Origin of the sequence: Chryseobacterium arthrosphaerae, assembly GCF_001684965.1 — a bacterium.
GTDB classification, from domain to species: Bacteria; Bacteroidota; Bacteroidia; order Flavobacteriales; family Weeksellaceae; genus Chryseobacterium; species Chryseobacterium arthrosphaerae.
Genome location: NZ_MAYG01000001.1, coordinates 2,997,634 through 3,112,976, shown reverse-complemented (window position 1 = coordinate 3,112,976; position 115,343 = coordinate 2,997,634). Strand labels below are relative to the sequence as shown.

The following is a 115,343-nucleotide window of genomic DNA, read 5'->3' as shown; positions in this document are numbered from 1 at the left end:
CTTTCATCTTTAACAGGAATAGAATAGGTTTTAACCACCAAGAAAACAGCATATCACCAGATTGAGGCTATTCATTCTGTAAATAACAGCGATCTGAAATTTTCTATGAGGATTTGCAAAAGTTGTAAAGGCTGGCAATTTATAAAGTCTTATTTTTGCATAGAATTTTATTTTAATTCTTTCTTCGATTCGTACAATGAAAAAACAAGATACCTGGGGGATTGTAAAGAGGCTGTTCTTTATCGGAATGAAATTCCGGTCATGGTTCATCCTTACCCTGATCATTTCCGTCATCCTTTCAATTGTTTCTACTTACAGGCCGTATCTTACTATGGAAGTAGTGGACAACGATATTACAAAGCTGCACGATAAAGCTTTGATGATGAAGCATATCTATATCCTTGTTGGATTGGTATTTGCGGAAACGGTTTTAAATTTTTTTCTGGTCTATTTTTCAAATTTCATTTCACAGAACGTTATCCGGGATATCCGGGAAAGGCTGTATGCGAAGTTGATTTATTTTAAAACATCATTCTTTGATAAAACCCCGATCGGGCAGCTGGTTACCCGTGCCGTAGGAGATGTTGAAACCATTGCAACGGTTTATACAGACGGATTCCTGATGGTGTTCGGAGATATTCTGAGAATTGTATTTGTATTGATCATGATGTTCAGTACCAATGTGCATCTGAGTTATATTACATTGGCAATTCTTCCTTTAATGGTTGTCATTACGAGATTTTTCCAGAAAAGACTTAAAAAAGCCTTTGGGGATGAAAGAAACTGGACTGCCACCCAAAACTCTTTTGTACAGGAAAGATTGGCGGGAATGCCTATTATCCAGGTATTCAACAGACAGGAATCTGAATTTAAAAAATTTGATGATATTAATATTACCCTGAAAGGAGCTTTATTGAGAACTGTATTTATATTCTCATTATTCTTTCCGGTAGTAGAACTTATCTCTTCATTGTTTATAGGGTTTATCCTGTTTTATGGCGGATATATTACGATCAGTGCCGGTGTGGTAATCGCTTTCATCCAGTATATTTCAATGCTGATCCGTCCGCTGAGACAGATTGCTGACCGTTTCAATAATATTCAGAGAGGTATTGTAGGAGCAGAAAGGGTATTGGGATTAATGGATGAAGACAATTCAATGCCGAATACCGGAACAGTGAAGAAAGATCATTTTGCCGGAAAAATTGAATTCCAGAAAGTACATTTTGCCTATGACGAAAAGCAGGAAGTACTGAAAGGAATTGATTTTAAAGTAAATCCGGGAGAAACCGTAGCAATTGTAGGGGCTACAGGTGCAGGGAAATCTACCATTATCAGCCTTATTACCAGACTTTATGATATCAATTCCGGAAATATACTGATTGATGATGTGAATCTGAAGGATTACGAACTTTATAATCTGAGAAGCCATATCGGAGTTGTGCTGCAGGATGTTTTCCTGTTCCACGGAAGTATTTTTGAAAACCTGGCTTTTGGAGATGACAGTATCACGCTGGATAAGATAAAAGCAGGAGCCAGAGAAATTGAAGTGGACCAGTTTATTGAACAGCTTCCGGGAGGTTATGATTATGTGGTGAGTGAAAGAGGTTCTTCAATCTCTTTAGGACAGAGACAGCTGTTATCTTTTTTAAGAGCATATTTATCCGACCCTAAAATCCTGATCCTGGATGAGGCAACATCTTCCATCGACCATGAAAGTGAAAAACTGATCCAGAGAGCTACAGAAAAAATCACCAGAAACAGAACGTCCATTATTATTGCTCACCGGCTTTCCACAATCGAAAAAGCGGATAAGATCATTGTGATGGAGCATGGGAAAATTGTTGAAGAAGGGAAGCATCTGGAGCTTTTAGATAAGAACGGGTATTATGCTACTCTGTACAAAGCCCAGCTGCGTCACGAAGTGGAAATGGAAGAAGAGAAAAAATCATAATCCGTAAGGAATCATTCCCAGATCCTTTTTCCAGGCGTCACCATATTTTTCAGTTAAAATTCTGGCAATGGCAAGATTATTTTCCTTAGCCTGTTTTGATATTTCCGGACCGATCACACAGTTTTGATAAAAAACGCCTGTGTGGTATTTTTTCTTGAAATCATCGTGGTTTTTTGACATGATTCCGAACTGAATGAAATAAGGGATATTTTCTTTTTCCTGTTCAGATTTACTATGTTTTTGTACGGTGAGTACTGTAATTTCGCCCGATTTTTGGGCAAAGGCTAATCCCGGGAATGAGAGAGCGGATGTTAAAAGAAATAATTTGAAGTTTTTCATAGGGTATGAGTTTGCCGGTATAGATGAAAATACTCCACTGAAGTTAAATTGATCCGAAATCTTTGTTGGAAAACGCAAAAACAATCATGATCAGTTTACTTTTAAATATATAAAAGCAAGAATCTTCATAATTTTTACTGTAATATTCTATGTCTCTATGGTGTTGAAAATAGAACCACATAGAGACATAGATTAAATAGCTTTTATTCGTGAATCGTAGTCAGCCTGATCTTTTGTGACTTTGCGAATTCCTCTTTTAGAGTTTTTTAAAGCTGCAGAAAACAAAATTCTGAACAGTTCCGAAAGGCGTGGTATGATCTTCAGTCAGGCATTGTATCTTTTCAAAGCCGGATTCAAATTCTGAAGATAACGATTCCTCATCATATTGCTGAATATCCAGTCCGCTGCATTTTGTGGGCCCGTTTTTAGAAAAAGTTCCAAGGACCATAAAGCCGGTTATGCTTTTTTCTGCAATACCAATATATTTTGAAACCTGTTCCTGGTTAGTCAGAAAATGAAAGGCAGCCCTGTCGTGCCAGATGTCATAGGTTTCTGCAGGTTCAAATGCGGTGATATCTGTGGCAATCCATTTTACTTTAGCCGCAGCATCTCCCAGTCGTTCTTTTGCTTTTTCCAGTGCTTTGGAAGAGATATCGAGTACGGTGATATTTTCGTAGCCTTCCTGAAGGAGAAAATCAACGAGATTGCTGTCTCCACCACCAATGTCAATGATTCTTGCCTCTTTGCCCAAACCAAAAGAACTGATAAAATCAAGTGAGGTCTGAGGTTTTGCTTGTGTCCAGCTTACCTGGTCGGGATTTTTGGTTTCATATACGTTTTCCCAGTGGTTTTTATGTTCTGAAGAATTGTTCATTCCTTTAATTGATTGTTGATTTCTTCAAATTTAGCGATTAATCCGTCAAGTTTAGCCTGTTGTTTTTTTATTGTTCTGGGTCTCAGATAAAACCAGTTGAAGCCTATCCATGCCACAATCGCAATATAGGCAATAGCTGAAGAACTGAAGGACATTTTTGAAGTATACTCATACATATAGAGAATCAGACCGGTAAACAACATGATAAAGTAAATATTAAGCATTGTTGTCTGCATAAACTTCTGTTTATTTTTTACCACATATAAACTCTGAAGGTATTCACTGTTGGACTGGGTATTATCGATCTTGTAGAAAACCATGAAAAGCTTATTGTACGCCAGTAAAAAGATAACCATTGCTGCAATAACCAATACGATCCCGATTTTTGTAGTGACCAGCTCAGGCTGATAGCGGTACCAGACAAAAGCAATTCCTGTACAGGTGGCAATCAGTAAGAGATTGGTAACAACAAGCCTGCGCAGGTTTTCATTTTTAAATTTTTTCAGCCTGCCCAGAAGTTCTTCCATATCGGGTTTGTTGGAAGTCTGCTGCTTCCATATATTCTTGAAATCTATATTAGTATCCATTTTCTTTAAACTTTTGCGTTAATTTTTCTTTTATCCTGTGAATTTTGACCCTTACATTGGATTCCGAAAGTCCTGTGATGTGGGCTATTTCTGCCTGTTTTACCTCTTCCAGTTCCAGCGAAATAATAATTCTGTCTGTTTCCGGCAGCTCAGAAATCAATTGATAGAGCAGCTGGATCTGAGGTTCCAGAGATTCCTGTTTCTTTTCTTCCAGGTTAACCGGAAGATCGGCTTTAGTGAATTTTTTTTCCTTTTCGATTTGACGCAGGCAGTTGTTGGAAGCAATTCTGAAGATCCATGTCCCGACACTGGATTCATTCCGGAATTTCGGTAGCTGCTGCCAGACAATGATAAAGGTTTCCTGAGCCAGATCCTGAGCCAGTTCAGGATCATTCACATATCCCATGCACAAACGGAATATTTTCTGCCAGTAGAGCTCGTAGATCTCTTCAAATACCATTATTTCGCAGATAAAAAGTTATTAAGCTGGTTAAGATACCATTCTTTGTCATCATACATGATGAAGTGTAAGCCTTTGGAAGCATATTGCATATTGGCATTTTTTAGATTTTTGTATTGTCCTTCAATGGTAGGTTTCAGGTTGATAAAGAAAGATTCCAGCAGAATAAGGGAAGGACACTGTATATTTTTTATTTTCTCTCTGAGATCGGTATTAGAAAAGTCGCAGTACATCTTAGCGAATATTTTTCGGTCGGATTTCATACTCCAGCCAACTACGGTTTCCTGCATGGAAGTATCTGCAAGAAGTTGTGGAATAGCCTGTGCCTGCATCTTGCGGAACTGCTCATCCGTCATTGTGGTCAATGTATTGACGGTTGCGGAACAGTCGTTGTTTTCTTTAGATTTAAAATCAGGGTTGGAAATCGCAGCCAGGCAGGGAAGTGTATCTACAATAACGATTTTATCAACAAGTTCCGGGTAATCTGCTGCAATGGCCAGGGCAAGACCGCCGCCCATACTGTGCCCGATGATGATGGGCTTGTCAATTTTGTTATCCTTGATGTAGCCAGCAATTCCTTTTTCCCAGTCTGCAAAGTTGGCATCCGCCTGCGGTTTTACTCCTGCAAACCCTGCCATTGTTAGAGTATAACAGGTGAAGTTCTTCTCAAATTTGGCGGTCGTTTCGTTCCACACTTCTCCGGAAGACGCAAACCCGGGAATGAAAATTAAAGACCGGTTTCCTTTTCCGGTTTTCTTTACCTCGAAAGGATATGATGTTGTCTGGCCAAATATATTGCATGCTGCTGCTAAAAATAATAGGATGATAAGAAGGAATGTTAATTTTTTCATGATTTCTAAAGTTTTAAGGTTTATTTGTCTTTTAGAGACGAACCTTGAAAAAATGTTACACTGAATTTTATTTTTTCTGAAAAAAAATATTTTTCCTTCTCTAAAATCCCTGTTATAATGGGAAATGATCAGCAAATAATTTTTTAAAATAAACTTGAAATGCTGAGCAAAACTTACAGTTTCCTTCCCCGGCCACTCCGTATCAATCTAGTATCTTTCCGTAGAATCTGCTGATATCAAAATAAAGTCCCGGGACTTTGTACTGATCTTTTTCAAAAACGATGTAATCACATTTTCCGGTAAGGCTTTGGGATTTCATTGCCATTTGAAACGTATTCAAAAGTACATATTCATCGGTAACGGAAATAACATGGAATGCCGTTTCACATTTCATACCGTCGCCGGAAGCCAGAATGGCACCTAATAATCCATGAAAATTACTTGCTGTTTTTTGGGCCATATTCTCATCTTTCACCAAACGGTACATATAAACGAGATAGTTCATGGCACGAAGATCGAACGGATTTTCCTCCAGAGCTTCCCGGAAAAGCTTGATTCCTGCCGGCACATCTTTTTCAGTAATACCTTCGCCGCGATAGTATTTAGTCATTTCTTCCGCCTTGTTACTGGTTTTGTACGGCTTATATTCTTTTTGAAATGTATAGCCGAAATAAAGGTGACGATACTGATTACCCGTAAGGAGGGTATCACTCCGCTGTAGTCTTTTTAAAAGCTCAGGATAATAAAATTCTGATTTTTTATCCTCAATATTTTTTTTAATTAAAGAATAATCAGGAGCTCTGAATTCCTGCTTCTGAGCAGGTACAGCCATTATAATAAGAAAGGAAAATAATGAGAATAATGCTTTAATATTCATGTTTCTGATAGTTTTTACCGGGTGTAAAAATACGGAATCTCTATAGAGTTTTTGAAATTATACAGTTATTTGTAAAAAAAACAATAAAACATTGATGAAGTGTTATGTATATATGAATAATTTTACTAACTTTAATCAGAATTTGAGACTTACCCCTAACGTCAGGAGGGTATTGGATCATAAAAGTAGTTTTTTAATTAAATCCAAAAAATATTAATGAGCAGTAGTATCCAAGATGAATTTAAAGTCTTTAAAGACGAGCTAAGAAAGTTGAATATCGAAGTACAGAAAGTGGTAAAAGTAGGGAACGGCAGTATGGATTTCCACGAAGTTTTCTACAAATCACCGAGGTATGATGAGGTAAAAAGTGTATATGTTCAGCGTCATAACCTGGACAGTATCATAGAAAAGTTTAAACAGGCCTATCATTAAAATACATCCGGCGCTGCAGAGAATCTGCAGCGCCGGACTTTTTATACAGATTAGAATTTAATCTTGATCTAAGGCTGAGGTCTTTTTGGTGTCTTTCATTTTTGCATAAACAAGTAAGGAAAAGAAGATACATCCCGTAATATACCAGTAAAAATAGTTTTCTACACCCATTTTCTTAAACCAAAGGGCAATATATTCTGCGGTACCACCGAAAATAGCCACTGTAAGTGCATAGGGAAGCCCTACACCCAGAGCCCTGATCTCTGAAGGGAAGAGTTCTGCCTTTACAACAGCATTGATGGAAGTATATCCGCTTACAATAATTAAAGCAGCCATGATCAGTAAAAATGCAGTCCACATGGATGTCGTGTTGCTGAGTGCCGTGAGAAGCGGAACAGTACATATTGTTCCCAGGATTCCGAAGCCAAGAAGAAGTGGCCGCCTTCCTATTTTATCAGACAATCCTCCGAAGACGGGTTGCAAACAGGCAAATATAAATAAAGAAATAAAGGAGATCAGGGTAGACTGTTCTTTGGTAAGATGAACGGTATTGACCAGGAATTTCTGCATATAAGTCGTATAGGTATAAAAAGCTAACGTTCCGCCTAAAGTAAGACCAATGACTGTGAGTAAAGCTTTTGGATGCTTAAGCAGCTCTTTGACAGTTCCTTTTTTCTTTTCACTGACCTCTTTTTTATTTTCAAAAGCTTCTGTTTCGTGAAGGTTGGCCCGTAAATACAGCGCAATGACAGAGAGCAGGGCTCCAATGACAAAAGGGATCCTCCAGCCCCAATTCTCCAACTGGGTTTCCGTTAGTAACAGCTTTTGTAAAATAAGCTGGATTCCCAGGGCGATCAGCTGGCCGCCAATCAGCGTTACATACTGAAAACTGGAATAAAATCCTCTTCTGTCCTGGGTGGCCATTTCACTGAGATAGGTTGCGGAAACTCCATATTCTCCACCTACACTTAATCCCTGAAGCAATCTCGCAATTAAAAGTAAAATGGGAGCCAGTATCCCTATCGTTTCATACGTAGGAGTTAAAGCGATAAGCAGTGATCCGAATGACATCAACAGCACGGAAAGTGTCATTGCTTTCTTTCTTCCGATTTTGTCGGCTATACTTCCAAACATCCAGCCTCCGATAGGCCTCATCAGAAATCCTACGGCGAATATTCCGGCGGTATTCATCAGCTGGGCATTGAGATCGGAGTCCGGAAAAAAAGAGTTTGAAAAATAAATGGCAAAGGCAGCATAGGCATACCAGTCGTACCATTCAACAAGGTTTCCAACAGATCCGCCTACAATGGCTTTGATTCTTTGGGCAGTAGTAATTGGGGCAGTATTCATATAAGTAAGATATTAAATTTTAAAGTACGATTTGTAAAGACAACAGAAATTCACCTTTTCTGTCAAAAACAGTTTTGTCAGCAATATCATATAGCGGCCTGCTGCTGTACTGAACAACAATTCTTGCATTCTGGCCATATAAATAAAAGTTGGTGCCTATGTCATAATAGCTTCCGCTTTGGTTGAGGGCTTTCATATTTTTAAGCGCATAGTTGAAAAAAGGCTGGATTTTTAAAATAGTGCTGAATTTAGGAATAACGAAACCCACCTGAGAGAACCAGATGTTTCCTGTTCCCATCAAAACCCTGTTATTTCCGGCTCCTTCCAGCGCTCTTTGGCCTGTAAATGAAGGATCGGGAGCTCCGGGATTGAGCAGCCCGCTCATTCTAAGGTAATTGGGACCGTAATTGTAATTGTAATATACCGAATACAATGTGAGCCCCATTTCTTTATTTTTATTTCCCAAAGGAATTTCTGAATATACATCGGCGCCAAAAATATTGGCAGGGTGGGATTCAAAAACATTTTCCGAAGGCTGGGTTTGCGTAGCATCTTTACTGGTATAGAATCCCGTTCCTATGTTCAGCACTTTTCTGGCTGCAAGGATATTGCCGGGTAAAAAAGATGTAACGGTAGTTTCTTTGCCGAAGAACTGATAAAATGCATATCCTGAATAAGATAATTTTCCGCTTTGATTATTATCTACTGCAGGTCCCCCGACTACAGGCTTTAAATTGGTCGCAAAAGGCTTGTTGACACTGAAACGATAGTTAAGCCTGTCAAATTCTCCATGAACAAATACCCCCAGCTGTCTTGAAAACTGATCAGCGATTTCAATAGAAGGAAAGTTGAAAATAGGAATATCTCCTGCAAGCATTTTTGTGGTACTGGCATTGGTAAGGCGGCTTACTCCATTCCAGGAATGTAGCCCGGCCCCCAGATAAAGGTTATTCTTATTGGGTTTTCCCGTCTGAAAATTGTTTCTCGGGATAATGGCCAGCTCGTTATAGGCATCATGGAAAAAGAACGGGGCTTTCTTACCGGCTCCATTATTACCTGTTCCGGATCCGCCACCCGAAATAAAATTCTGATTATTGATCCCCATCTGTAAGAACACAGAATAAAAAGGAGTTACCTGGCTTTGAATAATGAGCCTCATCCTCCTGATCCCGGCATCATAGGTTTGTTCCTGAGGAACCCCATTGACGCTGGTCCCCGGATTGTTTTCGATACTTCGAAGCCAGATCTGGCTGGAAATACCCAATTTAATCCACTGATCACCTTTGGAGTTGAGCTTTATTTTGAGCTCTCCGATATCCAGCGGATTTTTCTCTGAAACATTTTCTTCAGGAATTTTTTTGATACCGGTGGAATCCTGACTATAGATGTTTTGTACAAGCATTACACTGATAATAATGAGTAGTTTTTTCATGAGTGCTTTTGTTTGCACCTAAACAAGATATAAATTCTGAAGAAATTCTGAAGTTTTTACAGAATTTGAATTTTTGTTATTATGTTTTTGTAAATCAGGTATTTATTTTGATAAATTAACTTTTATGGTGTGCAAATTGCCTTCAAAATGATAAGAGATTTCTGCATTATAAATCTCCAGAATTTTCTTCACGAGCGCCAAACCAATCCCAATGGAATTTTGATTGGGGTTTCCACGCTTGAATCTTTTGAATAATTCGTCGGTAGGAATCGTGGGTGGATTTCCGGTATTGGAGATCTGTAAATAAGTTCCTGTAAGGATTACAGAGATTTTTCCATGATCAATATTGTGTCTTTTAGAATTATTGATAAGGTTGTTGATGACAATAGTAGCTAAATTTTTATCAAAATTAAGATATACCTCTTCCTGGATCTCTTTTGTAAGGGTCAGGTTCTGAATTTCAAATAAATCTTCAAAGTAAAAGAGCCTTTCCTGAAGCAATTGTGAAAAATTGACAAGATGTGAATCTTCTCTTTCAAAATGATCCAGTCTGGCGAGTAATATAAGAGATTGATTGATCGATGAAAGCCGGTCCAGCTCATCATTCATCGAAGAAAGAGTGATGAGTTGGTTTTCTGAAAGTTCACTGTCCATCAAAAGTTCTATTTTTCCTTTGATAGAAGCTAAAGGGGTTTGTAACTCATGAGACGTATTTTCTGACAGTTCTTCTAAAAGGTGATAATCTTTTTTAGAGCTTTCGGACATTTTTATAAGAAATCCGTTCAATGATCTGAACTCCTCAGTACGGGTTTTCATCAGATTCATTGGCCGGCTGTCTTTCAGGCTGAATTTTTTGATTTCATCCATCGCATGATAAAAAGGTTCGAGGATTTTTTTAGAGACCAGAACACTTACAATGATGGTGAGAATGATCAGGAACACCATAATCCAGGCAACGACCATGATAATACTTATCAGAAAATGATTTTCGATAATGGTAATATACCGTACACTTGTTATAGCATATTTTTTCTGGTGAATAACAGGATAGGTGATTACTGTAATTTTGTTGATGTAAGACTGGATGCTTTTGTTCCAGATATATTTTTCTTCAATGATTTTTTCTTTGGTGGTTGTAGAATGGGGAGGAAGAATTTTTACCTGGGTCTGCCGATGATGGGCGGTAAGATAGTCATAGTTGGGATCCCGGTTCAGCTTATCTGCAACATAGGCATTCAGGTCTTCAAGCTTGAGGATAGCAGATCGCATGGTAGCTCTTTCAAACGCAAAATAAAAAATAGCAAAACCGGTGATCAGAACAAAAAATACAAGAAGGGTAAATGCTCTGGCAAATCGAAAACTTAAATTCATTTGTCAATCCATTTATAGCCTAATCCGTAAACGGTGTGGAGATAATCTTTCCCTCCTGCATCAAGAATTTTTTTTCTTAAATTTTTAAGATGCTGGTAAACAAAATCTATATTATCAATACTGTACGTATAATCGCCCCACAGATGGCTTGCAATAGACTGCTTAGACAACATCCTGTTCTGATTGTTGATAAAATAAATAAGTAGATGCAACTCTTTCCTTGTAAAATTGACGGATTTACCATTGATTTTACATTCTTTGGATTCCAGGTCCACGGTAATTTCATTGAAAATGAGATGGTGGTTGGTCTCGGAGGTTTTTCTTCTCAAAACAGCTTTGATTCTGGAATGCAGTTCCGGAAGTGAAAAGGGCTTGGTGATATAATCATCTGCTCCGTCATCTAGCCCCATCAGTTTTGTATCTAAAGAGTCTTTGGCTGACACAATGATAATGCTTGCCTGTGGAGTGTCATTTTTAATATGTCTTAAAATCTCAAGTCCGTTACCATCAGGCAGCATCAGGTCCAGAAGAATACAATCATATTCAAAAAGCTCAATTTTCTCTAACGCTTCCTTTGCATTAGAGGCTATTTCACAGATATAATCTTCTTTCTTAAGGTAATCTACTGTATTGGCTGCAAGTTCTTTATGGTCTTCTATGATCAGGATTTTCATATTCAGTATTCATCCAAATAAGCAATTGTTTGGCTTAAAGATAAAAAAAACCATTCATAAAAAAAGAAAGTACAATTATTTTGGGTTTTAATTGTATTTTTTAAAATCTGTATCCCAAAGAAAGCCCGCTTCTGAAACCAGCCCACGGACCATCCACTTTTATTCTTGCTCCATTGGCATTCGTTTCCACAGTATATTTTACAAATGGGATATCCAGGTTTTCTATTTCTTTTTTTAGCTGTGCCTGCATATCCGGGGTAAGCACATAATTGGAAGTCATACTGAAATCTCCTCTGCCGCTTCCATAATGGGCTCCTGCAATCCAGAAATCAAGGACGAGGTTCCGGCTTGTGGTGAGGAAAAACTGTACTCCTACCATTAATCCGCCACTGTCTCCTTTAGTACTGCCTTCTCCTTTGAGAGGGATCTGGTAGGTATTTCCGTCCGGCCCATTGTAATCATAGTAGAAATCAAACGTATTGGACGAAACATCGGAGTGCCGGTAATAAGGGGCAATATAAAATCCTTTTCCATATCCATGTCCTATGTAAAATCTGGGCTCTATGGTAAAGTTTGTTGCTTTTACTCTGAGATTCTGAAATCTTTTTTCATCCTCATCTTTCAGGAAGGCATTGATGAAGGGAACCTTTCCTTCCGGCATGGTCCCGAATCCAATATTCACGGAGAACCACTGGTTGATCGCTCTTTCGTAAGACAGATTAATATTCCGGAAAGCATAGGCTGTGACATTGGTTTTGATGATATTCATCTTTTCTGCCGGGTTATTTTCTGTTTCCTGAGCCTGGGCTGCAGCAAACAGAACGCATGGAAGTAACAGGACTGCTTTTTTCATGACTTTATATTTTGTGATGTTTCAAAAAAACAGCAAAAAGCGGGCTGAATTTAACATAATAATAAAATTTTATTAAAAAAAATTCATTCAAGGCTAATGTTTGCCAATGTAATATCTGTGAAAGATCAATTGTCCTAAGAGTATAAGTTCATTATTTGACATGAAAAAAACGATATATACCCTGTTCCTTCTTTGGGGAACCTTTGCCTTTTCTCAGGAAGCAGAAAAAGATACCGCAGAGGTTGCAACACCCAAAGAGATTCAGGAAGTTATTTTAAAATCACAGCGTAAAAAGCAATTGGCGGATAAGGCTGTCTACACCTTTGATAAAGAAGCCCTGGAAAAAGCCCGCTATGCAAAAGATCTGCTGAAAACTCTTCCCGAATTACAGCTTGACCCGATCGGTAATACAATTACCAGTACAAAAGGAGGAACTACACTTTTCCTGATCAATGGAATTGAAGCTACAGACCTGCAGATCCGGAGTGTGGCTCCTCAGGAAGTGGTGAAAGTGGAGTATTATGATATTCCGCCTGCAAGATGGGCAACCCTGGCAGATACGGTGGTGAATATTGTGACAAAATCTGCGGAGACAGGATATGTATCCGGAACCGAAGTCTTCTCTGCTTTGAATACGGGATTTGTGAACGGCTCAGCCTATGCCGGCTATACAAAAGGAAAAAATGATTTCGGTCTTGAATATTCCATCAACGTAAGGGATTATAATGACAGGAGAGTTAATAGTACGTATGATTATCAGCTGGGAGGAAAACATTACCGTTCAGATGAAAACAGAAAAGATCATTTCGGATATACTTTCCAGAATGTGGCATTACGCTATACCAGGATGGTGCCTGATAACTATTCTTTCCAGGCAAAATTGAATATGGCCATTTTCAGCAGATTTTCAAAAGGAACAGGACAAAGTATTTTTTCAGAAAATGCATCCAATGAAGAGCACGGAATGTTTAAAAATAACGGCTCGGATTACGTGATTCCCAAGCTTGACCTTTATTATTCGAAAAAAATAGGTGATAAGGATGAGCTGAGCATTAATGTTGTAGGTTCTCATTATACGACCAATACTTCCGAAACAGCTCAGGAATGGATCATAGCCTCAGGGCTTTCCGTATATGATAATGACATGACTCTGAAAGCAAAACAGACCAGTGTCGTGGGAGAACTTGCCCATACCCATGATTTTAAGGCAGGAAAGCTTTCATCCGGATACAGGATTTCAGGATCTTCCATTTCCAATGATCTGAATAATCTTGCCGGATATTCCCAATATACCGTCAACTATCTGGAACAATATTTTTATACAGAATTTTCCGGAAAAATAGAGAAATTCAGTTATCGTCTTGGAGCTGGGCTTACCAATATCCACAATAAAAGTGCTGAAAATACTTTTGATGAATGGACGTTTACCCCAAAGGTTGTTTTAGGATATCAGTTGAAAAATAATCAGAACCTACGTTTTACAGGAAGTTATACTCCGGTGAGTCCGCAAAGTAATGCGCTGAGCAGTAATGTAATACAGCTGGCTCCCAATATCGTACAGCGGGGAAATCCTTTGCTTGAATCTCAGCAGGTTTTTTCGAATAATCTGATCTATTCTTTTAACAATAAATATTTTGATTTTAATGCAGCCTTGTTTTACCGCTATACAGACCGGGTGATCAATCAGTATTACGTTCAGGATCATGTTTTGGGAGGGTATGCACTCACTTATGAGAATGGGAAAAACGGACAGAGGTATGGTGTACAGTTGACAGGTTCATACAAACCTTTCGGGAACAGCCTTCTGGTTATAAAAGCAGTTATAGTACCTACAGCTGAAACCGTAAAAACAAGCACAGGAGCGTTGATTAAAAACAGCTATTGGGGAAATTACTTTGTCCTGTCTTCAGAATATAAAGCTTTTTCAATGCAGTATCAGTTTAATATTCCTACGTATAGCCTTAGTGGAGCCTTCCTTAATACAAATGAAAACCAGAACAATATTTTTATAAGCTATAAACATAAAAACTGGACGTTTTCTACAGGAATGTACTGGATCGGAATGCCTTCTGAATATAAAACAAAGAGTTTACAGGAAAGTCTGGTAGATTACAGGGTTCATACACAGATTATGAATAATAAATCAATGTTTGTGCTCGGGCTCAGCTATGATTTCTCCAAAGGGAAAAAGACGGAGATTCAAAGAAAGCTTAATAATGAGACGGCACCGGCAGCCACCTTTTAGGGATAGGATGGAAGCAGGGAGCAGGAAGTTTCTGTTTGTCGGGATACTTCCGGAGGTTGTCATAATTGATTGTGATAAAATTCGATATTGATAAAAATCGGGTTAAAGAGCTCTTCAGACCGGAAGAACTTCCAGCTTCCATCCTCCGGCTTCCTTTCCAAAAAAAATCCCGTTCAGCATTGAACGGGATTTTTTTATTACTTCTTAATGAATTTTGTATTCTGTTTCGTTTCAGCATTCTTACCACTGACTTCAATAAAATAAGAAGCCGGCGGAAGATCTGAGATCTGAATATTTCCCGATTTTATATCTGAAGTTTTGATCAGTTTTCCATCCAGACTGTAGATTTTCGCTGTGGAAAAATTTTCCATATCTCCTTTAAAACCGATGAAATCCCGGGCCGGATTAGGATAAACGGTAAGATTTGTTTTTTTCATCACATCTCTGGTGGCCAGGAATGTTTCGCTTAAAGCCTGAGCGCTTGAAGTAGACTGGTTGATTCCCAGTAACGGAACACTGATGTTTCCATTTGTGGTGCTGAGTAATGCATATCTGTGAGAGGTGTCATAATAGGCGTAGGCTGTATTGGTCACTGTTCCGATCGGATTGGCGTATGTAATATCAAATGATGCATACAGATTAAAATTCTGCGTATACTTCACCCTGAGAACATTGCTGTAAGTGTGGTTACCCAGAATCAATGTTCCGTATGCGTCAGCCTGGGTAGCTAATGTTCCGCTGAACAAACCGTTGGCAACGGATGAAGTAAAGGTTCCTTTAGCAGTATCATTTTGAGCAGGTCCGAAGGTTGTCGGGTAATTATTATAAGTGCCATTGTCTACACTAAAGTTCAACGTAGCCTGTGGATTAACAATTCCTGTGATTTCCAGTTTGGTTGTTGATGCTTTGTAATAGATCGTTGTTGTTCCGTCTGCCATTTTAATAGTAGACCCCGGAAACGTTGTTATCTCGGCAGAAGTAGGTGTTGAATAAGTAGTTTGTGATGCAGCGCCCATGGTTAAGCTTCCATTCGAGAATGTTGCATTGGCTCCTGTTGCAGAGTTGTCTACAGTTCCTGTTACCAGATTATTATTTACTACATCTCCTATTACAGGATCGTGAGAAGCTTTGGTAAGGGTAATCTGCGCTGAAAGAACCGCTGAGGTTCCCAGTAGAATAAGTAGTGATTTTTTCATAGTCAATTTTTTTGTTAAAGTTAAATAAAAACAGAATTCAATTTTCATTTAACTTGTTTTTAATTAAATATTTAAATACAAGCAGCCGTCTGATCGAATCAAACGGCTGCCCTGTGCGTTAAATAAAGTATGTTTAGTTGCTGAGGATCATTTTACGGTAAGCGTAGATGTCTTCAATTGTGACCACGCTCATCCCTTTTCTGAGAGCAAAGTCTACGATTTCCGGAAGTCTTGCCATAGAACCGTCTTCATTCGTCAGTTCACACAGTACGGCATCATCACCCAGATTGGCCATTTTTACAAGATCAACACTGCCTTCCGTATGGCCACGTCTTTCGAAGACACCGTCTTTTTTAGCAATCAGAGGGAAAACGTGTCCGGGGCTTGCAATATGCTCTGCCTGAGCATCGGGAGCTACAGCCGTTCTGATGGTTGTTACCCTGTCTTTTGCTGAAACTCCGGATTCTACTCCTTCTCTGGCTTCTATAGAAATGGTAAATGCGGTCTGATTTTTCGAATTGTTATTTTCCACCATCGGGCGCAGATTAAGGTGCCTGCTTTTCTCCTCGGAAATACACAGGCATACGATACCGCTGCATTCACGGATCAAAAGTGCCATGTCCTGTTCTGTAATAGTGGAAGCGGGAAAAATGATGTCACCTTCGTTTTCACGGTTTTCATCATCTACTAAAAGAATACCTTTTCCCTTTTGTAATGTTTGAAGTGCTTTTTCTACACGTTCTCTGGAGGTAACTCCGAATTGTTCTAATAATTTTTCCATGTTATTTTACTTTTAAAAGTTAAAATACTCTTCGGTACATGGAAATGAAATACGACACAATAAGAGCCCATAAGGAATCTTACTGATCATCTCATTTTCTTCTCCCATCCAGACTTTAACTGTCGGTTCCGGAATTTCACCAGATCAGTCCTTTCCGTAAGAAAGGAGTCGCGGACTGTAACCGCCGGTAGGGAATTTCACCCTGCCCCGAAGAAAACTTATACTAAGTTTTGCTGTATGTTGTAATTTAAATTTTTATTTCATTGAATAGTATTTAACGCACAGGTTGCTAATTTCGGGAAGTTTTTTGAAATGGGGAAGCATTTTGTGGCGAATTTAAATAAAAAAAGAGACCGTCATTTCAGACAGTCTCTTCTATATCGCTTATAAAACGATTATTTTTTTACAAATTTTATGGATTCTTCTTTTTGGTTTCCATCTTTGATTCTGATGATGTAATTTCCAGCTGTTAAGCTTTGTATATTAATCTGATCCTCTGTTCTGGTGTTTCCTGTAAGGATTAATTTTCCTGTAAGATCAAAAATTCTATAATCGACATGGTGGTACTTCTGAGTTTTAATTTTTATGAAATTCTGCCCGGGGTTGGGGTAGATTCTTACATTTTTATGATCATAATTACTTTCAATAGCTGCTAATGTTTGAACAGTTAGGTTGACCATGTTTGAATTATCTGCACAAGTATCGGAATAATTAATAACAACTTTATACTGACCACTTTCTGTGGCAGTATAGCTGCTGGAATTGGCACCTGGAATGATTTGGCCGTTTTTAAACCATGTATAGTTCTTTCCGCCAAGATTAGCTTGTAGCAATTTAGAATTTACGGCCGTAATATTGGCAGTAGAAAATATTCTGGATGTTCCCTGAAGAAGGCTGCATATATCAATTCTAAAAATTCCTGTTGGGGTACATGCATATAAAAATGATTCATTTGTATAAACGCGCGTAACTTCCATATTGGTAAGTCCCATATTAAGACTTGTCCAGTTATTTCCTTCATTATTTGAGTAAAATACTCCGCCGCCACTTGTCCCTGCGAAGATTAGATTACCAGTTGTTGCAAGTGAGTTGATTGCTGTCGTTGTTAAACCGTTAATTTTTTTTGTAAAATTTTCACCATTATCGTTGGAAAAATATACACCATCACCCTGCGTCCATGATATGTTTTTAGTGCCTGCAATCAATGTTGAATCATTAAGTGAAGCTAATGTATTGATATCCTGATAAGTACTGCTTAATCCTATCTTGATACCATTTCCTTGTGGGGTATACCACTGATGTCCCAGGTTTGTAGAACGTTGTAGCTGTCCGACTGATGAATAAGATGAAAAATATCCGTCTTTTAATTTTATAATTGATGTTACCTTACTCTGCCAGCTCGAGTCTGATCCCCACCATTCGGTGCCACCATTAACTGAAAATCTAATTCCCCACCCTTTTACTCCTGCAATTAAGTTATCAGCATCTGCTACGGCTACTGCATTAATATCTGCTACGGTATATACTGTGTTTAAAGGAGTCCAGTTCATACCATTATCTACAGATTTATAGAGATTTTCATAGCTTGAAGCATAAATGGTATTGTTGTAAGAATCAAAGCTTATGGCTTTGTTGGTAATTCCTGAGGCCTGTGTCCAGGTTGCTGCATTTTGATTTTTGTAAAAAATGCCTGTGGAGGTTCCTGCAATTTCTATGTCTCCTACTTTAAATGTAGATAAAACATTTTGATTGAGATTAAGGTTTTGCCATTGTCCAAAAGCCATACAAAAATTTACAAAAAGGAAAATACAAGATAATTTTTTCTTGTCCATCTGAGTTGTTATTAGTTTTTATTAATTATTTGAGTATGTTAGGTCGTTGTCTTTCTTCTTAAGACCTTACATGTTGTTTATTGTTGAAAAATGGTATGTGAAAAATAGAAAGTTTGTTAATTTTTTTATTTGTGTTTTGCAAAAATACATAAAAATCTAAAAAGCCCAATTTTTTTGGTAATAATGATTAACCGTTGATAATTTCACACCATCTTGCTAATAATAAATCGGTATAAATTTCCTTATCAAGGCCATAAGATCCCAGTGCGTAGCCATCGTTCCATTCTACCAGTGCGGTTTCTCCTGTGGACAAGATTCCAAAATCTATCCCATAAGCTTTAGTACGTTCTTCTGAATTCTCAAGATCGTTCACTGCATTTTGTACAACGGTCATATCCGGTTCATATCCTTCCTCACCATTATATTTCTTGATCCCTACGATTTTTGAATTGTTTACAAATACCCTGTATTCTGCTTTCCAATTGACAATGGGGGAATAGTAGAGCTCTGTATTTCCTGGAAATTCCATCAGACGATAAAGATCAAGCGGTGATTCTATTGTAAACCCTGTGAAAAGTTTAGTTTTTAATTTAGGTTTTACAAAAATATATGGAATATTTCCGTCAAAACTGTTGGAAATGTTATGTATTGTTGTTTCCCGGATATCTCTTTTCAAATAATTTTGAAGAGCTTTTGGGTAGCAGTCTGCGGGAGGTGCCAGTCTGTATTTTTTGAAAATATAAGCAAAGACAGAATGATCTCCCGCAATAAATGTTGTATTGTCGATAATTAGCTGATTTCTTGAAATTTTTTTGTCTGTGAAAAGTTCATAGTTTATGCATCTCTTTTCGAGTACATCAATCACATCCTGATGTTCCGGTTCTAGTTTTCTATTGCCATATTCATGAATGTAAGCTTTTTTAATCATGCTAAAGTTCAGTAATTAAGTATTATTTCCTCAATATCTTCTCCATCTGTTTTCCTTTAGCCAGCTCATCAATCAGCTTATCCAGATAGCGGATATTCCGCATCAGTTCATCCTCTATTTCTTCTATACGATACCCGCAAATTACCCCTTTGATGAGTGAAACATTAGGATTGATTTGCGGTGCCTGCTCAAAGAAAGTTTTAAAATCATTTCTTTTATCAAGCTGTTCCTGAAGTTCTTTTTCATCATAGCCGGTCAGCCAGCAGATGATTTCATCAACTTCTGATTTTGTGCGTCCCTTCTTTTCTGCTTTTTGAATATAATGGGGATAAACGCTTGCGAATGCTGTGGTGAATATCCTGGTATTTTGCATGGCTGTGTGGTTTTAGATCAGGCTTTTAATAACTTTATCAAGGATAAGATTAAATTCCCGGGGTTTTTCAAGCATAGGATAATGTCCAACATCTGTAATAGTCACATAATCGTAGTTTTTCAGGTGCTTGCGGTTATTTTCAAGGTGAGTGGGAGATGCATCGGAATTGACTGCCACTACCGGAACCCGGATCTGATCTGCAATCTTTCCGGAGTCTGTTTTGTATAAAGGGCTGAGAAGATCTACAGCTATTTCAGGTGCGTTTTGAAGAAATTCAGACTGTATCCTTTCCTTTACCTGAGGAGGCGTTTTTTCTGCAAACAGAAATTGGGGAAGGTAGTTTTCCACAGTGTTTTTAAAGTCAGAGCGATAGGCAGACAAAACTTCTTCAACCTGCTCTTCCGTATAAACTTCGCCCAGGTTTTTTAAAGTATCCACCAGTACAATAGCTTTAGTGGCCGGAATCTTTAAAGCAGCTTCCAGTACATAAGCTCCGGACATAGAGTGCCCTACCAATATGATTTCTGAAGACTGAATATCATCTGCTACCGCTTTAATATCATCTGCATAACCTTCACTGGTCCAGTTTTCTCTTGTGGTACCGGATTTTCCATGCCCTGCGAGATCCATTGAAACCACATGATACCGGTCTTCAAAAAAAATTTGCTGATCAATCCACCATTCTGTATTTCCCAGCCAGCCATGAACGAAAATAAGTGATATGTTTCCTTTTCCGGATTCTCTGTAATGAATTTTCTGGCCATCTGATGACAGCGTGTACTTTTCCATTTGAAATGATTTTGTGAGGTTTGATATTCTGTTATTTTTCGGCGACCGATATATCTTTTAATTCAAAAGGAATTTTTCTGACCGCATTTTCATTTTCAATCATCAGTTCCACATGAATCTGGTCTTTTTCAGAAGGAGACATATTTTGTTTCAATCGGACAAGTTTATAAACAATGCCTGTTTTGCTGTCTTCCAATATCATATTATTATATCCGGGATCCGGATTGTCATTGATGAAGTAAGTGAGTTTCTGCGGGCTGCCGTCTCTGTAGGCATACATGATATCATAGCTTTTAAAATCGATCTTTTCATTATTTACTTTAAGATCAGGAAAAACTTTATTGATGGCAGCAGAATCAATGATACTGAAATATAATTTGGGGTATTTGTCAGTAAAAGCCTTGCTCACAAGGTTCGTATTCAGTTTTATATTTTTGAGTTTTCCGGCATCAATGTACGAGCCGTTGCTCTTTGATGGGGTGAAGTATTGGATAACGCCTTTGATCGTTACATTTTTGGAATGTTTCTCCGGGATGTCATACCGTCTTACTAAGGTCATTCCATTGTTATATCCGTAGTTTAAAGGGTATTCTTTATTTTCTTTTAATATATTCTTTTGATTGCCGGTCACTGTCAGTGTATCCAATCTGATCAGGTTGAATTTATCAGTAGGTTTGTCCATATGTATACCTACTTCAATAAAGTTATCATGTTGGGAAACGTGTGATACTTTTATCTGCTCCTGGGAAAGACACTGTATGTAGATCAATGTGAAAATAAAAAGATACTTTTTCATGATTTTGAAATTACGGTTTTGGATTGCGGAAGTTACAAAAAATGTGCTGACCTACAGATAAAATTAGGGTTGATGCTTTATTTTATTGACAGATGCATTAAAAATATTCATTTATTTATCTTTCCTGCTTTATGCTGTTAAAGGATTGAACTTTAAATTTGTGGTCATACGTTCGGATATTCCTATTAAAAAAGATCCCTGCAGTTGTGGCAGGGATCCCGTAATTTACTTATTTTCTGTGAACCTGATATTGGTGATAATGGTTGCGTAAGGTGTGCCGGAAAGATCCTTTATTTCACATTTGAAAAAAAGAAGGTTCTTTAAAAGTTTTTGATGGGAAACATCGATCCTGTATTCTATTCCTGTAGGCATGGCTTTGGTGGCATATCCTTCCAGATTGTCAACTTCGTAAGACTCTTTCTGGCCCAGGAAATTGAAAATCTCCCTCAATGTGCAGTTCATAATAAAAACAGAAGGTACGATAGGATAATTTTCAAAATGTCCTTTACACTGGTTGGGAGTGAAAGGCTCTATGAAAATGGTAAACTGATGGTCGTTTTCCGTTATTATCCTGCCTTTAGGAAGTTTATTTTCGTAATACTCTACAGGAACATCATTAAAGTAATCCCTGTAGAAAAGTTTAAAGGTGTCTTTTACAATGATATGGTAGTCAAGTTCAAAAGAGTAGAGGGGTTCTCCTGAATGGTTATCCCGCATCAGAAGTGATGATTTACCTTTTCTTTTAGATTCCAGAAAACTTTCGCAGGTAATGGTTGCGGAGTCTGATTTTTTGTAAGAAAGCTGTCTTATTCTCACTTTTTCACCCATAAAATAGATCTGTTCTTTCAGGGAAGAATTTAAAAGTCTGTACAGGTTACAGCTTCCCAATGATGATAAAAGCTTAATAAGTCTGGAAAAGTTTTCATGATTGAAGTTGTAATCTGAAATCATGGTTTCCAGCCTGTTGCCATTGAAAATAATATTTTCAGGTACAGAAATGTAAGGGGCTGTTTCCCCAAGATAAGGAATGATGTTTTTCTTGATGTCTGGTGTTGTCATGTGAATGAGGGATTATTGGGTTATTCAATTCATTTTTCATTTTGTGGATAAGTTTTTTCATCGTGTTCAATGGGTGGGGAAGTGTTTCTTATTTTGATTAAAAAAAAATAAATTTTTTATGTATTGTTCAATAGCTAAAATAAGTATTTTATTTTTTATTGTTGTTATATGTGTTATTAAATCAATGTTTTGTGGTATTTAATTCTTTATTAGGTGATATTTTTATTTGATTAATAAATGATTATGTTTTAAAATGTGTCAAAATTTGTTTTTAAGTATCAGCAACCATTGATCTCCTAAAAATATGGAGTAAAAAAAAGTTATCCACATTATATTTATCCACATTACAGCTTATTTGTTGAAAACTATTGTTGATAGATGTTTTAATATAAAATACTGATTATCATTATTTTGTATAATATTTTTTATGCTGTAAAAAAGTTATCCACAATTTATTGATAAGATGAGAGGGGGTGGGGAAAAGTTATCCACAATTTTTTTGGTAACAGGTTGTGATGACATTGTATTACGTCATAAATAAACCACTCCTCTGCAAAAAGGCTGCAGTAAGAAGTGGCAATTGTAATATTGAGACAGGTGCTCTACAGGCTTTCTATATATTTTTCGTAACCGCTTTTTTCCAGGACCTCTTTGGCTGTAAGCTGATAAATATCTTTCCAGGAAGCGGGACCGTTTTTTTCTGTGTACTTTTCAATAATTCTGAATCCCAGCCAATAGTTCATTGATTTTGGAGCATCAGGAAATAATTGATGCCTGTCATTTCTCAGCAGAGGATTGTTTCCTGAAGCATCAGTAAAATAGGGTTTGAGTTTTGTAAAAATGTCTTTTTCATTTTTTATATACCAGTTCCAGTTTTCCTTTGTCATGTTTTCCACTGCTTCATGTTTTTCCATGGTGCGGTCAAAGAATATATATGTGAAATAGCAGGCGAAACCTTCATCTATGGTCTGGCTCAGTGCAGTGTTTCTGTCAGGATCAGCCTTTCTGAAATGCTCATATACCATGTGGTTGAGCTCATGGGGAAGTCCTTTTTCAAGTGAATAGAGAATATCCACACTTTTATTGTTCAGTTCCAGAGCAAACTGTTCATCATTGCAGCCTCCGAATGAAATTCCGGTCAGAGGAGTGAAGATCAGGCTGATTTTAGCTTTAGGCTGATAGGGAACTAACTTGTTAAATTGTGTCAGGGTTTTCTTAAAAAGCTTTTTAGTATCTGTATTTAAAAGAATACTGGCCCTGTCTTCCAGCTGAGATTTATTTTTTTCATACAGCGTTTTATTCCACCTGATCATTCCTGCAGGTGTATTGAAGAGATGGGCATTTTCATCACCAAAGATCATGGCATAGCAACTGTCCCAAAGTTTTTTATGCGGGAGATAAACATTTTTAACAATTCGGGCAGAATCATATTGCTGGTCTTTATGAGCAAGCAGCTGGTGTTTGAAAAGATTTTTGATCACGATATTCTCAACCTTTACGCTGTCCGGTACCTTTTCCAGTTTTCTGTAATCCAGTGTTTTATCAGCAACAGGTCTTACAGAGCATGAGAACAGGAGACAGGGTATTATGATAAGACAGATTTTTTTCATCTTCATCAGCTATTAATTATTGTAATGGAGTTAAAGCTTTGGAGTTTCTCAGAAGTACAGCATATTGAAAATAGTCAAGGGTCGAAGTATTTTCTTTTGGAGTAAAACTATCACCAAACATTCTTGATTTCACAGTGATCAGTTTACCGGAATTTTGATAGGGAGAATTTTTCGCATTAAGTCTGAATAAAGTAATCGAGTTAGCTGATGTTATTTCTTTAAAATCATTGATCCCTTTTACCAGCATCAGCGGTCCATCTGCGTTGATCCAGGTAATTTTTTGGTCTTCCGGAGTAGGAAATTGCGGGTTTTTAGGGAGGTACATCTCACTGTCTATGGTGTAGCTTACGATACTGGATGTTGTAAACCCTGAATTTTTAAGACGTTCTGCGAAAGGCTTTTCATCCTTCTTCACACCATTTTGAAGCACATGGTAAAATCCAAAAAGTCCGTAAAACTTTTCATGCTCAATATGCAGCTTTTTTATTGAGTTTTTAAAATTAACAATCATTGCAGAATCTCTGGAAATCTTACGGGAATTGTCATTGAAGTCTGTATCAACACCGATCACAGTGATCTTTAACGAATCCTGTAAGGTCTGGTTATAATCATAAATAGTATTCCATTTTTGAAGGAGCTCTTTACTGGATTGCTGGGGAATTCTCTTCTGAATTGCTGCTACAACTTCTCTGAGCAGCCTTTGATCCTTTGTATTTCCATGTAAAAACTTATTCAGTTTACTGGCGTGAATACTGTCCATTTCAGCAATATAATATCTGATGCCTGCTTTTTTGTTTAAAAATTTCAGAAGATATTCATCCAGCTTCTGGTTATCCGCATATCCATGAACTTCCCCTAAAAGCACAACCTGAGATTTGTAGAAATTATCATCAAATAATTTGCCGTCCATAGTGTCTGAAATCTGTACCTGGTTATTCTTCAGGTAATCCGTAAACTTTTCATCCTGACTGCCCAGAAATATTCTATTGCTTATAAAAAGATACAGGATAGAGAGTAAAATAATGGTCAATACGCTCAGCAGAGCATATTTAAAGAATCTGATAATTTTTTTCATGGTTTAATTTTGAACGAAAATACTATTAAAAAAAAATCAACGGAAATTTTCTCGGTCAAATGGTGAAATTTTATGTTCTAAAGGTCATTTTTATCTGATGAATGGGAAAGCTTATGCTTAATCGTTAAATTTCCTTTTTAGACATTTTGTAATTTTTTCTGTATTTCTTTATTTATTTTGGAAAAATATTTTGTAAAATAAATTTACATAGGAAAGAAATAAATATGATGATTATAAACGATCTTAATTCATTCTTAAACAGTGTTTTATCTATTGTAAGGGATTGAGAAAAAACATATTTTAGAAAAATTAAAAAAATTATATAATCATGAGAAAAAAAATATTATCCTTATTTTCTTTCTGATAGGATTTTTAGGATTTTCCCAAACCGAAGTGTATTTTAAATACGACGAAGCTGGCAATCAGCGATATCGGGGGCCTGATACAAGTGCCAAACAAATGCCTGAAACTACATCAAAAGTTGATTCTAAAACAACAGCTCTTACTCAATCTCCTGTGATTGACGAAAAGGCATTCTGGAAACAGGTCCGCCTATATCCGATCCCTGTGAATGATGTATTAACCATTGATTGGACTGATGAAGTAGATGGGCTTATCGAGTCCGTTTCATTATACCAGCACAGTACGGTACACTGGAAATTCCAGCAGCAGAATATGCCTGACCTGAATAAGAAAATCAGAATTAACATGACCGGGTATGATTGGGGAGTTTATGTGATACGCTTCACCCTAAAAGACGGACGGATTTTTAGTAAAAACATAACCAAACGATAACACAAAGATGAAAACTTACAAAGAGAAAAAACAACTATTTTATTCTCTTATAGTATCATGTATTTCTATTATGGGACTTTCACAGACTGCTCCTGCTCAGAAATTTCATGATACCAAAGGGAATATTGAAGTGACCCAAGCCGGACAGCTTCAATACACAATGACGATCGATACACCTCCGGGAGTTCAAAAAGTAGGTCCAAATATCAGCTTGGTCTATGTAAGCGGAGCCGGCAACGGCCTTGCCGGTTATGGCTGGAATATTTCGGGAGTAACCGCAATTTCAAGAATTGGAAAAAATCTTGAAAAAGATGGAGTTACAAAAAATGTACAGCTTGACTATTCCGACTATTACAGCTTTAACGGACAACGATTAATACTAAAATCTGGCGATTATGGTAAAGATGGCGCTGAATATGTGACAGAAAAATATTCCAATGTAAAGATTAAATCTGTGGGAGCTGTTTCAGGACAGTCCTGGCAGGGACCTGAATATTGGGAAGTCACCTCCCCGGACGGGTCACAAATCTGGTATGGTGCCACGGCTTCTGGAAATAGCCCGGCAAGAACCGCTATAGACTATAATATTGTCAAATCAATAGATACAAATGGTAATTATATTACCTATAACTATACAAACGAGGGAAATGTTTCTGTGATTAGTTCCATTGAATGGGGTGGAAATGAAACCCAAAATACACCGCATTTTAACAAAATTGAGTTTGCATTTACAGCAAGGCCACAGGCAGAAACAGCCTATGTAAAAGAAGTTCTTTTCACCCAGTCAAAATTATTAGAATCAATTGTAGTATCTGGTGGTGGACAGCAGTACAAGAAATATAATATTTCTTATAAAAAAGACTTCCGGGATACAGCCTACAGATACCCTGATAAGATTACCATTTTAAACAGTAAAAATGAAGAGGCAAATCCAGTTCTTTTTAAGTATGATGAATCAGCTAAAGAGAGGTCTTGGGGTGCCCTGCCGGCTATAAAGCCCAATCCCGATAAGGATCTAGTTGGGGACTTTGATGGTGACGGTTGGCTGGATGTATTAAGGTATCATGCAACAACTTCAGCAGAAATACCTCAGGCGGGATTATACTTATATTCAGATTTTTATAGAACTTTACTTCATAATATATTACTTCGACAGATATGGTTAGAAACTCAAGATATATGGTAGCTTCTGATGCTGAAAATGAAATATTGGGATTAAAATATTTTGGACCTAAATCAAAAGACCCATTAAGTCTTGTCTTGATGCTTTCGGGGTTAAATCCTAGTGCTCCGGCAAATATGTATAGTTTTAGTATAATAGCATCATTATTTGTCCCTAAAGATGCTTGGATTGCAGTGGGGAATACTGATACAATGAATGAATGGGGAAAAGATTACATTAAATATGACATAAGATCAGATGGTTTTTTTTCTTATCCTAAGAGTCCAAATCTAGTATTGGGGGTTACAAATCCTGTTTCAGGAAAGATAATTTTAGCTCCTATTCTTTTTAATGGAAAATCAACAAATTATGGTTTAGCAGATGTAATAATACATGAAGGCAAACACTTTCTTAATTGGAAGAATGGTGTATTTCAAGGAACTCACCCAATGATGATTGCTTTGGATGAAGTTTCAGCTTATCTTGCTGCTGGAGAATGGACAGGAGTAATAGGTTCTGGGATAGAAGATTTTATAGGAACAATTGTAAAATATATGTTAAATTTTAAATGATAATAAAAATGAAAAAAGTCATATTAATAATAACTTGTTTTATTTTCATTTCCTGTTCTACGCAGATGAAATTAAATAAAAGTAATGAAATTGACATTCTTATAAATGCTCCATGGAAATTCGAAGAGAATTATAATATAAGTTATATTATTAAAAATAAAAGTAGTAAAACATATATCATTGACCCTTATGGCTTTTCAGGAGATTCTTATTGGTTATTCAATAATGAAAAACTTAATCCGATTGACTATTTAAGAGGGTATTACACACGATATACCGATGATGATTGTAAAAATACTTTAATTATTTTGAAACCTAAACAAAAAATCGATACAACTTTAAATCTAAATTATAGGGAAAAAAGTATCTACAATTTATCTAAGCCAGGAAAATATATATGGAATATTAAATCTAATCACAGTAGGAAAAATAGTATGCCACTAACCTGTAAATCATATATAAATACTTTGGAAAAGAAAGGATACATTATGTTGGAAGATAGTATTGTTGCTAAGATTCCTTTTATTAAATGATAAAAGGAATTTGGATTCAGTATTAACACTAAAACTCTTGATACCAAAAGCAGGAGTACCTGCTTTTGTTTTTTTTATGGATATAGCATGATCCAATTGGCGATTTTTTGCAATGGATTATTGGTGTTATTGTAGGCGGATATTTAAATGGTGTGGCAGCCAATAATGGAAATTGGAATCCGGGAAAATGGGACTGGCAGAAATCATGGAGCGCTGTTTTAGGAGGTGCAATAGGTGGAGCAGCCGTATCCGGAGCACTAGGAAATATAGCGAGTAATGCAGGTGCAATCAAAAACTTCCTTCCGGGAATTGTATCTGGAGGATTGAATTCTGCATTTAAAGGAGGTAATTTCTTAAGCGGTGCTATAAGTGGGATAGCATATACCAGTAGCGTGTTTCAGAATAAAATGACCTCCACAGATATAGTAGCTTTGAACTATAAATATTTTGCTTCCGCAGACTATAAGGATTCGTTTGAAACAGAATCAATTAGCATTGATGAAGTTAAATCTAAATATCCTAGATATTATAAAGTATTAACTAAGCTTCATAGTTTTGTTTCTGGAAATGATATTATATCTCAGGCATTTATGGACAATTCCGAAGCATCTAGAGATGAAATGCTAAAATTATTAAGTATGGAAAATCTTCAGAAACTCCCTATTAAGATTGACGTGATTGAATCTGTATTTCATAGTGGCAATGGAAAAGATTATAGGGATAAATGGAATGTTGGAGGTAAAACAAGTGCGTATTCACCTTTTAATATTACAATTAACAAACTTAGAGTTATGACACTGGAAAGGTTAACTGTGCAAACTGCTATCAATGCATATTCTTTTGCATTAGGTATAACTACTTTACATGAACTTGTACATTATGTGAGATTTAAAAAAGGATTAGATAATTATAATTACGAATATGGGAACGCTTTTGAAACACGAGCTACTGGAGTATTTTGGCCTTACGATGAAAATTTATATAAAACAAATTTGCATGGTTGGAAATTTTAAATACTTCGTGTTCATATTATTCTATATTACTTTGTTTTCTTGTCAGAATAAGCAAGAAAAAAGTCAATTAGGTAAAGAACTAATCACTGAAAATCTACCTATTTTATTAGATAATTTAGATTATTTTGACGTATCTGAAAGTCCTTTATCTGTAGGGATTTATCAATATGTGGGTGAAATTAAGTCAGATCAAAATATAGTAATTGAGAAATTTCAAAATAAGTTTAATTTAAATGATGAAGAAATATCTGAATATGAAATAAAACTTGAAAAAATTCCAAAAAAAATAGGAAATCATTTTGTTTTTTTAAACACAGACAATGCATTTCATAAGAAAAGTAGTATGATTAATATTTCTTTTGTTAATTTGATTATCAGTAAAAATAATAAATACGCATCAATTGAAGTAGTTAAGTCTTTAGGGAGTGGAGCAAAATTTGAAATTTATCATTTTAAACAGGATAATGGAAAGTGGATTTTTGCAGGGAAAGAAATAATAGGATTAGGCTAATGGAAAGGTTTCTCTTTTCCTTAATGTAATATTCCCAAACTAAGAGAAATAATTTGAAAGGATACATTATGCTCGAAGATAGTAGCGGTGCTATTGGAGGAATATCATATTCAAGAAACTTGTTAAATAATGTTACCTTCAACAGATTTAGCATATTCAGGTTACACATACAGCATAAGTGAAATGGTAATTAATGATGATAATACATTAATTGGGGGAACAGAAGCAGAATTTAGCTGTGATACAGTACTGAAAGTGGAAAAAGCACATTATAAAAATCAATTTATTCGAGGTAGTTGGCACTTTGTGGATAAGACAAGTGACTTAAGTCCATACATACGAGGCCAAGGCTACTCTTTTGGGGGTAATAAAAACCTTATAGTAAGAGATAGTGACTACAATGTTTGGGGATTGACAGAAATTGTTACTCATAAGAATATCATTGTCTGGCAAAGAATATATTTACCAAAAGGAGCTTTTATAAGTTTAGAGCAATTAGATTTAACGATGGGACATGAAATTTTCCATTCTATTCTAAACAATGCTCGTCTTTTTGACATACGTGAACGTACAGGTACAAATAAGTGGGTTAGTGTACATGAATATTTTACTTCTAGGTGGGAACAACAATATATAATGTATAGAAAATGGGAAAAACTTAATTTGAACATGGGGGCATTTAATACTGAGGTAAGCACATTCAAAAGCTTTGATGAACTAAAACCCAAAATACAGCCAATTTTTAATAATTATTTAAAAAGTACTTTGAAATGAAAAATATTATATTAATTCTATTAGTAATATTTTGTTTATCATCTTGTAAACAAAAACAAAATGAGAATGGTGTGTTTAGCTTAGAGTATATTAGAAATAATCATGAGCTGATTCTAGTATTTGAAAATAAAACTGCTCAAGACATTATTTTTCCAGTACCAAATACACTAGAATTCGGAGATAAAAACTTTAAAAACTTTTCAACCCAAGGTGGTATGGAAGGTTCTTTTCCAATCGCAGTTTATTCAATTATAGAACCTAATCAATATTCGAAGTTTTATCAAAAAAAATTAGATAGTATTAGAAATTTTAATTTATCCGAGAAAGGTATGGCTGATTTAATAAATGAAATAATGCCAGGTGATGGAGATTCTGTATTTTATTTAAAAAAAAAGGAAAAATTAAAGATAAAATATAATTTAATTATCAAGCAATCCCCTCCACTTCATAAATATTCATCAAAATTTAAACAGAACTATTATCCTTATGATAAAATATTAAAAGGGGATTATCCGGAAGGGGAATATTTAAGAAGGTTTTCAAAATTAAATTTTGGCAATGCTCAATTTGTCGCACAACCCATAATAAAAGATAGCCTAATTTTAAATATTTCTGATAAAGATGCAAATAAATAAGAAGTAATAACTAAATTTAATAGCAAAAGCAGATAATTTCTGCTTTTGTTGCTTAGCAACATTAATCTCATAAAATGTAATACCCATACATGGAGTAAAATGATGGGGGATCCTTCTGCTGATGAAAACCTACGATTTTATAGAGAACAAGCAGCAAAATATAAAATATTTAATTATAAACCTATAAATGCTTTTTAATGAAAATAATTGTTGTAGTTTTTATATTACTAACCAATTTGGTTTTTGCTCAGGATTTAGAAATTAAAATTCCCGATGAAAGAATAGAGTTAACATCAGAAAATAATAGTAACTTATGCTATAGTATCAAAAATAATTCAACAAAATATTATAAGGTTTTAGCTGATTCCACGGGCTTTAGTACTGGTGAAAATGAAGCGGTTGATGAACCTAATCTCGGATTATTAAACCTTAGAATAATTGATGGAGATAAGTTGTTAGTTCCTATATCAGGATCTTATGGCTATCAAAAAGAACCAAGAATGATTATCCCTTCGGATCAAGAGTTAGTACAATTTAAAAAAAGATATCAGCTAAATTTAAAACATGATTATGAGTGGCGTACTTTTTATGATATAAATAAAAGAATTATAAATATTCCCCCTAAAGAAAGTATAGCTTTATGTACTAAAATTAGTCTGCCAATTTATCGCTCTGTGGCAGATGATGGATCATTATTCTACGACATAAAAAATCAAAAAGAATATCGCCTTCAATTATTTTTAAATATTCCAACAAAAATGTTAAGGAAATATTCTAAAGTTTTAAATGAGGAACCGAAAAAATATAGAATATTTTCAGGAAAGATTGTTTCAAATAAAATTGGTGTTATGGTAAAAGATTAAAAAAATTAGAATTGCTGAAATATTTTTTTAAAACTCCTACAAAAATCCCTCCTGAAAAGAATCAGGAGGGATTTTTTATGTAAATCGTACATTTTTATTAATCATAATCTTTAAAATCCTCTTTTTCAGGTAATATATATTATCACATCTTCTATTAATAAAAGAAAACTAGGAAAACTGAAACGTAAAATACTTTTTACCACAATGCTGACATGTAAAAGTGGCTATTTCAGCTAAACTTTCAGGACTGCCATAGGTTTTAAAATCATAATATTCACTTTTTTCTTTTATTCCTTCTTCCCAATAAATGAAATTTTCAGTGATCGTATACAATGCTTCATTATTTTGCGGATAGCCTGTAAACTCTGTACTGTCTTCACAACACAGAGGAATATCCGGTCGCTGTAAAAATAAAGGGATGTCCGGCGTCCGGTTGTATTTTTCCATGATTTTTTTCTTTACCTCCATTTGCCGTTCCTTTGTTATATTCAGAGAACTGAGGTATTTTTCAACGGTTTCCTCATACAGGAAACTACAGGTATGGATTAATGGCTCAGTATGCAGACAGTCATGGCAGACAGCATAGATGTCGTCATCAACCTCACCGTTCTCAAGAGTTACTTTTCCCTGATAAGGGTATAAGTCAATACCTGTTTTTTCACAAACATGGCAATCTGTATAGTATTCGTCAAGCTTCTCTATGGCATTATCAGAGATTAATTCGAAGAGTTTTCCCATTTTTCAGGAATTACTGATCCTTATAAATATTCCAGAAATTAAAATCAGTCATCGGAGCATCGGTAATTCCGATAGTTCTTCCCATTGTTACGATCTGTCCTCTGTGGTAGGTTCCGTGAAGAATGACGTGCTGGATGTATTCATATTTTGAAAAATCACACTGAAACCACTGGGATTCAATCTTTACATTTTTCGACAGATCTTCTTCAGATAAGTTTTCCACATAATCTGCCAGCTTTTGTGAGTTGTTCCTGATCGCATTGAAAACATCCTCTTTACTGCTTACTGCCAGAGTTTTTTCAAAATCGAAATCGTTGTTTTCAGAAATATGGCTCCACCAGTATTCCTGGGTCTGCCAGATGTGGTGCAGTGTTTTCAGAATGGTAGGGAAACTTGAAATGGTTTCCTGGTTCAGTTGCTCATCTGTTTTTCCGGACAGCCAGCTGATATATTGATTGACTACCCAATTGTTGTACTGAACACTTTTGGTGGCTAATGTTTTTAGGCTCATGATATTGTATTTAAGAGGTGGAATTTCAGGTTATAAACCGAAGTGGCGGTTCTGATCTTTGTTTTCAGGATTGATAAGGGCTTTATTGCTGTATGTTGCAGCCTCAAATTCACTGATGTTGACAGACAGAAAAGAGGGTTCCGGAAGCAATGCTGTAAGCTGAGTGCAAATCTGTTTTGAAAGGTCAGATTTCTGCTCCGTACTTCGGCCTTCCATAATATATCCGAAAACATGCAGAAAGTTTTTCTTTTGATCCCCCAGCCGGAAATAAGTATAGGGCTGTAGTCTCACTTTGATATCATTGACTGCAAATAAACCTGTTGATTCGGCAGATTCATAGACAGCATTCATGATTTCATCAGGGGTTTTCTGCTGGAGGATGTCCTGGGAACATTCTATAATAAAATGAGGCATAAAAAACTATTTTATGATGAGGTTTGATGATATAAAAATAAATAAAATACTCACTGATTTGAAATAAAATATTCTGAGTCTCCAGTTTTTAACCGATAAAATTTTTATTTGCCCGTTGTGTTAAAAAAATAAAACCGGAAACCATAGCTTATGAAAAGCAATAGGCCCCGGTATTATTAAATAATATAGGATATGAATGTCCGGTTTACTGTGCGGATTTTTTGATACTGTACTGGGGTTTCATGGGATTACTCATATCAAGGACAATATCATACCTGCCGTCTTCACCTATCGGAAAATCATAGGCATTGAGAGCGATACTTTTGCCGTCATTGTTCAGTCCTAAGTTGTAGCCCCAGTCATTATCCAGCCTGAATTTAAGGTTGCCTTTTTTGAGTGTGTAATTGTTGAGAAAATAAATACCCGGTTTTTGAGGATCTGTCTGCAGAGGAATATCTTTTCCATCCCATCCGGAAGGAGTCGCTCCTCCGATAATTCCCCATGCGAGAGGAAGATGGTCTGCCTTTCTTTTTGCTGTTTTTTCAGTACCATCCCGGAACTGAACAACAAATGATTCCATTTTACCTGTTTCATTCGGTTTGAATGTAAGAGAGAATTTTTCATCCAGCTGAAATTTCGTATTGCTGAGAGGGAGTAAAGCACATCGGCCATAGTTTCTCCCCTGGAAGATAAGGTATCCGTCTGCTACCGTCAGATAGAAATTGGTATCGTCAGAAACATAGACGCCTTCCAGTTTTTTTAGGTCTTTAGTTTGAATTTTGGCTATGGATGGAATATTATAAGGTTTATTATACAGTATTTTTTCAATGGTGGGAATAAAGAAATCTCCATGAGCCAGCTCAGAATTTGACAGTACGATAAGCGTGATGCCATCTCCTGAAACGCTGTAATATCTGCTTCTGTAGCCAGGCCCGCCACCATCATGACCCACCCTTTTTTTTTCGAAAATATCTGAAGTATCAACTCCCAGTCCATAATGATCATTAAGGTACGGTGTCATCATTTTTTCAACAGTTTCCTTTTTCAGAATTTTATAGCTCCAGAAGGCTTCATTGAATTTAAACATATCTTCAGCAGTGGAGTACATCGCTCCGGCAGCAAAAGGATGATCAGTCCTGAAGCGCATGGCTTCATTGGAAATATGATCCGATAAAAACTCATAGCCCAAAGCTTTATTCTTATCGGTAACGGTATTGAAATGAAAGCCGCTATGGGTCATTTGAACAGGCTTCAGAATGTAATTTTCTATAGCCCTGTCATATTCTGACCCGGTTACTTTTTTGATGATATAGCCCAGAATGTAATATCCGGAATTGGAATAGTTCCATTGTTTGCCAGGTGAAAAATCCAGCGGTTTAGCCGAAATATATTGTATGAATGTATCTTCGTCTACGGTGTAGTCCGTATTTTCCTCACTGGGAATTCCGGAAGTATGGGAAAGTAAGTTGGCGATGCTTATGCTGTCTCCCTTAGGATAATCCGGATAGTACTTGGACAGTTTATCGTTTAAGGATAGTTTTCCCTGCTCTTCCAGCTTAAGGATAACCGTTGCAGTAAACATTTTGGTGGTGGAAAAGATACGGTAAATGCTGCTGTTGGTATTTTTTTCTTTTTTCGGGGCATTTCTGTAGCCATAGCTTTTCTCAAAAATAATTTTTCCTTTTTCTGCAATCAGAACAGTGCCGCTGAATAATCCGGCTTTATCATATGTGTTTAATAACTGTTCCAATTGTTTGGTTTTCTGTGGAAAAACTGGATTGACTGACAAAAAAAGGATAAGGCAGGTGAAAAGAATTCTCATGTATTTTTTTAGAGAAGACAATTAAAACCGGCCTGATATTACATACTCCCTGAACAAAAAGGAATTATATTTTCAGAAATTAACCTGTTTTTGAATTTTTCCGCATACTGATGAGCAAACTTCTCTTTTTCATTTTTGGGCAGACTGAAATACAAATCCATTCTTCGTTCTTTCATATCGTAGTCTTCATTTTCATTTGCGGGACGATCTACTATTTCCAGATAATGAACATAATGTCCGAACTCATGAGGTAAAGTTCTGTAAAGCTGCGTTCTTCTTACCAATTCGGGTTTTATTTCTGCCGTAAAGTTTCTTCTGGACTCAATGAAAATATGACCGTCTTTTTTTAATCGTTCAAACTCCTGCTGATCTTCAATACTTTGTTTTTTAGGCCATATCAGCTGCTTTTTAAGATCTACAGCATCCAAAATAACAGCTGGGCAGTAATCTCCCTCGAACTCATAGCTATAAATTAACCTTCCCCAAACAGGAGAAAGAATTTCTTCTTTTCTTTTTGGCTGTCTTAAGATGATGAATTTTAATTCACCGTAATCTTCCGGAGGGATCTGTTCTATCATTTTATGAATATCATCCACTGAACAGGAATGTATAGAATTTTTACGAAGTTCTTCAACTACAAATATAAATTCATGATTGTTGATAAATCTGTTTTCTGCCTGGTATTGCGTAAGCTGTTCATAAAAAGATTTTAAATTTCCATAAGGTGAGGCAATCGTTAATCTGTTATTTTTACTACGGCCTTGATTTGCAGTTCCGATATTTTTATTTCTCCTGGTTGGATTATACATTCTGGTACTTAATATTTCTAATTCTGATATTTGTTTACAGCGTAAAAATTATTTGCTGCATTTTCCTGTATTCAATCGAAGCGTTTCTTCTTTCCAGTCAGATTTTTCAGATTCTTTATATTTAAATTTTACAGATAAGATTCCATTATGGATTCCCTGGTCTTCAAATAGAATTTCGGGATGCATTTCATGGGTGTTTTTTAATGTTTTTTCTATCTTATCTTTTGGAAATCTGATGAAACACGCCTTATTATTGTTAAGGTTCGTATACAGAAGCTGACGATCTGTTTTCATGGTGAGTATATAAGGCTTTTCCGTGTCATTGCCGAGCGAAATAAATGTTCCGAGTTCAGCTATTTTTCTACCGGTATTTTTATTGTACAGCATATATTCTTCAGGCTGGCAGCAACCGGAGATCATGCTGTTTTCAATTAAAAATGAGCTTTTATATTCTGTCCAGCTTCTGTAGCCCAGTCTTCCGCTCAATGCTATGAATTCTTTTTCAAGTTCGAATATTTTCCTTCTGATATTTTTATTCTGAAACGTGATCCATGAAGAATTACAGTCGTATTCCCAGAATATTTTTGCTCCATTCTGAAACCTGGTTTTTTCACACGGAATAATGCCTTTCAATTCTTCGTTTTGGGAACAGCTGCATTTTTGACCGTAAGCCAGGTTCAGTAAAAAAAATGCTGCGAAGACATAAAAAGATTTCATGAACGTACAGATGATGGGGGATATATAAATCAATTATATCTTTTCAAAATATTGTCCTTTAAACTGATAACGGATCTTTTTGGAAGTTACCTTCGAATTATCAAGAATTAAAGGAATGCTGATAATTTTATTCTTTTTATCATACTCAATAGTATAATTTCTGATCTCGTTGTTTCTGTTGGAAGCTGCGGTAAGATCCACTTCATACCGGAGCTGATTTTTAATTCCTGTCCGGGTTTTGATCAATTGGGCGTTATCATTCAATGTACTGTCATTTTCAATAGAGAAAACTTTTACACAGTGAGAGCTGAGCCCTGAACTTAATATAGAAGTACTCTGTGTGATGTAATATTTTTTATTTTGAGAAATAACATCGTTGATCTGATAAAAATAGGATTTCGGATCCCCCTCCATATCGCTGTCTACAGTTTTAGACTGAACCTTATTTCCTGTTTTATACTGATAAATATTTTTAAAAAAGTGCATGGTTCCGCCGGTCCAGGTATCCCAGGAATAAATTCTGAATTTCCCGTCTTCTGAAGTAGCAACAATTAATCCTGCTTTCTCCAGACCCTTGAAATTGTGGCTGAGCGTTTCGGGATTGGAAGAGGTATACTGAGACAGTAGTTTCTCAAATTTTGTATTGGCAGCATAAAGGGAATCCGGGGAAGATTTCTGATCTCTGCCTTCCGAAGACCAATACCCAATTTTCTGAAATGCATCATTGAGTTTTTTTTCAATAACAGATATATTTTGCCCGAATAAAAACGGAGCTGAGAAGAGAAATAAAATTCCGGCTATTTTTTTCATTTTTATTGTTTTTAAAAAAATTACATACAAGTTAATTCACTTTCTATGTTTCAGCTGAAATATTTCCTGATGGATGATAAATGAGCTGGACCACACCGGATTTAAAGACATTGGTTTTAACCAGCTTTAAATTTAACCGCTCTTTCATATCTTCAAAAAGAGGTTTCCCTTTTCCCAGCACTACAGGATGAACGGATATTCTGTAAACATCAATCAGGTTATTGTCTATAAAAGTTTTGATAAGGCTGGCGCCACCATAAAGCCAGATGTCTTTTCCGTCCTTTTTTTTGATTTCCGCCACTTTGTCTGTGAGATCAGAATGAATGAATGTTGCATTTTCATCTTGCCGGTGTTGCGTTGAAAAAACAAATTTATTTTTTGAATGAATGGTGTTCCAGAATTCCTTTTCTCCGGAAGCTGCATTTTCATCAGGCTGATAATTTCCCCATGCGTCATAGCTTACCCTTCCGTAGAAAATGGTGTCAATACCTGATATAAAGCCGTCAAAATCCATATCATCATCCATGATACACCAGTCGATTTCACCGTTTGGACCTTCAATAAAGCCATCCAGGGTCGTCGCCAGGTCTAATATTACTTTTTTCATGTTAATGTTCGGGTGATTGGTTGATAATTTTTCTAAAGTTATTGAAAAGATAAGAAAATTTTACTTTTTTTCATCATTTATCCAGGCTTTGTTGAGCTCTGGTAACTCCTATGATCACTCCAAAATCACCGTCTTTCTGAAGCCAGTTTTTCTCAGGAAGATAAGTTCTGGAAACATAGCCGTCAAGGTATAAAGCATTTCTGCAGCCTAATTCTTTGAAAAGTCGTGCAAAGGTGTAAAAACTGATTTCTTTTTTAGACATGGCAAAAATGAGTTCCCCGTTTTCCAAAATTCCAACTCCGTTTCTGATATTCAGATTTTTAGAATCTTTTTGAAAAAGTGGATTTATTTTTCCGTCCATAAGCAACATGGGGCCTGATTGCGTGGCATATCTGATCAAAGAATTTTGTCTGTACTGCTGTGTTGTAACAATTCCTGCCTTACGGTTCCGGGTGATATACAATACTCCATTGGGAGGAAGATAGAAGTTGCCGGACCCCGGGAGGCTGTCGACAGGCTTCAGTATTTTAAAATTTTCAATATACAATCCTTTAGGGGTATGATCCGGCTCAAACATACCTCCATTCATGGCGAATAGCAGTTCTTCATGGCCAGATTCAACCTCATCCTTAAGCCGGGCAATGCTTCCCAGTATTTTATGATCCTTATTTTTCCAATACAACCGGATGCTTTCTTTTTCAGGATTCACCTGGCAGATGACAAACCGATCTTCATTCTTTATTTCTTGTTTACAGGATGACAGAGTGAAAAAGAGGAGAAGAGGAAGGAAAAAATAGACTATGCTTTTCATTGAAATGTAATTGGTGAAAGCAATATTAAAAATTTTGCTAATGAATTCCTAAGTCTGTCGTTATTCTTTTCCACGGTTTTATTTCAAATACATCAATATCCATAGTTTTGGAGATGATTCCTGCAATACCATAATAGATTTCCTCTTTACTAACAGATAACATAATAAAATATTTAAGGAAAAAGATGGTGATAATCTTGTACAAGCTCATAAATTTTTTCAATGATGAGCGGCCTGTGAGCTATAAAATATTCCTCACATTGAATATATTCTAGAGCTTACTTAGATTTTGTCTTAAAGATAGAGAAAGTTTTGCTTTACTCTTTCTCTGTTAATAATGCGATTTCCATGACCCGTTGGTAGAAATCCTCAAATTCAGCCTTTTGATATTTTGTCCGCATGGCTCTCAGCACATCTGAAGCATCAAATCCGCACCATTCCCATAGCATTGTATCAAAATTGTATTTGAGCATCTGGGTTTCTACTTCTGCCCTTAGATTTTTCACCTGTTCAGCTGTTAATCCGAATTTTGCCAGGATTTCTGTTAGTTTTTGATCTGTTTCAGGTGTGAATTCCGTGTCTAAGAAAGGTTCAAGGATCCACTCCCAGATCATGGGGCGTTTAACAGTTTTAATGTTATTTCTTCCGGCAAATTTTTCAAGTTCAGTTTTTTGCTCAGCATTTAAAAACAGAAGTTCATTTCCGATTCTACAGGTGGGAGGGCTGGATGTAAAATCAATATCATCAATCTGCTCTGACGGAAAGGTATTCTGTCTATAGGCAATAGAAGGCTCAAAAGGGTAATTTTTTATTGTAAGAGAATCATCGGCGAAGGAAAGCTGTCCTAAAGACACAAGGAATTCCCGTATTTCAGATTTTGAAGAACGAAACATGCCCCAGGTATCACCTGTATTTTCACCTGTTTTGAAAAACCGTCGGATAAAATTCATTTTTATTGTTTACAGCCCGCTTGCAACGCTGTCTTGAGAACTTCAATATTAATATCTTTAAGTGCTTTAAATTTAATACAATATCCGGTTACTTTGGCTTTACCTATTTTTTCACCATAAATTCTGGATAAATAGGTTTTATCATCAATATCTAAAATATAAAGAGAAATTCCTGTTGTATTGGCACTCATTCCGATCTGATAAAATTCTTTTGTGCTTCCATCGGTATAGGTAATCGTGTGGTGTCCATAGCCTATATTCGGATTGGAAACAATTTTACCTTCACTGTTTCTACCATCCAGAAACCATAGCCGGCATTCTGGTATGAGCTCTGTGATGAGATGATGAAGAGCCTTCATGTCCCTGCTTTTGGATTCAGATTGGCTGGCAATGTATTCTTCTATTTGATTCTGAATGATCATAGGCTATATTTCTTTTTTTATGATAATACCTTTCGACTGCAACTATTGATCAATGTCATCACCATCAGTGATATCATAGATTCTGCCGGCTCGTCTGAAGATTATAAAAAAGCATGTACTTATCGATCATGTCGTTAAAAGATCTGGCGGTCTGTTTTATGGATGAAATCAGAAATTGCTTTTACAAATTTTTTATTTTCTTCATAATAGAGGATATGGCCGCCATTGATTTCCACTACCTGCTGATCAGGAAATGAAAAAGAGGTGAAATGTTTTTCTCCGATAGAGTGGTCTCTTGTTCCTGTAATGATGAGCGCTGGAATTTTTATAGAGGAGGTCACAGGGGTGTAATCCTTCCAGTATTCCTGTATGGTAAATGCTTTTTGGGCAAATTCAAAAGAGCTTGGGTTCTTGCGGTCAATTTTATTCAATAGCTCTATATTTTCTTTGCAGTCAGAGAGCATTTTATAATCCAATCCTCTTTTTACCAGTTCATTTTTTGCTTTCATGAAATCTGCCAGTAATGTGGCATCTTCTGCCTTAAAATCAGTATCCATCAGCCTGTTCATATAGCTGATCTGCTGCTGAAGAGAGTATTTTATATTCAGTGTACAGTTGGCCAGGATGATTCCTTTTACATGATCAGGATATTTTTGAGCATAATGAGTTGCCAGGATCCCACCGAATGAATGGGCTAAAAGGTGAATTTTTTCTGTGCCGTACTGCTTTCGGATCTCTTCAATATCTTCAGCCATTCTGTCTAATGAATAATTCCCTTCCGGAGAATTCCCGGAGTATCCGCTTCCTCTCTGGTCATAGTATACCATAGTAAGATCAGATTCCAGTTTATTTCCGCCCAGATTTTCAAATGACTGGCTCCAGGCACCCGGGCCGCCATGAATAAAAATACATACAGGTCCCTTTCCGGATTTTTTAACATGCAGTTTTACCTGATCGCCGGTCAGCAGAGCGTAATCTTTTTTTTCCTGAGCATTTACGGTATGGTTGAAGAGAAACAGAAAAAGGAAAATGATTTTTAAAAGTCTGGTCATTATATTAAAGTTGTATCAAAAGAAATAGTGAATTGTAATCCCTCAAAGATACTGAATAATTAGCAGTGAAACGGGAGTTGAGCATGTTTTCACTTGCCTATCACGTCTCTTGTCCTCATTTATCAATTCCTTATCCGGAACAGGAGCAGTTCGGTTTCGGAAAGTATTTGGTATCCGAAATTGATTTCTTTCCAGATACTGATCAGTTTTTCTTTTGCCTCACGATCACCAGATACCACAACGCAGTGGTCTGTATGGTTCCATTCCGGTTTGCCTTTCATTTCAAATTTTTTATCCAGTCTTCTTGCTCCGGTTAAAATGGACAGAAAGTCAATATCTTCTGAATTAATATAATTCCGTCTGAGAATACTGGCTTTTATTTTTTCAGTCAGTAAGCGGGAATAGACGGAATCTTCTTCATTATTTTCAAATAAATTCATCAGATACTCATGGTCCTGCATTTTTTCTTTTGTCTCATCCGTTTCAAAAAGCCTGCAGATTTCTTCACTGAACCATTCTCTGGAGCCTAGAACTCGGTATTCTTTTGTCGTTTTATCGTAAACCACGGGTCCGGCTCCGATAATATGCCCTCTTTCATCATCAGTATCATATATTTTATGTTTCCAGAAGACTATAACCATATCTGTGGTATCAAAATATTCCCGGATTTCGAAGTCCGGACTGATTTCTTTTTCAATGAGTGCTTGAACGTATTTCAGATCGATCATGGAGCTGGGTTTTAGGTTGAATGAATTAAAGTATTTTATATGTTAATCGTTATGGGAAATCCAGTCTGATTTGTTGTAGTTCCTTTTGGGCAGACGGATCTGTTTTGTCCGGCAGAATCCAGTCTACGTAAAGCTTTTTATTTTCAATAAAGATAGTGTCAATACAGTAATGGGGAAATACGCTTGAACAGTTTTTCCAGGTTTCTCCTATGAATTGCTTTTTCTTAAAATTAATACTTTCTGCAACGAGCTTATAAGGTAAAGAGTCTGTTTCATAAACTACTAGGCCATTTACAGGATCATAGGACAATGGATTTTCATACAGTTTTACTTCATTATTTGTAAACGGTAAAATTAAATCGGTCCAGGTATCACTTCCATTTGAATGTCTGAAGCACATGTATTTTTCATTGCTCCATTGTAGATGAGTTTTATCATCAAGGTAGTGGTTACTGACAGGATTTGCCGAGCGGAGAACTGTTTTTCCATTATTCCATTGTAAAAAAGACGTAGAATCTGTTGCGCTGATGACTTTAAATGTATGATCAGGATTTAACATTTCAGTCTTATTATTTTTTGAATGGCAGCCTGAGATTACAAGAAATCCCAGAATGAGTTGTAATGCGTTTTTCATCTGTTCCAATTTACTTATTGAATAGGTAACTGAACCTTAAGATTTCATACAATATGGAATTCAGAATTTCAGTTTTCCAGTAAGAAATCATGACTTATCTATATAATCGTATCCAATTTCTTTTATTCCTTTAAAATCTTGCTTTGTCTTTCGTTTTACTAAAATTCCTTCCTTATTAAGATCTGAAAGAATTCGTTTTAGTTTTGAAATTGTTGATTTTTTTTCAAGTAAGAATGCATGGTCAGAAACCGGGTAACCAAAAATCTATTTTTTACGCTTTGATTCCGAAGACATTCAATAATTTTTGTTTCATCAATTTCGTCTAATGCGATCATTTCTTATGGTTATTTTTTTGGAAAACTATACTTTTCGTTTTTCAAAATGGCTGTAATTCCATCAGAAATTTCAAATAATTTCCCGTTATAGTTATTTCCCAGAAGGATTATGGTCGTTTTTTCATTCAGATCAGAAACCAAAATCGCTTCATAGCTTCCGGACCTCCCATCGTGCAGATGTTCAATTAATTTTCTGTCTTTAAATTTGGCCTGCCCTAAGGAAGATTGGGTTTCCGGCTGGTCAAATTGCTGTCCGAGTTCAAATAACGAGTCTGCATTGATTAATGTATTGGACTGAAGACATTTCGACCATTTCAACAGATCTTGAGTCGTTAAATAAGTTCCGCCGGTGATGGGCAGATCAGCTTTATCGGGTACTGATTTACTGTTGAATCCCCTGGCTATATTGTTTTCATTTTCAAAAGGAGTCATGATGGAAGTTGCCATTTTGCAGGGCTTGAAAATAAATTTTTCAGCATACTGATTAAATGGTATTCCTGTTAATCTTTCAATAATAAACTGACGTAAAAACAGATTGCTGATGTTATAATCGTATTGGGTACCTGGTTTAAAATCCAGTGAATCTACAAGTCGTAATCCTTCATACAGGTCTTTGTCATTTTTTATTTTTTTCCAGTTTACATTGGGAATTCCGCTCGTATACTGCAGTAAGTTTTTTATGGTGACTTTATGGGCCCATTGGGGAAGTTCCGGCATGTATCGGGAAACATGATCATCTGTTTTCAATCTGCCCTGTTCCTGTAATTGCATCAGAGCAACCGCTGTGAATTCTTTGGTAATGGAACCAATATGAAATCTGTAATCAGCGGTGAGTTTTTTCGTCTTTGTAACATCTGTAAAGCCCAAAGAAGCATGATAGATTATTTTATTATTTTTTGCAACCAGAACATTCCCGTTAAAAGCTCCGGTTTGTGCTGAGCGTTTCATCAGAGAATCAATCTGAAGGACTTTTTTTTGCTGAGCCAATGTACAGTTGATCAGAAATAAAAAAATGGCGGAAAGTAGAAAGAGCTGCTTATGATAAGGCATGGTTAATTTTTTCTTTGGTTTATGTTTTTTTTGATGCTGAAATACAGTGTCTTATTTAAAATAAAGGTTCACCATTCAGATCCGTTGTCAGGACTTCACTCATATAATCAAAAAAGGGACGCATGGCCAGTAAGGTTTGAATAACCTCCTTCTGAAAATTGTCAGACAGGACTTCTTTGTCTGTGAATTTCCGCATGACAATGTATTGTTTTTTTCTGATTAAATCTATGGCAGGGTGGTTTTTATCAAATCCCCGGGGCGCTGTTTTTACAGAATCGCCATTGAGGGTCCCGAAATATCTGATAAAGGTTTTATCTGAGGTGATTTTTTCAATTTCCGCAGTACTGATTTCGAATTCTTTACGGATACGAAGCAAATCCTTTGCATCCGGTCCCCAGAATCCTCCACCTGCAAAACTGTTGCCGGGTTCCAGCTGAATATAGTATCCGCCTCTCAGCATAGGCTTTGAACGGGAATATCCAACTCCGAAATTGGTTTTATACGGCGTCTGATCCTTAGAAAAGCGAACATCCCTGTAAATCCTGAAAATATGGATTCCTTTAAGATGATCATATTCCTGAAGCTCAGAATAGATCTGATTAAAAAATACTTTATTTTCTTTAACGATAGAATCGTATTCGGATTTGTGGCTGGCAAACCATTCCCGGTTGTTGTTTTCTCTTAGATGAGTGAGGAATTCAAATGCTTGTTTCATAAAAATGTCAATATTGCGGTGTACTGCGGATTAGGATTTTGCTTCGTTGATATATTCCAGGTAGTCCTGTTCTAAATTGTTGATTTCTTCAATTAAAAAGTCGTACAGATTTCCATCAAAAACTTCATAATCTTCCTCATCATATTTGTCATATTCAATTTTTATGACCCCGTTGTCGGTATAGGCCCTGTATAGATTTCCGCTGCGTTTGAAAAACAGCTGTCCCAACGGTTTTTCTTTATACTCAAGAGCTTCCTGGTGTTTCTCTTCAAATCCCATCCACGAAGGCATTTCTTCATCCTGTGACAGGCCATACACAAAAAAGCCATATCCGAATTTCCAGCTCGGAAGAACATCAAATTCTTCGGGACGTTTCCATATTTCTTCTTTGACTTCAAAAACCAATGAACCGAATGTGGTAAGAAAGTCTTTAATATCCTCGCTGAACGTAAAACCTGTTCTTTCTTCGTATTCTGTAATTTGTTTTTCGGTGGCCGGATGCGCTACGGAGCCCATCACAAAAAAATCATCATTCAATTTCTTCTTTCTGTCCCAGAATTCTTCTTTTGTTGCCATAATTTTCGCTTAAATTTATATAGGCCATGTTGATCATGGCCTTATAAGAACAAATATAGTTGAAAGTTTGGGGATAAAAAATGCACGGTTTCTTTTTGGCATAAATCGACAAGTTTAAAGGGTAATAATATTTTGCCATGGATGTCAGAAAAAAGAGTGGCTCTCATAATGTATTTCTGTTAGTAGTATTTTTCCTGGCTGCGTCCGTACTTTATTTGCGTGAAAGTATTACTTTTTTTATTTCTTGTGCCATCAGTCTGGCTGCTATGGGAGACCAATGGGTATCATCAAAATAGTAAATGTCTTTTTTACGGTCTAATTCTTTTGTTAATATTTCTTTAGAGTTGATGTAGATATATTCTTTATCCAGCTTTCCAAAATTATCAAAAAATACAGGTTTGGTAAAATTATGCTTATCAGTGATATAGTCATAATACAGATCGTATTTGTCCGGTGAGGGCAAAAATAGAAGGGTTATGTTTTTTTCTTTAAGTTTCCGGGCGAGTTCGTTTAAAATTCTGTTCAGTTTAACCGTATTTTCAGGTAAATTATTTTGTATGGTATTATTCAGATCGTCATGATAAAAAAGCAGTTTACTGCAATGATTGCTAAATAATGATCCCGTATTTAATTCAACATTGTAAACCTGCCCATTGGCTAAATAATTTTTATCTGTGAAATATTTCAGTGTAGAATAAGGAAACCTTAAAGTTGTACGTGAAAAGAAACTGTATTCGTCCTGAAGGGGCTGACGGTTGTGATTGATCATGATTGAATCTATTTGGTGAATATCAATTTTAGATGTGTTGTCTATATTCTGTATATCACGAATTAAATTCCGTTCCACCCCCTGTAAAATCACATATTGAACTTTATAGGTATCAAAAAAATTACCATTGCACAGCTCAATCAATGTCTGGATCTGATTGTTTGAAATAAAGCGGTCAATATGCAGGAGGCTGAAATCATGGGCTAAACCATTCTGATAACCGGATTTTCCCTGCTCTGAAAATGAATCTCCGATAGTCAGGATTTCATATGTTTTCTTTTTCGATTCTGAAAGCTGGGTAAACTTTATTGTAGGTTCAGATGAAGCCAGCTTTTCGTGGTAATTCTTATCCAGGGCAGGAAGAAATCCCAAACGGAGCAAGTCTGCATCGGTTGTGAAAAACAGGGCCGTAATGATATATAAAGCAAAGAAGGGTGCAACAAAGAATGCTGTTTTTATAATAAGCCTTTTCATAGATTAAAACTGAAAATAAATAAACTGTTGATCTTTGCCTGCAAACCAGAATATGGCAATAATAATGGCATAATACATGGCATATCTTACTGGGCTTTTCCATTGCAGCCCCAGCTTTGCAATAGCGTACTGCTGTTCTCTCCCCAGCCATTCAATAACCATAAAGATTATAATAAGAAGCATAAGAAGACGTGGGGTAATAGTTGGAATGGAAAAAAGAGACCTGGAAAATATACCCGAAATATAGGAAAATGCATGTGATATATTTTCTGCTCTGAAAAATATCCACGCCAATACCGCCAAACTAAAGGTTACTGTCATTTGAAAAAATTCTTTTACAGTTGGAAGTATATTTCCCTGTGCCACGGTTTCCAGATGATTACGGTTGGTCTTCATGATAATGGAAGGCATGATGAAAAGTGCATTCAACGCTCCCCAGACAATAAAAGTCCAGTTGGCCCCGTGCCAAAAGCCACTTACAATAAAAATAATAAAGGTATTACGGATACGCATCCAGTTTCCGCCTTTGCTGCCGCCTAATGGAATGTATAAATAATCTTTGAACCAGGAAGAGAGTGAAATGTGCCAGCGTCTCCAAAACTCTGCGATATCCCTTGAAAAATAGGGGAATGCAAAGTTTCTTAATAAATCTATTCCAAAAAGTCTTGCCGTTCCTATAGCAATGTCAGAATATCCGGAAAAATCTCCGTAGATCTGGAAGGCAAAAAGTACAGCGCCTAAGGCTAAAGTACTTCCTGACTGGTCGGCAGAGCTGTTGAAAATCTGATTGACAAACTCAGCACAATTATCAGCAATCACTATTTTTTTGAAAAGTCCCCAAAGTATTTGTCGTAAGCCGTCAACGGCTTGTGTGTAATTGAAAGTCCGTCTTTTTTTGATCTGAGGTAACAAATGCGTTGCCCTTTCAATAGGGCCGGCAACAAGTAAAGGAAAGAAGCTCACAAAAACAGCATAGTCCACAAAGTTACTTTCTGCCCTGATTCGGTCTTTGTAAACATCTATTACATATGAAAGGCCGTGAAATGTATAGAACGAAATTCCCACCGGAAGAATTACCTGCAGGGTCCATGGATTTACCTGCAGACCTACATGAGAGATTGCTTCGGCAAAAGATTGTGCAAAGAAGTTGTAATATTTGAATACGCCAAGAAACCCAAGATTGATGGTGATGCTTAGCCAAAACCAAAACCGTTTTCCTTTCTGATTTTCTGCTTCCTGCATTTTCAAACCTGTACAATAGTCTAAAAGGGTAGAAAACATCAGTAAAAACAAAAAGCGCCAGTCCCAGCAGGCATAAAAGTAATAGCTTGCCAGAAGTAGTAATATATTCTGAAGCCTGAGATTTTTGTTTGTGACCAGCCAATACAGCAGAAATACTACGGGTAAAAATATGGCAAAGCCTATTGAGTTGAAAAGCATCTTTTATTCTGTCGGTTTTTGAGTTCTGTTTACAGGGTTATTTAATGGCCGTTGAGGAATGTCAACCATTTACTTTTTTAAATAAGTCTGTTCAAGAAGTTCAACAGATTCAGCTTCTGTCAATGGTGGTGTTTTATCTGCATTATTGGTTAAGTTTAATGAAATAAGATTGTTATTTCTGACAGCGTATAGTAAATAGGTGATGAGGTCCTTATTATTATTTTGAGGGCTGTTTTTAATAACTATTTTCCAGATAATGTATTTTTTTTCTTCGTTTCGTTTTATTTCAGCAACCTCGGCTTTTATTCCCTTTGAAGAAGCCCAGTAATCATATTCCCAGGCGTAAAATTTATTCAGTAATTCATCTTCGGTTAAGCCTTCTTTATAAAATTCGAATTTTTCCGGTTTTCTTACGGAAATCCTCATACTGATCTTTTCACTTTTATTGGTTAAGTGAAACTGACCTGACTCTTTAAGCTGGGTCCGGTATTCCCATTTTCCGGGAACTTCAAATAATTCACCGTTGATCTGAAAAGGTGTTTTCTTTTGTGCAAAAGACGGCATTGAAACCAGTAAAAAAAGTAAGATTGAAAAAAGTTTAAAGTTTTGTTTCATTTCATGATAATGTTTAATAGCGAATAGTGATCATAATGTCACACAACGTCCAAATGTACGCAATGCATTTCTATAAACGATGCATTATTTTCGCTGGTGTTTGCAGAACGGTTTTATATTTCCAGTATTTGGGTTTCGGTATTTTCATACCTTGCTTTTAAGGTTTTAATTTCCGCTTCGAATTCCTTATAAATATCCTCAATTTCTCCGGGGTAAAAATGAAGCCATCGACTGTGATCTCTATAGGCTTTCTGACCGTCAGCCAATTTTTTGTTCCTTTTGGATTCGTTTGGTATCAAAATTTTGTTGATGGTTAATTGGTGTGGCTTCAGCATTTCAGCAATGGTATCAAATTCCGGAATATCTAATCCGGTATTGCAGATTAAAATATGATTTTCTGAATGAATGATCTCCTCAGAAATGTATTCAAGCTTTTTCCGGCGAGGATCTGCTGACGGACGATAATTATATTTTTCAAGCATTTCATAACAATTGACGATTGTAAAGTCTTTAAATTCAGAAGGGTCTATATCCGCTTTAGGAATCTGTAGAGTTAAAATAACTTTTATGTTCTTTTTTTCTGACAGGTATTTTTTTATAAAGTTCATTGTCTGTTTTTATAATGGTTCCAGGCTTTATTCAGGTTGTCTTCAAATAAATAAATTCTGTCTTAAGACGGCAGGTCAATTATTTTTTCCCGATCTGTTACTGAAGTAAAACATTTTGGGATTGATTCAATCTATGGAGATAACGGTATGTTCAGATTGATTGCTAATTCATTAAGATCTGCAACTTGTGTACTTCCGATAGATGAAGAGGGAAGGGAGGTTGTGTTCCCACCCATGATGTAGAGTTTATTGTCATATACTTCAGCTGCTGCGTGCCTCCGGGGAAGCATATTGGATGATATCTGACGGAACTGATGGGTCACCGTATCAAAATAGGCCAGAAAAGATTGATTGTCATAATCACCTACAATAAAAATCTTACTATCGGCTACGGCTAATGAGTGGCCGGATACCCCAACAGGCATTTTATACTGATGGGTCCAGCGATTCGTGTCGAGATCAAAAACATCTATCAGGTTGGAAGAGGTACCGTTGAAACCGCCGATCACATAAAGCTTATTATTCACAATTTTGCCTTTTGTTTCTTTGGCGGTGGGCATATCCGGTAATGGGTTCCAGGTATCTGAAGCAATATCGTAATACTGAAATTGATCAGAATATATAGGAGCTCCGTTCAGTCCGCTGCCGCCAAACACATATATTTTACCATTATGTATGGCAGAGCCGGAACTTCCGGCATAATTAGGATTTACAGCTCCGTCCGTTATGGTATTGGTGGCAAGATCTAAAATTTCAAGATGACAGTTCCCTAAGCCGTTAAAGATATAGATCTTATTGTTGTACACTTCCGAACTGGAAAATCTTTTGGAAGTCAGGGTGGTATTGAAAACACTCCAGCGGTTATCCGTAATATTATATTTTTCAACAGAACGGTCATCTCCCTTTTCCGTATAGCCATTGCTTATATAAATGTTGTCATTCGCTATTACGCTTGCTGCAGCACCTCTGCCGGCAGTCATGTGGGCGAGTTTTTGAAAATGAAGGTTCTGTGCATGAGCCAGCAATGCGCCGAAAAGTGAGAGGAGAAATAATTTTGTTTTCATGGGTGTTGAGTTTTAATTGCTTTATATCAGCAATTCATAGATTGTCTTTTAATAAAAAATCTTTTTTCAAAAATAGGAAAAGTTTAAGAGGTTTTTTCGGGTTGATTTATTTTCTTGTAGAAGGTTGAGAGATTTTTGATCCCCGCTACCGCACGAATCCTTTCGTGTGGTTATAATATTATAAATTAAATATTCTGATATAATCTAAAAGGAGCCACATAGCCACATGATACAATCATGCAGTTGTTAAAGCGTTCCGGAAACAGAAGCTGCGTTTTTATTTCATTATCCGGTACCAATTTTTTTCTAATTTCCAATTATATTCAGGTTTTACTTTTATTAGTTCTTCATATTGCTTTTGTGTTTCATTATCATTTGTGAATATAAAATAAGTTTGTGGTGCTTCGAAAAAGCCACGAGAAATCCAAAATTTGATAGTTTTTGTGCCTTCTGTTTTATGTTGATAAATCCAAATATCATTTCCGCCATTTGAAATAATTGGGAAGTCAAATGAAAGTTTACAAATACCATTATTCATTGTTGTGTTGGGTTTCAATTTTTTTGACAAAACATCTTTTACTATTTGATTTCGTTTATTGTAAGAAATGCTCCAGTCAATTTTTTCAATAATTGAATTGGGTATTTTGTTGAAATTGTAAAATGTTAGAACAAATAAAGTCAATGTTACTAAAAGGTTTATTATTCCGTATGTCTTTATGCTCTTCCTTTCTTTAATTAATTTTATTAATTGTCTTACTGCTAAAATTAACAAGGCTATACAGACTATAAGCCAGGAAAATGGTTGAATAAAATAGGGTAGATAAAAGTAGTCTGCAAAAGTAAAGACTAACCAGATTATTACCAAAATTGCTATTTTTTTTGTCATTCACTTCTTATTAAAGTTTTGTCTATAATGTTGTGGCGGCAGATTGACGATAAAATCCAAATTTACTTATTATGCCCCGCTACTGCAGGAATCCCCCCTGCTACCGCACGAATCCTTCGTGTGGTTATAATATTATAAATTAAAAATTCTGATGATATAACCTAAAAGCGAGAGCAACACGATACAATCGTGCGGTAGCGGGTACATATTTTTTTATATATCAATTCTTACATTAGGATTATAATCATATATTCCGTCCGATTTTGCGGTTAATTCACCATTTTTTTTAATTGTAATCATAAAGCCTTCCTTTTTCAATGAAGGTGATGTTGAGATTTTAGCTAAGTATAAAACAAACTCGTCTTTAGATTCTTTGTAGATGTTTCCGTTTTTATAATCCTCATCCATTACATAACCATATAACATAGCAATAAACATGGCTTCTTCAATGTTATTTATTTCGCCAAGAAAATGATACAGTTCTTTTTCATGGGTAATATATTCGGGTTTATTATTTTTATTGATTGCATAAAAATAAGAATAGCAACCTCCAGGAAGACAAGGAAAAAAACCATAGGAGTCACTTTCTGTACGCTCAGGATTTATCTTTCTATTTCCTTTTTGATACAGTATATTGTTGGTTTTAAAATCATAATGTACCAACGCCCAAATTTTATACTCAGTATTAGGCTTTATCTTTTTTACTAAATCTTTAATATCATTGATTTTGGGAATTGAAATAAATCCTTCTTTTTCATTTTGCTGCGAAAAAACAAAAATACTTGTAAAGAAGAAAAGTAAAATAAACGGTATTTTTTTCATGATATTAATTATTTTTCATGGCTCATAGTTATTCATCAAATATAATAAAAACCGCTCCACAAAAGTAGAGCGGTTTATATATTAATTTATTTCAGCGACACGCTGTTACATTATTCCTGGCATTCCACCACCCATTGGCATAGCTGGTTCGTTTTTTTCACTTCAGTGATAACACATTCTCCGCTACCGCACGAATCCTTTCGTGTGGTTAATATTATAAATTAAACATTGTAATGATATAATCTGAAAGCGAGAGCCACACGATAGAATCGTGCGGTAGCGAGGTAGTGGGAAGCTATGGCATCTGGTCAATTATTTTCCCTAATTTTTCAGCAATAGAATTTTTTGACATACTTACGATCTGCATTTTTCGTCATCATATTTTGAAATGGTGATAAAGTGATTATCATCAAATTTAAAGGTGTAATAGTAAAAGCCGTCTATTTTGTCAGCATTTCCTATAATTTCAATGCTGTATTCTGTATTGTTGAAGGTTAGATTAATGATATCAGGTTTTTCCATTTAGTTTTTGGGTTTTAATTAGAGGAGACACAGAACAAAATAAACCATTTTTTGCTATCAGTGATATCCTTTTATTTTCTGTAAAATAACAGCATCATTCTTATTCGTATTCTTTTCAATGAGGAGATTTAAAATTTCAGTGTATAGTGCCCTTTGTTTTTCGGTTGGAGCATTCATAGGATTGATCTGAATTAGTTTTCCATTGGAATATAAAATAATAATGTTGGTTGACATCCCATCCATTGGAGGCTTTACATCCTTATCATTAAAATCTTCTGATATGAAGGAACCTGATATTCGCTGAATTCGGTTGATATCATTTTGTGACAGGGTCATTTTAAAAGGTTGTAGTTCCGGCCTTTCATTAAGATATTCCAAATGTTGCATCTTTTCTTCTGTACTCCATTTTTCTCCATTCTCTTGTAATGGAGGCAATGGTGGTGGAGGGGTATAAGAAACGGGACTGTAAAAAATCAAATATTTTTCATTGAAGTTTAAGATCGTTTCAGCAGGAAGATGAAATGTAGGGTAGTATCCTATTTTTATCAGAACAGGTTTAGGTTTTTCATTGTTAGGATCATTATCTTTCTTACTACAGGAAAGCAGAAGTACAAGACAAAATAATAGTGGTGTGAAATTTTTCATGGTATTCAAATATACACAGATGATTTTGAAATCAGAATGAATACAACTCTGTTTTTCATCAATGCGAGTCCTCCGGAAGTCACAAACGTATGTGTTTGTTACCAAACGAGGTCTCCGGAAGTTAAAAACAGCCTTGTTTGTAACCTCTAGAGCTCTCAGGAAGTCTTAAACAAGTTGCGGGAAACAAAACAGCATCCTGTTTTGTTTCCCGCAATATTGTTTGTAATAAAATGACAGTTTTATTTCTGAATCACCTGCTCCAGTCTGGCCATCATTTCATCTTTTTCTTTCAGCATTCTTTCGTACAGCCCCCCGCTACCCCCTGCTACCGCACGAATCCTTTCGTGTGGTTATAATATTATAAATTAAACATTCTGATGATATAACCTAAAAGCGAAAACCACACGATACAATCGTGCGGTAGCAGGGGGGGCGAGTTTTTGAAAATGAAGGCTCTGTGCATGAGCCAGCAATGCGCCGAAAAGTGAGAGGAGAAATAATTTTGTTTTCATGGGTGTTGAGTTTTCATTGCTTGATATCAGCAATTCATAGATTGTCTTTTAATAAAAAATCTTTTTTCAAAAATAGGAAAAGTTTAAGAGGTTTTTTCGGGTTGATTTATTTTCTTGTAGAAGGTTGAGAGATTTTTTCTCCCCGCTACCGCACGAATTCTTTCGTGTGGTTATAATATTATAAATTAAATATTCTGATGATATAATCTGAAAGCGAGAGCCACATGATATAATCGTGCAGTAGCGGGGTTTTTATTTGGTATAGTCTCCTGCAACAATAGATTTTTCCATGGAGCTTATAATCTCAGAAACGGGGATGGTGAATATCCCGGCATCTCCTTTATCGAATTCTCTTTTCCAGTAAGAATATCCGTCCATTTCAAGGGAATCAGGCTTTTTGTCGGTCTCACTTTTAAGATTGGTGACGCTTTTGTTTAAAGCTTCTTCTGATATAGGAATATGGCTAAGGTTTTCTGCATAACCTGTAGGACTGGCAGGGTTTTTAATTTTCAAACCACTGATGGAAATATGAATCACTTTTCCGGTTTCAGGATATTCTTCGATCTTTAAGATTTTAAGAATTGAGCTTTTTTCCGTAGGGCGGGTTTTGTAATTCCATTCCTGGCCTACACTGTATTGGTCTTTTTTTGTACAACTGAAAGATAGCAAGAATAGTACTGCTATGAAAGTATAGAGTTTCATGGAGGGGGTATTAGTTTTGTTTTTTATTTCTGAATCAGCTGCTTGATATTTCTCGCTACCGCACGAATCCTTTCGTGTGGTTGTAATATTATAAATTAAACATTCTGATGATATAACCTAAAAGCGAAACCATACGATACAATCGTACGGTAGCAGGAGACTCTTGTTACCTTAGTTTGGGTCAATGATACCTGTTTAAGTATATTCATACATGCTTTATTTAGGATTTAGGGTTTTTACTATTGGAAGCTTTCTGCTTGATCCATTGGATCGCAATATCAACGGGAGCTGTATCGTTACTGGAAGAAGTATTGTGCCCCAGTTTGGGAAAAGAAATGTATTCGAAAGGTTTGCCCTTCGCTTTAAGCGTATGTAATTGTTCTATACATAACTTTACCGGGATCTGTATGTCTTTTTCACCAAAAAGCCAAAGCCCGGGAATTGAAAGCGTACTCAGATAGGTCTTGGGGTCAGTTGCTGCAAATTGATATTTGTCGGGATCATTTAGCGTATGATCAATGGCATCTGCTTCTGTATGATTTTCCCAAAAATTATGGTTTCCATTAGTATAAAACTGAAACCGGAGTTGTTCCAGAGTGGTAATGGTGGGTCCGCTAAATAAAACCATAAAGTCAATTTGCGGATTTTTGCTTGCCGCCATTGGGATGATCCACCCTGCCTGACTGAAGCCAACTAATCCAATAGGTATTTTTTTATCTTTTAAATAGGTTCTGAATGTTTGCACTGCTGAATTGGCATCATGAGCTAATAGATTAAGATTGGTTGTGTCAATATTATTGGTGCCAACAGATGGTCCTACATATACACCGCCTGATTCTCCAACTCCACGTTTGTCATAGGTGAATACAGCAATGCCTTCTTTAGCAAGACGTTTGGCGAATTCCATTTCTCTTTTTACCGGATCTGAGCCGTGAACAATGACAACTGCCGCCGATAGTTTTTTAGGTTCTAAAATGGAGCCTGCAAGAGTGATATTCTGACTTTCAAATTTTACATCCCGAATGGTAAAGTCGGTGGATTGTGCAGGTGCCGTTTCCGGGAAAGCAATTAATGAAAACCAAATAATTAATTCAGGAATAAAGTTAGTTTTCATATTGGATATTTTCATGGGTCATAGTTATTCGTCAAATATAATAAAAAACCGATCTACAAAAGCCCCCTGCTACCGCACGAATCCTTTCGTGTGGTTATAATATTATAAATTAAACATTCTGATGATATAATCTGAAAGCGAAACCACACGATACAATCGTGCGGTAGCGGGGCAATGATTTTTTATTTACAGATATTATTTATTAAGTTTGATTACTCCGGCATAAGTCGCAATCCAGATCGAACCATCTTTGTCTTTCGTTATTCTCTCACAGTGAATACTTGGAACGTTTGAATTTTCATTAGTGTAAGTTTCCCATTTTTTTGAGTTTGTATCATAGCTTAAAACTCCAACTCCGTTTAATGTTATCCACAACAAATTGCTTTCTTCATCCAAATAAAAATCATTGATTGTATTTTCACTGAACATTTTACGATTCGGGTGGTTTATTCTGGTCCATTTTTGTTGTTCATCTAATACATAAATTCCAGCTTCATCTGATTTACCTTTGTATAAATCAAACCATAAATTTCCTTTTTTATCTTCATAGACTTTTGAAATGTACGCTTTTGATAAAGGCGAATTCTTATCATTCAGCAATTTCGTTTCCCCGTTTTCAATCATTACGTTTCCTTCAAAGGTTCCCATCCAAATCCTATCTTTCTTGTCTACATAAACGCCAAGGATTTTGTCAGTGGGTAGATTTGAATTTTTTTTGTCAATTACGGACCAATTCTTTCCATCAAATTTTGCGACACCATTCCAGGATGTAAACCATACATTATTTGAATGGTCAACAAATATTTTTCTTGCCCACTTTATTGGAGAGTTTATTGAGTCGTATTTTGTCCAGTTTTTATTGTCATATCGATATACATCCCAATCAGCAACAAACCATTTATTGTTGTTTTTATCAACTTCCAAATCTCGTACTGATGCTGTTTCATTTTTATTATAAGGAGGAGAAGATATTAATGTATTTTTCGAGTTAAAATGTTCCCATTTCTCATTATTGATTTTTACAATGCCGTTATCTGTTCCAATCCAGATATTATTGTCCAGATCATTCGCAACAGCTCTTGTCATATCCCAGGGTAATTCTGAGTTTTGTTGGGTGAATACAGTCCACTCTTTTGAAAGTTTCTCTTTATTCGTTCCTTTTATATCAGGTGTTCCAACAGATTTTGCATTGGATTGGTTTTTAAAATCAAAAACTCTGCGCTTTGCAGAAAAGTTGCCGTTTTCAAATTCAAAAATGAGCGAAACAGAGCTATTTGTTTTTTTATTTTCTGAAATCGCAGGTTCCCAATTGGCTGTTGAGTTTATAGCATCCTGCAGACCTAATTTTTTTGAGGAAATATTAGTTTGGTTTAATGAACTTAGCAAGCAGGGTTTGCCCTTTTCGTCAATTAAAATTTGTACTTCAATTTTTCCTGTTATTTTATGTAGACTCTTTTTATCAAATTTGTTCAGCAATTCATTTGTTATTGAGTTTTGAGGTTTAGCTTTAGTTTCACCACAGTCAAGACAGAAGGAGCTTAAACTGCAATCTTTATATTTTTCGGGATAAAGATGTTGGGCATTGATTAATGTTAAATTAAAGAAGGTCAATAATAAAAGTACTGTTCTTTTCATTTGATTATTTTCATGTATCATAGTTATTCGTCAAATATAATAAAACCGCTCTACAAAAGTAGAGCGGTTAGTATATTAAATTGTTTCAGCCCCCGCTACCGCACGAATCCTTTTGTTTGGTTATAATATTATAAATTAAACATTCTAATGATATAATCTGAGAGCGGAAGCCACACGATACAATCGTGCGGTAGCGGGGGCTCTTTACTTCAGTGATAAAAAGATTGAAGCATATTTGATGTAGAATAGTTTTGTATGAAGTTTATGTATTTCTAAAAAGTTTTTTAATCTTCTCAATCACATTTTGGAAAGAGGTTAATTCATATCCAATATGTTCACAATGTAAAGATTCTACAAATTCAGGTAAATTGGAATATATATTTACTTTTAACGTTGCGATTTTTCTATTTTGATTGTTGAATAGGCTTATAAATTCATTCCCATCATCATCAATCCCATTTTTATAGCCGAGAATATCTTTTAAGTGTAAAGCTTTCTTAATTAATAAGAAGTTATAATAGACTAGATTTTCGTTTTGAATCTTGGCTCGTATCAATTCATAATAATTCTTTTTTCCTACCAGGTATATCATAAATAGAAAGATTAAAATAAAGTAACTAAACCATAAATAATGACCTTTCGAAATCATATTTTGATATGCCCCTTGCGTAAAAATAAATGGCAAAGGGAATGTAATGAAAGAGAGTCCAATTCTAAATAAAACGATAAAATAATTTTTTACTTTTAGTATCATTACATTTTTATTGATTTTCTTTTTAAATAAAGTCCAATTATCAAATATATGAAACTTTGCAACTTTTGAAAAGTATGTTTCTTGGTTATTTTTGTCTTACAAGGTGCTAAATCCCTGAATCAAATATTTAATACTATAAAACAATATAAAAAACCGCTCTACAAAGTAGAACGGTTAATATATTAAATTGTCTCAGCGACACGCTATTACATCATTCCTGGCATTCCACCACCCATTGGCATAGCTGGTTCAGCGCTCTTCACTTCAGTGATAACACATTCAGTTGTTAGAAGCATTCCAGATACAGAAGCTGCATTTTCAAGGGCAACTCTTGTTACTTTAGTCGGGTCAATGATACCTGCTTCAAGCATTTGAACATACTCGTCAGTTTTAGCGTTGTATCCGAAGTCTCCTGATCCTTCTGCTACTTTAGCAACGATTACAGAACCTTCACCACCTGCGTTGGCAACGATTTGTCTTAATGGCTCTTCGATTGCTCTTTTCACGATTTTGATCCCTGTAGTTTCGTCAGCGTTAGATCCTGAAAGATTGTCAAGTGCAGAGATGGCTCTTACTAAAGCAACACCACCACCAGCAACGATACCTTCTTCTACAGCAGCTCTTGTAGCGTGTAGGGCATCATCTACTCTGTCTTTTTTCTCTTTCATTTCTACTTCAGAAGCAGCTCCTACGTAAAGAACAGCCACACCACCAGCTAACTTAGCCAGTCTTTCCTGAAGTTTTTCTCTGTCGTAGTCAGAAGTTGTAGTTTCCATCTGAGCTTTGATCTGAGCTACTCTTCCTTTGATTTTCGCTTCGTCACCACCACCGTTTACAACAGTTGTGTTGTCTTTGTCGATGGTTACTTTCTCAGCAGTTCCAAGCATATCCAAAGAGATGTTTTCCATTGTGAAACCTTGCTCTTCAGAAATCACCTGTCCACCTGTAAGGATTGCGATATCTTCTAACATTGCTTTTCTTCTGTCTCCGAATCCAGGAGCTTTTACAGCAGCAATTTTAAGAGAACCTCTTAGTTTGTTTACTACCAGAGTAGCTAAAGCTTCACCTTCAACTTCTTCAGAGATGATTAATAGAGATTTACCACCTTGTGCAATTGGCTCAAGAACCGGTAGCAATTCTTTCATTGAAGAGATTTTCTTCTCTACTAAAAGGATATATGGGTTTTCCAGTTCAGCTAACATTTTCTCAGGATTCGTCACGAAGTATGGTGACTGGTATCCTCTGTCGAACTGCATACCTTCTACAACATCTACTGTTGTATCAGTACCTTTAGCCTCTTCTACAGTGATTACCCCTTCTTTACCAACTTTTCCGAACGCTTCAGCGATTAAAGAACCGATTGTATCGTCATTGTTAGCAGAGATAGAAGCAACCTGCTTGATTTTTTCTGAAGAATCTCCAACCTCCTGAGATTGAGATTTAAGGTTTTCCACAACAGCTGTTACTGCTTTGTCGATCCCTCTTTTAAGATCCATTGGGTTAGCACCTGCAGCTACGTTCTTAAGACCTTCTCTTACAATAGCCTGTGCCAGTACAGTAGCGGTAGTAGTACCGTCTCCTGCGATATCGTTGGTTTTGGAAGCTACTTCTTTTACCATCTGAGCTCCCATGTTTTCTACTTTATCTTCAAGTTCGATTTCTTTAGCTACAGAAACACCGTCCTTAGTTACGTGCGGAGCACCGAAAGATTTTTCGATCACTACGTTTCTTCCTTTAGGACCTAAAGTTACTTTTACTGCATTTGCTAATGCATCAACCCCTCTCTTTAGAGCGTCTCTTGATTCAATATCGAATTTTATTTCTTTTGCCATGTTGTTTAGCTTTTGGCGAATTGCTGTTTGCTGTTTGCTTTGCAATTCGTTAGTTTAACTTTAATTTTTTAATTTCCATTGAGCCTGTTCCATAGGGTTACAAGCTTCTTTTTTAATATTGTTAATTCTTCCAGAAGATTTTGGTAATCATTTTCATGAATGTATCCTAAATCTTTAGCAAGAATTAATTGGTTTTCGGCTTCGTTGGAGGATCCTAGTGCAATATTGATGAAGTTGGCAAATTCTTTATCTGAATTTCTGCCGCTTCCTTCAGAAATATTATATCCTATAGATGCAAATGATCTTCTGATTTGAGAGGTGAGTCCAAAAATTTCCTCTTTTGGAAAGCTCCTGGTTGAAGTATAAATTTTTAAAGTCAATTGATGACTTAATTTCCAAACTTCGAATTTTTTAAAATCTCTCATGAATTAATTTCTAAGCAGAAAAAGCCATTTGCCAGAAGCCAATAGCGAGATGCTTACCCGATGATTCCCAATAAGTCAGCTTCTCTTACGATTAAGTAATCTTTCCCTTCTAACTTCAATTCAGAACCTGAATATTTACCATAAAGAACTTTGTCACCTACCTGAACAGTTGTAGGCTCGTCTTTTTTACCAGGACCTACTGCCACTACAGTACCTTCTTGCGGCTTTTCCTTTGCAGTGTCCGGGATAATAATACCTGAAGCTGTTTTAGTTTCTGCTGCGATTGGCTCTACCAGAACTCTGTCTGCCAATGGTTTAAAGTTTACTGACATAATATATTTATTTTTTAATTATTTCTGTCTTCTAATTCTCTAAATGTATGCCATGAGACATTGATGGATGAAATGGCAGAATTTTATCTCCGAATGTGAAAATTTGGCAGAAAAATTATTTTTTACGGGAGGGAAATCCGAACAGATAGCTGGTAGCTACAGGCACTACAAACAAAAGAACAGTAATGACGGAAACCAGAATTTCCATGGTATGACCGGTCAAAAACCTGGCAAAGGCCGTAGCGGGGTAGAAGTGTTCATGTAATGAAAGACTTAGTTTAACGCCTAAAACTGCAATTACAATAAAAGCGACAGTTTCCAGGAAAGGGAATACCTCCATAAGGCGTACAAACCACTGCGCGATAAATCTCATGGCTAAAATTCCTATAAAAACTCCCAAAGTAATCAGAAGTAAATTGTCTGAAAAAGCGACTGCCGCAAAAACATTATCTATGGAAAAAGCAAGATCCATTACTTCTACAATGGCAACCGTAGCCCAGAATTGCCCCAACAATCCAATTGAATTTTTATACAGCCAACCGGATTCTTTGTTGGGGTTTTCTTCCGGACTTTCATCATCACTTGTGTTTTTTATTTTTTTAATAAACCAGTCAACGGAAATATAAATTAAGTACAACCCTCCCAGCGGTTTCAGCCACCACACGGAAATCAGCACAGAAGCAAAAATAAGAGCCAGTCCGCGGAATACATAGGCCCCGAGGATTCCGTATTTCAAAGCTTTTTTTCTTTGGTTTTCGGGAAGATCCATGACGATGGTTGCCAATACGGCTGCATTGTCTACAGAGAGAAGGCTTTCGATAAGGATAAGATTGCCGATAATGGCTATCGATTTTGCTGGGTTTTGTAATATGTCATTTAAAAGGTGGGTGAAATCAGGAAACATCATTTTTTAAAGGAATAGTATTTTGGTTAAGTTTTGAAATAATAGCAGCAGAAACTGAAATGCCTATGAAATTGGTAACAGATCTGGCCTCATTCATAAAGCGGTCCACACTGTACAACAGCGCAAGATCTGTGGTGGGGATTTTTCCGAACCGGCTTAAGGTAAACATCAGGGCAAGGAAGCCTGACCCGGGTACTCCCGAAGCGGTTTTGGAAGCAATTGAAATGGTGATGAAAAGCCAAAAATAATCTTTTACCGTAAGCGGAATATTATAGAACTGGATCAGGAAAATACATGAAATGGAAAGGTAGATGCACGCTCCCGCCAGATTAAAATTGTATCCGAGGGGAATAATAAGACGAAGAATTTTCCGGTCATATCCCTGTGATTCCATTTTATCAAAAATCATAGGAAATGCCATCTTGGACGAAGAAGTGGCGACTACCAGGATGATTTCTTCCTTGATGCTGATCAGGAAATCCCAGAGATTGATTTTAAAGTAAGCTGTGATAATCCCTAATATTCCGAATATAAAAAATACACTGGTAAGGTATACCGTGGCCACAATTTTACTTAACGGCAATAAAGTATTAATACCATACACCGAAATTCCATATGCAATATTGCAGAAAATGACTATCGGAAGAAATATATAAACATACTTGATAAGTTTAAAAAACAAATTCCTTCCTGAGTCTATAACTTTAAGAATATCATTCTTTTTCTTCGAAAGACCAATCAGGACTCCAGCCGTTAGGGATATTAATAGAAAAAGTACATAATTGCTGATCTGTAAAGGATTTGTAGTCTTTGTTAAAAACCTTTCAGGAAGTGCTCTGTGGGAAGAAATAATAATTCCGGTATTCGCTCCCGGTTTTAAAAGAAGACCCGACCCGATACCCAATAAAATACTGATGGAAGTGATGATTAAGAAATAGATCACCATCTGGCTTACAATTTTAAATGCATTTTTAGTGCTGAAAATATAGCTTACCCCATACGTTACTGCAATGAAAATAATGGGAATAATCAAAATCTCCAGAAGCATGAAAAAATAACTGCTTACCGTTTCCAGGTGTTTACTGACTTCCGGAAAATAATAACCCGTTAATGCTCCACAGATAATAGCCGTGAAAACATACAGCGTAAGGTTCCTTAAATAAGAGTCTGTAAATGTTTTTTGCTTAATAGGTTTCATCATTCACTTTTTGTAGAATAAGATTACGAAGTTCAAAGATATAACCTTATATAATACCGAGAATCAATGCACTCACCAGCATAATGATGGATGATCCCAAGGCCCATTTCAGTGTATATTTTAAGTGATCAGAAAACTCTACACCTGCCAGTGATACCAGCAGATAGGTAGAAGGCACCAATGGGCTGAGGAGGTGTGAGCCCTGTCCGATAAGACTTGCCCGCCCTAATATTTCAGGTGCAATTCCCAATTCATGACCGGTAGCAACAATGATAGGCAGTATCCCAAAATAATAAGCATCATTCGACAGGAAAAAAGTAAACGGAATACTGAATAAAGCGGTTACGATATTCATATAACCTCCCCAGCTCTTGGGAACTATTTCTATCATACTGTTTCCCATTGCCTGCATAATACCTGATCCGTTAAGGATTCCCGTGAAAATTCCGGCACCGAAAATCATTCCCGCTACAGATAATGCGTTTCCTGCATGTTTGGATATTATTTTCTGCTGGTCTTTCAATTTGGGATAATTGATGATAGAGGCAATACAGAAAGCAATCATAAAGGCAATTCCCAATGGAACAATATCCAGGATCATAACCACTAAAAGGGTAATGGTAAGGGCAAGATTGATCAGGATCAGTTTCGGGCGGCGGAGTGCAGGATCAGCTTCCCCAATAATATCATTGCTGTTGTAACCTGTAAATTTACCATGTTTTGCAATTCTTATTTTTTCTCTCCTGCCCAAAATATAGGCTACAAATATCACCCACAGGATGCCTATTGTCATAATCGGAATCATCGGAACAAAGATTTCGGTGTGCCCCAGCTTCAGAGAGCTCATTACCCTTGCTGTGGGACCTCCCCAAGGAAGAATATTCATAATCTGACCGGCAAGCATAATGATACAGGTAAGCACCAGAGGATTCATGCCCTGTTTTTTGTATAGCGGAAGCATTGCAGCCACCACAATCAAATAAGTGGATGAGCCGTCACCATCCAATGAAACCAGTGCGGTAAGAACAGCGGTTCCTATTGTTGTTTTAACGGGATTATCTCCAACGGCTTTTAAAATTATATTGACAAGAGGTTCAAAAAGCCCGGTATCTATCATTAAACTGAAATAAAGGATGGCAAAGATCAGCATAACACCCGTTAGAGCTATTTCTTTGACACCGTTTTTCATCATATCCCCAAGCTGCGGGCCAAAACCCGCAATAAGAGCAATGGCCACAGGAACGATGACCAATGCCGTAAGCGGAGTCATTTTTTTGTTCATGATGAGAATCATGAAGATGAAAATCATTAAAAAACCAAGAAATGTAAGCATAGTTTTATGTAAATATTAATGAGGTTATTGTTGTTTCTTTTTTCTCCAGTCGAAACTGTTTCTGAAACCTATAAATCCGTAATTACTCGTTTTTTTGGTTTCCAGCTGATTGATGAAGGCAAGCTCCAATGCAGAGTTTTTTCCTAATTTTATTCCAAGACCTGCCGTAATACGGTTGCTGTCGAAAGGTTCCAGCTTATCAACATTCATTCTTATTTCATTTTTCAGAATGCCGTAGAGTTTTTCCTTTTCTCCCTTTTTATTGAAAGGAATGCGGACGGAGATCAGATACCGGATTCTTACCTCAAATTCATCAGGATTGCTGATAAAACGTTCTTCCACCCGGAGACGGTTGGAGATTGATGTTCTTCCAATGTAATACTCAGCAGTTACCTGTTGAAAAGGTCTTTTTTCATACCGTATTTTTTTAGAATCGTCAGCGTTATAAGATTCAAGGATCAGAAACATTGCCCCTGCGGCAGGTCTTATATTTTCTGCCACTTCATAATCTACATAGGCATTCACCAGAAAAAGCCTTGTGTCATAAGCCAGATCGAAAGAACGGTATTGGGTAAGCGCAGTTAAAGTACTTTTATCAGTAATCTTTGCCGACATCAGGTACTGAAACCACATATTATAATTGTCTTTGCTCTGACTGTATAAAAGGCTGTTGAGCAAACAAAATGACAAAATAAGCGTGAATTGTATATTAAGTTTCATGTAATATTTGATTAATATTGCGGTTTCTCAAATATATTTATTAGGAAGAACGGGCCTGGATTTTTTCAATCAATGACAGTTTTTCTCAACGAACTGCATTTTGAGACAAAAAGATATTTATATTTGATGCGTTTCAAAATTGGTATGGACTATGTTTTTAATCATTAATTTTATTATTATATTATTGATTATCAGGATTTTATTTAGTGGTAAAATTCTGGAAAGCCTTATGAAATACCGGTGGAAATTTTTGTTGAGGTTTCAGCATATTTTTTTCTTTTTTATCTTCATTCTGATGACTTATTTCACCGAAAACTACTTCCTGGATTCAACCCAGTTGGTGATAAGCATTATTTTGAATACAATTTTCAATGTTGGAATTTATTATCTGGTGTACTATTATCTGGTTCCCCGTTTCTATTTATCTAATAAGTACCCTGAGTTTATCCTCTATGCTTTAATACTTTTTTTAGGGTCCAGTCTTTTCAGGATTCTGTGGGAGCCAGCAGTTTTTCAGATAGATTTCACCGAAAAAGGGTATCATGTAGGTTTTCTTTATAATGTATACATCTCGCAGGGGATTATCATTCTGGTGGGCGCTTTTTTGGGGATTACCAAAGACAAATTTCTTATAGAACAGGATGTGATCAGCCTTGGAGAAGAAAAAGACCAGCTTTATCTCGATTTGCTGAAGTCTAAACTGAATCCACATTTTTTGCTGAATACCCTGAATAATATATATGCTAACAGTTTTACCCATTCTGAGAAAACATCGGATTCTATTTTGCAGTTGAGCAAACTTCTGAAATATATTATTTATGACAGCGGAAAAGAAAAAGTAACGGTTTCCCAGGAATTTTCTTCCCTGAAAGCGCTTGCGGCTTTATACCAGCTTAAATACAATAACCAGCTTGATATTGTCATGGATCTTGAAGATCAGGAAGAATTTGAGATTGCTGAAATCCCGTCTGCAATACTTCTTACCTTATTTGAAAATGCCCTGAAACATTCAGCAATAGGAGAGGATGATCATGGTTTTATAAAATTATTCTGTACTATTGAGCGCTCTGAACTGTATTTTGAAATTATAAATTCTGTAGGGAAAAACAGAATACGTGGAGCTGAATCTGATTATCACGGATTGGGTAATGAAGCAATTATTCATATATTGGAAAGATTTTATCCTGACCAGTATGAATTTTATTCCGGACCGAAAGAAAATGATCAGTATAAAATTGCTTTAACAATTACTATCAATGGCTAACCTGACTATCGTTAATGTAGATGATGAATATCCTGCATTACAGCTTGTAAAACACTATTGCGATCAGCTTGAAGAGGTTGAACTGCTGGCGTCATTTCAGAATCCTGAAGAAGCACTGGAGTTTCTGAAAGCCAATAAAGTAGATCTGGCTGTTTTCGATATCAATATGCCAGGCATGAACGGAGTAGAGCTTCTGCAGCAGCTTCCTGACCCGCCGTTGTGTATTTTCCTTACGCTGGAAACAAAATATGCAGTGAAAGCATTTGAACTGGATGTGGTTCATTATCTCATCAAGCCTGTAGATTTTGATACCTTTAAAAAAGCGGTCAATAAAGCTAGGGATTTTGTTCAGTTTAAAAATTCTGCAGGCAGTAAACAGCAGGAAGACTTTATTATGTTCAAATCCAATTATGTGATGAATAAGGTTTTTCTGAAAGATATTCTCTGGATACAGGGATTCGGCGAATATATTGTACTGATGACCCCATTAAAGAAATATATGATTCTGGAAAGGATGTCAAACTTTGAAGAGAAATTTCAGCATTTCGGGTTTATCAGAATCCATAAGTCTTATATTGTATTATCAGAACATATTAATTCTTATAATTCCAGCCATGTTTTCCTTAAAAACGGGGATGAACTGCCATTGGGAAGAACCTATAAAAAGAATTTAAAAGAACATTTACACTAAAAAAATAAAGCCGGATATTTCCGGCTTTATTCAAAATTGTTATCTGATGACAGACTATGGGCAATATTGTCCGGGTCCGATCCAAAGGATGCACTGTCCTTTGTAATTGTATTCACAGCAATAGCGTCCTGCCGCTCCGCCGTTGATTGATTTCTGAGCGTCTCTGCTTAATAATTTAGCATTTTTCATAGTTAATAAAATTGAATTTGTACAATTCCTGAACATTTAAAGTCAATCAGGTTTTTGACATTTGGTGTTTAACAGGATATCAAAGATAAATATTTTTCCTCGATATGTGATATATTTTATTGTTTTTTTTATGAATAATCATTTGTATATCAGTGGGTAATACTTTTTTAAATATGTTTTTATTTCATTCAGGTTTGTAAATAATCAATCACAAGTGTACAAAACCTTCTGGAAAAGTTTAAAAAAAGAAAGCCGGAAACTTCCGGCTTTTATTCTTCAATAGATTCGTGGCAGATTATGGACAATACTGCCCGGGCCCAATGTATAAGGTACAGTTTCCGTATCTGTCTTTTTCACAACATTTAATTCCTGATGCAGTAATCCCTCCTGTGATGGCTTTCTGAGCATCTCTTTTTAGTAATTTAGCATTTTTCATAAATAATATTTTTTTAAATAATTACACCTTCGGATAACAGGTATTTTTTTTTACTATTCAAATGTAATGCTTTTTAAACCAGTTTGTTATGTTGATTGTAGACGGAAACGTGATGTTTGTGCTTGAGCAGGTCTGTTTTTAGAGAATAGGTTCCAGTGACATTTTTCTCCCTGCCATATCCATATCCTGTTTTACAATTTTCCTGGTTTTTGGATCGATGTAATAAGTGGTATAAGAGGATTTATCTGAGATATCATCAGTTGTCTTTACCACCCATACCGGTTTTCCTTTATGTTCGGATTTTGTTGTTTCCAGGATGTATGCTTTCATCATACCTTTTTGGGCTGCATTGGGATTATAATCGAAAATAGAGATTTCCGCCGTATAATTTTCTTTTAAAGGCAGGAATCTTATCAGCGTATTGTAGCTGCTGCTGTCAAAATAATGACTTGCCGGAAGATCTACCATATCTTTCTTGCCGGATTTTTTATCCAGATAATATCCGGTCACCTTGTCTTTACCGGATTTCAGGACCATATCCCGCATCATGTTGTAAGAAGAATGATAAGCGGGTAGAAAATTAGCTGTTTTTACCAGCGTAGAATCTGTCCATTGGGAATCCGGTGCCTGCTTTAATTTTACAGTAGTTTTGATGAGCAGATCTGTTTTGTTTAATTTTTTGAGCTCGGTGGTAATGCTTCCCATTTCTATTTTGGAGCCTGCGTTTTCAGCATACCAGATTGCTTCAGAAGTTTCATCTTTTATTAACCCGGGGTCAATACCGGAGTTTTCCGGAGTAAGTAGTTTTTGAGAAAAAATATGAACACTACTTAGTAGTAAAAGGAAAAGAATTGTTCTCATGATCTTTTTTTATTAATAAGTAGTATACTACAATTGAAAAGTTACAACCTTTTGATTTTTAACACTTTTCTACTGGTTTTTAGGTATTCGTCTTTCCATCAGCATTCCTCCTTTGCAGTCCTTTTCTATAAAAAAAGTTTACCAATATGGTAAACTTTTAAGTCTGATCTTACTGACAGCTTTGTTTGTAATCATCAATGAGCTTTCTGTACATTTTGGTGTACAGCTCAGTTTTATAATGCATATTGATTTTTGCAGCTTCAGCGCCTTTTTTTCCTTTAATCAGCTCTTTTCTTTCGGTTTCAGACGCTTTTTTATTTTCTTTAAAGGTTTTATTGGAGAAATAATCGTTTTTTCTCGCTTCATCTACCTTTTTGAGAAACTCGGGACAATCAGCTCCTACAATTTCATAAGCTTTATAAAACTTTTTATAGAGCGCTTTCATATTAAATAAAGCCAAAGGACTCAGTGAGCTGTAATCTACAGGAGCAACTGCAACGGTCTGGTCCGGCTTGCTAAGGTAAATCATGACATAGGTCAACTGGCAGCTGTCTTCATTTCCGTCAAATCCGGTGGCAAAACTACTTCCATAGCTGGCTTTGCACATCATGTTTCTATAGCCGTAAAGGTTAATAGGACCTTTTTCCATCAATGGAAGCATCAGTACTCTTCCTTGCGATTCCATTTCCAGATCATTATTGATTTCCTTTACAATCCGTTTATCCAGTTGAAAAGTCTCATGAGTATCCTCGTTAGTATAAATAAGGCTTTTAATATCAGAAACCGGAATCAATTGTATGTTTGTATCCTCTTTTGCAGATTTAAATTTCACTTCTTTTCTGTCCAGGTGAGCACTTTTCTCGCTGTTGCCTCCAATAAACTGGAAAGTAGCCACATCAGGGAGCATAAAATCCTGGGCAAATCCTTTTTTAGTACTTCCATCCTCCATAAGGATTTCAATAGGGAGGAAATCTCTTTTGCCTGTATAAAATTGCAGCGATTGGGCAAAAAGAGTAGGGGCTGTTGCAAAGAACAGCAATAGTGCAGTAAGTTTTTTCATGGTTATCGTTAAAAAATGTATTAGCTTTTTCCTGCTGCCTGCATCGGATTTACCTTTCCGTTGGCTCCTCCTCTTACAGGTCCGCCTTCCTGTTTCTGTTTGAAAAGCTGGAATTTTGAAGTTTCCGTACCGGATCCTGCGCTGCTCCAGAAATTATTGATGGTATCAATGTCTGCAGTTTCTCTCATTGGGTCCAGCTGAATAGACTTCAGTTTCTTGTCAAAATAATAGGTCTTTGAAACCTTCTGTTCGTTCAGTCTCCAGATTTGCGCTGCAGATTTATCATATAATTTTGAACCGTCTTCAAACGTAAACTCAAGAATGATGGGCATTACCAGCCCGCCTTTGTTCACAAAATCAATCTGGTAGGCGGTCATATTTTTAAATTTATCCTTATCCTTGGCATCCAAAGGCAGGGTAGCTTCTTTCTTTGCAGTGTATTCTTTGGTACTTACTTTCTCCTGACCTCTGTCATATCGGTAGTAAAAGTCCTGAGAATCCTTATCCTTATCAACATAGAAGGTGATGTTTTTGTCTTCTCTGTTTCTGATTTTTGAAAGATCTTCAAAACTGTTCACCAAAGGCTTGTCAACCTGATATTTTATTTCTTCAGCCGCTTTTGGATTCGTGTTCAGATCAGGCGTTGCTACCGTTACTTTATCAATGGCAATATCCACAGGATCTGTTCCGTAGAACCAGCCTCTCCAGAACCAGTCAAGGTCTTCACCGCTGGCATCTTCCATGGTACGGAAAAGGTCTGCCGGTTCAGGATGCTTGAAAGCCCATCTTTTTGCATAGGTTTTGAATGCTTTATCAAAAAGTTCTCTTCCCATAATGGTTTCACGAAGAATATTAAGACCTGTAGCAGGCTTGGAATAGGCATTCGGACCATACTGAACAATATTTTCAGAGTTACTCATGATAGGTTCCAGCTGATCTTTCGGAAGCTTCATGTAATCTACGATCGTCCATGCCGGTCCTCTTTTTGATGGAAACTTATTGTCCCATTTTTCTTCCGTCAGGTATTCTGTGAATGTATTCAGACCTTCATCCATCCAGGCCCATTGTCTTTCATCCGAATTGATGATCATAGGGAAGAAGTTGTGTCCTACCTCATGGATAATAACACCGATCATTCCGTTTTTTGTTCCTTCAGAATACGTTCCGTCTTTTTCCGTTCTTCCGAAATTGAAACAGATCATCGGATATTCCATTCCGCTGGCAGCTTCTACAGACTGGGCAACAGGATAGGGATAAGGAATCGTAAATTCCGAATAGGTTTTTATGGTATGGGCCACTGCTTTTGTGGAAAATTTTCTGTAAAGACCATAAGACTCTTTGGGATAAAAACTCATCGCCATAACCTTATTGTTATTTTCAGGAATCGTTACACGCATTCCGTCCCAGACAAATTTTCTGGAAGAAGTCCATGCAAAATCTCTGACATCTTTGGCTTCAAAAACCCATGTTTTTCTCTGTTTTGAATGGTTTTTCTCCGCTTTTTTGGCCTCATCCAAAGTAACAATTTCTATAGGTTCGGAAGCATTTTCTGCTTTTCTGTATCTGGATAGCTGATCAGAAGTCAGTACCTGATCGTAATTTTTACATTCTCCCGTTCCGCCTACAATATGATCGGCAGGAACATTCACTGAAACTTTAAAGTCTCCGAAGACAAGCGCAAACTCTCCTCTTCCTGTAAACTGATGATTCTGCCATCCCTGAAAATCACTGTAAACACACATTCTCGGGTACCACTGTGCCATGGTATACAGGTCATTGCCATCTTCCGGGAAGTTTTCATAACCACCACGGCCTCCCATCTTCATCCTGTTGGAAATATTGTAGTTCCAGTCTACCTTGAACACGAATTTTTCACCCTTTTTCAAAGCTTTGGGCAGATCAATACGCATCATGGTTTTATTGACAGTATATTTCAGGGCATTTCCTGAGGCGTCCGTTACTTTTTCAAGATTTACGCCATAGCCGTTGTCTTTTACAGGAAGTTCCGTCACCTTCAGCTGCTGGTCAGTGGTGGAAGGGCGGAGTACAGATGAAGTATCATAGCCTGCATTTCTGATGCTGGAATGTTCGTTTTCATCAAGCTGAAGCCAGATATACTCCAGTTCGTCCGGAGAATTGTTGTAATAGGTAACCGTTTCCGAGCCCTTCAGATTCCTTTTGTCTTCATCAAGGTATGCTGTAATGTTATAGTCGGCCCTGTTTTGCCAGTATCCGTGTCCCGGAGCTCCTGAAGCCGTCCTGTAAATGTTGGGTGTTGGAAGAATAGAACCCAGTTGCTCAAACTTGTTTCCATGATTGCTGCCGGGGTTATTCTGAATATTTTGTGCGGTGAAACCTGTATAAGCAAATACAGAAAGTGAAAGTATAGCAACTTTTAGTTTCATAACCGAAATGATTTAATAATTATCAAAGATAGTAATAAGCAGTTGAAAAAATAAAAATATTTCAAGCTTAAAAAGGAATTCTTTCTAAAGTCATTTTTAAGGACAGGGCAAATACGCCTGAAGAAACAAACAGGATCCAGTCTTTCTTATTCACTTTAAAAAGATTCAGCAAAACAAAGAGGATGATTAAAATGGCAGATACAATCACGATCTGTCCCAGTTCCAGCCCAATATTGAATCCGAGAAGAGGAAGGGCTATACTTTGGCTCTTGGCAATCATTACCCTTGCTGTATTGGCAAAGCCCATCCCATGAACAAGCCCAAAGATCAGAGCCAGATAATAATTGGCCCGCATCAGGGTTTGTTTTTGATTTTTCATAATAATATTATCCAGAGAAGTCAGAACAATCGTAAGCGGAATTAAAAACTCAACCCAGTCAGAAGGAACACGGAAGACATCCAGGATGCTTAAAGCCAGTGTGATAGAATGTCCGATGGTAAATGCGGTGACCAGAATCAGAATTTTTTTCCAGTCACTGTAAGAATAAACGGCGATCAGCGCAAGTACAAACAGCTGATGATCTAAGGCATCCAGTGAGATAATATGCTCCCATCCAAGGTTTAAATAAAATAGAAAGTCCTGCATTGTGATAATAGATTATTAGGTTTTGAATATTTTGTTAAAAAGTATGAGTTATTGTATTTGTTTTAATTTTTATTTGTAATGTTTATCGATGTTGTATGTTATTCTTTTATCGGATAAAAATTGTATAATTGTATCGTTAAAAAAATGAAAATGGATATTAAAAAATTATTTTTTACAAAAGTAAACATTTCACACGGAGGAGCGAAGCTTCTCAGAAATGCAGCCGCTGCCTTTTTGGGATTATATTCCTATGGTTTTAATGCGCAGGTACAGAAACTGGATTCCCGTTTCGATCTGTTATTGAAAAATAAGGAAAATATAGCCAGAGGAAGGGTGGTAAAAGACCTGGAACGTGCTGATATGAAGCTGGATCAGCATCTTGTGGTAACTTCAAAAGGAGCACAAACGATGTACTCATGTATTATCTATACCAAAGAACCCGAAAAACTGAAATCTGCAGGATTCCTGGTTCAGAGCCAGCTGCCCACTTTTTCTACCGCTTTGGTAACTATTGAGGATATTGAAAAACTGACGCAGCTTCCTTATGTAACTTCTGTAATGGGACCGGCGTTTGATGAGCTTCATAATGATGTGAGCAGAGCGCAATCGGGAGCAAGCCTTTTACAGGATGGGGTTTTCAACAATACCGCTTATAACGGAACAGGAGTGTTGGTAGGCATTTATGATTCCGGGATAGACTGGAAACATCCTGATTTCAGAAAAGCTGATGATCAGACCAAAAGCAGAATTGTTTCTATCTGGGACCAGACCTTAACAGCTCAGGGAGCGGAGACAACTCCTGCAGGATTTTCAACAGGGGTAGAATATACCAGAGCTCAGATAGAAGATGAATTGGATGGTACTCCTACAGGCTTTGTCAGAGAAACTGATACAAACGGACATGGAACTCACGTATCCGGAACTGCTGCCGGAAACGGGGCCGGTTTTGCAGATAAAAGACATAAAGGATTCTCCTCTGACGCCGATATTGTTTTTGTAAAAGGAGGAAACGGATCTTTCCCGACGACCAATACCATTAATGCTTTAACATATTTCAAGAATGTAGCTACAGCTCTGAATAAACCAATTGTTGTCAACATGAGTATTGGGGGGCAAGGTACAGCCCATGACGGAACAGCATCTCATGAAGTTGCCGTGAATAATTTTACAACATCCGGACCGGGAAGAGTGGTGGTAATATCTGCGGGGAATGATTATGGGGCTAATCTTCACAGGAAGGTTGATATAGAGTCCGGTGCTTCGCAGACTTATAATTTTACAGTGGCAAGCAATACTTCTGCGGCTACAGTATTTTCCTTTCTGATGTATGCCAATGATGACTCTCCCGTTACTGCAAAACTGACAACACCTGACGGGCAACAGTATACCCAGAATATAAGCACTAATACTGCACACAGCATACTTGGAGGTGGCTTTACGGCTACCATGTATAATTATTGGAGTACAGATAATAATAAACGATATGTTCAGTTGGTAATAAGCAGAACATCCGGCACTTCAGTTGACTGTCAGGGGAATTATGCCCTGGAAATTACCAATAACGGAGCACAGGCGATAACTGCTCACGGTTGGCTTTACAGCCAGGGAGTAGCGACTACACTTCAAAACGGAGATAATGAACATGTTGTGGGAAGCCCCGGAAATGCGTCTAATGCCATTACTGTAGCTTCCTATATGGGAAGAGCAAGTTGGTATTCCGGAACAAGTGGGCGTTATACTCTTACCCCACAGGAATCTATATCTTCATTTAGTGCACAGGGGCCAAGAGTAGATGGTTTTCAAAAGCCTGATATAGCGGGTTCAGGACAGAATGTAATTTCATCGAGATCCGGTAATTCTGCTCCCGGAGCCACAGATATTATTGCGGGGACTAATTATTATGTGAAAAATCAGGGAACCAGCATGTCTTCACCAGGAGTAGCCGGAGCTGTAGGATTATTGCTTCAGGCAAATCCTGCATTAACGGCTGCACAGGTCAAGTCACGCCTTACTTCCAACGCAAGGAAAGATGGAGCAACCGGAGCTGTACCGAATACGAGATGGGGCTATGGTAAATTGGATATTTATAAAGCAGTTACTGACGAGTTGGGATGTGTAAAATCTGATTTTGAGATTGTAACTTATGACGAGCCTTATATCATTGCCAATACAGAATCTAATTATTATTTTGATAATATGGCGCTTGCCGTTCGGTATAATCCGACGTTAACAGGAAAACTTGGAGGCTTCTCATTTTTAACAGGAACTACCATTCCTTCAGATATCCCTGTAGATATTCAAATCAGAAAAGTGAATGCTAACGGAGATCCGGGAGATATTATAGCAACTAAAACCGTTACTTCGTGGCTTAATGATACCCAAAAATTTACCTGGAACTATGTTAACCTTTCCGATTTGAATGTACAGATGGTCACCGGAAAAGAATTTTATATCGTGGTTAATGGTTTGAGCGGAAAAATAGCGATGAAAGCAGAAAATACCGCCGTTAATAACAGATCCAAAACATCTACAGACGGTACGAACTGGACTTCCAGAACATTCGATCTTAAAATGAGGGCTACCATTTATGAAAATATTGCTGAGGTGAAAAACCTGGCTACTTCCAATCAGACCAAAGCCAATACAGTAGCTGCCGGATATAATTATTTTACCAATGCATGCCAGCTGATTTCAAGAGTGGAAAAAGAAACAGCCAGTACAGTATCCGGAAGCGTGACGTCCAAAGTATGGGTAGATAATGCCCAGCCTGGGTATGTTGCCAGAAGATTTGAGATCAATCCGGCAGCCAATGCAGCTGCGGCAACCGGAAAAGTGACTTTATACTTTAAACAGAGTGATTTCGATGACTATAACCTGACAAGCAGCATAAAACTGCCTTCTTCACCTTCTGATATTGCTGCTAAAGCAAATCTTGTGATCGAAAAATATGAAGGAACCAGCAATACCGGAACAGTAGCATCTTTTGGAACTTCAGCCACTGTCATTACTCCTGATATCAATGATATTGTATGGAACGACACCTACAAATACTGGGAAGTAAGCTTCCAGACTTCTGGTTTCGGAGGTTATTTTGTGAAAACAAGTTCAACATTGGGGACTGCTGATATTAAACTGAATTCTGAAGTAAATATTACGCCAAATCCTGCTAAAGATTTCGTCAATGTTACATTAGGCAAACACAGTAAAGCTTCTGTAACGATTTATGATGCTTCAGGAAAACTGGTGAAAACAGTAAATATCAACACCAACTCTGGTAGAATTGACGTTTCAGAATTGGTAAAAGGAACCTATATGTTTACCATTACCCTGAACGATAACCAAAAGATTACCAAGAAAATAATCAAGCAGTAAATCCTTATAAAAATAAGATCATAAAAGGCAGCAGTTTTTATAACTGTTGCTTTTTTTATATTTGTCACAAAAATAGAATTAATGTCCGGCAGACTTTTTTTGGGATTTCTTTTATCCGTGGTGGTAATATTTCAGAGCTTTGCAAGTACTGAGGCTGTTCATCCTTATCATGTAGGTTCTGTAGAAATCAATTATAATGCAAAATCCACCACTTTTGAAGTGACGGGGAGGTTTTTCCTGGACGATCTGGAAAATGGTTTAGGCAAAAAATATGGTGCTGCATTTCATTTTAATGATCCGAAATATAAAACGAAACTCAATGATGCTTTACAAAAATACTGTCAGGAATATCTGAAACTGAAGGCAGATAATAAGTTTTTAAAAATCAATTATGTCGGCTATGAAGAAGATCACGAATCCGTCAATGTTTTTCTTGAATCAGAACCTGTAGCAAAACCTAAAAAAGTGGAAGCCGCAGTAAGTTTCCTGTATAACCTTTTTGATGATCAGATCAATATTGTCCATATCATTGTGAACGGAGAAAGAAAAAGCGAAAAGATGGTGTACCCGAACCGTTATCTTTACAAGCAGTTTTAATTTTCCAGCTGAAGTAACGCATTGATGCCCTGGACATGAACGGTCAGATCAGGAAAAAAATCATTGTAACATTGCTGTAGAAGATCTTTGTTGTTCAGGAAAGCTTCAAAAACCGGAATATCCTTATCCAGGTATTTGGCCTTATTAAGTACATTCTGAATACTGAATTTGATGCCCCAGTCTTCCCGGTAATTGTAAAGCCAGTCATCCTGTTCCATTTTTACCAGCATTTTTTTGAAGTTCTCAGGCAGCCATTTCCCGTTGGCATTCAAAACGCTGTAAACTCTGAGAGAATGTGCTTTCCATTCTGCAAGAGAGTGTAAGGAAAGGTCATTAGCCACAAAATAATCCATTGCGACATCTACAAAGGCTCCGGCATAAAGCCTTACCAGTGGGGCAAATGCTTTTTTAGCTTCATGAATGGCAGGGTGGGAGTCTGTGAATGTGTCTATGGCCCTGTGCAGTGTAATTCCATCCTGAATATCTTTAGGAAAAGAAAAACGGTCTTTATTTCTGATAAAATCTTCTAAAAACTGGCCGACAATTTGTCCGTCAGTAAACGTGAGGTAAGAATGGGCCAGATAATTCATAAACGAATATAAAAATTTTTACACAAAGTATTGTTATTGCTTACCGTTTCTACCCAAACACCCTTTTCTGCTTCAGAATATTTAAATTCAATCTCATGTAAAGCTACCTTATCCGGAGAAATAAGGCTGAGGTGCAGTTCATGATCATTCACCAGGCATTTCAGCTGAACCGGAAAAGAAAATGAGTTCTGAATCTGCAGATCTTTATAACCATACACTACCGTACAGTCTGATCCCAATGGCGTAAAACGTTCCTCTTCTTTATAAATATCCATTGAATGAGGATATCTTTCCAGAATTCTCAAGCCTGACTGCAATGCCAGGTAATATAATAGGGAAGAAAACTGGCAGATTCCACCACCAAAATCACTGGAAATATTATTTTTAATCAAATTTCTTCCTTCCCTGAAGTTGTTCTTTTCACTGGGTTTTCCAATCATTTTCCAGAAAGAAAATACCTCACCGGGATGAATGACAAGATTGTTGATCTTATTTCCGACTACTTTTAAATTATGAACCTTATTCTGGTGAAAAGCTCCCGTTTTAATGGTCTGCTGAAGCGTGACCGTATGAATTCCGATAGGTTCGGCAATATAATTTTGAGGATAGGTATAATTATTTTTCTGTTCATGAATATACCGCTGCAGAAGCTTCAGGTGGAGTTTCCACGAGCCGGGGATCCAGTTTTTCAATCGCTGTCTCATAGCTTTTCTAAAACGGTAATATGGTAAGAAGCCCAGTTCTTCAGGAAAGTCCGACACAGGATAATATCCAGTGGCAGAAAGAACCTTCTTACTGTTTTGGGTAATCTGTGAATAGGAAAAAGAAGAATTCCTGTTGTGTTTTTCATTTTCCAGCTGTCTTTTGAAAGCTGCAGAATATCTGAGGCTGAAAAGCTGTTTCCGGCATGCCAGTCTTCCTGTGGCGAAACTGATTTTTTTCTGGTTTTTACAGGATAATCAAAAATTAAGGTTCCATTTTTACCCAGCTTATGATGGCATTCATTGAGAAAGGCTTTGGTTTCCTCCTGGTCCTGATGCATGATCACATGAAAGCAGAAAATACAGTCAAACTCCCCGTGAAAAGGAATTGCTGAAATTTCTCCCGCAGCGAGAATTTTTCCGGGATGTTTTTGCCGGGCCACATCCAGCATTTTTTCACTGAAATCAGTTCCGTGTGTGGCAAAATTCAACAGCCGGCCCGTTCCGCAACCCAGATCCAGTATTTTTGAATATGTTTTACCCTGAAAAAAGTCAGTTAAAAAAGCCCTTTCCTGTTGGTCAATATATTTTCCGTAGGTATTGCCGAACCGGTTTTCATCATAGGATCCTGCAAGATTGCTGTAGTAATCAAGGATGTTTGTTTTCATCATTAAAAAATCTTCTGTTAAGATCTTTAATTTTAATGACTTTTACAATATTTTTTTCTAGAAAAGCCTTTCATGGAAATCTTCAATTTTGCTTACCTCTTCAATCCTGATTCCAAATTTTCTTTTCGGAATTTTATTCAGGTTGGACACAAATATCTTTTCATATCCTAGCTTTTCAGCTTCGGTAATTCTCTGTTCAATCTGGGCAACCGGACGTATTTCTCCACTCAGTCCGATCTCTCCGGCAAAACAATAATGTTCGGAAATGGCAATATCTTCATTGGATGAAAGTACTGAAGCAATAACCGCCAGATCCAGTGCCGGATCATCTGTTTTTATTCCCCCGGTGATGTTGAGAAAGACATCTTTAGCACCCAGTTGAAAGCCTGCTCTTTTTTCAAGCACTGCCAGAAGCATATTTAATCTCTTGGAATCAAAACCGGTAGAGCTTCTCTGAGGAGTACCATAAACCGCTGTACTCACCAAGGCCTGGATTTCCAGAAGCATAGGCCGGTTTCCCTCTAAGGTTACGGCTACTGAATTTCCGGACAGTTCCTCAAACTTTTTGGTAATAAGAATTTCAGAAGGATTTTTAATCTCTTTCAGACCCTGGGAGACCATTTCATAAATTCCGATTTCGGCAGTAGATCCAAAACGGTTTTTATTCGCCCTCAATAACCTGAAAAGGTGATTCCTGTCCCCGTCAAAATTTAAAACCACATCCACCATATGTTCCAGGACTTTTGGGCCGGCAATCTGTCCGTCTTTGGTAATATGGCCTACCAGAAATACCGGAGTATTGTTTTCTTTGGCATACTTGATAATTTCATTGGAACATTCTCTGATCTGGGAAACGGTTCCGGGAGAACTTTCGATCAGCTGAGACTGAAGCGTCTGGATAGAGTCGATAATCATAAAGTCCGGTTCCAGTTTTTTGGCTTCATGAAGGATTTTTTCCAGTGAAGTTTCGGTAAAGAGAAAACAGTTCGGATTTTGGATATCCGTCAGTCTGTCGGCTCTCATCTTGATCTGGGAGGCACTTTCTTCCCCGGAAACATAGAATATTTTTTTCTTCATTTTCAGGGCCAGCTGGAGGAGCAGGGTAGATTTTCCAATTCCGGGTTCACCGCCGATCAGCGTAACAGAGCCTAAAACAATACCGCCTCCGAGAACACGGTTAAGTTCCTCAGAAGGAGTTTTGATTCTTGGTTCCTCACTGGTTTCCACTTCAACAATGTTGATGACATGTTGCTTGCTTTTTGAAAATGGAGGAGTTTTATGGGATGGTTTTTCCACTACTTCTTCCACGAGTGTATTCCACTGTCCGCAGTTTTTGCATTGTCCCATCCATTGGGGATATTGAGTTCCGCAATTTTGACAGAAATATGCTGTTTTCAGTTTTGCCATACTGCGAAGTTATAAAAAAAGCATTTTTTTTCCGAGACTTGTACAGATTTAAATAGCAAAAGTTAGCCTTACCTTATAAAAGTGGATAATGGTAACGATAGGGATGGGGATATTTCAGCTTCCCGCAGATCTGGCAGATTACGCTGTTTTTTAATCTGCGAGAAAAATTATCAGTTCAGTGTATTTATTTTTCCCGAAGAAACTGTGAAAATTCCGAAATCATCGATCAGCATATTTTCTTTCTGAACGGAATTAAAAATCATGATGCCGTCCAGCTCCTTCTGGGATCGTCTTCTCATGATCCAGTCTTTATTCTGATGGTTGTTCAGGACATAAGCGATCATCTGTAATTGCGGATGCCAGGGCTGTCCGGTATATACAAGATAAGCGTTCTTTTCTGAAATGGAACTGATCCCCTGAATGGCTCTGCTGGCCATTTCATTATCTCCGAACAGTTCCAGAATTCCTGATACGATCGTAATGTTAGGTTCAATATTCAGCTTTTTATAGGTTTCAGGATCAAAGCAGTCAAAATTGGTAAAGCGGATCTGCTGATATCCTTTTTCTCTGATCACTTTTTCTCCGATCTCAATATTGGAGGTTACAAATTCATTGATGACAATTTCAGCATCAGGATATTTCTCTTTGATATCAAACAGGTAATTTCCGGTTCCGCCGGCAATATCCAGTATCCTGATTTTTCTTCCCTGTTGTTTCAGCGTCTGAATGTTCTGTTCCAAAAGCTGAAGCAGATGCTGTTTCCTGATGCGGATCCCCTTCCAGCCTATGGCATTCAGATAATTTTTATCCATCATTTTCCCGAATCCCAGTTTCCCTTCAGGCTGGTTCCGGTACACGTAATCCAGCGAAGCCCCGGAATCAAAGCCGTATTTCAGGCCGATGGCCATACCGTTACTGAGCTTTCCAATCTTTCCGAGGGAGAATTTCTGAAATTTAAAATTCAGGTTATTTCCTACATTATTCTGAAGATCCTGATATTCTTTTACAGAAAAACGATCCGGTGAAAGAGAATGCGGTTTTGGGGTTCTGCTGAAACATTTCTCTGCAAATTCTGCGATTTTGTCATATACTTTTTCTTTTCCTGTGTCAAACAGAATTCCATGGAAGAAACCGGGAAGCACTTCGTATTTCTTCAGATCCGTGTCAAGTTTATCATGGAAAGTTTTTTGTTCCTTATTGAAAACTACATGATCTTTTTCTGCTGCAAGAATCAGTGTGGGAGTATCTATTGCTTCTGCATCTTCTACAAGACGTTTACCGGCTTTTGCAAGGTCAATAAGCAGTTCAGCGTCTATAGATCTTGAGATCAGCGGATCGGTATCATAGGCTTTTTGCTGCTCAGGATCATGGGTCAGCATTGTAGACTTTACATAGCTCTTGATAATCAGGCCTTTTTTGAGTTTGGTTCCCAAAGTAATCATTTCATTGGCGAGGGGAACAATAAGATTGATTTTGAAGGCAGGAGCAAGAAGTGCCATTCCGGCAATCCGGGGAGCGAAATCGTGTGCCCAGGCAGAAGCAACCACTCCGCCGATACTGTTGGCCAATACAAAAATATCTGTAATGTTCACATGGTATTGTGAATAAAGAAATTTTGAAAAAGCTTCGAGATCTCTTACATAATCCATGAAGACGGATGAGGTGGGAGTTTTCGTATAACCGTGGCCTCTAAGGTCAAAGGCAAAAATATTGTATTTTGAAAACCGGGAAGATTCTGCAATATCATTAAGTCTTTCAGAATGCTCATGCCCCCGGTGAATCATGATGATGCTTTTCTGATGAGGCTGATAATTCCATTCACGATAGAAAATCTCACTGTTGTCAAAACTCTTAAAATGTCCGCTTTTCATAAATTAAAATTTTTTCAGAAAATCACGCAGATAAGAATGGATGACCATATCCTTATTGATGGTTTTCATGGTGTTTATTGCTTCCTCTAAAGGTAAAGATAAAATATTTTTCATCACCAGGATGCCGATCACGGAACTTCTTGTAAATCCCATGGTGCAATGAATCAGAATTTTTCTGTTTTCAGGGAGTTGGGTATAGCTTTTCGTAATATCTGTAATCAGTTTTTTTACTGTTGAAACCTCCAGGTATCCTATGTCAAGAAAAGGAACAGAGTGATAAATGGACTGTTTTTTTAGAGCCTGTATTTCTTCCATTTCGGCAGACAGGTCATATACCGAGTGTATATCGGTTATTCCGAAATTTTTAAGGACTTCAGCATCAGGTCTGGATGAAATATAAATACCAGGAAGAATTTCCACAGGAATTTTATTTTTTATGAAGAACTTCCAGAATATCCAGTATATGAAAAGGTAAGGCGCATAGAATGCTTTTTTTGCCCATGAAATATTTCCTTTTCTATCCTTTAAAAAATAGATGTTGTTCTTTTGATATTGAAACCCAACCCCAAGACTCATCAGAGCGGGCCACAATAAAAACAGCCAGAACTTTCCGGAAAACTCATTCAGCAATAATGCTGCAAGAATCATGATCCAGCCCGATAAGAAATACACATTGGCCACCTGATCGTTTCTGTACAGAAAATCATTTTTTCTATAAGGAAATAGGATAAAACAGAGGTGGGCGAGAATACTTCCGGTGATAAGATCAATACTGTGATGCTGATACGTTGTCAAAGTAGAGATGCCCAACAGAATGAGCCAGATCATTACAAGCGTTCTCCCTTTTTTTAAATTTCTGAAAACCGACCAGAAAATAAAGGCATAAGCAATATGAAGAGAAGGTGCCTGGTTGAAAGGAGAGTCAAATGTTTTTAAAAACCGGAAAGAATATCCAAAAATACTATTTCCCGTTTCAGGCTTGAGCAGGGAAAATTTTAAAGGAAATAAAAGAAATCCGATTCCGGCAGTCACGGTTACGAAAAGCATTCTCTGTGTTAAAACTTTAAGCTCTTCTTTATTCCGGCAGAGAAAAAATACCAGACAAAAAAAGACTCCGCTTGTCATGTAAGGTATGATCGTCCACGGAATAAATGGAGCTGTTCTTTCAAAGCCAAAGACAAATGAAGGAATTTCTTCAAGATTGGAAAGGTACCGGGCAGAACCATTATAAACCACTGCAAACACAATGGTACAAAGAAGAAATGCGTAGATCCTCTGTTGAATTGTCAGTCGTTTTTCATCCATCTGGCTTTTTTGTACATGATCATATTTAATAATGAAGAAGGAAGAACAGATAAAGATTTCATCATCCACTTCATTTTTACCGGAAAAATAACGAGTTTTTTTTGTTTTTCAATCGCCTCAGAGATCATAAGAGTTGCCGTTTCCACATCTATAAGAAAAGGTTTTTTGCTTAAATCATTCTGGTTGAGCAATCTCAGTTTTTCAGTATCTATATATCCCGGAGCAATGGTCGTTACAGAAATCCCGAAAGGCTTCAGTGCCCGCCGGTAAGCATCTGCCATCTGTATGACTGAACGCTTGGTTTTGGTATAAAGACTGGAATTTTCATAGTCTAATATTCCTGAAACGGAGGCAATGACAGCGATGGTTCCTTTCTGCTGGTGTTTCATAGCTTTTCTGGCAGCTTCGAAGCAATTGACAGTTCCCAGAATATTGGTTTGCAGCATTTCCTCAGCTTCTTCATAGGTAATCCTTCCCGCTACATCTTCTGCATAGCTTCCTGCACAGTTGATGAAAATATCAAGATCTTTTTTATCCGAAAGAAAAGCCCCCAATACAGAGCCTATTGAATATATATCACAGACATCGGCCTGAAAAACTTCCAGATTTCCGAAGCTGTTTTCCCGAACTTTCGTGCGATCTCTTCCACAGATGCCTACATGAGCTCCTTTCGCAAGATAATGCCTGGCCAGAGAATAGCCAATACCTGAAGTGCCACCTGCAATAAAAACATTCATGGGTATTTTGTGATTTTCAATTTTGTGTAAAAATAGATTTTAAAAGTGAGAAACAGAAATATACAGAACATCAGGTGAAGGTACATTTGAAAAAGTATAAAAAAATCTGTATCCGGATAAAATGCGTCAAGTTTTGACGTGAGTGCCCTCTATTTTTGCATCAGATTCTTTTCAGAATTACTTTTTATTTAACCTTAAACAAAATATTTATGATTTATACAGAGGATTTTTTCGCTCAGGGAAATACTTATCCCAATGATGACAAGGTACAGCTGGTGGATAGCTATACCTATGAAACCGTAATCTATACTAAAACATCTGTGGGAATACCATCCAGCGGAAATGGAGATGGCGCCATTTACAGGAAAAAAGGGAATGACTTTTATAAAAGACAATGGAATGGTTATGTAAATGTTGCATGGTGGGGAATTGAGGGGCTTTCTGTACAGATGGTAACAGAACGTATCAACAATATATTAAAACTGGGATATCATACCTTTTTTGATAAAATATCTATTGATATTTCCGGTGTACTTTACCTTCAGAGCAACCAAAAGATATTGTCCAATCAATCCAGAATAAAACAGACAAAACCAGATACTGAAATCTTTAACTGTGAAGAAAAAGTGAATGTATCCATCAAAGGTTTTATTTTGGAAGGATTGAAAACGGATTACGATTATAATAAAGCTTCCAATTCCAAATCGGTTGGGGTTTTTTGTTATAAAGCCAAAAAGGTTAATATCGAAAAGAATATATTCAGGAATTTCACTTATGCTGCGGTATCAGGATTGAGAGAACTTGACCACTTTGCATTTAAATTCAACAGAGTGGAAAATGAATTTACTGAAGATTGGGCAAAAATAGCTCCGGGGAAGAAAGATAATGCAGGAATTGCAGTAGGAGGAAAAAATATTGTAGTTTTTCAAAACTATTTCCAAAATTCATCACAGGGTATTCTGATTGCAGAAAATTCTGAATTTGTAACAATTTCAGACAATGATATTGATAATACAATTTTAGAACATGGGATGTATCTGGACGCAGGAATTTCAAATCTTACTGTACTTGGAAACAGGGTGAGAAATACGAAAGGAATAGGGATCAAATTACAAAATTATGACCAGTTGGATTACCCTGATTATATTTGTCATAATATTGTTATATCAAATAATATTGTAGAAAATGCCGGTACTGTAACAGATGAAAATGGAACGCCATCAGGGTATACTGCAGCAGCAGGAGATGGCATCATGATCAATAATACAAATAATGAAGCACCTTATCTGCTTGTTGCAAAAAATGTAGTAGTGACCGGAAATATTGTGAGAAATGCAAAGCAGCATGGAATTAATATCAGGCATATTGAAGGAGGGGTTATATCTAACAATATGATCAATAACACAGAATATACAGGTATTTATATTTCTCATTCCAAAGAAACAAATGTTTCTCACAATGTTATTAAGGAAACCAAAGAAAATGGGATACTTATAGAATCAAATAATAATCTCCTGAATGTGAGCTTCAATATTCTTGAGAGTCCCGGAACTAAAAATATAAGTAATGAAGACAGAATATCAGGAATAAAACTGGTAGAAAGTGCAAACTATGAAATTTCTGTCAAGCATAATAAGATCAGAGGCCATAATGATATGACCTGGGGTATTTTTTCGGAAGGAGGCGCTGGCCAGCCTACTCACGAAATTGAAAGCAATGTGGTCCTGAATCCCCGATATACCGATTATAGGTTTATTGACAATACAAAAAAGCTTAGAATTCTAAGAAATAATTATAAAAATATACAAAATTCCCCTGGGGAAGAACTGTAATAGTTTTCATAATAAATGGTGTTTTCAAAATGGAAGCACCATTTTTATTATAAGGCAATAAGTTATAAAGGAGAAAACAAAATAATCTTACCTCAAAATTTCAATTCAATACTTAATCTTTCGGAAATCTTTCACCGTCTGATCAAAACCATACTGCCACTGCATTTCCATATCCTGTACAAATTGCTGATAACTTTTCGGAAATGAAAAATCAAGCTCAAGTTTTCTCCAGTTGATGCCTTTTTCCATATAATGACCATTCAGATCCTGCTTAATGTTGGTGGTGTCAATCTGAAAGTCGGCTGCAATCCGGTTTGTTTCCTTAAGCCTTTCATTGGCACTGAAACCAAAGACAGAACGGATCAATGATTCTTCTATGGGAGTGTAAGCTTGTTTTTTTTCTGTAATGATTTCATTAGAAATATGCCTGGCCAACTCCACAGGAACGAGATCAATAACGCCTCCCATAAAATAACTTTGACGGAGAAACACGGGACTTACATAAAACATATCGGAAATTGAAGCCCTTGTGCTCTCAAGGATGGAAAAATCCGTCATAATTACGGAATCTTTTTCAACAGCACTGTTCTTGAAACTGTTAAAAGTAATGGCAATATGCTCTGCTTTTATTTTTGCAGCAGTATGAGAATCTGTGAAGATCACTTTCCGGAACAGTTTTTTTTCATTTCTTTTCTGCCGGGATTCCTTTGGGGTAAAAAGAAGTTCAGACCCAATAATAACGGTTGGGATTTCTTTGGAAAACTGAGTGTTTTTTATGGAAGGGAAACATTCGGAAAGATTTTGGGGCATCTCAACAATATAGCGGTTGAAAACATCTTCAATAAATGGTGCCTTTCTTTTGTCAAAACATTTTTTTAATGAAAAAAGACCTATTTCAGAAAGCTTTTTATGCCTTGTCAATACTGTTTTGGATACAAATTGAAAATATTCTTCAGACTTCATATATTCCTTCCGGGAAGCGTGATCGGGAAAAGCATTGATAACAGTTGCTGCAAATGAACCTCCACAGGAAGCGACAAGAACATCCGGCTTCATCCCAAGTTCATCCAATGCTGCATAAATCCCGAGATAAATCATTAATCTGGTTCCGCCTCCTGAGAAAATAACAGCTCTTTTAAATTTTTCATTCATAGCTTTAATTTTTTATCAGGAGCGTTAAAATCCAGAAAAATAAAGGAGCATTGAAGACCAGGCTGTCCACTCTATCCAGTAATCCGCCATGTCCGGGAAGAAGGGTTCCGGTATCTTTTACATGCGTTTTTCTTTTTAAATAAGACATGAAAATATCTCCCAGGAAACCTGAAATTCCAAGACATATCCCTACAATACTATTGATGACACAATCTGTCTTAAGCAGGAAAAATCCTAAAATATTACTTAAAATAATAGTAAGAAAAATTCCTCCCAAGAGCCCTTCCAGCGTTTTGTTGGGACTTATATGGGGAGTAATTTTACGTTTCCCGAAGAATTTGCCCATTAAGTACTGGAAAACATCATTCAATTCTGTCACGACAACAATGAAAATGATAGCATTAAAACCATTCAAAGAGTTTCTAATCCAATATAAATGAGGAAAAGAAAAAAGACAGACCAATAAAGCTATGGATATTCCGGACAATTGCCTTGCAGAAGATTTTAGGATTAAAAAGTAAACAAAGACCAGTATTCCTACAATGGAACTGTATAAAAAGTAATTTTCAATATTCAGATAAAACAGCAGATAAAACTGTGCAATTCCGATGCATATTGAGGAAATAACCGGATTGGAGGGAATCCTGAACATTTTTGAAAACTCAAAAAATGACTGTAATCCTATCCAGGCAGTAAAAACAGCCATGGCAAGCGGATATGAGATCCCCAGGGCAAAAACAATAATGATGTAGATCCATGTTTTTACTCTTAAAGGAACGTCAGCAAATTTGTTGTCTTCAGGCTTCATTCAGTGATTTCTTAAGTCGGGTATAAGTGCTGATGACAAGCAGGATATTAATAATTCCGAAAATATATTCTGAAACAGAGGAGATGCTGACGCCGGAAAACATCAATAAGCCATACAGCCCAAGGATGAGGGCACGGTCACTTTTTCCCATCGGTCCATCGTAACGTCTTTCTTTTCCTACAGTTTTTCCCATCAGCCCGGCAAATTCGTTGATCACACTTAAGATAATACATATAACGATCAGGTATAAACTTTCAGGCTGAAATTTCAGTAGCGGAAAGAAAATAATGACATCCGAAATAATATCGCCCACCTCATTCAAAACTTCTCCAAGTTTACTGGTCTGATTAAATTTCCTTGCCATCATTCCGTCCAGGGCATTTAAAGCCATTCTCAGAAGCAGTCCGATGGGTAGACTTAAAAACAGCCATTTTGAAATGCCGGCATTCCAGAATAATATCCCGATGATCACTGATAAAAGGATGGAACCAACGGTGATCTGATTGGCTGTAATCTTATTCTTATGTAAAAATAACAGGACAGGAGTGAGCAGCTGCTGGAATTTTGGTTTGAGTTTATATACCGAAATCATGATGGTTATTGCTTTGTGTCATTTGTCTATACCAAATATAGATAAATTTTTTAATCAGGTTTTATAATTGTTTGAAGGGTGTTTTTGTATTTTCAAAATGTAAATAATTGCTTTGTGTTTCTTTTTCCCCTAACTTTGCACAAACCTAATCTAATGAGTAAAAAGAATACAAAATACATCTTTGTGACAGGAGGTGTTACTTCATCTTTGGGAAAAGGAATCGTTTCTGCTTCTCTGGGACTATTGCTAAAATCACGCGGTTTTAACGTAACGATCCAAAAACTTGATCCTTATATCAATATCGACCCGGGAACTTTGAATCCTTATGAACACGGAGAGTGTTATGTGACTGAAGATGGTGCGGAGACGGATCTGGATTTAGGTCACTACGAGCGTTACCTTGATGCTCCTACATCCCAAAACAACAACGTTACTACAGGAAAAATCTACCAGACTGTCATTGAAAAAGAAAGAAAAGGAGACTTCCTTGGAAAAACAGTTCAGGTAATTCCTCATATTACTAACGAAATCAAGCGTAGAATTAAGATCCTTTCAAAACAGAACTACGATATCATCATTACCGAGATCGGAGGAACTGTAGGGGACATTGAATCTTTACCGTACATTGAAACTGTCCGTCAGCTGAAATGGGAACTGGGAGAGAACAATTCTATGGTAATTCACCTTACTTTACTGCCTTACCTGGCTTCAAGCGGAGAATTGAAGACAAAACCGTCACAGCACTCTGTACGCCAGTTGATGGAAAGCGGAATCATGGCTGATGTATTGGTTTGCAGAACGGAACATAAAATTCCAAAAGATCAGAGAGCCAAATTGGCCCAGTTCTGTAACGTTCCATTAGAAAACGTTATCGAATGTAAGGATATGGAAACGATCTATGAAGTTCCGATGTATCTTCAGAAGCAGAACTTTGATGATGTAGTTTTAAAAGAACTTGATCTGAAAAGTGATAAAGATGCCGATCTTAAAGACTGGAAAACTTTTGTGAAGAAATTCCAGAATCCAAAGAAAACCGTTGAGATTGCCCTGGTTGGAAAATATGTATCTCTTCAGGATTCCTATATTTCTATTGCTGAAGCCTTCAAGCACGCAGGAGCTGACCTTGAAACTGAGGTAAAAGTAAGATGGGTATACAGTGGAGATATTACAGAAGAAAATATTAAAGAAGTACTGAAAGGAGTGAACGGGATCCTTGTCGCTCCAGGTTTCGGAGACAGAGGAATCGAAGGAAAAGTACTTACTGCAAAATATGCGAGAGAAAATAAAATTCCGATGTTGGGAATTTGTTTAGGAATGCAGATCATGACGATTGAATTTGCCAGAAATGTTTTAGGACATACAAAAGCAAACTCTATGGAATTTGATACCGCAACTCCGGATCCTGTGATCTCATTGATGGAAGAGCAGAAGAATGTTGTAGATAAAGGAGGTACAATGCGTCTTGGAGCATGGAAATGTGCTCTGAAAAACGGTTCCAGACTGAATGATATCTATGGAAGCAAAAATATCTCTGAAAGACACCGTCACCGTTATGAATTCAACAGTGATTATCTTCAGGAATTTGAGAAAAACGGCTTCCTTGCTACAGGTACTAACCCTGAAACAGGATTGGTAGAAGCCCTGGAACTTCCTGATCACCCGTTCTATGTGGGGGTTCAGTACCACCCGGAATATAAGAGTACGGTGGCAACACCGCATCCTTTATTCAGAGCTTTCATCAAGGCTTGCGAAAAGAAATAAGGTAAATTTTTATCATAAACGTCTAGCTATAAACTCAGGTTGATTTTTCTCAGCCTGAGTTTATTATATACTAACAACGTAAAGCATAGAGTTTTGATAAAAAAACAGTATTTTTGTCAGCTCAAATTACGTACATCCGTACGTACATTTTAAGTTTAAAATTTTAATATAAAATAAAATGCAACAAAACAACGGAATCGATAAGAAGCAAATGATCAGTTTTGCGGTTTTATGCCTGGTTCTCTTCGGTTTTATGTTCTATTTCCAGAACAAGCAGATGAAAGAAGAGGAGCTGAAAGCTCAGCAGCAAAAGACAGAACAGGTAAAAAATGCTGTAAAACAAGCTCAGGTAAGCAATATCAATCCAAATGTAACTCCTAATGCAATCCAGACCGCAAGTCTTGGAAATAATGAACTGAAACTTGAGTTTTCAAGCTTGGGAGGACAGGTTTCTAAAGTAGAGCTTTTGAAATATAAAGCATACAACCAGAAAACAGACAACGCCGATCAGCCACTTTACCTGATCAACAAAAATAATTCTAAATACGGATTCCAGTTTAAAGATAAAACAGGAAAGGTGATCAATACTAAAGATTTAGTTTTCTCACCTGCTGTTAATGGAAACGCAGTAACCATGACTGCCAATTATAATGGTGCTGTCATCCAGTTTATTTATACTTTATTAGATAAATATACATTGGATTTTAAAGTAAGAACGCAGGGACTTGCCAATATTACAGCTGATAATAAGGCAGATTTCATCTGGGATTATAGTGTAAGAAACCTTGAGAAAGGTAGAGCCCAGGAACAGTCTCACTCAGAGTTTTCTTACGCTTTCAATAATTATAAAGACTATGATTATGACGGAAGAACAACAATGGAGGAAGAAAAAGAAACTCTTAACTGGATTGGTGTAAAACAGCAGTTTTTTGCCTCCGTCATTGAAGCTAAAAACGGATTTACGCAAAGTAAAGGAAATCAGGAGAACGTTGAAGAGGGAGAATATCTGAAAAAATTAAACTATGAAGGTTTTGTTCAGATGACTGGCAGTGAGCTGAATCAGGATTTCACATGGTATTTCATGCCATTGGATTTACCTTTGCTTAAATCATATGATAAGAATTTTGATGAGATCCTTCCGCTGGGCTGGTCATTCATCGGGGCGATGAACCGTTACTTCTTTATGTGGTTATATGCCATCATTGCAGGCTGGGGATTATCTGCGGGCTGGGTGATCTTTGTAATGACGATCATTGTTAAGCTGATTCTTTCACCAATTATGTATAAACAGCACAAGCTGAGTGCCATGATGAAGGTGATCCGTCCGGAAATTGATGAGGTTAATGCGAAGTTTAAAGATGCTGATCCAATGAAGAAACAGCAGGCAACGATGGAAGTTTACAGAAAAGCCGGAGTCAATCAGATGGCGGGATGTTTACCTGCATTGGTTCAGATTCCTATTTTCTATGCATTATTCCGTTTCTTCCCGAACTTTATTGACCTTAGAGGCCAGGGATTCTGGTTTGCGAAAGATCTGACGGCATATGATGATCTGATCAAGCTACCATTTAAAGTTCCTTTCTTAGGGGATCATTTAAGTATTTTTGCATTGGCCTGTACAGTAGTTATTTTGATCTATACTGTAATGACTTCCGGAAATATGCAGCAGCCACAACAGGAAGGAATGCCTAATATGAAAGTATTAATGTATATTTTCCCGATTACATTCTTATTCTTCCTGAACACTTCAGCGTCAGGTCTTTCATGGTACTATTTCGTATCCAATGCGATTAACATTCTGATCATTCTTGTGATTAAATACTGGATTCTGGATGAGAAGAAAATTCATGCTCAGATTCAGTCTAATAAGGAAAAACCGAAAACAGAAGGTAAATTCCAGAAGAGAATGAGAGAAATGATGGAGAAAGCTCAGGAACAGCAGCAAGCTCAGGAGCAGCAAAGAAAAAAGAAATAGAAGAATAATTTCGTTAAAATAAAAAAGAGAAGCACTCATTGAGTGCTTCTCTTTTTTATTGAATCAGGACATCAAAATACTTGAACGTCTTGATTTATGTACTGTATTTTTTAATCATATTTCAGCCTGAAAGACTGTCTGTGATATTGCGTAGGGCCATGTTTTATGAGGGCTTCCTGATGCTTTTTGGTAGCATAGCCGAAATTGGTGTCCCAGCCATATTGGGGATATTCCTCATGTAGTTCGATCATCAGTTTATCCCGGTAATTTTTCGCAAGGATAGAAGCCGCTGCGATGGATAATACTTTAGAATCACCTTTAATGATACATTGATGCGGAATATAATTATACGGATGAAATTTGTTACCATCCACTAAAATAAGCTCCGGTGTTATTGTTAATTGGTCCAGTGCACGGTGCATAGCATGGATACTTGCATTAAGGATATTGTGCTCATCAATGAATGCAGGCGGTAGTTCTGCAATGGCATAATTCTTTACATTATCCTTGATATAGCTGTCCAGATCCATCCGGGTTTTGAATGTTAGTTTTTTGGAATCATTCACCAGATTCTGTTTGAAATCATCATCTAAAATAACTGCAGCAGCTACCACGGGGCCACTTAAACAGCCTCTTCCTACCTCATCACATCCGGCTTCAATATAAAGATTTGACCAGTTTTTTATTAACTCCATGAAGTTCTTTCTGTCCTGCAAAAGTATAAAATTTAAAAACAAATGATTTTATGGGGTTTTTAATATTTTCTTAATTATGGTATTAGTATGTTATTTTTGCTTTGTTTATGCGTGTTTATTGTTAATTTTATTCTGTTTTTTTATTTTTAAAATTTTTACTTTTTTGTTGTTTTATCGGCTTTTATCGCGTGTTTTTATTGATGTGTTTTATATGAATTATGAAAAATTAACATTTTTACTTGCTGATTTTAAGAAAGTTTCACATATTTGTAGGCAATAAAAAATAATCATTTTAAACATGAAGAAATTAACTACAAGTGTTTTAATTGTTGTTCTGTCATCTTCCCTGGCTATGGTAAGTGCTCAGACGACGCCAAAAAAGGATACTTTAAAAGAAACCGCAATTGGCGAGGTTGTGATAACTGGAGCAATGGGGATTAAGAAAAAGTTAGATCAACAAACTTCATCTGCTTCAGTTGTTAATAATGCTGAATTAACTCAAGCTAACAACCAGAATGCAGCTGCTGCACTTACAGGTAAAGTTGCTGGGTTAACAATTAGCCAGTCAAATTCAGGGGTTAATGGTAACTTAGATATTAGAATTAGAACTTCTAAAACGCTTACTGGTTCAACGACTCCTTTGATTGTTATTGATGGTGTTAAATCGTCGGTGAGTGTCTACACTCAGCTTCCTTCAGACATGATTGAATCACAGACAATCTTGAAAGGAATGCAGGGTGCGGCTCTATATGGATCTGATGGTGTAAATGGAGCTATTATTGTAACCACTAAAAAAGGAAATTCTGGAAGTAAAAGAGTTAAAGTTACTTTGAATAGTGGTGTAGAATTCGAAAATGCTTTATTTGTTCCAGATAGACAGAAGAAATATGGACAAGGATGGTACGGGGAAAGAATCCATGTTGAAAATGGAGCTTGGGGCCCTGCTTATGATGATCCTAAATACGCAGGACAAATGTTGCCATCTGGTATACCTTTGTATGATGTCAACGGTGATGGTGTTATTACTATTAATGGAAATAACGGAAATACTCCACAACAGGACATTTCCTCTTCGTTATTTTTTAAATATGCGCCTCGCTCAAAAGATAATGTTAAAGACTTCTTTCAAACAGGAAGTTTGTTGAATAATAGCTTAACGGTTTCAACGGGTGATGCTGATGCATATGCTTCATTGACGATAAATAATCAACAGAAAGAATTTATTGTAAGAGATGATATTAATAAAAGAACTAGTGTTTTATTTAAAGGAGGATTCAAAAAAGATAAATGGATTCTAGATGGAATGGCTTCCATAACAAATAATTCTACAAATGTGACAAATGGTGACGTTTATCCAAATATCCTACACGCACCAGCTGAAATTGATATTCGTCAATTTGATGGGGTCTTAAATAATGATAGAGGCTATGCATGGACTATGTATTATGCTAACCCTTATTGGGATATTAAACATAACCGCGGAACAAGTAAGACTACAACTTTTAATGGAACTATTAACTTAACTTATAAGATAAATGACCATATTAGTATCATAAATAATGGTTCTGGTCAATATGTTGTAGGGGATGGTTTGTCTTGGAGAGATGCATATTCAGGTACTGCACAAAGGCCAACAATTAGTGGAGTATCAGCTATTGGTGCTTCATATGCACAATCGAATTCTATCAGTAGATTTTTGTATAACGATTTGATGGCGGATTTTAATTATGATCTGACAGACGATTTACAGATGAATTTTCTTGCCGGATTTAACGTTCAGGAATCATATTCTAAAACAACTTCCGCAGGAGGAACTGGTTTGAATATACCGGGTAAATATACTGTTTGGAATGTAGTAACTCCTACACAACCTTATAATCTGAATAATGCTAGAACACTTGCTAGAAAATATGCTTTTTTTGGTAATTTAGATTTAAACTATAAGGATTATCTATCATTAAATGCAACGATTAGATCGGAGTGGAGTTCTAAATTTATTAACTCACAAGATGTTGGAAACAGTAAATCAGGATATGTTTATCCTTCTGTTGGGGTTTCGTTTAATGCAAAAAATGCATTTAGTGGACTTAAGGCATCGAATGATTTAAGTAGATTTGTAGTGAAAGGATCTTGGACAAGAGTAGGACAAGATGACCCTGTAGGAGTTTTTGGTATTGAAGATACAGCAATCTTGGGGAATGGGTTCCCATTTGCTGGAGGGCCATTGAGTTTTGTTGGAAATTCACAGCCTACAGCATTTAATGTAAAACCTCAATTTATTACGTCGACTGAATTTAATTTAGGTTTAGGATTTTTCAAAGATAGAATATTGTTAGATGTGAATGCTTTCCAGACGGATACTAAAGATCTAATTACATGGCAAAGTACTTCCAGTGCATCTGGAATAAATCGTAAATTAATCAATATTGGTAAGATACAATCAAAAGGTATTGAAGTTGAATTAGGACTTGTTCCAATTAAGACACAAGATTTTAAATGGGATATCAGAGCTTCTTATTATACACAGAGACAGAAAGTTCTAGAATTGCCAGATGGTCAGGATGAAGTAGCTATTTATAGTTCAGGAAATGTAGGTATCTACGCTGTTAAAGGAGAAAATTTCCCAATTATTAAAGGAACCGGATATTTGAGAGATGATCAAGGAAGGATAATTATTGATGAAAAAACAGGTAATCCTCTTGCTACTAACAGTTTTATTAATCTTGGTCAAACAGATCCAAAATATATTTTAACTTTTAATACTAATTTAAAATATAAAAACTGGAGTGTATATGCTACAATGGATTATAGAGCTGGTAATAAAATCTATTCCGATACAATGTATCGTCTAGCATGGGGTGGTTATTTGAATGATTCTGCAGAATTTGATAGAACTCAGGGTGGATACGTTATTCCTAATTCTGTATATATGAATTCTGCCGGACAGTATGTCGCAAATACAAGTATTAAATCTGGTGGGACTTCTTATAATGATTTACCTGGTTATTATGGAGGTGTTTATTCTAGTATAGCTGAAAACTTTGTGATAGATGCAAAATCTTTTAAAGTTAGAGAGTTAGGAATTAATTATACATTAGGTAGAGATACTGCAAGAAGTTTTGGGATTGAGGGCTTACAATTTGGTGTTTATGCAAGAAATCCATTCTATGTCTTCTCTAAAGAAAATAGAGGGTATGCTGACCCGGAAGCGAGTCTTTCTAATGGAAGTAATATAAGAGGGATCTCTTCTCAGACCCAATATCCTTCAACTAGAGTAATTGGTTTTAATACAATTATTAACTTTTAATTTAATCTGAAATGAAAAAAATACTTTATACATCTGCAATAGCAGCATTATTATTAAGTTCTGCTTCTTGCTCGAATGATTTTATTGATGTCAACCATAACGATAATGAAGCATATAACAGTGAGTTGTCACCTAAAGAAAGGTTAGCCGCTGCTGAAACAACCTTGCATGCTACACATGCCGTTACATTAAATAGATTTGGAAACTTAATGATGAATGCATGGGTGGGTAATATATATCAATATACAGCGCCATTTGATGATGAAATGAAAATGAATGTTAATAGTACTTTTTACAACGGTATATGGGATAATTACTATTATGGAATCGGAAATTTACAAAGGCTTATTGATACCCCTAATGCTAATACCCAGTTTCCTGGTTATGTTGCGGCAGCAAAAATTATGAAAGCTTATTATATGCAAACGATTGTTGATTTGTATAATGATGTACCTTATTCTGAAGCTTTTAAATTTCAAAGTAACGTTACCCCTAAATATGATAAAGGAAAAGATGTATATCAAGCTTTACTAAAAGAGTTGGATGAAGCCTTAGCTTTATTGAATACTACAACTCCCCCAACAATTCTTGCTTCTTCTGATGTTATGTTTAAAGGGGTTGCGGGTGACTGGATTAAATTTGGTAATACCGTTAAGCTTAAAATGTTAGTAAGATTATCAAATACAACAGATTCATCAGTAATTGCCTATAGGGATTCTGCAATGAATACATGGCCAACTTTATCTAAAGGTTTTATTACTGAATCAGCCATTATCAATCCGGGATATAGTTCAGCTTCTGTAGCACAACAGAATCCATTATATAGAAATTATGGAGCTATTAATTTAACAAGTGGTGAAATTAATGCGAATTATAGATTAGTTTTAGCTAGTGCTAATATCGTTGACAATATGATGGGGCGAGTTCCTCTTACTTCAGGGGTTGTTGACTCTAGAATCCAAAGAATGTTCTATGCCAATGCTTGGGCTAATTTAGAAGATGCTGAAATCACAGATGGATTTGAAGGGTTTTTCGGCTTAGAGCAAGGACTGACTTCTAATCCAAGTAACACCGGAGGTGATTATGCAGGGCTAGGTATAAAACAGTTTTTAGTGCTTAACTCAAGTGGTCAGATCAGTTCTAGTGAAGGTTCAAAACAAGACGGTATCGTAATGTCTCTTGCTGAGGCGGAATTATTGCAATCAGAAGCTGCGGTATTGTATCCGGCAAAATTCAGTGGTGGGCAAGCTCATTTTGAAGCGGGTATCAGAGCTTCATTCACTTTCTATGGACTTTCGGCTACTTCAGCAAATAATTATATTTTAAATAGCAATACCAAAGCGAATGTTGGATGGAATGCTAGTACGAATAAGATTGCTGCTATTCAATATCAAAGATGGATTGCTTTAACCAATATTAACCCAACAGAAACGTTCATTAGTTATACTAAAACAGGATTCCCAGTTACTCCTATGCCTGTTGGTGCTACTACTGCTACAAGACCGGTAAGATTAATTTATCCACAGTCTGAGTATGTTGCAAACTCTGGAAATGTTCCAAACATGGTGAAAAATGATGCGTTTTCAAAAACAGGTCAATATGCACCATTCTGGTTAAAATAACCCAAAACAAATTTTTAATATATTTTATTACCGCCTTCGGGCGGTTTTTTTTGTGTTTGTAAATTTTTAAGGAGCGTTTTTTTGAAAAAAAATAATATGCCAAGCATTGTATTTTTTCAGGTTTTATCAGGCTTTTTTGCGAAATAATAGTTCACTTGATTGAGAGTCAGATTATTATATAGTTTGACAGTATGTGAACGTATAGATATTATCAATGTAAATGATTGTTATTATTTCTTAAAAAAAAATAAAGTTTAAATGTATTGATTTTGTTAAATATTTTGTTTTTAACTTATTTTAATATTTTTTTTATGTTGTTTTTTTGTAAATATTGAATAAATGATATTTTTTTTAATTTTTGCTTTGTGGTATTAATAAAGTTTTACAAATTTGTAGGGTACAAAAATTAAATTTGATATGAAGAAACTAACAACAGGTCTTCTTGTTTTGGTATTGTCTTCTTCTATAGCTGTTGCACATGCTCAGGCGAAGAATGATACTATCAAAACAAAAGAAATCGAGGGCGTGGTAGTAACCGCACTCGGAATCAAAAGAGAGAAAAAATCTTTGGGGTATGCTTCTGAAGAGGTAAAGGCAGAAGCGCTGACAGGCGGAACTACAAATACCGGTAACGTAGCAGGATTACTTTCAGGTAAAGTAGCAGGTTTACAGGTTAATACCAATAATAACTTTGGCGGATCATCCAACTTATTGATCAGAGGATATAAATCACTGTCAGGAGGATCTCCGCTAATTGTAATTGACGGTTCACCGGTAAATAACGGAAGTGTTAAAGGAACTGTATTTGATTACGGAAACTTTTTATCGGATATCAACCAAAACGATATCGAAAGTATAAACGTTCTGAAAGGAGCTGCCGCTTCGGCTTTATACGGAGAACGTGGTAGTGACGGGGTAATTTTGATTGTTACCAAGAACGGCCGCGGAAAACAGGATGGAAGCTGGGGAGTAACACTGAACTCAAATATTAATGTAGGTTTTATTGATAAATCTACTTTCCCTAAATACCAATCGAGATATGGTGCCGGGTATGGACCACAGTATGGAAATGATACAGATGGAGACGGTAATCCGGACGAGTATTTCAACCATGACCCGAATACCGGAGAATTCCAGGTTCCTCTTACTGAAGATGCATCTTACGGAGCTGAATTTAACCCTAACCTGTTAGTTCGTCAATGGTATTCCTATGACCCGACTTCTCCTTATTACGGGATGGCGACACCTTGGGTAGCTGCTAAGAACGGACCTATCAAATTTTTTGAGACTCCTGTAACGTACGTTAACTCAATCTCCCTTGAAAAAGGAAATAAATCATCAAACATTTCCTTATCTTACTCAAATATGCTTTCTAATGGTTTGTTACCGAACTCAGATTTGAGGAAGAATAACTTAACAGCCAAGTTTAGCTACGACTTTACTGAAAAACTTCATGCGACTGTCTTTTCAACCTTAACGATCCAGGATACAAAAGGTAGAAATGAAACAGGATATTCTGATAATATCGTAACCGGTTTCAGACAGTGGTGGCAGACCAACGTAGATATTTATGATCTTAGAGATGCATATGCCAGATCTAATAATGGAAATAACACATGGAACAGAACTTCCGGGGAAAATGGAACACCGGCTTACTGGAATAACCCTTATTTCCAAAGATACCAGAATTATCAGTCCGATTCCAGAACAAGAACATTCAGCTATGCTCAGTTGAAATACGATGTTTCTAAAAACTTCGGAATTACAGGGAAATTATCTTACGACAACATGCAGATGTTGATTGAAGAAAGATTGGCTAACGGTTCATTGCCTCAGGCATTTGGTGCTTCAGGAAATAATGTGACCTCAGGATATTCCCGTCAGGATGTAAGAACTTCCGAGACTAACTTTGATTTATTTGCTAATTATAAGTTTGACATTGTAGAAGATCTGAACGTTAGCGGTATCGTAGGAGGGAACATCAGAAGAAACTTAAGTGATGCGGTATATGCAAGTACTGAAGGAGGTCTTGCAACTCCGGGATTATTTGCGATTTCAAACTCTGCCAGCCCGATCATTCCACCGGATGAGAATTATGCAAAATGGCTTACATCGAGTTTATATGCTACAGCATCTTTCGGGTATAAAAACTTATTATTCGTAGACGGTACTTATAGAGTAGACAGAAGTTCAAACCTTCCGAAAGCTAATAATACCTACGATTACTATTCAGCAACAGGATCCTTGATTCTTTCAGAATTATGGAAACAAAACTGGTTAAGCTTCTGGAAAGTAAGAGCCAACTATGCGGAAGTAGGTTCATCAACAGTTAACTATCAGTTAAATAATACGTACAGAGTAAGAGGAGGATTCGGAAGTACAGGATTGGTAAACCAGTCTTATTTCTTAGCGAATCCGGATCTTAAACCACAGAGATCGAAAGAATTGGAATTTGGTATGGAAGCTCAGTTCCTTAAAAACAGATTAGGTTTCGATATCGCTGTTTATAAAACACGTACCCTTGACCAGATCATTAACCTTCCGGTAACCTCTGCTACAGGATACAGAACATTCCTTGTAAATGCAGGACAGATTAACAATAAAGGGATTGAAATTCAGTTAAACGGTACACCATTTAAAACTTCTAATTTCAGCTGGGATATTGATGTAAACTGGTCTAAAAACGAAAACGAAGTAATCTCTCTATACGGTGATTCTCAGAACTACCTATTGGCTCAATATCAGGGAGGTGTTTCTTTGAATGCAAGAGTAGGCCAGGCATTTGGAGCTTTAGTAGGATCAGACTATGTATATAATGCCAACGGAGAACGTGTAATAGACCCTGCTAACGGTAGATATTTAAGAAATCCAAATCAGGTAATCGGTAACATTACTCCGGACTGGATCGGAGGGATCAGAAACAGCTTTAACTATAAAGGAATTTCCTTAAGCTTCCTGATTGATATTAAACATGGCGGAGATGTATTCTCAACAGATATGTACTATGGTCTTGCTACCGGATTATATCAGGAAACTGCTATAGGTAACGACAGAACTGCAGGTGTGATCAATCCGGGAGTAAATCCAAACGGACAGGTTAATACCACTCCTACAAGTTCACCGGAGTTTTTTGGTAACGTAGACGGATACAGAAGAATGCCAAACAGCAGATTCGTGTATGATGCTTCTTATGTGAAATTAAGAGAGGCAAGTATCGGCTACAGCCTTCCAAAATCAATTCTTGCCAATACTTCTATACAGGAGGCAAAAATTTCTTTGGTCGGAAGAAACCTTTGGATTATCCACAAAAATTTACCTTACGCAGATCCTGAAGCAGGAACTGGAAACGGATTGGCTTCAAAAGGAAACTCTATCGGGGTTCTGCCAACAACACGTGACATCGGTATCAATGTAACACTAAAATTCTAAAACAAACATGAAAAAGATATTTTTAATATTAAGTCTAATTTCTTTAACGGTAGTCACCAATTCTTGCGAAAGTGACATCACGTCTTTGAATGAAGATCCGAAACACCCGTCAGTAGTTCCTTCAGGATTACTGGTAGCAAGTGCGGAGCAGGCATTAATATCACAGATGCTAACACCAAACGTTAATAATAACATCTCAAGATTCTTTACTCAGCAATGGGCACAGACTACTTATGTAGATGAATCCAACTACGATATGGTGACAAGACCTATCCCAAGAAACCATTATAATGTAATGATGGCTTCCAGATCTGCTACTGTGCACTCTGCAGGGGTTTTATCAGCACTTAGAGATGCTAAGCAATTCCTTGAGGGCGAAGGAGTAAGTGCAGCTAAGAAAAATAATAATATTGCTATCATCGAACTGATCAGCGTATATACATGGGCCAACCTTGTAGATACCTATGGAGATGTTCCTTATTTCGGAACTTTAAAAGCAGTACCGGGAAACCCTGGAGCTTCTGAAATTCCTTATGATGATGCTAAAACAATCTATCTGGATCTGATCAAAAGAATTGATGCTGCTGTTGCAATGATCAATACTACAGAATCCGGTTATACTGATGATTTGTTCTATAAAGGAAACATGTCTAAGTGGAAAAAAATGGGGAACTCTTTGAAATTCAAATTGGCAGTAACCATGGCAGATGCTGATCCGGCATTCGCTAAAACTACTGCTGAAGCTGCTTATGCTGCAGGTTTATTCGAAGGTAAAGAAGATAATTTCGGTTTGGCGGCTTTCCCATCAGGATTATTTTCTAACCCTGTATATCAGGAAGATGTACAGTCTGGTAGAAATGACCTTGTTCCTTCAGAAATGTTAATCAACTATATGAACTCTACCTCGGATCCTAGAAGAGCGAGATGGTTTGTAAAGGCAGAAAGAGAATTCGATAAAAATACCGGAAAATATAAGCCTAACACAGGATTTTATAAAGGAGGTGTTTATGGAAAAGGTAACTCATTTGTGAACTATTCGCATATGACTTCTCCAAAAATAGATATTAACGGAGTTCCTGATATGGGAGAAGATGGCGATTACATGCTTTTCTCAGAGAATGCGCAAGGATTTTTGTTGGATTATTCAGAAATCTCATTCTTAAGAGCTGAAGCAGCAGCACGTGGCTTTAGCGTAGGAGGATCAGCAGCAGGTCTTTATGGAGAGGCGATTACAGCTTCTATGACGGAGTATGGTATTGCTCCTGCAGCAGCGGTTGCATTTATCGCAGCAAATCCTTATGATGCTTCAAACTGGAGAAAGTCTATCGGTTTCCAGGCTTGGGTAGCCATGTTTAATAAAGGATTCCAGGCATGGAACTTTGCAAGAAGACTAAATTACCCGGTATTTGAAAATCCTGAAGATTCTACAGTAGAATCAGTTCCGGTAAGAATGAAATATTCTGATCAGGAATACTTACTTAACAAGACTTATGTTGAAAAAGCTGCTGCAAAAATCGGTGGAGATAAAGTATCAACAAGAGTTTTCTGGGATGTAAATTAATTTGACGTATCTTAGAAAAAATAATAATGAATGGTATTCCTGTAGCAATACAGGAATATCTTTATTTTAAAAATATAAAAAATATAATATGAAGTTTTTGATCGGGCTTATTGCCATAATGGGGGTTGTTTCTTGCGGTAGTGATGATGATAGAAGCAATACTAAAGTAGAGGAGGTGAGTGTTAATGGTACATGGAAACCTTCCCGGTATGAATTTAAAGGGAAAAGCTATCCGGTATCTGCTTGCGAAAAGAAAGGGCAGATACACATCAATGCCGATTTTTCCGGAGTTTATGAAAGATATGATACGGATGCATCCACAGGAAACTGCATAAAACCTGAAGGTTACTCAGGAAAATGGGTTTATGACAGAATGTACGGTAAATTAACACTTACGTATACTGAAGCAGGAGCCAGCAAAACTTTACAGAAAAGTGTGGATGACTTTTCTTCTACTGAACTTAAAATTGCTGATGCTACTAAAAATGTAGACGGAATAGCCGGAAACGACGATGCTGTTTTAGTATATGTTAAAGAATAAAAATAGTCTTCGGTAGGTTTATCTTTGAATGCCAAAATTGAGGATAAGGTAAATCGAGATCTGGGGACCGTTTTCAGACATTATTACATTTTAAAATCACAAAAAAAACTAATATGAAAAATTTAAAAAAAATGTCAGCACAGGACTTGAAAAACATTCAAGGAGGTTCTGCACCGGAATGGTGTGTGGGTTCAGGAGGATGCTGGGACCCTGTTAAAAAAACATGTTATTCAAACGGATGTCCTTAACACTGTTTTAAAGAATTTAAAAAGAGACAATTCTTAAACATAAAAACCGCCTTCGGGTGGTTTTTTTATTTCCGTATATTTGTAACTCAAATTTTGAACAGAAACAGATCATAAGAATGTTTCAGTGATGAATATTAAAAGAGAACTTAGAAGCATGAATATTAAAGATATTATAGAACAGAAACTTTCAGAAGTCATTTTAAATGTATATCAGTTAAAAGACATCAAGCTGGAAGTTCAGGAAAATAAAACGGAATTTGAAGGTGACTTTACGATTGTCACTTTTCCGCTGGTGAAACAATTGAAGAAAAACCCTGAAAGCATTGGCGTTGAATTGGGAGAAGCTTTAACGGAGCAGACCGAGCTTTTCGAAAGCTTTAATGTTGTAAAAGGTTTCCTTAACGTTAAAGTTAAAAACCAATTGTTTGTCGATAACTTCAGATCGGTAAGCAAAGAATTTTCAACCATAGAAAAGAAAAATGCTACCGTAATGGTAGAGTATTCTTCACCAAATACCAACAAGCCTTTGCACTTGGGACACATCAGAAACAATTTATTAGGATTTTCTGTAGCACAGATCCTGAAAGAAGCAGGGTATGATGTGATCAAAACGCAGATCATCAACGACAGAGGAATTCATATCTGTAAGTCGATGCTGGCATGGGAAAAATTCGGAAACGGAGAAACGCCTGAAACAACGAATACAAAAGGAGATAAGTTTGTCGGAAACTACTATGTGGAGTTTGACAAAAATTATAAAAAAGAAATTGCAGACCTTGTAGGTCAGGGCATAGGAGAGGAGCAGGCTAAAAAAGATGCTCCGATGATGAAAGAAGCCCAGAAAATGCTTGTTGACTGGGAAAATGGTGATGAAACCGTAAGAAATCTCTGGAATGAAATGAACTCATGGGTATACAGAGGGTTCAATGAAACCTATAAAAGGTTAGGGGTAGATTTTGATCAGGTTCAGTATGAAAGCAATACCTATATTTTAGGAAAAGACCTTATTCAGGAAGGATTAGATAAAGGAGTATTGTACCAGAAAGAAGACGGTTCTGTCTGGTGTGACCTGACGGATGAAGGTCTTGATCAGAAATTACTGTTACGTTCAGACGGTACTTCAGTTTATATGACCCAGGATTTGGGAACAGCGGTTGAGCGTTTTAAGCAGAATAATATTCAGAAGCTGATTTATACAGTAGGAAATGAGCAGGATTATCACTTCCAGGTTTTATTCAAGATATTGAAAAAATTAGGGTACCAATGGGCTGATCAGTTATATCACCTTTCTTACGGAATGGTAGAACTTCCTGAGGGCAAAATGAAATCCCGTGAAGGAACCGTGGTAGATGCAGATGACCTGATGCAGGAAATGTATGAAACTGCAAAATCTAAGGCTCAGGAGCTTGGTAAGCTTGAAACCCTTTCAGAAGAAGATAAAGAAGCATCTTATGAAACAGTAGGATTGGGAGCATTGAAATATTTTATGCTGAAAGTGGATCCTAAGAAAAAAATGCTTTTCAACCCGGCTGAAAGTATCGATTTCAACGGAAATACAGGGCCGTTCATTCAATATACTTATGCACGTATCCAGTCATTGTTATCCAAAGCGGGTACTTTGCAGACAGAAACAGCGGATATCGAATTAAACCAATCCGAGAAAGAACTGATTATGCAGCTGGCCAACTTTAAAACAGTGGTAGCAAAATCTGCAGAAACTTTAAGCCCTGCTTTAGTGGCCAATTATGTATATGACCTTGTGAAAGCATACAACTCATTCTATCAGAATAACCCGATTCTGAATCAGGAAGATGAAAATATAAAGCACTTCCGTTTAAATATTTCAGATCTGACAGCGAAGACGATCAGAAAATCGTTAGAACTGTTGGGAATAGGAACCGTAAACAGAATGTAAAAATAAAAGCCTTTTGAATTTTCAAAAGGCTTTTTTATTTTAAATATGCCGGATGCATTACAGTTGTTTTGAATCCGGTATTTCCTGTGTTTCATTCTCTTTTTTGCCGGCCATCTGTTTCAGGCTATCGGCATACAGCTTAGCGGGAGTCCATCTTGCATGTTTAGAGAGAGTCACTTCATAGCCTTTTTTGTACGTATACACTTTGGTAAATTTAGCTCCGAAAAAGATCAGCATACAGGAATAATTGATCCACATCATAATCAGAATCACTGTTCCGGCTGCCCCGAATGCTGAAGTAGGTTTTACCTGGTTGAAATAAAGGCTTAGTAAGAATTTTCCCAGGGTAAATAACACCGTTGTTAAAAAGGCGCCCCGCCAAACAGACTTCCAGGTAATCTGTATATCAGGCAACACTTTAAACATCATAGCAAATAAAAGCATGACAAGCCCGAATCCGATGGAGAAATTGACCAACTCAACAAGCATATATGTTTCAAATCCAAAATACTGGGTAATAATCTTATTAAAAAGACTGATAAGGGAAGATAAAACCATCGTGATCATCAGTAAGAAACCCAAAATGAGAATCATCCCAAGGGAATTGGCCCTGTCTAATAAAAATTTGACCAAAGCTTTTTTGGGAGCAGCTTCTACATCCCAGAGCGAATTCAACGAATGCTGCAGCTGAAAGAAGAGCGTAGTGGAACCAAAAACCAATGCTCCTACTCCCACGGCCTTCATAAAAATATTTTCTTTGTCAATCAGTGCACCTGCCAGCATTCCTTCAATACTTTTGGCTACATCAGGCCCCATGATACCGCTGATCTGGGTACTGATCTGTCCCCGGATCGCTTCTTCACCAAAAAAATTTCCAAGTACCCAGATGATAATGATCAATAATCCCGGAATGGAAAAAATTGCATAATAGGCCAGGCTCGCCGAATCTTTTGATGCGGAAGAGCTGTTCCATTCTGTAAATGTATCCTTCAGAACCTCCCAGAAAAATTTAGCATTATGAATCATATCAAATTATATTAAAATGGATATCCGATCGCAATATTAAGAACCAGATTGTCTTTTCTCCAGTTAGAATCTCCAAAGTTAATTTTATCAAATGCCCATCGGTTACCTTTTTCGTAATAAGGAACTCTCAATGGCATGGCCAGATCCAGTCGTAAGATTAGGATAGAAAAATCAAGTCTCAGACCAACTCCTGCGCCCACAGCAATTTCATTTAAAAAATCTTTGGAAAACTTAGCGCCAGGTCTTGTAGTATCCTCATTAAGCAGCCAGATATTTCCGGCATCCACAAAAACAGCAGCGTTTAAAAATTTATAAAGATTAGCTCTATATTCAGCATTCAGCTCAAGTTTAATGTCTCCGGCTTGATCAAAATAGGAGCCTGGAGGGATTGTTCTCGGGTCAAAACTTCCCGGTCCCAATGTTCTTGCTCTGAATGCTCTTATACTGTTACTTCCTCCTGAGAAAAACTGTTTGGAAAACGGAATGAATTCTGAATTTCCATAGGGATAAGCAATTCCACCAATGAATCTTGTTGCCAATGAAGACTTTTCTGTAAGCTTATGATAGAATCTGAAATCATTTTCAACTTTTACATACTGGCTGAAAGGAATGCCGAATATTTTCTTTTCCTTATCTTTTTTTACATCTGCTCCGGTAACCAGACCTGTGATATTTCCTGCCAGATCAAGCGTTCCTTTATAGTAAATGGTATTTCTTTTAGGAAGCATTGTATTGGTATAGGTATAAGAATAGGTAGGACCGAAAATTAACTGCTTTGCAACAATTCGTCGCATAGCAGGATTATTGGCAGATTTAGCGTAATATTCATCTGTAACATTTGCTGGTGATACCAACGTAATATCAATTACCTTTAAATCGTGTTCTTTTCTGGCATTCTCTTTCCACAGGTATCCAAATGATCCGGTGAAATTATTAAGCGTGTAATATTTCGTCCTGTTCTGGAATTCATATCCTAATGTAATATTCGTTCTTGGGACAAACTCACTGGAAGAATGAAAACGGAACGGAGCCACAATTCTCGGAATGGAAAGCTGCACATTCGTTCCTGCACGGAAGATATTATTGGCATCCTGCGCTCCTCCCATCTGGAAATCAAAAGCTCCGAATATAGCAGCCTTGAACTGTTCTGCACCACGGAAGAAATTCCGGTGGGTCCAGTTCAGGTTAAGTTCACTACCGGCATAATTGGCAGAGTTTGTTCTTCCCAAAGCTTCCAGACGTAAAGACTGGATCTGTCTTGGCGTTAATAAATAATAAGCATCAAATTTATGGCTTAGAGAATCTGAAGTAATAAATTCATTTTTCACAAACTTGAATACCCCGAGACTGATCAGCCGGTTCAGGGTAAGATTATGGTTGGAACGGTTATAAAGATCTCCTTTTTTGAAATATAAAGCCCTGTCGAAGATTTTCGGTTTAAACTTATGCTGCGGATCAATCACATAAATATCGTCAAAGGCATATTTGGAAAGAGAATCCTTGTCCATCGGAATGCTGTACTTTCCGTCTTTTACATCCTGGATGTTATAATTGGGAAACACAACCACCTTATCAATGCTGAACTGCTGAGTGGCCAGATCAGGAGTATTATCCTTCAGCTTTACGTTGAGTTCTACCTTATGGTTTTTGCTAACGGTACTGTCTGCCTGTACAATTATATTATCCGGATGGAAATAATAAAAACCTCTTTCCTTTAATCCGTTATCTATTCTTTCTCTTTCTGCCTTGATCACATCCAGGTCAAATGGCCTTCCGTTTTTTAGAAGCGTTTTATGGGTTAAATTCTGAATCTCCTGATTCACAAGTGTAGAATCTTTCTGGAATTTTACCCCGTTAATCAAATATCTTGCGCCAGGTCTTACCGTATAGATAACCTTGGCCTTTTTATTTTTTGAAACCGTATCGTAGGTAGCACGTGCGTTGAAATATCCTTTATTTTCAGAATAATTTTCAATGATCTCTCTGTTGAATTCACGATCTACATCCCCCAGTAATACAGGTTTTTCACCCATTTTATATTTAAGCCAGTAATTAAAGCCTTTATCTTTTTTAGGTTCTTTGGCTATATTATAAAAATAGAGCTTGGGACGCATCCCCAAAAATGTAGAATTGGGTTTGGGAGTAAGGTTGCCTTCCAATGCGGCCTGAAGATCTTTTTTTTCTTTTTTTGAAATAGTGTCATTCTCTATTTTTACCTCGGCGCCCGTATACAGCATCTGGCCTTCTTTCAAAAACCTGGTATTGCTGCAGGAAGCTACTGCCGAAGCTAATCCGGAAACCAACAGATATTTGCAATATGTTTGAAATGTATTACTCATTATTTAAATTCTACCACTTGGTTATTTTGATTTTTTTTAGGCTTTTTCTCTTTAGACTTCTGGAAAATCTCCCGGAACTTGTCATAATCCAGGGTGATGATAAACCCGACTCCTGTTTCGATGATCTGCCCCTGAAGAGCTACCTGATATTCATCTTTACGGTAAGCACGCAGCATATATCTTCCGTCTTTTGAAAGACTGTAATCTACAGAAACGTTGCCGGCAATATTGGTCATATTTTCATTCTGGCGGGCCTGGCCTTCCAGTCCGAAATTACTTCCTACAGTTACTTTCAGGCGGTCATTCAACAGTTTTTTACTGATATCCACATTCAGGTCTGTTCTGGTATTTTTCTGTCCGGTAGAATAATCTTCCGAAGAATCAAGACCGAAATTAAGGTCAACCCCTTTGATCAGTCCTGAAGCAAGATTATTCAGCTGTTGGGACAGGATTTTACTTACACTCTGTCTTGCCATTGTTTCTGCAGACATTCCGGCGCCGCTTTCAAACGGATTTTCTCCGATGAAGCGGTTCAGAAGAAGTAAAGCAAATACCTGCTTATTCATTTCAGACTCCTGTGTTCTGAGCTGAGCAAGCTTCTGATCGATCACATCTTTCACATTGGTAGAAATAGAATTATTCTTTTCCTCTGTGGTAATATCGAAACTAAGCTGAGGTTTCAACAGTTCACCTTTCATTTTCAGTAAAGTATTAAAAGGGATCCTCTGCTTATACTGGTTCATTTCGGATGCACTCTGCCCGCTGACCTGCTGCTCCACAAGATCAATAGGAGGAGCTTCGGTTTTATACACAGCGGTAATATCCATGATGGCCATGGTAGGTTCTCCGGTCCAGGTGATTGTACTTCCTTTCTGGATATCAAATTTACGTTTCAGGAAGCTTACCGTAAGATCATAACTCCCTTTTTCTACTTCGTAAACTCCTACCAGAGTGGTTTTTCCTGAAGGATCTATTCCTCCTGTCAGTTCCGCTTCTCCCTGGAGCTGTACAAAATCTCCATTGGCCTTATCGATGATCAGTGACAGCTTGGCTTCTTTACTTACTTCAATATTCACACTTACATCCATCCCTTTGATGCGGCTTTGTGCATTAAGAGAGTCTGCTTTTACGGTTTTATTTAAAACAACCTGATCCTGGTCAACGAATTCTACAATGCCGTCTCTTTCCTGTAAGGTTGGGCTGGATTGAGGAAGAACAAATGTGAAGTCTGTATTATCTGCAACACTCAGTCTTCCGTCTACTTTTGGTAAATCCAGATTTCCACGGATACGAAGTCCTGCATCAATAGCCAGAATACCATACATCATCGCATCATTGGATTTCTCCGAATTTACCACTTTGAAGTCTTTGGCATTTACATTCAGATTAAATGCGAAGTCCCTGTAGGTCTGCGTGAGAACCTGCCCGTCTACAACAAGAGCATTCCCGTCCTTATCATTGATTTTAAACTTATTGAATTCAATACCGCGGCTGGTAAAATCAATCTCATCATTAAGCTTTCTGAAATCACTTCCTGTTTTGGCAATTTCCAGACCGGCATCATTGAATTTTACTTTTCCTAAAATATTCGGCTTATCAGAAGTTCCGGTAATCTTAAGGTTTCCGGAGAGATAACCTTCCGTATTGGTAATCGCATTCATCGAAAACCCTTGAATACTCTTCATCTGAAGCTGGTTGATGGCCATATTCAGGTCGAAGGTGCTTGAAGCGGTATTATAATCCCCAAGGATTTTTACATCATTATTATTTCCGGAAAGGGCAATGTCGGCATTTAAAACTTTAGGTGAAGAATTGTTGACCTTTACAGCAAGATTTCCTACCGGACTTCCGTATACAATCAGATCCGAAATGTTCAGATCCGAAGTGAAGGTCATATCCTTCATCACATCCCTCAGCTGGGCCGTTCCGTTGATTGTACCTCTTGCAAGTATCGTGTCTTTTTTAATAAGCTCTGTAATGGTTTCAATTTTAAAATCTTTCAGTGAAATGTTCAAAGGACTATTCGGACTCTGGTTTTCTGACTGAACCGAAATCTGGCTGCCTCCATTTGTTAAAGTGAAGTTATCTGCCAGAACGCCTTTGCTGCTGATCTGTATTTTATTGTTTTCCGCAACATTCCAGTCTGCATAGTTCAGTTTGAGACCGTTGGGGTTCAGGGAAATTTCAGTAATATCATTAAGGGATTTTGCATTTCCGGCAATCAGGAAGCGGGTGGCATCTTTATCATCCTTGGTGGTGACATTATAGTTGATCGTATTATCTGCAACATCTCCGTTAATATCAATCTTGCTGATCGAAAAACTTGAACTTTTTAAAGAAGCTACATTCAGGCTGTACTGCAATGCCTGGTTTTCATTGGTCACCTTTAAAACTCCTTTTTCAATTGTATTTTCACCATACAGCAATTGAGGAATCTGCCCGTCGATTTCAATTTTCTGAGAATCGGCATCATAGTTTCCTGTTAAATTAATCGTTTCAAAGCTTTTCAGATCAGGAACAAATTTCCTGATAATATCATCATTTTTGATCTTCGCTGTAAAGGCAAAATGCTGCCCCGGATCAATTTTCTGGCTCTTATCCGGCTTCTGGAACTGATAATACTGGTTGACAGTCTGCGTTAAAGCTCCAAAAATCTGGGTAAGTTTATATTTTCCTTTCAATTCCAGATCAGCGACCTGAGAATTCAAAATAATCTGTGTAGAATCTGTGTCAGATGAAGCTTTAAGGTTAACTTCCTGTACCGGATAAACCTCTTTGGTATCAGAAAATGCAAAATTTTTCAGGTTTAAATAGCCGTTCAGATTATTCGGATCAAGACTTGTAAAATCACCATCTATTTTTCCGGCAATGATCATTGGTTTTTCATAGAAACCAAGCTTGTTGACATCCAGTTTGATGACTTCTCCGTTTACCTTTACGGTCGGATTCTTTTCATTATAAACTCCTGATGCGGTAAGCAGTAAACTGGCATTCGGATCTTTTGAATCCAAAACCACATGGTAAGCACCTTTATTGATCTTACCTGTTAAATTCATATTCTGGTAGCGGTATCCTTTGTATACGGCAGAAGCTACATGGCCTTTTAAGTCTGCATTGGCCTTTTTAAAATCAAAACTTTCTCCTTTGGCAGTAATTTGCGCCGTAATGGGACCGATATCTTTATTCTGGATAATTTTTCCTACCTGTACCCCCTGAAGATTGGCCTTCACATCATATAATTCATGATTTTTTCTGCGCATATCAACGTTGGCAATAACAGCTGCATTACCAAGAGTGGAGTAGAGGTTGAGGTCAGCATTCACCAATTTGGTAGTTCCCTTTGCATTTCCTTTAATGCTGAAATGGGAAGGAAGTGAAATATTGGATGGGATGGTGTTTTTCGGAACAAGGTTAAAAATCGTCTTAGCCTCGGAAGAAAATTCCCCGATTCTCAGATCATAATACAGCTGATCAGGATTCATCGCATTTTTAACCTTCCCTGAAGCGAGTACTCTGAGCTGATCCAGACCTGATACTTTAAGATCCTGAATGAGCAGATCATTCACACTGCCTTTTACATTGGCGTTGACATTAAGAATAGTATTCGGATATTTGTTGAACGGAACCGTATTTCTTAAAGTCGGTACGAGATTCAGAATATCAGAAAAACCGATTTTGGAATCTTTAATATTGGCTGAAATCTTTACCGCTCCGGGATTGGAGCTCAGCTGATCTATGGAGTTGTAATTTAAAATAACTTCATTACGCAGTAAAGTTTTCGGGGTCTGAAGATAAAGATCCTTGAGATAAGCTTCCTTTTCTGCATACACAAAATCTGTATTGAACTTCTGAATATCGAGACCTCTAGCTTCCCGGATCTCAGCTGAATTCACCGTTCCTGCAAAAGTGTTGTTCTCCATTTTAAAACTTCTCACTTCCACATTCATTTTTGAGAAATTCAGATGGTTGAAGTCCATTCCCTGTTTGGTGGGAGCAATAGCCGTATTGTTATAAGTAGCCTTTACATCATTAAGAACCAGTTTGCCTAAAAGCAGCTTCATAGCCTTATCCTGATCCGAAGCTTTTGAAACTTCAGGTTCACTGGTCTTTTTCGGATTGGCATTCTGGGCAGGAAGATAAAGATTGGCATTGATATCTGCTCCGGAAAGGAAGACGTTGGCAATATGATAGGTATTGTTTTCAAGATCAAGTTTATTGACCTTTGTACTTAATTCCTTGAATAGAACCTTAGCAAATGTTTTTGTATTGTCATCTCCGTAATCGATGTCGAAGTTGGTCAGTTTGATGCCTCTCAACCCAATATTCATCGGTTTCTTTTCATTGAGGGAATCTACTTTTTTCTCAACCTTTTTAGAGACTTCCTCTACGATATCCTGTTTCAGCTTTAATTTTAATCCATCCAGATTAATATCATTGACTGCATACGTATTTTTATTGAGATCGAATTTTTTTACTCTTGTATCAAAAGATCTGAAATAGAGTTGAATATCATTCTTTGACTGCTGGTCGTTGAAAGTAACGCCTATATCTTTTAAATTAATCTTATCAAGGGAAATAATGAAAGGCTTGGAGGGGCTTTCTTCTTTATCACTGGTCGCAAAAGCATCGATGATATAGTCGAAATTGAACTTGCCATCCGGTTTCCGTACTACATTGGCTCTTGCACCTTCCAGATCTACAGATGTAATATCTGCCGTAGAGTTGATAAGCTTCAGCATATTTAAACCTACATCCAGCTTTTTAACGGCTAAAAGAGTATCTACATCCTGTCCTTTGAGGTAAAGGTTTTCCATCACAAGGCTGTTGGGAAATCCGATGTAAACTCTTTCAAGGCTTACCGGAGTCTTGATCTTTTTTTCAAGATAGACAATAAGCCGGTCTTTGATGAAGTTCTGAACGGCGGGAAGTCTTAAGCTTAATATCAACAGGGTAAGAAGAACCAATATTGAAATAAAGGTTATTGCAATACGCCTTAAAAGTTTTCTTTTGTTGATTCGTTGTTTCAAATGGAATGGGTTTGTAACAAAGATAATAATACTAATTTATTCATTCTTTGTTGTGGTACCCTTAGCGAATGCAAAAATCCTGCCTTGGCTGCCCTATTATGGAATTTTAGTCTGTAGTTGTCAAGTGAATAGTTGAGTAAGACGAGCCAAGGTGCGGATTTTTATGCTTTAAAATGCCCCCTTTCTATCATTTTTTAATGTTGAAAAGGTTAGTTAGCAAAAATGAAAATTCAAATGTTAGTGTTGTTGTAAAGGGGGCATGGCATGGTTTGTATATTGAGATAAAAATTTTTATTCGTTTCCGTTTTCCCATTTTACTTCTTCTCCCTGTGGTGCGGCACCACCCTGAGCAGGAGTAATAGGAGCAGTTTCCTGATTGATATGGTAGATATAGGCTGCAATTTTTTCAGCATCTCTTCCTGTAATGGTTCCTTCTTTGATGAAAGGTCTCATTGTTGGATTGTTCGGAGAGCCGTTTTCAAGCATCCAGAATACATTTTTAAATAGACTTTTCTCTTTGATATTGATCCAGTGGGTATCGGTAAGATTAGGGCCGATTCCTCCTTTTCCGCCGTCTCCATGGCAGGTTACACAATTGGTTTTGAACAGTTCCTGACCTTCTGCAATATGATCTGCGCTGTATTTTGCGGTTTCCAGATCGATCTGAGGTGCATTTTTTTCATATTCTTCGATGGAAGCCAACATCGTCTTTGCTTCTTTGGTGTACTCAGCATCCGGGTGGGCATAGTCTGTAAAAGCAAAAGCTGTCAGATACACCACACAGAATATACATCCGAACCAGAACAGACCGATCCACCATTTCGGAAGAGAATTATCAAGCTCTGTAATACCATCGAAACCGTGGTCAATAAGAATATCTTTCTCTTCTGTCACAGACTGCTTTTTGAAAGCAGAGTTCCATAGTTTCTGATAATAAGGAATGCTTTTTTCTGCCAGGTATTTTTGTTTTTCCTCTTCCGGCAGGCGGCTGAAGCTTTCATTTTCAATCAGGTCTCCTATAGAGTTCATGATCAGAAGAAGGATGATGGCAATCAGGATCAGTGCCCAGAAAAATGGTGATGAAAAGTAACCTGAATCACTGGCGAACATTTCAAAGGCCATGATCGTTAAGCCTATCGTTGTTGCGATATATATTGAAATTGGGGTTCTCGTTTTCATGACAAATACAATTTTAATAATTACTCTACGCTTGCGGTTTGAATCTGTGTAGTTTTGATGTCGGTACCTAATCTTTGAAGATAGGCGATCATTGCTACAATTTCCCTTTGTTCCAATGGGATGTAAGCTGCTCCTTTTGCTGTTTTTTCCTTTGTCATCTGCTCTTTTACATCAGTAGCCTCTGAATAGATTCTTTGTACAATTGCTTTTGACTGGTTGTCTGCCCACTGATTCGCTGAATCAATCTGAGCTTTTGTATACGGTACATCAAAAGAGTTTTTCATCAGTTTCATTTTATCCACCATCTGTGTACGGTCAAGTTTATTGGTAATCAGCCATGGGAAACGTGGCATAATAGAACCTGCGGAAGTAATTCTCGGGTTGTACATATGTTTGAAGTGCCATGAATCCGGGTTTCTGCCTCCTTCTCTGTGAAGATCCGGTCCGGTTCTTTTAGATCCCCAAAGGAATGGTCTGTCATACACAAATTCTCCTGCTTTCGAATATTGTCCGTTTTTCCCCTCAAATCTTAATACCTCATCACGGAATGGTCTGATCATCTGTGAGTGACAGGAGTTGCAGCCTTCACGGATATAAAGATCCCTTCCTTCAAGTTCCAGCGGAGTGTATGGCTTTACTGCGGTAATGGCAGGAACACTTTGCTTCAGTGATAAAGTAGGAATGATCTCCACAAGTCCACCGATCGCTACCGTAATGAAAGCTAAGACAGCAAGCAGGGTAGGTGTTCTTTCCAGCCACAGGTGTACTCCTTCCCCTTCCTTTCTTCCGGTTCCTATATTGGCCAGTGCAGGAGCTTCCGCAGGAACTTCTTTCTGGAACGAACCTGCCTTCACGGTTTTGATGACATTGATCACCATTAGGATGGCTCCGGACAGATACAGCACACCACCTAAGAATCTCATTTTAAAGT

At 37.0% G+C, this 115,343-nt stretch carries 107 protein-coding genes and 1 riboswitch (1 of these 108 running past the window's edge); of the genes, 26 read left to right on the top strand and 81 right to left on the bottom strand.

Going from position 1 to position 115,343, the window contains the following annotated elements; all coding sequences use genetic code 11:
- The first annotated feature begins 196 nt into the window (after nucleotides 1-196).
- Nucleotides 197-1,954 (top strand): ABC transporter ATP-binding protein, encoded by a 1,758-nt coding sequence (locus BBI00_RS13985; protein WP_065399341.1) that lies wholly within the window; start codon nucleotides 197-199, stop codon nucleotides 1,952-1,954.
- Here the strand turns inward: BBI00_RS13985 and BBI00_RS13980 are convergent.
- The 6 genes from BBI00_RS13980 to BBI00_RS13955 all read right to left on the bottom strand — a co-directional run bounded on the left by BBI00_RS13980 (nucleotide 1,949) and on the right by BBI00_RS13955 (nucleotide 5,942).
- Nucleotides 1,949-2,293 (bottom strand): FEKKY domain-containing protein, encoded by a 345-nt coding sequence (locus BBI00_RS13980; RefSeq protein ID WP_065399340.1) that lies wholly within the window; start codon nucleotides 2,291-2,293, stop codon nucleotides 1,949-1,951. The genes BBI00_RS13985 and BBI00_RS13980 overlap by 6 nt on opposite strands.
- A gap of 256 nt (nucleotides 2,294-2,549) precedes the next feature.
- Nucleotides 2,550-3,167 (bottom strand): class I SAM-dependent methyltransferase, encoded by a 618-nt coding sequence (locus tag BBI00_RS13975; protein WP_065399339.1) that lies wholly within the window; start codon nucleotides 3,165-3,167, stop codon nucleotides 2,550-2,552.
- On the bottom strand, nucleotides 3,164-3,754 hold the full coding sequence (locus tag BBI00_RS13970; RefSeq protein ID WP_065399338.1) for a hypothetical protein: 591 nt from the start codon (nucleotides 3,752-3,754) through the stop codon (nucleotides 3,164-3,166). Before BBI00_RS13970 ends, BBI00_RS13975 begins: the two co-directional genes overlap by 4 nt.
- Entirely contained in the window at nucleotides 3,744-4,214 is a 471-nt protein-coding gene (locus BBI00_RS13965; RefSeq protein WP_065399337.1) for an RNA polymerase sigma factor, read from the bottom strand. Before BBI00_RS13965 ends, BBI00_RS13970 begins: the two co-directional genes overlap by 11 nt.
- Nucleotides 4,214-5,065 (bottom strand): alpha/beta fold hydrolase, encoded by an 852-nt coding sequence (locus tag BBI00_RS13960; RefSeq protein ID WP_065399749.1) that lies wholly within the window; start codon nucleotides 5,063-5,065, stop codon nucleotides 4,214-4,216. The genes BBI00_RS13965 and BBI00_RS13960 overlap by 1 nt, the downstream gene beginning before the upstream one ends.
- A 202-nt stretch (nucleotides 5,066-5,267) precedes the next feature.
- On the bottom strand, nucleotides 5,268-5,942 hold the full coding sequence (locus BBI00_RS13955; protein ID WP_065399336.1) for a DUF4919 domain-containing protein: 675 nt from the start codon (nucleotides 5,940-5,942) through the stop codon (nucleotides 5,268-5,270).
- 216 nt (nucleotides 5,943-6,158) lie between these two features.
- Between BBI00_RS13955 and BBI00_RS13950 the strand changes: the two genes are divergently transcribed.
- On the top strand, nucleotides 6,159-6,374 hold the full coding sequence (locus BBI00_RS13950; protein WP_065399335.1) for a hypothetical protein: 216 nt from the start codon (nucleotides 6,159-6,161) through the stop codon (nucleotides 6,372-6,374).
- A 57-nt stretch (nucleotides 6,375-6,431) separates the two neighbouring features.
- On the opposite strand, the gene BBI00_RS13945 is transcribed toward BBI00_RS13950, so the two are convergent.
- From BBI00_RS13945 to BBI00_RS13925, 5 genes are all read right to left on the bottom strand, one after another.
- Complete coding sequence (locus BBI00_RS13945; RefSeq protein ID WP_065399334.1) at nucleotides 6,432-7,724, bottom strand: MFS transporter; 1,293 nt, start codon at nucleotides 7,722-7,724, stop codon at nucleotides 6,432-6,434.
- 19 nt (nucleotides 7,725-7,743) lie between these two features.
- The gene (locus BBI00_RS13940) at nucleotides 7,744-9,156 is read right to left on the bottom strand and encodes a hypothetical protein (RefSeq protein ID WP_065399333.1); all 1,413 of its coding nucleotides are present in this window, start codon (nucleotides 9,154-9,156) and stop codon (nucleotides 7,744-7,746) included.
- 102 nt (nucleotides 9,157-9,258) lie between these two features.
- Nucleotides 9,259-10,527, bottom strand: a complete 1,269-nt coding sequence (locus tag BBI00_RS13935) for a sensor histidine kinase (protein WP_065399332.1) — start codon at nucleotides 10,525-10,527, stop codon at nucleotides 9,259-9,261.
- On the bottom strand, nucleotides 10,524-11,201 hold the full coding sequence (locus BBI00_RS13930) for a response regulator transcription factor (protein WP_065399331.1): 678 nt from the start codon (nucleotides 11,199-11,201) through the stop codon (nucleotides 10,524-10,526). The genes BBI00_RS13935 and BBI00_RS13930 overlap by 4 nt, the downstream gene beginning before the upstream one ends.
- A gap of 100 nt (nucleotides 11,202-11,301) precedes the next feature.
- A complete protein-coding gene (locus BBI00_RS13925; protein ID WP_065399330.1) occupies nucleotides 11,302-12,054 on the bottom strand; it encodes a DUF3575 domain-containing protein in 753 nt (250 codons plus the stop codon).
- 160 nt (nucleotides 12,055-12,214) lie between these two features.
- On the opposite strand from BBI00_RS13925, the gene BBI00_RS13920 reads away from it, so the two are divergent.
- Nucleotides 12,215-14,299 (top strand): TonB-dependent receptor domain-containing protein, encoded by a 2,085-nt coding sequence (locus tag BBI00_RS13920; RefSeq protein ID WP_065399329.1) that lies wholly within the window; start codon nucleotides 12,215-12,217, stop codon nucleotides 14,297-14,299.
- Nucleotides 14,300-14,496: 197 nt separating this feature from the next.
- Here BBI00_RS13920 and BBI00_RS13910 read toward each other — a convergent pair whose 3' ends face one another.
- The 10 genes from BBI00_RS13910 to BBI00_RS13865 form a co-directional block, all read right to left on the bottom strand.
- Nucleotides 14,497-15,495: a T9SS type A sorting domain-containing protein gene (locus BBI00_RS13910; protein WP_065399748.1), complete on the bottom strand. Its 999-nt coding sequence runs from the start codon at nucleotides 15,493-15,495 to the stop codon at nucleotides 14,497-14,499.
- A gap of 133 nt (nucleotides 15,496-15,628) precedes the next feature.
- Entirely contained in the window at nucleotides 15,629-16,276 is a 648-nt protein-coding gene (gene ribB / locus BBI00_RS13905) for a 3,4-dihydroxy-2-butanone-4-phosphate synthase (protein WP_065399327.1), read from the bottom strand.
- Nucleotides 16,277-16,368: 92 nt separating this feature from the next.
- Nucleotides 16,369-16,495, bottom strand: a riboswitch (FMN riboswitch).
- Nucleotides 16,496-16,671: 176 nt separating this feature from the next.
- Nucleotides 16,672-18,060 (bottom strand): T9SS type A sorting domain-containing protein, encoded by a 1,389-nt coding sequence (locus BBI00_RS13900; protein WP_065399326.1) that lies wholly within the window; start codon nucleotides 18,058-18,060, stop codon nucleotides 16,672-16,674.
- Nucleotides 18,061-18,295: 235 nt separating this feature from the next.
- Entirely contained in the window at nucleotides 18,296-19,036 is a 741-nt protein-coding gene (locus tag BBI00_RS13895) for an ATP-grasp domain-containing protein (RefSeq protein ID WP_065399325.1), read from the bottom strand.
- A gap of 22 nt (nucleotides 19,037-19,058) precedes the next feature.
- Nucleotides 19,059-19,409, bottom strand: coding sequence for a DUF2200 domain-containing protein (locus BBI00_RS13890; protein ID WP_065399324.1), 351 nt, complete (start codon nucleotides 19,407-19,409; stop codon nucleotides 19,059-19,061).
- Between the two features lie 12 nt (nucleotides 19,410-19,421).
- A complete protein-coding gene (locus BBI00_RS13885) occupies nucleotides 19,422-20,198 on the bottom strand; it encodes an alpha/beta fold hydrolase (RefSeq protein ID WP_065399323.1) in 777 nt (258 codons plus the stop codon).
- A gap of 31 nt (nucleotides 20,199-20,229) precedes the next feature.
- Entirely contained in the window at nucleotides 20,230-20,994 is a 765-nt protein-coding gene (locus tag BBI00_RS13880; protein ID WP_065399322.1) for a hypothetical protein, read from the bottom strand.
- Nucleotides 20,995-21,219: 225 nt separating this feature from the next.
- Nucleotides 21,220-22,053 (bottom strand): hypothetical protein, encoded by an 834-nt coding sequence (locus BBI00_RS13875; RefSeq protein ID WP_065399321.1) that lies wholly within the window; start codon nucleotides 22,051-22,053, stop codon nucleotides 21,220-21,222.
- Nucleotides 22,054-22,655: 602 nt separating this feature from the next.
- Entirely contained in the window at nucleotides 22,656-23,663 is a 1,008-nt protein-coding gene (locus BBI00_RS13870; protein ID WP_228394763.1) for a gliding motility protein GldB-related protein, read from the bottom strand.
- Nucleotides 23,664-23,679: 16 nt separating this feature from the next.
- Nucleotides 23,680-24,738, bottom strand: coding sequence for a hypothetical protein (locus BBI00_RS13865; protein WP_065399319.1), 1,059 nt, complete (start codon nucleotides 24,736-24,738; stop codon nucleotides 23,680-23,682).
- A 459-nt stretch (nucleotides 24,739-25,197) separates the two neighbouring features.
- On the opposite strand from BBI00_RS13865, the gene BBI00_RS13860 reads away from it, so the two are divergent.
- The 9 genes from BBI00_RS13860 to BBI00_RS13820 all read left to right on the top strand — a co-directional run bounded on the left by BBI00_RS13860 (nucleotide 25,198) and on the right by BBI00_RS13820 (nucleotide 31,596).
- Entirely contained in the window at nucleotides 25,198-25,533 is a 336-nt protein-coding gene (locus BBI00_RS13860) for a hypothetical protein (RefSeq protein ID WP_228394762.1), read from the top strand.
- A gap of 7 nt (nucleotides 25,534-25,540) precedes the next feature.
- On the top strand, nucleotides 25,541-26,719 hold the full coding sequence (locus tag BBI00_RS13855) for a SpvB/TcaC N-terminal domain-containing protein (protein ID WP_065399317.1): 1,179 nt from the start codon (nucleotides 25,541-25,543) through the stop codon (nucleotides 26,717-26,719).
- A complete protein-coding gene (locus BBI00_RS13850) occupies nucleotides 26,713-27,267 on the top strand; it encodes a hypothetical protein (protein WP_123902280.1) in 555 nt (184 codons plus the stop codon). Before BBI00_RS13855 ends, BBI00_RS13850 begins: the two co-directional genes overlap by 7 nt.
- Nucleotides 27,268-27,275: 8 nt before the next feature.
- Complete coding sequence (locus BBI00_RS13845) at nucleotides 27,276-27,800, top strand: hypothetical protein (RefSeq protein WP_123902279.1); 525 nt, start codon at nucleotides 27,276-27,278, stop codon at nucleotides 27,798-27,800.
- 107 nt (nucleotides 27,801-27,907) lie between these two features.
- Entirely contained in the window at nucleotides 27,908-28,813 is a 906-nt protein-coding gene (locus BBI00_RS13840) for a hypothetical protein (RefSeq protein ID WP_065399314.1), read from the top strand.
- Nucleotides 28,797-29,324 carry a hypothetical protein gene (locus tag BBI00_RS13835; RefSeq protein ID WP_123902278.1) on the top strand — a complete coding sequence of 176 codons (528 nt, stop codon included), beginning with the start codon at nucleotides 28,797-28,799 and terminating at the stop codon, nucleotides 29,322-29,324. Before BBI00_RS13840 ends, BBI00_RS13835 begins: the two co-directional genes overlap by 17 nt.
- A gap of 129 nt (nucleotides 29,325-29,453) precedes the next feature.
- On the top strand, nucleotides 29,454-30,098 hold the full coding sequence (locus BBI00_RS13830; RefSeq protein ID WP_123902277.1) for a hypothetical protein: 645 nt from the start codon (nucleotides 29,454-29,456) through the stop codon (nucleotides 30,096-30,098).
- Nucleotides 30,095-30,733 carry a hypothetical protein gene (locus BBI00_RS13825; RefSeq protein ID WP_065399311.1) on the top strand — a complete coding sequence of 213 codons (639 nt, stop codon included), beginning with the start codon at nucleotides 30,095-30,097 and terminating at the stop codon, nucleotides 30,731-30,733. Before BBI00_RS13830 ends, BBI00_RS13825 begins: the two co-directional genes overlap by 4 nt.
- A 197-nt stretch (nucleotides 30,734-30,930) precedes the next feature.
- A complete protein-coding gene (locus tag BBI00_RS13820) occupies nucleotides 30,931-31,596 on the top strand; it encodes a hypothetical protein (protein ID WP_065399310.1) in 666 nt (221 codons plus the stop codon).
- 168 nt (nucleotides 31,597-31,764) lie between these two features.
- Here BBI00_RS13820 and BBI00_RS13815 read toward each other — a convergent pair whose 3' ends face one another.
- The 38 genes from BBI00_RS13815 to BBI00_RS13640 form a co-directional block, all read right to left on the bottom strand.
- Nucleotides 31,765-32,334, bottom strand: coding sequence for a CbrC family protein (locus BBI00_RS13815; RefSeq protein ID WP_065399309.1), 570 nt, complete (start codon nucleotides 32,332-32,334; stop codon nucleotides 31,765-31,767).
- A gap of 10 nt (nucleotides 32,335-32,344) precedes the next feature.
- Nucleotides 32,345-32,845, bottom strand: a complete 501-nt coding sequence (locus BBI00_RS13810; RefSeq protein ID WP_065399308.1) for a DinB family protein — start codon at nucleotides 32,843-32,845, stop codon at nucleotides 32,345-32,347.
- Nucleotides 32,846-32,875: 30 nt separating this feature from the next.
- Nucleotides 32,876-33,259 carry a 5-carboxymethyl-2-hydroxymuconate Delta-isomerase gene (locus BBI00_RS13805; protein ID WP_065399307.1) on the bottom strand — a complete coding sequence of 128 codons (384 nt, stop codon included), beginning with the start codon at nucleotides 33,257-33,259 and terminating at the stop codon, nucleotides 32,876-32,878.
- A gap of 205 nt (nucleotides 33,260-33,464) precedes the next feature.
- Nucleotides 33,465-35,009, bottom strand: a complete 1,545-nt coding sequence (locus BBI00_RS13800; RefSeq protein ID WP_228394761.1) for a serine hydrolase — start codon at nucleotides 35,007-35,009, stop codon at nucleotides 33,465-33,467.
- Between the two features lie 110 nt (nucleotides 35,010-35,119).
- Complete coding sequence (locus BBI00_RS13795; protein ID WP_065399305.1) at nucleotides 35,120-35,890, bottom strand: hypothetical protein; 771 nt, start codon at nucleotides 35,888-35,890, stop codon at nucleotides 35,120-35,122.
- 48 nt (nucleotides 35,891-35,938) lie between these two features.
- Nucleotides 35,939-36,607, bottom strand: a complete 669-nt coding sequence (locus BBI00_RS13790) for a hypothetical protein (protein ID WP_065399304.1) — start codon at nucleotides 36,605-36,607, stop codon at nucleotides 35,939-35,941.
- A gap of 33 nt (nucleotides 36,608-36,640) precedes the next feature.
- On the bottom strand, nucleotides 36,641-37,417 hold the full coding sequence (locus tag BBI00_RS13785; RefSeq protein ID WP_065399303.1) for a helix-turn-helix domain-containing protein: 777 nt from the start codon (nucleotides 37,415-37,417) through the stop codon (nucleotides 36,641-36,643).
- 43 nt (nucleotides 37,418-37,460) lie between these two features.
- Nucleotides 37,461-38,024: a dihydrofolate reductase family protein gene (locus BBI00_RS13780; protein ID WP_065399302.1), complete on the bottom strand. Its 564-nt coding sequence runs from the start codon at nucleotides 38,022-38,024 to the stop codon at nucleotides 37,461-37,463.
- Between the two features lie 73 nt (nucleotides 38,025-38,097).
- Nucleotides 38,098-38,835 (bottom strand): phosphodiester glycosidase family protein, encoded by a 738-nt coding sequence (locus BBI00_RS13775; protein ID WP_065399301.1) that lies wholly within the window; start codon nucleotides 38,833-38,835, stop codon nucleotides 38,098-38,100.
- Between the two features lie 37 nt (nucleotides 38,836-38,872).
- Nucleotides 38,873-38,998 (bottom strand): hypothetical protein, encoded by a 126-nt coding sequence (locus tag BBI00_RS23700; protein WP_262487267.1) that lies wholly within the window; start codon nucleotides 38,996-38,998, stop codon nucleotides 38,873-38,875.
- Nucleotides 38,999-39,152: 154 nt separating this feature from the next.
- Nucleotides 39,153-39,785, bottom strand: coding sequence for a DUF7079 family protein (locus tag BBI00_RS13770; RefSeq protein WP_065399300.1), 633 nt, complete (start codon nucleotides 39,783-39,785; stop codon nucleotides 39,153-39,155).
- A gap of 2 nt (nucleotides 39,786-39,787) precedes the next feature.
- Nucleotides 39,788-40,207 (bottom strand): DUF1801 domain-containing protein, encoded by a 420-nt coding sequence (locus tag BBI00_RS13765; protein ID WP_065399299.1) that lies wholly within the window; start codon nucleotides 40,205-40,207, stop codon nucleotides 39,788-39,790.
- Between the two features lie 134 nt (nucleotides 40,208-40,341).
- Nucleotides 40,342-41,259, bottom strand: coding sequence for an alpha/beta fold hydrolase (locus BBI00_RS13760; protein WP_065399298.1), 918 nt, complete (start codon nucleotides 41,257-41,259; stop codon nucleotides 40,342-40,344).
- A gap of 122 nt (nucleotides 41,260-41,381) precedes the next feature.
- Nucleotides 41,382-41,987 (bottom strand): hypothetical protein, encoded by a 606-nt coding sequence (locus tag BBI00_RS13755; protein ID WP_065399297.1) that lies wholly within the window; start codon nucleotides 41,985-41,987, stop codon nucleotides 41,382-41,384.
- A gap of 49 nt (nucleotides 41,988-42,036) precedes the next feature.
- On the bottom strand, nucleotides 42,037-42,621 hold the full coding sequence (locus BBI00_RS13750) for a hypothetical protein (protein WP_123902276.1): 585 nt from the start codon (nucleotides 42,619-42,621) through the stop codon (nucleotides 42,037-42,039).
- Between the two features lie 344 nt (nucleotides 42,622-42,965).
- A complete protein-coding gene (locus tag BBI00_RS13745) occupies nucleotides 42,966-44,006 on the bottom strand; it encodes a serine hydrolase domain-containing protein (RefSeq protein ID WP_065399295.1) in 1,041 nt (346 codons plus the stop codon).
- Between the two features lie 55 nt (nucleotides 44,007-44,061).
- Nucleotides 44,062-44,721 carry a DUF2461 domain-containing protein gene (locus BBI00_RS13740; protein WP_065399294.1) on the bottom strand — a complete coding sequence of 220 codons (660 nt, stop codon included), beginning with the start codon at nucleotides 44,719-44,721 and terminating at the stop codon, nucleotides 44,062-44,064.
- 30 nt (nucleotides 44,722-44,751) lie between these two features.
- Entirely contained in the window at nucleotides 44,752-45,297 is a 546-nt protein-coding gene (locus BBI00_RS13735) for a hypothetical protein (protein ID WP_065399293.1), read from the bottom strand.
- 211 nt (nucleotides 45,298-45,508) lie between these two features.
- Nucleotides 45,509-46,540, bottom strand: a complete 1,032-nt coding sequence (locus tag BBI00_RS13730; protein WP_065399292.1) for an alginate O-acetyltransferase AlgX-related protein — start codon at nucleotides 46,538-46,540, stop codon at nucleotides 45,509-45,511.
- Nucleotides 46,541-46,543: 3 nt separating this feature from the next.
- On the bottom strand, nucleotides 46,544-47,980 hold the full coding sequence (locus BBI00_RS13725) for an MBOAT family O-acyltransferase (RefSeq protein WP_065399291.1): 1,437 nt from the start codon (nucleotides 47,978-47,980) through the stop codon (nucleotides 46,544-46,546).
- A 69-nt stretch (nucleotides 47,981-48,049) separates the two neighbouring features.
- On the bottom strand, nucleotides 48,050-48,595 hold the full coding sequence (locus BBI00_RS13720) for a hypothetical protein (protein WP_123902275.1): 546 nt from the start codon (nucleotides 48,593-48,595) through the stop codon (nucleotides 48,050-48,052).
- A gap of 113 nt (nucleotides 48,596-48,708) precedes the next feature.
- Nucleotides 48,709-49,203: a hypothetical protein gene (locus tag BBI00_RS13715; RefSeq protein ID WP_065399289.1), complete on the bottom strand. Its 495-nt coding sequence runs from the start codon at nucleotides 49,201-49,203 to the stop codon at nucleotides 48,709-48,711.
- Between the two features lie 131 nt (nucleotides 49,204-49,334).
- Complete coding sequence (locus BBI00_RS13710) at nucleotides 49,335-50,267, bottom strand: Kelch repeat-containing protein (protein WP_065399288.1); 933 nt, start codon at nucleotides 50,265-50,267, stop codon at nucleotides 49,335-49,337.
- A gap of 277 nt (nucleotides 50,268-50,544) precedes the next feature.
- Nucleotides 50,545-51,153, bottom strand: a complete 609-nt coding sequence (locus tag BBI00_RS13705; RefSeq protein WP_065399287.1) for a hypothetical protein — start codon at nucleotides 51,151-51,153, stop codon at nucleotides 50,545-50,547.
- Between the two features lie 213 nt (nucleotides 51,154-51,366).
- A complete protein-coding gene (locus tag BBI00_RS13700) occupies nucleotides 51,367-51,975 on the bottom strand; it encodes a hypothetical protein (protein WP_065399286.1) in 609 nt (202 codons plus the stop codon).
- A gap of 354 nt (nucleotides 51,976-52,329) precedes the next feature.
- A complete protein-coding gene (locus BBI00_RS23365) occupies nucleotides 52,330-52,497 on the bottom strand; it encodes a hypothetical protein (RefSeq protein WP_165602526.1) in 168 nt (55 codons plus the stop codon).
- 57 nt (nucleotides 52,498-52,554) lie between these two features.
- Entirely contained in the window at nucleotides 52,555-53,142 is a 588-nt protein-coding gene (locus BBI00_RS13695; protein WP_065399285.1) for a hypothetical protein, read from the bottom strand.
- Between the two features lie 764 nt (nucleotides 53,143-53,906).
- Nucleotides 53,907-54,356, bottom strand: a complete 450-nt coding sequence (locus BBI00_RS13690) for a hypothetical protein (protein WP_065399284.1) — start codon at nucleotides 54,354-54,356, stop codon at nucleotides 53,907-53,909.
- Nucleotides 54,357-54,576: 220 nt separating this feature from the next.
- Nucleotides 54,577-55,470, bottom strand: a complete 894-nt coding sequence (locus BBI00_RS13685; RefSeq protein WP_065399747.1) for an alpha/beta hydrolase family protein — start codon at nucleotides 55,468-55,470, stop codon at nucleotides 54,577-54,579.
- A gap of 195 nt (nucleotides 55,471-55,665) precedes the next feature.
- Entirely contained in the window at nucleotides 55,666-57,105 is a 1,440-nt protein-coding gene (locus BBI00_RS13680; protein ID WP_123902274.1) for a ligand-binding sensor domain-containing protein, read from the bottom strand.
- A gap of 262 nt (nucleotides 57,106-57,367) precedes the next feature.
- Complete coding sequence (locus BBI00_RS13675; RefSeq protein WP_065399282.1) at nucleotides 57,368-57,859, bottom strand: hypothetical protein; 492 nt, start codon at nucleotides 57,857-57,859, stop codon at nucleotides 57,368-57,370.
- A gap of 206 nt (nucleotides 57,860-58,065) precedes the next feature.
- Nucleotides 58,066-59,691, bottom strand: a complete 1,626-nt coding sequence (groL, locus tag BBI00_RS13670) for a chaperonin GroEL (protein ID WP_065399281.1) — start codon at nucleotides 59,689-59,691, stop codon at nucleotides 58,066-58,068.
- Nucleotides 59,692-59,759: 68 nt separating this feature from the next.
- On the bottom strand, nucleotides 59,760-60,116 hold the full coding sequence (locus BBI00_RS13665) for a four helix bundle protein (protein WP_065399280.1): 357 nt from the start codon (nucleotides 60,114-60,116) through the stop codon (nucleotides 59,760-59,762).
- Between the two features lie 53 nt (nucleotides 60,117-60,169).
- Nucleotides 60,170-60,448 carry a co-chaperone GroES gene (locus BBI00_RS13660; RefSeq protein ID WP_002976538.1) on the bottom strand — a complete coding sequence of 93 codons (279 nt, stop codon included), beginning with the start codon at nucleotides 60,446-60,448 and terminating at the stop codon, nucleotides 60,170-60,172.
- Between the two features lie 115 nt (nucleotides 60,449-60,563).
- Complete coding sequence (locus tag BBI00_RS13655) at nucleotides 60,564-61,355, bottom strand: TerC family protein (RefSeq protein ID WP_065399279.1); 792 nt, start codon at nucleotides 61,353-61,355, stop codon at nucleotides 60,564-60,566.
- A complete protein-coding gene (locus BBI00_RS13650; RefSeq protein ID WP_065399278.1) occupies nucleotides 61,342-62,553 on the bottom strand; it encodes a cation:dicarboxylate symporter family transporter in 1,212 nt (403 codons plus the stop codon). Before BBI00_RS13650 ends, BBI00_RS13655 begins: the two co-directional genes overlap by 14 nt.
- Before the next feature lie 43 nt (nucleotides 62,554-62,596).
- Nucleotides 62,597-63,883: a CitMHS family transporter gene (locus BBI00_RS13645; protein ID WP_065399277.1), complete on the bottom strand. Its 1,287-nt coding sequence runs from the start codon at nucleotides 63,881-63,883 to the stop codon at nucleotides 62,597-62,599.
- Between the two features lie 24 nt (nucleotides 63,884-63,907).
- The gene (locus tag BBI00_RS13640) at nucleotides 63,908-64,516 is read right to left on the bottom strand and encodes a DUF2490 domain-containing protein (RefSeq protein ID WP_228394760.1); all 609 of its coding nucleotides are present in this window, start codon (nucleotides 64,514-64,516) and stop codon (nucleotides 63,908-63,910) included.
- 382 nt (nucleotides 64,517-64,898) lie between these two features.
- Here BBI00_RS13640 and BBI00_RS13635 point away from each other — a divergent pair, with 382 nt between their 5' ends.
- Complete coding sequence (locus tag BBI00_RS13635) at nucleotides 64,899-65,867, top strand: sensor histidine kinase (protein WP_228394759.1); 969 nt, start codon at nucleotides 64,899-64,901, stop codon at nucleotides 65,865-65,867.
- Nucleotides 65,860-66,558, top strand: a complete 699-nt coding sequence (locus BBI00_RS13630; protein ID WP_065399276.1) for a LytR/AlgR family response regulator transcription factor — start codon at nucleotides 65,860-65,862, stop codon at nucleotides 66,556-66,558. The genes BBI00_RS13635 and BBI00_RS13630 overlap by 8 nt, the downstream gene beginning before the upstream one ends.
- A gap of 54 nt (nucleotides 66,559-66,612) precedes the next feature.
- Here BBI00_RS13630 and BBI00_RS23695 read toward each other — a convergent pair whose 3' ends face one another.
- From BBI00_RS23695 to BBI00_RS13610, 6 genes are all read right to left on the bottom strand, one after another.
- Nucleotides 66,613-66,747, bottom strand: a complete 135-nt coding sequence (locus tag BBI00_RS23695) for a hypothetical protein (protein WP_262483571.1) — start codon at nucleotides 66,745-66,747, stop codon at nucleotides 66,613-66,615.
- A gap of 295 nt (nucleotides 66,748-67,042) precedes the next feature.
- Nucleotides 67,043-67,183 (bottom strand): hypothetical protein, encoded by a 141-nt coding sequence (locus BBI00_RS23360; RefSeq protein ID WP_165602525.1) that lies wholly within the window; start codon nucleotides 67,181-67,183, stop codon nucleotides 67,043-67,045.
- A gap of 138 nt (nucleotides 67,184-67,321) precedes the next feature.
- Complete coding sequence (locus BBI00_RS13625; protein ID WP_065399275.1) at nucleotides 67,322-68,044, bottom strand: DUF3108 domain-containing protein; 723 nt, start codon at nucleotides 68,042-68,044, stop codon at nucleotides 67,322-67,324.
- Between the two features lie 169 nt (nucleotides 68,045-68,213).
- Nucleotides 68,214-69,104 (bottom strand): hypothetical protein, encoded by an 891-nt coding sequence (locus tag BBI00_RS13620; protein ID WP_065399274.1) that lies wholly within the window; start codon nucleotides 69,102-69,104, stop codon nucleotides 68,214-68,216.
- A gap of 20 nt (nucleotides 69,105-69,124) precedes the next feature.
- A complete protein-coding gene (locus BBI00_RS13615) occupies nucleotides 69,125-71,509 on the bottom strand; it encodes a M1 family metallopeptidase (protein ID WP_065399273.1) in 2,385 nt (794 codons plus the stop codon).
- Nucleotides 71,510-71,576: 67 nt separating this feature from the next.
- Nucleotides 71,577-72,155, bottom strand: a complete 579-nt coding sequence (locus tag BBI00_RS13610; protein WP_065399272.1) for a HupE/UreJ family protein — start codon at nucleotides 72,153-72,155, stop codon at nucleotides 71,577-71,579.
- Nucleotides 72,156-72,305: 150 nt separating this feature from the next.
- On the opposite strand from BBI00_RS13610, the gene BBI00_RS13605 reads away from it, so the two are divergent.
- A complete protein-coding gene (locus BBI00_RS13605) occupies nucleotides 72,306-75,527 on the top strand; it encodes a S8/S53 family peptidase (protein ID WP_165602524.1) in 3,222 nt (1,073 codons plus the stop codon).
- 81 nt (nucleotides 75,528-75,608) lie between these two features.
- Nucleotides 75,609-76,124: a DUF6702 family protein gene (locus tag BBI00_RS13600; RefSeq protein WP_065399270.1), complete on the top strand. Its 516-nt coding sequence runs from the start codon at nucleotides 75,609-75,611 to the stop codon at nucleotides 76,122-76,124.
- Here BBI00_RS13600 and BBI00_RS13595 read toward each other — a convergent pair.
- The 7 genes from BBI00_RS13595 to BBI00_RS13565 form a co-directional block, all read right to left on the bottom strand.
- The gene (locus BBI00_RS13595) at nucleotides 76,121-76,714 is read right to left on the bottom strand and encodes an acyl carrier protein phosphodiesterase (RefSeq protein WP_065399269.1); all 594 of its coding nucleotides are present in this window, start codon (nucleotides 76,712-76,714) and stop codon (nucleotides 76,121-76,123) included. The genes BBI00_RS13600 and BBI00_RS13595 overlap by 4 nt on opposite strands.
- Nucleotides 76,711-77,418 (bottom strand): VanW family protein, encoded by a 708-nt coding sequence (locus BBI00_RS13590; protein ID WP_065399268.1) that lies wholly within the window; start codon nucleotides 77,416-77,418, stop codon nucleotides 76,711-76,713. The genes BBI00_RS13595 and BBI00_RS13590 overlap by 4 nt, the downstream gene beginning before the upstream one ends.
- Nucleotides 77,415-78,086, bottom strand: a complete 672-nt coding sequence (locus BBI00_RS13585; RefSeq protein ID WP_065399267.1) for a class I SAM-dependent DNA methyltransferase — start codon at nucleotides 78,084-78,086, stop codon at nucleotides 77,415-77,417. The genes BBI00_RS13590 and BBI00_RS13585 overlap by 4 nt, the downstream gene beginning before the upstream one ends.
- 54 nt (nucleotides 78,087-78,140) lie before the next feature.
- Nucleotides 78,141-79,490: a DNA repair protein RadA gene (gene radA / locus BBI00_RS13580; RefSeq protein ID WP_065399266.1), complete on the bottom strand. Its 1,350-nt coding sequence runs from the start codon at nucleotides 79,488-79,490 to the stop codon at nucleotides 78,141-78,143.
- Nucleotides 79,491-79,660: 170 nt separating this feature from the next.
- Entirely contained in the window at nucleotides 79,661-81,361 is a 1,701-nt protein-coding gene (locus tag BBI00_RS13575) for a bifunctional alpha/beta hydrolase/class I SAM-dependent methyltransferase (protein ID WP_065399265.1), read from the bottom strand.
- A gap of 3 nt (nucleotides 81,362-81,364) precedes the next feature.
- Nucleotides 81,365-82,666 carry a phosphatase PAP2/dual specificity phosphatase family protein gene (locus BBI00_RS13570; protein ID WP_065399264.1) on the bottom strand — a complete coding sequence of 434 codons (1,302 nt, stop codon included), beginning with the start codon at nucleotides 82,664-82,666 and terminating at the stop codon, nucleotides 81,365-81,367.
- Nucleotides 82,648-83,403, bottom strand: a complete 756-nt coding sequence (locus BBI00_RS13565) for an SDR family NAD(P)-dependent oxidoreductase (RefSeq protein ID WP_065399263.1) — start codon at nucleotides 83,401-83,403, stop codon at nucleotides 82,648-82,650. The genes BBI00_RS13570 and BBI00_RS13565 overlap by 19 nt, the downstream gene beginning before the upstream one ends.
- Nucleotides 83,404-83,612: 209 nt before the next feature.
- Between BBI00_RS13565 and BBI00_RS13560 the strand changes: the two genes are divergently transcribed.
- A complete protein-coding gene (locus BBI00_RS13560) occupies nucleotides 83,613-85,235 on the top strand; it encodes a right-handed parallel beta-helix repeat-containing protein (protein ID WP_065399262.1) in 1,623 nt (540 codons plus the stop codon).
- A gap of 105 nt (nucleotides 85,236-85,340) precedes the next feature.
- Here the strand turns inward: BBI00_RS13560 and BBI00_RS13555 are convergent, their stop codons facing one another.
- Genes BBI00_RS13555 through BBI00_RS13545 form a run of 3 tightly spaced genes read right to left on the bottom strand, consistent with a single transcriptional unit; the run spans nucleotide 85,341 to nucleotide 87,787 of the window.
- Nucleotides 85,341-86,387 (bottom strand): patatin-like phospholipase family protein, encoded by a 1,047-nt coding sequence (locus BBI00_RS13555; protein WP_065399261.1) that lies wholly within the window; start codon nucleotides 86,385-86,387, stop codon nucleotides 85,341-85,343.
- 4 nt (nucleotides 86,388-86,391) lie between these two features.
- Nucleotides 86,392-87,195, bottom strand: a complete 804-nt coding sequence (locus BBI00_RS13550) for a phosphatidate cytidylyltransferase (RefSeq protein WP_065399260.1) — start codon at nucleotides 87,193-87,195, stop codon at nucleotides 86,392-86,394.
- Nucleotides 87,185-87,787 (bottom strand): CDP-alcohol phosphatidyltransferase family protein, encoded by a 603-nt coding sequence (locus BBI00_RS13545; protein ID WP_065399259.1) that lies wholly within the window; start codon nucleotides 87,785-87,787, stop codon nucleotides 87,185-87,187. The genes BBI00_RS13550 and BBI00_RS13545 overlap by 11 nt, the downstream gene beginning before the upstream one ends.
- 153 nt (nucleotides 87,788-87,940) lie before the next feature.
- Between BBI00_RS13545 and BBI00_RS13540 the strand changes: the two genes are divergently transcribed.
- Entirely contained in the window at nucleotides 87,941-89,548 is a 1,608-nt protein-coding gene (locus BBI00_RS13540; protein ID WP_065399258.1) for a CTP synthase, read from the top strand.
- 178 nt (nucleotides 89,549-89,726) lie between these two features.
- Entirely contained in the window at nucleotides 89,727-91,523 is a 1,797-nt protein-coding gene (yidC, locus tag BBI00_RS13535; RefSeq protein ID WP_065399257.1) for a membrane protein insertase YidC, read from the top strand.
- Nucleotides 91,524-91,633: 110 nt separating this feature from the next.
- Here yidC and BBI00_RS13530 read toward each other — a convergent pair whose 3' ends face one another.
- Nucleotides 91,634-92,218, bottom strand: coding sequence for a ribonuclease HII (locus tag BBI00_RS13530; protein ID WP_065399256.1), 585 nt, complete (start codon nucleotides 92,216-92,218; stop codon nucleotides 91,634-91,636).
- Between the two features lie 298 nt (nucleotides 92,219-92,516).
- Here BBI00_RS13530 and BBI00_RS13525 point away from each other — a divergent pair, with 298 nt between their 5' ends.
- From BBI00_RS13525 to argS, 7 genes are all read left to right on the top strand, one after another.
- Entirely contained in the window at nucleotides 92,517-95,525 is a 3,009-nt protein-coding gene (locus tag BBI00_RS13525) for a TonB-dependent receptor domain-containing protein (RefSeq protein ID WP_065399255.1), read from the top strand.
- A gap of 11 nt (nucleotides 95,526-95,536) precedes the next feature.
- Nucleotides 95,537-97,147, top strand: coding sequence for a SusD/RagB family nutrient-binding outer membrane lipoprotein (locus tag BBI00_RS13520; RefSeq protein ID WP_065399254.1), 1,611 nt, complete (start codon nucleotides 95,537-95,539; stop codon nucleotides 97,145-97,147).
- 417 nt (nucleotides 97,148-97,564) lie between these two features.
- Nucleotides 97,565-100,576 (top strand): SusC/RagA family TonB-linked outer membrane protein, encoded by a 3,012-nt coding sequence (locus tag BBI00_RS13515; RefSeq protein WP_065399253.1) that lies wholly within the window; start codon nucleotides 97,565-97,567, stop codon nucleotides 100,574-100,576.
- A 7-nt stretch (nucleotides 100,577-100,583) separates the two neighbouring features.
- Nucleotides 100,584-102,137, top strand: coding sequence for a SusD/RagB family nutrient-binding outer membrane lipoprotein (locus BBI00_RS13510; protein ID WP_065399252.1), 1,554 nt, complete (start codon nucleotides 100,584-100,586; stop codon nucleotides 102,135-102,137).
- A gap of 88 nt (nucleotides 102,138-102,225) precedes the next feature.
- Nucleotides 102,226-102,678, top strand: a complete 453-nt coding sequence (locus BBI00_RS13505; RefSeq protein ID WP_065399251.1) for a lipocalin-like domain-containing protein — start codon at nucleotides 102,226-102,228, stop codon at nucleotides 102,676-102,678.
- Between the two features lie 113 nt (nucleotides 102,679-102,791).
- Nucleotides 102,792-102,926: a bacteriocin-like protein gene (locus BBI00_RS23690; RefSeq protein WP_262487266.1), complete on the top strand. Its 135-nt coding sequence runs from the start codon at nucleotides 102,792-102,794 to the stop codon at nucleotides 102,924-102,926.
- Between the two features lie 154 nt (nucleotides 102,927-103,080).
- The gene (gene argS, locus BBI00_RS13500) at nucleotides 103,081-104,841 is read left to right on the top strand and encodes an arginine--tRNA ligase (RefSeq protein WP_065399744.1); all 1,761 of its coding nucleotides are present in this window, start codon (nucleotides 103,081-103,083) and stop codon (nucleotides 104,839-104,841) included.
- Between the two features lie 57 nt (nucleotides 104,842-104,898).
- Here the strand turns inward: argS and BBI00_RS13495 are convergent, their stop codons facing one another.
- The 5 genes from BBI00_RS13495 to ccoN form a co-directional block, all read right to left on the bottom strand.
- Nucleotides 104,899-105,867, bottom strand: a complete 969-nt coding sequence (locus BBI00_RS13495; RefSeq protein ID WP_065399250.1) for a YihY/virulence factor BrkB family protein — start codon at nucleotides 105,865-105,867, stop codon at nucleotides 104,899-104,901.
- An 11-nt stretch (nucleotides 105,868-105,878) separates the two neighbouring features.
- The gene (gene tamL, locus BBI00_RS13490; RefSeq protein WP_065399249.1) at nucleotides 105,879-108,206 is read right to left on the bottom strand and encodes a translocation and assembly module lipoprotein TamL; all 2,328 of its coding nucleotides are present in this window, start codon (nucleotides 108,204-108,206) and stop codon (nucleotides 105,879-105,881) included.
- Nucleotides 108,206-113,233, bottom strand: a complete 5,028-nt coding sequence (locus tag BBI00_RS13485) for a translocation/assembly module TamB domain-containing protein (RefSeq protein WP_065399248.1) — start codon at nucleotides 113,231-113,233, stop codon at nucleotides 108,206-108,208. The genes tamL and BBI00_RS13485 overlap by 1 nt, the downstream gene beginning before the upstream one ends.
- A 291-nt stretch (nucleotides 113,234-113,524) precedes the next feature.
- Nucleotides 113,525-114,412 (bottom strand): cbb3-type cytochrome c oxidase N-terminal domain-containing protein, encoded by an 888-nt coding sequence (locus tag BBI00_RS13480; protein ID WP_065399247.1) that lies wholly within the window; start codon nucleotides 114,410-114,412, stop codon nucleotides 113,525-113,527.
- A gap of 20 nt (nucleotides 114,413-114,432) precedes the next feature.
- A protein-coding gene (gene ccoN / locus BBI00_RS13475) for a cytochrome-c oxidase, cbb3-type subunit I (protein ID WP_065399743.1) crosses the window boundary here: on the bottom strand, nucleotides 114,433-115,343 show its 3' end. It continues 1,369 nt past the right edge of the window; 911 of the gene's 2,280 nt are visible here — the last part of the coding sequence; its start codon lies beyond the right edge, outside the window; it ends in the stop codon at nucleotides 114,433-114,435.

Excerpts from the sequence above, each read along its gene's own strand:
- BBI00_RS13985 (WP_065399341.1), top strand. The coding sequence starts at position 197 with ATGAAAAAACAAGATACCTGGGGGATTGTAAAGAGGCTGTTCTTTATC.
- BBI00_RS13980 (WP_065399340.1), bottom strand. The coding sequence starts at position 2,293 with ATGAAAAACTTCAAATTATTTCTTTTAACATCCGCTCTCTCATTCCCG.
- BBI00_RS13975 (WP_065399339.1), bottom strand. The coding sequence starts at position 3,167 with ATGAACAATTCTTCAGAACATAAAAACCACTGGGAAAACGTATATGAA.
- BBI00_RS13970 (WP_065399338.1), bottom strand. The coding sequence starts at position 3,754 with ATGGATACTAATATAGATTTCAAGAATATATGGAAGCAGCAGACTTCC.
- BBI00_RS13965 (WP_065399337.1), bottom strand. The coding sequence starts at position 4,214 with ATGGTATTTGAAGAGATCTACGAGCTCTACTGGCAGAAAATATTCCGT.
- BBI00_RS13960 (WP_065399749.1), bottom strand. The coding sequence starts at position 5,065 with ATGAAAAAATTAACATTCCTTCTTATCATCCTATTATTTTTAGCAGCA.
- BBI00_RS13955 (WP_065399336.1), bottom strand. The coding sequence starts at position 5,942 with ATGAATATTAAAGCATTATTCTCATTATTTTCCTTTCTTATTATAATG.
- BBI00_RS13950 (WP_065399335.1), top strand. The coding sequence starts at position 6,159 with ATGAGCAGTAGTATCCAAGATGAATTTAAAGTCTTTAAAGACGAGCTA.
- BBI00_RS13945 (WP_065399334.1), bottom strand. The coding sequence starts at position 7,724 with ATGAATACTGCCCCAATTACTACTGCCCAAAGAATCAAAGCCATTGTA.
- BBI00_RS13940 (WP_065399333.1), bottom strand. The coding sequence starts at position 9,156 with ATGAAAAAACTACTCATTATTATCAGTGTAATGCTTGTACAAAACATC.
- BBI00_RS13935 (WP_065399332.1), bottom strand. The coding sequence starts at position 10,527 with ATGAATTTAAGTTTTCGATTTGCCAGAGCATTTACCCTTCTTGTATTT.
- BBI00_RS13930 (WP_065399331.1), bottom strand. The coding sequence starts at position 11,201 with ATGAAAATCCTGATCATAGAAGACCATAAAGAACTTGCAGCCAATACA.
- BBI00_RS13925 (WP_065399330.1), bottom strand. The coding sequence starts at position 12,054 with ATGAAAAAAGCAGTCCTGTTACTTCCATGCGTTCTGTTTGCTGCAGCC.
- BBI00_RS13920 (WP_065399329.1), top strand. The coding sequence starts at position 12,215 with ATGAAAAAAACGATATATACCCTGTTCCTTCTTTGGGGAACCTTTGCC.
- BBI00_RS13910 (WP_065399748.1), bottom strand. The coding sequence starts at position 15,495 with ATGAAAAAATCACTACTTATTCTACTGGGAACCTCAGCGGTTCTTTCA.
- ribB (WP_065399327.1), bottom strand. The coding sequence starts at position 16,276 with ATGGAAAAATTATTAGAACAATTCGGAGTTACCTCCAGAGAACGTGTA.
- BBI00_RS13900 (WP_065399326.1), bottom strand. The coding sequence starts at position 18,060 with ATGGCTTTTGGACAATGGCAAAACCTTAATCTCAATCAAAATGTTTTA.
- BBI00_RS13895 (WP_065399325.1), bottom strand. The coding sequence starts at position 19,036 with ATGATTAAAAAAGCTTACATTCATGAATATGGCAATAGAAAACTAGAA.
- BBI00_RS13890 (WP_065399324.1), bottom strand. The coding sequence starts at position 19,409 with ATGCAAAATACCAGGATATTCACCACAGCATTCGCAAGCGTTTATCCC.
- BBI00_RS13885 (WP_065399323.1), bottom strand. The coding sequence starts at position 20,198 with ATGGAAAAGTACACGCTGTCATCAGATGGCCAGAAAATTCATTACAGA.
- BBI00_RS13880 (WP_065399322.1), bottom strand. The coding sequence starts at position 20,994 with ATGAAAAAGTATCTTTTTATTTTCACATTGATCTACATACAGTGTCTT.
- BBI00_RS13875 (WP_065399321.1), bottom strand. The coding sequence starts at position 22,053 with ATGACAACACCAGACATCAAGAAAAACATCATTCCTTATCTTGGGGAA.
- BBI00_RS13870 (WP_228394763.1), bottom strand. The coding sequence starts at position 23,663 with ATGAAAAAAATCTGTCTTATCATAATACCCTGTCTCCTGTTCTCATGC.
- BBI00_RS13865 (WP_065399319.1), bottom strand. The coding sequence starts at position 24,738 with ATGAAAAAAATTATCAGATTCTTTAAATATGCTCTGCTGAGCGTATTG.
- BBI00_RS13860 (WP_228394762.1), top strand. The coding sequence starts at position 25,198 with ATGCCTGAAACTACATCAAAAGTTGATTCTAAAACAACAGCTCTTACT.
- BBI00_RS13855 (WP_065399317.1), top strand. The coding sequence starts at position 25,541 with ATGAAAACTTACAAAGAGAAAAAACAACTATTTTATTCTCTTATAGTA.
- BBI00_RS13850 (WP_123902280.1), top strand. The coding sequence starts at position 26,713 with ATGGTAGCTTCTGATGCTGAAAATGAAATATTGGGATTAAAATATTTT.
- BBI00_RS13845 (WP_123902279.1), top strand. The coding sequence starts at position 27,276 with ATGAAAAAAGTCATATTAATAATAACTTGTTTTATTTTCATTTCCTGT.
- BBI00_RS13835 (WP_123902278.1), top strand. The coding sequence starts at position 28,797 with ATGGTTGGAAATTTTAAATACTTCGTGTTCATATTATTCTATATTACT.
- BBI00_RS13830 (WP_123902277.1), top strand. The coding sequence starts at position 29,454 with ATGTTACCTTCAACAGATTTAGCATATTCAGGTTACACATACAGCATA.
- BBI00_RS13825 (WP_065399311.1), top strand. The coding sequence starts at position 30,095 with ATGAAAAATATTATATTAATTCTATTAGTAATATTTTGTTTATCATCT.
- BBI00_RS13820 (WP_065399310.1), top strand. The coding sequence starts at position 30,931 with ATGAAAATAATTGTTGTAGTTTTTATATTACTAACCAATTTGGTTTTT.
- BBI00_RS13815 (WP_065399309.1), bottom strand. The coding sequence starts at position 32,334 with ATGGGAAAACTCTTCGAATTAATCTCTGATAATGCCATAGAGAAGCTT.
- BBI00_RS13810 (WP_065399308.1), bottom strand. The coding sequence starts at position 32,845 with ATGAGCCTAAAAACATTAGCCACCAAAAGTGTTCAGTACAACAATTGG.
- BBI00_RS13805 (WP_065399307.1), bottom strand. The coding sequence starts at position 33,259 with ATGCCTCATTTTATTATAGAATGTTCCCAGGACATCCTCCAGCAGAAA.
- BBI00_RS13795 (WP_065399305.1), bottom strand. The coding sequence starts at position 35,890 with ATGTATAATCCAACCAGGAGAAATAAAAATATCGGAACTGCAAATCAA.
- BBI00_RS13790 (WP_065399304.1), bottom strand. The coding sequence starts at position 36,607 with ATGAAATCTTTTTATGTCTTCGCAGCATTTTTTTTACTGAACCTGGCT.
- BBI00_RS13785 (WP_065399303.1), bottom strand. The coding sequence starts at position 37,417 with ATGAAAAAAATAGCCGGAATTTTATTTCTCTTCTCAGCTCCGTTTTTA.
- BBI00_RS13780 (WP_065399302.1), bottom strand. The coding sequence starts at position 38,024 with ATGAAAAAAGTAATATTAGACCTGGCGACGACCCTGGATGGCTTTATT.
- BBI00_RS13775 (WP_065399301.1), bottom strand. The coding sequence starts at position 38,835 with ATGAAAAGCATAGTCTATTTTTTCCTTCCTCTTCTCCTCTTTTTCACT.
- BBI00_RS23700 (WP_262487267.1), bottom strand. The coding sequence starts at position 38,998 with ATGTTATCTGTTAGTAAAGAGGAAATCTATTATGGTATTGCAGGAATC.
- BBI00_RS13770 (WP_065399300.1), bottom strand. The coding sequence starts at position 39,785 with ATGAATTTTATCCGACGGTTTTTCAAAACAGGTGAAAATACAGGTGAT.
- BBI00_RS13765 (WP_065399299.1), bottom strand. The coding sequence starts at position 40,207 with ATGATCATTCAGAATCAAATAGAAGAATACATTGCCAGCCAATCTGAA.
- BBI00_RS13760 (WP_065399298.1), bottom strand. The coding sequence starts at position 41,259 with ATGACCAGACTTTTAAAAATCATTTTCCTTTTTCTGTTTCTCTTCAAC.
- BBI00_RS13755 (WP_065399297.1), bottom strand. The coding sequence starts at position 41,987 with ATGATCGATCTGAAATACGTTCAAGCACTCATTGAAAAAGAAATCAGT.
- BBI00_RS13750 (WP_123902276.1), bottom strand. The coding sequence starts at position 42,621 with ATGAAAAACGCATTACAACTCATTCTGGGATTTCTTGTAATCTCAGGC.
- BBI00_RS13745 (WP_065399295.1), bottom strand. The coding sequence starts at position 44,006 with ATGCCTTATCATAAGCAGCTCTTTCTACTTTCCGCCATTTTTTTATTT.
- BBI00_RS13740 (WP_065399294.1), bottom strand. The coding sequence starts at position 44,721 with ATGAAACAAGCATTTGAATTCCTCACTCATCTAAGAGAAAACAACAAC.
- BBI00_RS13735 (WP_065399293.1), bottom strand. The coding sequence starts at position 45,297 with ATGGCAACAAAAGAAGAATTCTGGGACAGAAAGAAGAAATTGAATGAT.
- BBI00_RS13730 (WP_065399292.1), bottom strand. The coding sequence starts at position 46,540 with ATGAAAAGGCTTATTATAAAAACAGCATTCTTTGTTGCACCCTTCTTT.
- BBI00_RS13725 (WP_065399291.1), bottom strand. The coding sequence starts at position 47,980 with ATGCTTTTCAACTCAATAGGCTTTGCCATATTTTTACCCGTAGTATTT.
- BBI00_RS13720 (WP_123902275.1), bottom strand. The coding sequence starts at position 48,595 with ATGAAACAAAACTTTAAACTTTTTTCAATCTTACTTTTTTTACTGGTT.
- BBI00_RS13715 (WP_065399289.1), bottom strand. The coding sequence starts at position 49,203 with ATGAACTTTATAAAAAAATACCTGTCAGAAAAAAAGAACATAAAAGTT.
- BBI00_RS13710 (WP_065399288.1), bottom strand. The coding sequence starts at position 50,267 with ATGAAAACAAAATTATTTCTCCTCTCACTTTTCGGCGCATTGCTGGCT.
- BBI00_RS13705 (WP_065399287.1), bottom strand. The coding sequence starts at position 51,153 with ATGACAAAAAAAATAGCAATTTTGGTAATAATCTGGTTAGTCTTTACT.
- BBI00_RS13700 (WP_065399286.1), bottom strand. The coding sequence starts at position 51,975 with ATGAAAAAAATACCGTTTATTTTACTTTTCTTCTTTACAAGTATTTTT.
- BBI00_RS23365 (WP_165602526.1), bottom strand. The coding sequence starts at position 52,497 with ATGGAAAAACCTGATATCATTAATCTAACCTTCAACAATACAGAATAC.
- BBI00_RS13695 (WP_065399285.1), bottom strand. The coding sequence starts at position 53,142 with ATGAAAAATTTCACACCACTATTATTTTGTCTTGTACTTCTGCTTTCC.
- BBI00_RS13690 (WP_065399284.1), bottom strand. The coding sequence starts at position 54,356 with ATGAAACTCTATACTTTCATAGCAGTACTATTCTTGCTATCTTTCAGT.
- BBI00_RS13685 (WP_065399747.1), bottom strand. The coding sequence starts at position 55,470 with ATGAAAACTAACTTTATTCCTGAATTAATTATTTGGTTTTCATTAATT.
- BBI00_RS13680 (WP_123902274.1), bottom strand. The coding sequence starts at position 57,105 with ATGAAAAGAACAGTACTTTTATTATTGACCTTCTTTAATTTAACATTA.
- BBI00_RS13675 (WP_065399282.1), bottom strand. The coding sequence starts at position 57,859 with ATGATACTAAAAGTAAAAAATTATTTTATCGTTTTATTTAGAATTGGA.
- groL (WP_065399281.1), bottom strand. The coding sequence starts at position 59,691 with ATGGCAAAAGAAATAAAATTCGATATTGAATCAAGAGACGCTCTAAAG.
- BBI00_RS13665 (WP_065399280.1), bottom strand. The coding sequence starts at position 60,116 with ATGAGAGATTTTAAAAAATTCGAAGTTTGGAAATTAAGTCATCAATTG.
- BBI00_RS13660 (WP_002976538.1), bottom strand. The coding sequence starts at position 60,448 with ATGTCAGTAAACTTTAAACCATTGGCAGACAGAGTTCTGGTAGAGCCA.
- BBI00_RS13655 (WP_065399279.1), bottom strand. The coding sequence starts at position 61,355 with ATGATGTTTCCTGATTTCACCCACCTTTTAAATGACATATTACAAAAC.
- BBI00_RS13650 (WP_065399278.1), bottom strand. The coding sequence starts at position 62,553 with ATGATGAAACCTATTAAGCAAAAAACATTTACAGACTCTTATTTAAGG.
- BBI00_RS13645 (WP_065399277.1), bottom strand. The coding sequence starts at position 63,883 with ATGCTTACATTTCTTGGTTTTTTAATGATTTTCATCTTCATGATTCTC.
- BBI00_RS13640 (WP_228394760.1), bottom strand. The coding sequence starts at position 64,516 with ATGTGGTTTCAGTACCTGATGTCGGCAAAGATTACTGATAAAAGTACT.
- BBI00_RS13635 (WP_228394759.1), top strand. The coding sequence starts at position 64,899 with ATGACTTATTTCACCGAAAACTACTTCCTGGATTCAACCCAGTTGGTG.
- BBI00_RS13630 (WP_065399276.1), top strand. The coding sequence starts at position 65,860 with ATGGCTAACCTGACTATCGTTAATGTAGATGATGAATATCCTGCATTA.
- BBI00_RS23695 (WP_262483571.1), bottom strand. The coding sequence starts at position 66,747 with ATGAAAAATGCTAAATTATTAAGCAGAGACGCTCAGAAATCAATCAAC.
- BBI00_RS23360 (WP_165602525.1), bottom strand. The coding sequence starts at position 67,183 with ATGAAAAATGCTAAATTACTAAAAAGAGATGCTCAGAAAGCCATCACA.
- BBI00_RS13625 (WP_065399275.1), bottom strand. The coding sequence starts at position 68,044 with ATGAGAACAATTCTTTTCCTTTTACTACTAAGTAGTGTTCATATTTTT.
- BBI00_RS13620 (WP_065399274.1), bottom strand. The coding sequence starts at position 69,104 with ATGAAAAAACTTACTGCACTATTGCTGTTCTTTGCAACAGCCCCTACT.
- BBI00_RS13615 (WP_065399273.1), bottom strand. The coding sequence starts at position 71,509 with ATGAAACTAAAAGTTGCTATACTTTCACTTTCTGTATTTGCTTATACA.
- BBI00_RS13610 (WP_065399272.1), bottom strand. The coding sequence starts at position 72,155 with ATGCAGGACTTTCTATTTTATTTAAACCTTGGATGGGAGCATATTATC.
- BBI00_RS13605 (WP_165602524.1), top strand. The coding sequence starts at position 72,306 with ATGGATATTAAAAAATTATTTTTTACAAAAGTAAACATTTCACACGGA.
- BBI00_RS13600 (WP_065399270.1), top strand. The coding sequence starts at position 75,609 with ATGTCCGGCAGACTTTTTTTGGGATTTCTTTTATCCGTGGTGGTAATA.
- BBI00_RS13595 (WP_065399269.1), bottom strand. The coding sequence starts at position 76,714 with ATGAATTATCTGGCCCATTCTTACCTCACGTTTACTGACGGACAAATT.
- BBI00_RS13590 (WP_065399268.1), bottom strand. The coding sequence starts at position 77,418 with ATGAGACAGCGATTGAAAAACTGGATCCCCGGCTCGTGGAAACTCCAC.
- BBI00_RS13585 (WP_065399267.1), bottom strand. The coding sequence starts at position 78,086 with ATGATGAAAACAAACATCCTTGATTACTACAGCAATCTTGCAGGATCC.
- radA (WP_065399266.1), bottom strand. The coding sequence starts at position 79,490 with ATGGCAAAACTGAAAACAGCATATTTCTGTCAAAATTGCGGAACTCAA.
- BBI00_RS13575 (WP_065399265.1), bottom strand. The coding sequence starts at position 81,361 with ATGAAAAGCGGACATTTTAAGAGTTTTGACAACAGTGAGATTTTCTAT.
- BBI00_RS13570 (WP_065399264.1), bottom strand. The coding sequence starts at position 82,666 with ATGGATGAAAAACGACTGACAATTCAACAGAGGATCTACGCATTTCTT.
- BBI00_RS13565 (WP_065399263.1), bottom strand. The coding sequence starts at position 83,403 with ATGAATGTTTTTATTGCAGGTGGCACTTCAGGTATTGGCTATTCTCTG.
- BBI00_RS13560 (WP_065399262.1), top strand. The coding sequence starts at position 83,613 with ATGATTTATACAGAGGATTTTTTCGCTCAGGGAAATACTTATCCCAAT.
- BBI00_RS13555 (WP_065399261.1), bottom strand. The coding sequence starts at position 86,387 with ATGAATGAAAAATTTAAAAGAGCTGTTATTTTCTCAGGAGGCGGAACC.
- BBI00_RS13550 (WP_065399260.1), bottom strand. The coding sequence starts at position 87,195 with ATGAAGCCTGAAGACAACAAATTTGCTGACGTTCCTTTAAGAGTAAAA.
- BBI00_RS13545 (WP_065399259.1), bottom strand. The coding sequence starts at position 87,787 with ATGATTTCGGTATATAAACTCAAACCAAAATTCCAGCAGCTGCTCACT.
- BBI00_RS13540 (WP_065399258.1), top strand. The coding sequence starts at position 87,941 with ATGAGTAAAAAGAATACAAAATACATCTTTGTGACAGGAGGTGTTACT.
- yidC (WP_065399257.1), top strand. The coding sequence starts at position 89,727 with ATGCAACAAAACAACGGAATCGATAAGAAGCAAATGATCAGTTTTGCG.
- BBI00_RS13530 (WP_065399256.1), bottom strand. The coding sequence starts at position 92,218 with ATGGAGTTAATAAAAAACTGGTCAAATCTTTATATTGAAGCCGGATGT.
- BBI00_RS13525 (WP_065399255.1), top strand. The coding sequence starts at position 92,517 with ATGAAGAAATTAACTACAAGTGTTTTAATTGTTGTTCTGTCATCTTCC.
- BBI00_RS13520 (WP_065399254.1), top strand. The coding sequence starts at position 95,537 with ATGAAAAAAATACTTTATACATCTGCAATAGCAGCATTATTATTAAGT.
- BBI00_RS13515 (WP_065399253.1), top strand. The coding sequence starts at position 97,565 with ATGAAGAAACTAACAACAGGTCTTCTTGTTTTGGTATTGTCTTCTTCT.
- BBI00_RS13510 (WP_065399252.1), top strand. The coding sequence starts at position 100,584 with ATGAAAAAGATATTTTTAATATTAAGTCTAATTTCTTTAACGGTAGTC.
- BBI00_RS13505 (WP_065399251.1), top strand. The coding sequence starts at position 102,226 with ATGAAGTTTTTGATCGGGCTTATTGCCATAATGGGGGTTGTTTCTTGC.
- BBI00_RS23690 (WP_262487266.1), top strand. The coding sequence starts at position 102,792 with ATGAAAAATTTAAAAAAAATGTCAGCACAGGACTTGAAAAACATTCAA.
- argS (WP_065399744.1), top strand. The coding sequence starts at position 103,081 with ATGAATATTAAAGATATTATAGAACAGAAACTTTCAGAAGTCATTTTA.
- BBI00_RS13495 (WP_065399250.1), bottom strand. The coding sequence starts at position 105,867 with ATGATTCATAATGCTAAATTTTTCTGGGAGGTTCTGAAGGATACATTT.
- tamL (WP_065399249.1), bottom strand. The coding sequence starts at position 108,206 with ATGAGTAATACATTTCAAACATATTGCAAATATCTGTTGGTTTCCGGA.
- BBI00_RS13480 (WP_065399247.1), bottom strand. The coding sequence starts at position 114,412 with ATGAAAACGAGAACCCCAATTTCAATATATATCGCAACAACGATAGGC.